The organism is Pseudooctadecabacter sp., from assembly GCF_965657175.1.
Lineage (GTDB): Bacteria > Pseudomonadota > Alphaproteobacteria > Rhodobacterales > Rhodobacteraceae > Octadecabacter.
Map to the genome: position 1 here is coordinate 1 of NZ_CBFHNH010000004.1, position 113272 is coordinate 113272.

General features: G+C 59.3%; 106 protein-coding genes, 1 tRNA gene and 2 pseudogenes (1 of these 109 cut by a window edge). 51 read left to right on the forward strand and 58 right to left on the reverse strand.

What is annotated here, in order from left to right; translation table 11 throughout:
- Positions 1-464, reverse strand: a 464-nt coding sequence (locus ACTG36_RS05045) for an AAA family ATPase (RefSeq protein ID WP_439141612.1), incomplete at its 3' end; no start/stop codon positions are given.
- Positions 465-530: 66 nt separating this feature from the next.
- Here ACTG36_RS05045 and ACTG36_RS05050 point away from each other — a divergent pair.
- The 4 genes from ACTG36_RS05050 to ACTG36_RS05065 all read left to right on the forward strand — a co-directional run bounded on the left by ACTG36_RS05050 (position 531) and on the right by ACTG36_RS05065 (position 3032).
- Positions 531-1112 carry a DUF1285 domain-containing protein gene (locus ACTG36_RS05050; RefSeq protein ID WP_375279694.1) on the forward strand — a complete coding sequence of 194 codons (582 nt, stop codon included), beginning with the start codon at positions 531-533 and terminating at the stop codon, positions 1110-1112.
- Complete coding sequence (locus ACTG36_RS05055) at positions 1113-1871, forward strand: hydroxypyruvate isomerase family protein (protein WP_375279695.1); 759 nt, start codon at positions 1113-1115, stop codon at positions 1869-1871.
- Between the two features lie 86 nt (positions 1872-1957).
- A complete protein-coding gene (locus tag ACTG36_RS05060; RefSeq protein ID WP_375279696.1) occupies positions 1958-2332 on the forward strand; it encodes a VOC family protein in 375 nt (124 codons plus the stop codon).
- Positions 2333-2345: 13 nt separating this feature from the next.
- A complete protein-coding gene (locus ACTG36_RS05065; RefSeq protein WP_375279697.1) occupies positions 2346-3032 on the forward strand; it encodes a helix-turn-helix transcriptional regulator in 687 nt (228 codons plus the stop codon).
- 142 nt (positions 3033-3174) lie between these two features.
- Here the strand turns inward: ACTG36_RS05065 and ACTG36_RS05070 are convergent, their stop codons facing one another.
- From ACTG36_RS05070 to ACTG36_RS05080, 3 genes are all read right to left on the reverse strand, one after another.
- Positions 3175-5058: a vWA domain-containing protein gene (locus tag ACTG36_RS05070; RefSeq protein ID WP_375279698.1), complete on the reverse strand. Its 1884-nt coding sequence runs from the start codon at positions 5056-5058 to the stop codon at positions 3175-3177.
- The gene (locus ACTG36_RS05075) at positions 5055-5591 is read right to left on the reverse strand and encodes an RNA polymerase sigma factor (protein ID WP_375279699.1); all 537 of its coding nucleotides are present in this window, start codon (positions 5589-5591) and stop codon (positions 5055-5057) included. Before ACTG36_RS05075 ends, ACTG36_RS05070 begins: the two co-directional genes overlap by 4 nt.
- Before the next feature lie 87 nt (positions 5592-5678).
- Positions 5679-6089 carry a CopD family protein gene (locus ACTG36_RS05080; protein WP_375279700.1) on the reverse strand — a complete coding sequence of 137 codons (411 nt, stop codon included), beginning with the start codon at positions 6087-6089 and terminating at the stop codon, positions 5679-5681.
- 162 nt (positions 6090-6251) lie between these two features.
- On the opposite strand from ACTG36_RS05080, the gene ACTG36_RS05085 reads away from it, so the two are divergent.
- A complete protein-coding gene (locus tag ACTG36_RS05085) occupies positions 6252-7028 on the forward strand; it encodes an alpha/beta hydrolase (protein ID WP_375279701.1) in 777 nt (258 codons plus the stop codon).
- Here ACTG36_RS05085 and ACTG36_RS05090 read toward each other — a convergent pair.
- Both ACTG36_RS05090 and ACTG36_RS05095 read right to left on the reverse strand, forming a co-directional pair.
- Positions 7021-7413, reverse strand: coding sequence for a hypothetical protein (locus tag ACTG36_RS05090; RefSeq protein ID WP_375279702.1), 393 nt, complete (start codon positions 7411-7413; stop codon positions 7021-7023). The genes ACTG36_RS05085 and ACTG36_RS05090 overlap by 8 nt on opposite strands.
- Positions 7410-8138: an SDR family oxidoreductase gene (locus ACTG36_RS05095; RefSeq protein ID WP_375279703.1), complete on the reverse strand. Its 729-nt coding sequence runs from the start codon at positions 8136-8138 to the stop codon at positions 7410-7412. The genes ACTG36_RS05090 and ACTG36_RS05095 overlap by 4 nt, the downstream gene beginning before the upstream one ends.
- Positions 8139-8272: 134 nt before the next feature.
- On the opposite strand from ACTG36_RS05095, the gene ACTG36_RS05100 reads away from it, so the two are divergent.
- The 10 genes from ACTG36_RS05100 (at position 8273) to ACTG36_RS05145 (ending at position 16971) form a co-directional block, all read left to right on the forward strand.
- Positions 8273-9055 carry a L,D-transpeptidase gene (locus ACTG36_RS05100; protein ID WP_375279704.1) on the forward strand — a complete coding sequence of 261 codons (783 nt, stop codon included), beginning with the start codon at positions 8273-8275 and terminating at the stop codon, positions 9053-9055.
- A 120-nt stretch (positions 9056-9175) separates the two neighbouring features.
- On the forward strand, positions 9176-10252 hold the full coding sequence (locus ACTG36_RS05105) for a hypothetical protein (protein ID WP_439141617.1): 1077 nt from the start codon (positions 9176-9178) through the stop codon (positions 10250-10252).
- Positions 10253-10288: 36 nt separating this feature from the next.
- Positions 10289-11407, forward strand: a complete 1119-nt coding sequence (locus ACTG36_RS05110) for a hypothetical protein (protein ID WP_375279706.1) — start codon at positions 10289-10291, stop codon at positions 11405-11407.
- Positions 11408-11450: 43 nt separating this feature from the next.
- Positions 11451-13385, forward strand: coding sequence for an AAA family ATPase (locus ACTG36_RS05115; RefSeq protein WP_375279707.1), 1935 nt, complete (start codon positions 11451-11453; stop codon positions 13383-13385).
- Between the two features lie 41 nt (positions 13386-13426).
- Positions 13427-13990: a hypothetical protein gene (locus ACTG36_RS05120; protein ID WP_375279708.1), complete on the forward strand. Its 564-nt coding sequence runs from the start codon at positions 13427-13429 to the stop codon at positions 13988-13990.
- Entirely contained in the window at positions 13983-14339 is a 357-nt protein-coding gene (locus ACTG36_RS05125) for a hypothetical protein (protein ID WP_375279709.1), read from the forward strand. Before ACTG36_RS05120 ends, ACTG36_RS05125 begins: the two co-directional genes overlap by 8 nt.
- 3 nt (positions 14340-14342) lie before the next feature.
- The gene (locus ACTG36_RS05130; protein ID WP_375279710.1) at positions 14343-14660 is read left to right on the forward strand and encodes a hypothetical protein; all 318 of its coding nucleotides are present in this window, start codon (positions 14343-14345) and stop codon (positions 14658-14660) included.
- Entirely contained in the window at positions 14657-16003 is a 1347-nt protein-coding gene (locus tag ACTG36_RS05135; protein ID WP_375279711.1) for a DUF6638 family protein, read from the forward strand. Before ACTG36_RS05130 ends, ACTG36_RS05135 begins: the two co-directional genes overlap by 4 nt.
- Positions 16004-16264, forward strand: a complete 261-nt coding sequence (locus ACTG36_RS05140; protein ID WP_375279712.1) for a hypothetical protein — start codon at positions 16004-16006, stop codon at positions 16262-16264. It abuts the gene before it with no gap.
- 11 nt (positions 16265-16275) lie between these two features.
- Positions 16276-16971 carry a DUF1523 family protein gene (locus ACTG36_RS05145; RefSeq protein WP_375279713.1) on the forward strand — a complete coding sequence of 232 codons (696 nt, stop codon included), beginning with the start codon at positions 16276-16278 and terminating at the stop codon, positions 16969-16971.
- Positions 16972-17146: 175 nt separating this feature from the next.
- On the opposite strand, the gene ACTG36_RS05150 is transcribed toward ACTG36_RS05145, so the two are convergent.
- From ACTG36_RS05150 to ACTG36_RS05160, 3 genes are all read right to left on the reverse strand, one after another.
- Complete coding sequence (locus ACTG36_RS05150) at positions 17147-19465, reverse strand: aldehyde dehydrogenase family protein (RefSeq protein WP_439141701.1); 2319 nt, start codon at positions 19463-19465, stop codon at positions 17147-17149.
- A 45-nt stretch (positions 19466-19510) separates the two neighbouring features.
- Entirely contained in the window at positions 19511-20497 is a 987-nt protein-coding gene (deoC, locus tag ACTG36_RS05155; RefSeq protein WP_439141621.1) for a deoxyribose-phosphate aldolase, read from the reverse strand.
- A gap of 69 nt (positions 20498-20566) precedes the next feature.
- Complete coding sequence (locus ACTG36_RS05160) at positions 20567-21415, reverse strand: AraC family transcriptional regulator (protein WP_375279715.1); 849 nt, start codon at positions 21413-21415, stop codon at positions 20567-20569.
- A gap of 126 nt (positions 21416-21541) precedes the next feature.
- Between ACTG36_RS05160 and rpe the strand changes: the two genes are divergently transcribed.
- The 3 genes from rpe to ACTG36_RS05175 all read left to right on the forward strand — a co-directional run bounded on the left by rpe (position 21542) and on the right by ACTG36_RS05175 (position 24096).
- The gene (gene rpe / locus ACTG36_RS05165; RefSeq protein ID WP_439141624.1) at positions 21542-22231 is read left to right on the forward strand and encodes a ribulose-phosphate 3-epimerase; all 690 of its coding nucleotides are present in this window, start codon (positions 21542-21544) and stop codon (positions 22229-22231) included.
- A 246-nt stretch (positions 22232-22477) separates the two neighbouring features.
- Complete coding sequence (locus ACTG36_RS05170) at positions 22478-23170, forward strand: response regulator transcription factor (protein WP_375279717.1); 693 nt, start codon at positions 22478-22480, stop codon at positions 23168-23170.
- Positions 23167-24096 carry a sensor histidine kinase gene (locus tag ACTG36_RS05175; RefSeq protein WP_375279718.1) on the forward strand — a complete coding sequence of 310 codons (930 nt, stop codon included), beginning with the start codon at positions 23167-23169 and terminating at the stop codon, positions 24094-24096. The genes ACTG36_RS05170 and ACTG36_RS05175 overlap by 4 nt, the downstream gene beginning before the upstream one ends.
- 3 nt (positions 24097-24099) lie before the next feature.
- Here ACTG36_RS05175 and ACTG36_RS05180 read toward each other — a convergent pair whose 3' ends face one another.
- Together ACTG36_RS05180 and ACTG36_RS05185 are read right to left on the reverse strand one after the other, a co-directional pair.
- Positions 24100-25023: an NAD-dependent epimerase/dehydratase family protein gene (locus tag ACTG36_RS05180; protein ID WP_375279719.1), complete on the reverse strand. Its 924-nt coding sequence runs from the start codon at positions 25021-25023 to the stop codon at positions 24100-24102.
- A gap of 54 nt (positions 25024-25077) precedes the next feature.
- Entirely contained in the window at positions 25078-26592 is a 1515-nt protein-coding gene (locus ACTG36_RS05185; protein ID WP_375279720.1) for a trimethylamine methyltransferase family protein, read from the reverse strand.
- 79 nt (positions 26593-26671) lie between these two features.
- Between ACTG36_RS05185 and ACTG36_RS05190 the strand changes: the two genes are divergently transcribed.
- On the forward strand, positions 26672-27622 hold the full coding sequence (locus ACTG36_RS05190) for a LysR family transcriptional regulator (protein ID WP_375279721.1): 951 nt from the start codon (positions 26672-26674) through the stop codon (positions 27620-27622).
- Between the two features lie 92 nt (positions 27623-27714).
- Positions 27715-30147: a GcvT family protein gene (locus tag ACTG36_RS05195; RefSeq protein WP_375279722.1), complete on the forward strand. Its 2433-nt coding sequence runs from the start codon at positions 27715-27717 to the stop codon at positions 30145-30147.
- Between the two features lie 93 nt (positions 30148-30240).
- Here the strand turns inward: ACTG36_RS05195 and iolG are convergent, their stop codons facing one another.
- The 15 genes from iolG to ACTG36_RS05270 form a co-directional block, all read right to left on the reverse strand.
- Positions 30241-31227 (reverse strand): inositol 2-dehydrogenase, encoded by a 987-nt coding sequence (gene iolG / locus ACTG36_RS05200; RefSeq protein WP_375279723.1) that lies wholly within the window; start codon positions 31225-31227, stop codon positions 30241-30243.
- Positions 31224-32060, reverse strand: a complete 837-nt coding sequence (locus ACTG36_RS05205; RefSeq protein WP_375279724.1) for a class II fructose-bisphosphate aldolase — start codon at positions 32058-32060, stop codon at positions 31224-31226. Before ACTG36_RS05205 ends, iolG begins: the two co-directional genes overlap by 4 nt.
- Before the next feature lie 111 nt (positions 32061-32171).
- On the reverse strand, positions 32172-33020 hold the full coding sequence (locus ACTG36_RS05210) for a 5-deoxy-glucuronate isomerase (protein WP_375279725.1): 849 nt from the start codon (positions 33018-33020) through the stop codon (positions 32172-32174).
- Between the two features lie 9 nt (positions 33021-33029).
- The gene (gene iolC / locus ACTG36_RS05215) at positions 33030-34016 is read right to left on the reverse strand and encodes a 5-dehydro-2-deoxygluconokinase (protein WP_375279726.1); all 987 of its coding nucleotides are present in this window, start codon (positions 34014-34016) and stop codon (positions 33030-33032) included.
- Positions 34013-34852, reverse strand: a complete 840-nt coding sequence (locus ACTG36_RS05220; RefSeq protein WP_375279727.1) for a phytanoyl-CoA dioxygenase family protein — start codon at positions 34850-34852, stop codon at positions 34013-34015. The genes iolC and ACTG36_RS05220 overlap by 4 nt, the downstream gene beginning before the upstream one ends.
- Complete coding sequence (iolD, locus tag ACTG36_RS05225) at positions 34852-36708, reverse strand: 3D-(3,5/4)-trihydroxycyclohexane-1,2-dione acylhydrolase (decyclizing) (RefSeq protein ID WP_439141629.1); 1857 nt, start codon at positions 36706-36708, stop codon at positions 34852-34854. Before iolD ends, ACTG36_RS05220 begins: the two co-directional genes overlap by 1 nt.
- A gap of 154 nt (positions 36709-36862) precedes the next feature.
- On the reverse strand, positions 36863-37843 hold the full coding sequence (locus tag ACTG36_RS05230) for a type II secretion system F family protein (RefSeq protein WP_439141631.1): 981 nt from the start codon (positions 37841-37843) through the stop codon (positions 36863-36865).
- 8 nt (positions 37844-37851) lie between these two features.
- Positions 37852-38805 (reverse strand): type II secretion system F family protein, encoded by a 954-nt coding sequence (locus ACTG36_RS05235; RefSeq protein ID WP_375279730.1) that lies wholly within the window; start codon positions 38803-38805, stop codon positions 37852-37854.
- Positions 38805-40049 carry a CpaF family protein gene (locus ACTG36_RS05240; protein ID WP_375279731.1) on the reverse strand — a complete coding sequence of 415 codons (1245 nt, stop codon included), beginning with the start codon at positions 40047-40049 and terminating at the stop codon, positions 38805-38807. The genes ACTG36_RS05235 and ACTG36_RS05240 overlap by 1 nt, the downstream gene beginning before the upstream one ends.
- A 215-nt stretch (positions 40050-40264) precedes the next feature.
- Entirely contained in the window at positions 40265-41515 is a 1251-nt protein-coding gene (locus ACTG36_RS05245) for an AAA family ATPase (protein WP_375279732.1), read from the reverse strand.
- Entirely contained in the window at positions 41512-42153 is a 642-nt protein-coding gene (locus ACTG36_RS05250) for a TadE/TadG family type IV pilus assembly protein (protein WP_375279733.1), read from the reverse strand. Before ACTG36_RS05250 ends, ACTG36_RS05245 begins: the two co-directional genes overlap by 4 nt.
- Complete coding sequence (locus tag ACTG36_RS05255) at positions 42150-42641, reverse strand: TadE/TadG family type IV pilus assembly protein (protein WP_375279734.1); 492 nt, start codon at positions 42639-42641, stop codon at positions 42150-42152. Before ACTG36_RS05255 ends, ACTG36_RS05250 begins: the two co-directional genes overlap by 4 nt.
- Positions 42641-44110: a TadE/TadG family type IV pilus assembly protein gene (locus tag ACTG36_RS05260; protein ID WP_375279735.1), complete on the reverse strand. Its 1470-nt coding sequence runs from the start codon at positions 44108-44110 to the stop codon at positions 42641-42643. Before ACTG36_RS05260 ends, ACTG36_RS05255 begins: the two co-directional genes overlap by 1 nt.
- Before the next feature lie 2 nt (positions 44111-44112).
- Entirely contained in the window at positions 44113-44940 is an 828-nt protein-coding gene (cpaB, locus tag ACTG36_RS05265) for a Flp pilus assembly protein CpaB (protein WP_439141634.1), read from the reverse strand.
- Between the two features lie 103 nt (positions 44941-45043).
- Positions 45044-45223, reverse strand: coding sequence for a Flp family type IVb pilin (locus ACTG36_RS05270; protein ID WP_375279737.1), 180 nt, complete (start codon positions 45221-45223; stop codon positions 45044-45046).
- Between the two features lie 399 nt (positions 45224-45622).
- Between ACTG36_RS05270 and ACTG36_RS05275 the strand changes: the two genes are divergently transcribed.
- Together ACTG36_RS05275 and ACTG36_RS05280 are read left to right on the forward strand one after the other, a co-directional pair.
- Entirely contained in the window at positions 45623-46288 is a 666-nt protein-coding gene (locus ACTG36_RS05275; protein WP_439141636.1) for a response regulator transcription factor, read from the forward strand.
- Positions 46289-46354: 66 nt separating this feature from the next.
- Positions 46355-47665, forward strand: coding sequence for a cytochrome-c peroxidase (locus ACTG36_RS05280; protein ID WP_375279739.1), 1311 nt, complete (start codon positions 46355-46357; stop codon positions 47663-47665).
- Here ACTG36_RS05280 and ACTG36_RS05285 read toward each other — a convergent pair.
- Together ACTG36_RS05285 and ACTG36_RS05290 are read right to left on the reverse strand one after the other, a co-directional pair.
- Positions 47662-49125, reverse strand: coding sequence for a CRTAC1 family protein (locus ACTG36_RS05285; protein WP_375279740.1), 1464 nt, complete (start codon positions 49123-49125; stop codon positions 47662-47664). The two genes, ACTG36_RS05280 and ACTG36_RS05285, sit on opposite strands and share 4 nt — an antisense overlap.
- Positions 49122-50390, reverse strand: a complete 1269-nt coding sequence (locus tag ACTG36_RS05290) for an ROK family protein (RefSeq protein ID WP_375279741.1) — start codon at positions 50388-50390, stop codon at positions 49122-49124. The genes ACTG36_RS05285 and ACTG36_RS05290 overlap by 4 nt, the downstream gene beginning before the upstream one ends.
- Positions 50391-50602: 212 nt before the next feature.
- On the opposite strand from ACTG36_RS05290, the gene xylF reads away from it, so the two are divergent.
- The 10 genes from xylF to ACTG36_RS05340 all read left to right on the forward strand — a co-directional run bounded on the left by xylF (position 50603) and on the right by ACTG36_RS05340 (position 62708).
- Entirely contained in the window at positions 50603-51637 is a 1035-nt protein-coding gene (gene xylF / locus ACTG36_RS05295) for a D-xylose ABC transporter substrate-binding protein (RefSeq protein ID WP_375279742.1), read from the forward strand.
- Between the two features lie 118 nt (positions 51638-51755).
- Complete coding sequence (locus tag ACTG36_RS05300; RefSeq protein ID WP_375279743.1) at positions 51756-53048, forward strand: sugar ABC transporter permease; 1293 nt, start codon at positions 51756-51758, stop codon at positions 53046-53048.
- A 79-nt stretch (positions 53049-53127) separates the two neighbouring features.
- A complete protein-coding gene (locus ACTG36_RS05305) occupies positions 53128-53874 on the forward strand; it encodes an ATP-binding cassette domain-containing protein (protein ID WP_375279744.1) in 747 nt (248 codons plus the stop codon).
- Positions 53874-55304: a xylulokinase gene (gene xylB, locus ACTG36_RS05310; RefSeq protein ID WP_375279745.1), complete on the forward strand. Its 1431-nt coding sequence runs from the start codon at positions 53874-53876 to the stop codon at positions 55302-55304. The genes ACTG36_RS05305 and xylB overlap by 1 nt, the downstream gene beginning before the upstream one ends.
- 2 nt (positions 55305-55306) lie before the next feature.
- Positions 55307-56608, forward strand: a complete 1302-nt coding sequence (gene xylA / locus ACTG36_RS05315) for a xylose isomerase (protein ID WP_375279746.1) — start codon at positions 55307-55309, stop codon at positions 56606-56608.
- Between the two features lie 133 nt (positions 56609-56741).
- Positions 56742-57446 carry a GntR family transcriptional regulator gene (locus ACTG36_RS05320; RefSeq protein WP_375279747.1) on the forward strand — a complete coding sequence of 235 codons (705 nt, stop codon included), beginning with the start codon at positions 56742-56744 and terminating at the stop codon, positions 57444-57446.
- Positions 57436-58344, forward strand: coding sequence for a dihydrodipicolinate synthase family protein (locus tag ACTG36_RS05325; RefSeq protein ID WP_375279748.1), 909 nt, complete (start codon positions 57436-57438; stop codon positions 58342-58344). The genes ACTG36_RS05320 and ACTG36_RS05325 overlap by 11 nt, the downstream gene beginning before the upstream one ends.
- Positions 58341-59819 carry an aldehyde dehydrogenase gene (locus tag ACTG36_RS05330; RefSeq protein ID WP_375279749.1) on the forward strand — a complete coding sequence of 493 codons (1479 nt, stop codon included), beginning with the start codon at positions 58341-58343 and terminating at the stop codon, positions 59817-59819. The genes ACTG36_RS05325 and ACTG36_RS05330 overlap by 4 nt, the downstream gene beginning before the upstream one ends.
- Positions 59816-61366 carry a trimethylamine methyltransferase family protein gene (locus ACTG36_RS05335; RefSeq protein ID WP_375279750.1) on the forward strand — a complete coding sequence of 517 codons (1551 nt, stop codon included), beginning with the start codon at positions 59816-59818 and terminating at the stop codon, positions 61364-61366. Before ACTG36_RS05330 ends, ACTG36_RS05335 begins: the two co-directional genes overlap by 4 nt.
- A 1-nt stretch (position 61367) precedes the next feature.
- Positions 61368-62708, forward strand: a complete 1341-nt coding sequence (locus ACTG36_RS05340) for an NAD(P)/FAD-dependent oxidoreductase (protein ID WP_375279751.1) — start codon at positions 61368-61370, stop codon at positions 62706-62708.
- A 36-nt stretch (positions 62709-62744) separates the two neighbouring features.
- Here ACTG36_RS05340 and ACTG36_RS05345 read toward each other — a convergent pair whose 3' ends face one another.
- The 4 genes from ACTG36_RS05345 to ACTG36_RS05360 are packed head-to-tail and all read right to left on the reverse strand — an operon-like array spanning position 62745 to position 66751.
- The gene (locus ACTG36_RS05345) at positions 62745-63866 is read right to left on the reverse strand and encodes a Gfo/Idh/MocA family protein (RefSeq protein ID WP_375279752.1); all 1122 of its coding nucleotides are present in this window, start codon (positions 63864-63866) and stop codon (positions 62745-62747) included.
- Complete coding sequence (locus ACTG36_RS05350; protein WP_375279753.1) at positions 63859-64623, reverse strand: sugar phosphate isomerase/epimerase family protein; 765 nt, start codon at positions 64621-64623, stop codon at positions 63859-63861. The genes ACTG36_RS05345 and ACTG36_RS05350 overlap by 8 nt, the downstream gene beginning before the upstream one ends.
- 47 nt (positions 64624-64670) lie before the next feature.
- A complete protein-coding gene (locus ACTG36_RS05355; RefSeq protein WP_375279754.1) occupies positions 64671-66086 on the reverse strand; it encodes a sensor histidine kinase in 1416 nt (471 codons plus the stop codon).
- Positions 66083-66751: a response regulator transcription factor gene (locus ACTG36_RS05360; protein ID WP_439141643.1), complete on the reverse strand. Its 669-nt coding sequence runs from the start codon at positions 66749-66751 to the stop codon at positions 66083-66085. The genes ACTG36_RS05355 and ACTG36_RS05360 overlap by 4 nt, the downstream gene beginning before the upstream one ends.
- A gap of 133 nt (positions 66752-66884) precedes the next feature.
- Here ACTG36_RS05360 and ACTG36_RS05365 point away from each other — a divergent pair, with 133 nt between their 5' ends.
- The 4 genes from ACTG36_RS05365 to ACTG36_RS05380 all read left to right on the forward strand — a co-directional run bounded on the left by ACTG36_RS05365 (position 66885) and on the right by ACTG36_RS05380 (position 72145).
- Positions 66885-67976: a tricarboxylate transporter gene (locus ACTG36_RS05365; RefSeq protein WP_439141645.1), complete on the forward strand. Its 1092-nt coding sequence runs from the start codon at positions 66885-66887 to the stop codon at positions 67974-67976.
- A gap of 77 nt (positions 67977-68053) precedes the next feature.
- Positions 68054-70081: a tripartite tricarboxylate transporter permease gene (locus tag ACTG36_RS05370; RefSeq protein WP_375279757.1), complete on the forward strand. Its 2028-nt coding sequence runs from the start codon at positions 68054-68056 to the stop codon at positions 70079-70081.
- Positions 70082-70091: 10 nt separating this feature from the next.
- Positions 70092-71180 (forward strand): 4-oxalomesaconate tautomerase, encoded by a 1089-nt coding sequence (locus ACTG36_RS05375; RefSeq protein ID WP_375279758.1) that lies wholly within the window; start codon positions 70092-70094, stop codon positions 71178-71180.
- Positions 71177-72145, forward strand: coding sequence for a D-2-hydroxyacid dehydrogenase family protein (locus ACTG36_RS05380; RefSeq protein ID WP_375279759.1), 969 nt, complete (start codon positions 71177-71179; stop codon positions 72143-72145). The genes ACTG36_RS05375 and ACTG36_RS05380 overlap by 4 nt, the downstream gene beginning before the upstream one ends.
- Here the strand turns inward: ACTG36_RS05380 and ACTG36_RS05385 are convergent.
- Together ACTG36_RS05385 and ACTG36_RS05390 are read right to left on the reverse strand one after the other, a co-directional pair.
- Complete coding sequence (locus ACTG36_RS05385; protein WP_375279760.1) at positions 72135-73151, reverse strand: AbrB family transcriptional regulator; 1017 nt, start codon at positions 73149-73151, stop codon at positions 72135-72137. The genes ACTG36_RS05380 and ACTG36_RS05385 overlap by 11 nt on opposite strands.
- On the reverse strand, positions 73148-73795 hold the full coding sequence (locus ACTG36_RS05390) for a GntR family transcriptional regulator (protein WP_375279761.1): 648 nt from the start codon (positions 73793-73795) through the stop codon (positions 73148-73150). The genes ACTG36_RS05385 and ACTG36_RS05390 overlap by 4 nt, the downstream gene beginning before the upstream one ends.
- 66 nt (positions 73796-73861) lie before the next feature.
- On the opposite strand from ACTG36_RS05390, the gene tcuA reads away from it, so the two are divergent.
- Entirely contained in the window at positions 73862-75331 is a 1470-nt protein-coding gene (tcuA, locus tag ACTG36_RS05395; protein ID WP_375279762.1) for an FAD-dependent tricarballylate dehydrogenase TcuA, read from the forward strand.
- 119 nt (positions 75332-75450) lie between these two features.
- On the opposite strand, the gene leuD is transcribed toward tcuA, so the two are convergent.
- From leuD to ACTG36_RS05430, 7 genes and pseudogenes are all read right to left on the reverse strand, one after another.
- On the reverse strand, positions 75451-76098 hold the full coding sequence (gene leuD / locus ACTG36_RS05400) for a 3-isopropylmalate dehydratase small subunit (protein WP_375279763.1): 648 nt from the start codon (positions 76096-76098) through the stop codon (positions 75451-75453).
- Positions 76095-77083 (reverse strand): annotated as a pseudogene (locus ACTG36_RS05405) (aconitase family protein). The gene leuD and the pseudogene ACTG36_RS05405 overlap by 4 nt, the downstream one beginning before the upstream one ends.
- Positions 77080-77985, reverse strand: a complete 906-nt coding sequence (locus tag ACTG36_RS05410) for an alpha/beta fold hydrolase (protein WP_375279764.1) — start codon at positions 77983-77985, stop codon at positions 77080-77082. The pseudogene ACTG36_RS05405 and the gene ACTG36_RS05410 overlap by 4 nt, the downstream one beginning before the upstream one ends.
- Before the next feature lie 352 nt (positions 77986-78337).
- Positions 78338-78412 (reverse strand) — tRNA-Gln (locus ACTG36_RS05415).
- 62 nt (positions 78413-78474) lie between these two features.
- Positions 78475-79797 (reverse strand): mechanosensitive ion channel domain-containing protein, encoded by a 1323-nt coding sequence (locus ACTG36_RS05420; RefSeq protein WP_375279765.1) that lies wholly within the window; start codon positions 79795-79797, stop codon positions 78475-78477.
- A gap of 127 nt (positions 79798-79924) precedes the next feature.
- Complete coding sequence (locus ACTG36_RS05425; RefSeq protein ID WP_375279766.1) at positions 79925-81550, reverse strand: capsule biosynthesis protein; 1626 nt, start codon at positions 81548-81550, stop codon at positions 79925-79927.
- Positions 81492-82187, reverse strand: a complete 696-nt coding sequence (locus ACTG36_RS05430; protein ID WP_375279767.1) for an ABC transporter ATP-binding protein — start codon at positions 82185-82187, stop codon at positions 81492-81494. The genes ACTG36_RS05425 and ACTG36_RS05430 overlap by 59 nt, the downstream gene beginning before the upstream one ends.
- Before the next feature lie 202 nt (positions 82188-82389).
- Between ACTG36_RS05430 and ACTG36_RS05435 the strand changes: the two genes are divergently transcribed.
- The gene (locus tag ACTG36_RS05435) at positions 82390-82974 is read left to right on the forward strand and encodes a uracil-DNA glycosylase family protein (RefSeq protein ID WP_375279768.1); all 585 of its coding nucleotides are present in this window, start codon (positions 82390-82392) and stop codon (positions 82972-82974) included.
- Positions 82967-83755 carry an SseB family protein gene (locus ACTG36_RS05440; protein WP_375279769.1) on the forward strand — a complete coding sequence of 263 codons (789 nt, stop codon included), beginning with the start codon at positions 82967-82969 and terminating at the stop codon, positions 83753-83755. The genes ACTG36_RS05435 and ACTG36_RS05440 overlap by 8 nt, the downstream gene beginning before the upstream one ends.
- Before the next feature lie 82 nt (positions 83756-83837).
- Here the strand turns inward: ACTG36_RS05440 and ACTG36_RS05445 are convergent, their stop codons facing one another.
- From ACTG36_RS05445 to ACTG36_RS05480, 8 genes are all read right to left on the reverse strand, one after another.
- A complete protein-coding gene (locus ACTG36_RS05445; RefSeq protein ID WP_375279770.1) occupies positions 83838-84767 on the reverse strand; it encodes a 2-hydroxyacid dehydrogenase in 930 nt (309 codons plus the stop codon).
- Positions 84768-84770: 3 nt separating this feature from the next.
- Entirely contained in the window at positions 84771-85910 is a 1140-nt protein-coding gene (rodA, locus tag ACTG36_RS05450) for a rod shape-determining protein RodA (RefSeq protein ID WP_375279771.1), read from the reverse strand.
- A 4-nt stretch (positions 85911-85914) separates the two neighbouring features.
- Complete coding sequence (gene mrdA / locus ACTG36_RS05455; RefSeq protein WP_375279772.1) at positions 85915-87879, reverse strand: penicillin-binding protein 2; 1965 nt, start codon at positions 87877-87879, stop codon at positions 85915-85917.
- Complete coding sequence (locus tag ACTG36_RS05460) at positions 87876-88511, reverse strand: hypothetical protein (protein WP_375279773.1); 636 nt, start codon at positions 88509-88511, stop codon at positions 87876-87878. The genes mrdA and ACTG36_RS05460 overlap by 4 nt, the downstream gene beginning before the upstream one ends.
- A complete protein-coding gene (mreC, locus tag ACTG36_RS05465; RefSeq protein WP_375279774.1) occupies positions 88504-89421 on the reverse strand; it encodes a rod shape-determining protein MreC in 918 nt (305 codons plus the stop codon). Before mreC ends, ACTG36_RS05460 begins: the two co-directional genes overlap by 8 nt.
- Positions 89422-89441: 20 nt before the next feature.
- Entirely contained in the window at positions 89442-90479 is a 1038-nt protein-coding gene (locus tag ACTG36_RS05470) for a rod shape-determining protein (RefSeq protein WP_375279775.1), read from the reverse strand.
- A 119-nt stretch (positions 90480-90598) separates the two neighbouring features.
- Positions 90599-91213 carry a hypothetical protein gene (locus ACTG36_RS05475; RefSeq protein WP_375279776.1) on the reverse strand — a complete coding sequence of 205 codons (615 nt, stop codon included), beginning with the start codon at positions 91211-91213 and terminating at the stop codon, positions 90599-90601.
- Positions 91214-91394: 181 nt separating this feature from the next.
- Entirely contained in the window at positions 91395-92954 is a 1560-nt protein-coding gene (locus ACTG36_RS05480; protein WP_375279777.1) for a 2-isopropylmalate synthase, read from the reverse strand.
- Between the two features lie 314 nt (positions 92955-93268).
- On the opposite strand from ACTG36_RS05480, the gene ACTG36_RS05485 reads away from it, so the two are divergent.
- The 3 genes from ACTG36_RS05485 to ACTG36_RS05495 are packed head-to-tail and all read left to right on the forward strand — an operon-like array spanning position 93269 to position 95963.
- Positions 93269-93928, forward strand: coding sequence for an SDR family NAD(P)-dependent oxidoreductase (locus ACTG36_RS05485; protein ID WP_375279778.1), 660 nt, complete (start codon positions 93269-93271; stop codon positions 93926-93928).
- A complete protein-coding gene (locus ACTG36_RS05490; protein ID WP_375279779.1) occupies positions 93922-95448 on the forward strand; it encodes a cryptochrome/photolyase family protein in 1527 nt (508 codons plus the stop codon). The genes ACTG36_RS05485 and ACTG36_RS05490 overlap by 7 nt, the downstream gene beginning before the upstream one ends.
- 56 nt (positions 95449-95504) lie before the next feature.
- On the forward strand, positions 95505-95963 hold the full coding sequence (locus ACTG36_RS05495; RefSeq protein WP_375279780.1) for a CreA family protein: 459 nt from the start codon (positions 95505-95507) through the stop codon (positions 95961-95963).
- A 2-nt stretch (positions 95964-95965) separates the two neighbouring features.
- Here the strand turns inward: ACTG36_RS05495 and ACTG36_RS05500 are convergent, their stop codons facing one another.
- Positions 95966-97405 carry an MORN repeat-containing protein gene (locus ACTG36_RS05500; RefSeq protein ID WP_375279781.1) on the reverse strand — a complete coding sequence of 480 codons (1440 nt, stop codon included), beginning with the start codon at positions 97403-97405 and terminating at the stop codon, positions 95966-95968.
- A 138-nt stretch (positions 97406-97543) separates the two neighbouring features.
- Here ACTG36_RS05500 and ACTG36_RS05505 point away from each other — a divergent pair, with 138 nt between their 5' ends.
- Both ACTG36_RS05505 and ACTG36_RS05510 read left to right on the forward strand, forming a co-directional pair.
- On the forward strand, positions 97544-99211 hold the full coding sequence (locus tag ACTG36_RS05505) for an NAD+ synthase (RefSeq protein ID WP_375279782.1): 1668 nt from the start codon (positions 97544-97546) through the stop codon (positions 99209-99211).
- Between the two features lie 30 nt (positions 99212-99241).
- On the forward strand, positions 99242-99670 hold the full coding sequence (locus tag ACTG36_RS05510) for a DUF1801 domain-containing protein (RefSeq protein ID WP_375279783.1): 429 nt from the start codon (positions 99242-99244) through the stop codon (positions 99668-99670).
- Positions 99671-99675: 5 nt separating this feature from the next.
- Here ACTG36_RS05510 and ACTG36_RS05515 read toward each other — a convergent pair whose 3' ends face one another.
- Positions 99676-100062: a metallopeptidase family protein gene (locus ACTG36_RS05515; protein ID WP_375279784.1), complete on the reverse strand. Its 387-nt coding sequence runs from the start codon at positions 100060-100062 to the stop codon at positions 99676-99678.
- A 61-nt stretch (positions 100063-100123) separates the two neighbouring features.
- Here ACTG36_RS05515 and gltX point away from each other — a divergent pair, with 61 nt between their 5' ends.
- Positions 100124-101446 (forward strand): glutamate--tRNA ligase, encoded by a 1323-nt coding sequence (gltX, locus tag ACTG36_RS05520; protein WP_375279785.1) that lies wholly within the window; start codon positions 100124-100126, stop codon positions 101444-101446.
- 59 nt (positions 101447-101505) lie between these two features.
- Positions 101506-102900, forward strand: coding sequence for an MATE family efflux transporter (locus tag ACTG36_RS05525; RefSeq protein WP_375279786.1), 1395 nt, complete (start codon positions 101506-101508; stop codon positions 102898-102900).
- Positions 102901-103137: 237 nt separating this feature from the next.
- On the opposite strand, the pseudogene ACTG36_RS05530 reads toward ACTG36_RS05525, so the two are convergent.
- From ACTG36_RS05530 to ACTG36_RS05540, 3 genes and pseudogenes are all read right to left on the reverse strand, one after another.
- Positions 103138-103413 (reverse strand): annotated as a pseudogene (locus ACTG36_RS05530) (gamma-glutamylcyclotransferase family protein); the annotation flags it as partial.
- A gap of 16 nt (positions 103414-103429) precedes the next feature.
- On the reverse strand, positions 103430-105952 hold the full coding sequence (locus tag ACTG36_RS05535; RefSeq protein WP_375279787.1) for an ABC transporter permease: 2523 nt from the start codon (positions 105950-105952) through the stop codon (positions 103430-103432).
- A complete protein-coding gene (locus ACTG36_RS05540; protein WP_375279788.1) occupies positions 105949-106635 on the reverse strand; it encodes an ABC transporter ATP-binding protein in 687 nt (228 codons plus the stop codon). The genes ACTG36_RS05535 and ACTG36_RS05540 overlap by 4 nt, the downstream gene beginning before the upstream one ends.
- Positions 106636-106675: 40 nt before the next feature.
- Here ACTG36_RS05540 and ACTG36_RS05545 point away from each other — a divergent pair, with 40 nt between their 5' ends.
- Genes ACTG36_RS05545 through ACTG36_RS05555 form a run of 3 tightly spaced genes read left to right on the forward strand, consistent with a single transcriptional unit; the run spans position 106676 to position 108157 of the window.
- Positions 106676-107308 (forward strand): arylesterase, encoded by a 633-nt coding sequence (locus tag ACTG36_RS05545; protein WP_439141656.1) that lies wholly within the window; start codon positions 106676-106678, stop codon positions 107306-107308.
- Positions 107309-107320: 12 nt separating this feature from the next.
- Positions 107321-107923 (forward strand): SOS response-associated peptidase, encoded by a 603-nt coding sequence (locus ACTG36_RS05550; RefSeq protein WP_375279790.1) that lies wholly within the window; start codon positions 107321-107323, stop codon positions 107921-107923.
- Between the two features lie 30 nt (positions 107924-107953).
- Positions 107954-108157 (forward strand): dodecin family protein, encoded by a 204-nt coding sequence (locus tag ACTG36_RS05555; RefSeq protein ID WP_375279791.1) that lies wholly within the window; start codon positions 107954-107956, stop codon positions 108155-108157.
- Positions 108158-108220: 63 nt separating this feature from the next.
- Here the strand turns inward: ACTG36_RS05555 and ACTG36_RS05560 are convergent, their stop codons facing one another.
- Positions 108221-108430 carry a cold-shock protein gene (locus ACTG36_RS05560; RefSeq protein WP_296419422.1) on the reverse strand — a complete coding sequence of 70 codons (210 nt, stop codon included), beginning with the start codon at positions 108428-108430 and terminating at the stop codon, positions 108221-108223.
- Positions 108431-108720: 290 nt separating this feature from the next.
- On the opposite strand from ACTG36_RS05560, the gene ACTG36_RS05565 reads away from it, so the two are divergent.
- Positions 108721-108972 carry a hypothetical protein gene (locus ACTG36_RS05565; protein WP_375279792.1) on the forward strand — a complete coding sequence of 84 codons (252 nt, stop codon included), beginning with the start codon at positions 108721-108723 and terminating at the stop codon, positions 108970-108972.
- Positions 108973-109047: 75 nt separating this feature from the next.
- Here the strand turns inward: ACTG36_RS05565 and ACTG36_RS05570 are convergent, their stop codons facing one another.
- Positions 109048-109254: a cold-shock protein gene (locus ACTG36_RS05570; protein WP_015496137.1), complete on the reverse strand. Its 207-nt coding sequence runs from the start codon at positions 109252-109254 to the stop codon at positions 109048-109050.
- 266 nt (positions 109255-109520) lie between these two features.
- Between ACTG36_RS05570 and ACTG36_RS05575 the strand changes: the two genes are divergently transcribed.
- Complete coding sequence (locus tag ACTG36_RS05575) at positions 109521-110042, forward strand: alkylphosphonate utilization protein (protein WP_375279793.1); 522 nt, start codon at positions 109521-109523, stop codon at positions 110040-110042.
- A 29-nt stretch (positions 110043-110071) separates the two neighbouring features.
- Here ACTG36_RS05575 and ettA read toward each other — a convergent pair whose 3' ends face one another.
- Positions 110072-111727, reverse strand: coding sequence for an energy-dependent translational throttle protein EttA (gene ettA, locus ACTG36_RS05580; protein ID WP_439141661.1), 1656 nt, complete (start codon positions 111725-111727; stop codon positions 110072-110074).
- A gap of 94 nt (positions 111728-111821) precedes the next feature.
- On the reverse strand, positions 111822-113272 hold the 3' portion of the coding sequence (locus tag ACTG36_RS05585; RefSeq protein WP_439141663.1) for a putative bifunctional diguanylate cyclase/phosphodiesterase. The gene runs 322 nt beyond the window's last position; 1451 of the gene's 1773 nt are visible here — the last part of the coding sequence; its start codon lies beyond the right edge, outside the window; the stop codon is at positions 111822-111824.

Here is a 113272-nt window from a genome sequence, read left to right on the forward strand (position 1 = left end):
TGGAACGGCACACCAAGGGGGCGGTGTTCACCGGCGATCGTGACTTCCTTTTCCTGCATGGCCTGCAACAGGGCCGACTGGGTGCGGGGCGAGGCGCGGTTGATCTCGTCCGCCATCAGAAGCTGGCAGAATACCGGCCCTTCGATGAAGCGAAAGTCGCGGGTGCCGTCGGCAGCCGTTTCCAACACTTCGGAGCCCAGAATGTCAGCAGGCATCAAGTCCGGCGTGAACTGGATACGATTGCCGTGCAGACCCATAACGGTTGACAGCGTGTCCACCAGCCGCGTTTTGCCCAGCCCCGGCAGGCCGATCAGCAGCGCGTGACCGCCACACAGCAGGGACGCCAGTGTCAGGTCAACAACCGTGTCCTGCCCGATGAAGCGTTTCGCGATGGACGCACGGGCCTCAGCCAGTTTGCCGCCCATGGCTTCGATCTGCGTGACAAGCTCTGCATCTGTGGCCATGGTCAACTGCTCCTTCAGGGTCATATAGTGATGCCAAGACTTGAACAGATATCGCGATGGACCCCAATGGCAAAAACAAACCAAAGTGATGGACCCGTCACCGTATCGGCGGAAAGCCTCGCATCCTCAGTGCGGGCAGCCAAAGTGGCGCGGGGATTGCCGCCGGTTGAGGCATGGAACCCGCCGTTTTGTGGGGATCTGGATATGCGGATCGCGCGGGACGGGACGTGGTTTTATCTGGGCACGCCCATAGGCCGGCCAGAGCTGGTGAAGCTGTTTTCGACCATCATCCGCCGCGATGGGGACGACTATTTCCTTGTGACCCCGGTTGAAAAGGTCGGGATCACTGTGGATGACGCACCGTTTGTGGCCGTGGATTTTGAGGTGGAGGGCGATGCCTTGCGGTTTGTCACAAACGTGGGGGATGAGGCCGTGGCAGGCCCCGATCATCCAATCCGCGTGGAGCGCGACCCCCAGACAGGCGAGCCGTCGCCTTATGTGTTGATCCGCCGCAACCTTGAGGCTTTGATAGACCGCAAGTCGTTCTACAGGCTCGTCGATAGGGGGGAGGTCGCGGGCGATATGTTTGGTCTGCGGTCGCAAGGTGCGTTCTTTCCGATTTGCCCGGCGGCCGAATTGGAGGTCTAGGTGCCAAAATTCTGCGCAAATCTGTCCATGTTGTTCACCGAGTATCCGGTGTTGGAACGCCCTTTGGCCGCCGCGATGGCCGGATTTGATGCCGTTGAAATCTTGTTTCCCTACGATGAAAACGCCGCTGAATTGGGCACGGCCCTTGCACGGGCAAAGATGCCGCTGGCCCTGATAAACTGTCCGCCGCCCAATTATGCAAACCCTGACGGCCCACGCGGGTTTGCCGCCGTTCCAGGTGAGGAGGCACGCTTTCAACAAGCGTTCCGGCGCACCGCGCGCTATGCCGGTGCTTTGGGTGCGGAGCATATTCACATCATGGCTGGTGTCGCTAAGGGGGATGTGGCGAAGGCGGTTTTCATCGATAACCTGAAATGGGCGGCGGGTTTTGCGCCCAAGCAAAGTCTGACGATTGAACCGATCAACAGCCACGACATGCCGGGCTATTTTCTGAACGATTTTGATTTGGCGGTTGAGGTTCTTGATACCGTAGGGGCCTCGAATTTGGGCCTGCAATTCGACGCCTATCATGCCGCCCGAATGGGGCTGGATGTTATGGCGACGTGGGAGGCTGTGAAACCCCATGTCATTCACGTGCAGGTGGGCGGGGTGCCGGACCGCCATGAACCGGTGGGCGGTGATTTCGATTATCCTGCCTTTTTTGCAGCCATTGATCGCGCCAAATACACAGGCTGGGTGAGTGGTGAATACCGCCCCAAAGGCAGCACCGAAGATGGGCTGTCGTGGATTAAATCGTAGCTGCTGAAATGATGCTGACACAATGCTGTCAGCAGGGGTGTGTCAGAGAGGGTGCAGAGAAGATTGCACATCAAAGGAGACACATCATGCAAGCTTACGTCGTGTGGACCGAAATCCCAGTGACCAACCTGCGCGCCGCCGCTGACTTTTATGCAGAGGTGTTCGGCTGGACCATGGATATCGTTCAAATGGGGCCGAATGAGGTCGCGATGTTCAATGCGCTGACCGATGATGATGACAACGCGGTCGCGGGCCATTTGTACCAAGGGACACCTGCTGCAGGCAGTGGCCCGACCATCCACATCGCGTTGCCGGGTACCGTTGAAGACGGGGCCAAGCGCTGTGTCGCGGCGGGCGGGCAGGTTATGGGGCCGGTCATTGATATTCCGCAGGGGCGGTTCCAGTATGCCACAGACCCCGATGGCAATTCGATCGCCCTGTTTGAGACGAAGGATCACTGATGCGAGGTAAAGCATGAGGCGGGCCGATCGTCTGTTTCAGATCGTTCAATATCTGCGCGGCGGTCGACTGATGACCGCCGCCCAGTTGGCCGAACGGTTGGAGGTCACAAAGCGGACGGTGTATCGCGATGTGGCGGATTTGATCGGCTCAGGCGTTCCCATCGAAGGGGAAGCCGGGGTCGGCTATGTGATGAGGGCTGGCTATGACCTGCCGCCGCTGATGTTCAATTCAGATGAGATTGTGGCCCTTGTGGCCGGCGCGCGGATGATCCGTGCGTGGGGCGGCGCGCAAATGGCGCTGGCCGCCGAAGAAGCCTTGGCCAAGATCGAGGCGGTCTTGCCCGATGACGCCCGTGCCCGCGCCGGTGAGGTGCCGATCCACGCCTTCCAATCCGACGGCATGACAGAGGATGTCCGTCACATGATCGACCAGATCGAAGACGCCGTGGACCGGTCGGTGCGGCTGGATCTGGAGTATGCCGACAAGGACGGGAAGCCGTCATCGCGGGTGATCCGGCCTTTGGGTTTATGGTTTTGGGGGCAGACGTGGACGGTCGTGGGGTGGTGCGAGTTGCGCAATGATTTTCGCATGTTCCGGCTGGACCGGATTGGCGAGATAGTGGAGATCGGGCCGTTCACGCACCAGAAGGGTCAAACGTTGCGCGATTTTTATGCGCTGGGATTTCCCAAGGCAGATTGACCCAAATGTGCGCTTCCGCGCGTTTTTGTTGATTGAAGGTGGAGAGGTGCTGCGTGCCATTTGCGGGTGCGCCGGAGGCCCGTGTCGGAGCCTCCGGCGGGAGTATTTTTGGCAAAACGAAACCAATGGCAATCAGCGTGGCCTAGTTCGACAGCGATCCGGCGAGGCGCATCAGTTGTACTGCCCCACTGCGGTATCCGAAGGGATCATCGCCGCGATTGGCGTTGGCCAGTGCGATGGCGTCGTCGAAATCCCAGCCGTTCAGATATGTTGGATCGCGCAAAAGTTGGCCAAAACCCGCGATGGCGGCGCTGAAGGCGGCCTCTGTCCTCGGCGTGCCTGCGGTCTGGAACGGGGTTTCGATAAGCGTGCTGGTCGCCTGCCCCGGCGCTTTGTAGCGCAGTCGCAGAAAGCCCAATTCGTCGCTGGTGGCGCTGGGCGTTTCGGTTTGATAGCGCAGCGGGTCGCTGAGTTGCGCGGGGGAGCCTGTTGGGGTGATCTCATAGATGGCCGTCACGGTATGGCCCGCGCCCAGTTCACCGGCGTCAACCGCATCGTTATTGAAGTCTTCGCGGTTCAGGGCACGCGTTTCATAGCCGATCAGACGGTATTCTGCGACCGTGGCCGGATTAAATTCGACCTGTATTTTGACGTCATCGGCGATGGGAAAGAGAGCACCGGTGAGTTGGTCTACGAGGGCTTTTTGGGCCTCGGCCAGCGTGTCGATATAGGCTGCGGTGCCGTTGCCGTTTTGGGCCAGCGATTGCATCGTTGTATCTTGCAGGTTGCCGCGCCCGAAGCCCAGAACGCTCAGATAGGTGCCCGATTGCCGTTTGTCTGCGATATAGCGTTCCAATCCGCGCGGATCGCTGAGGCCCACATTGAAATCGCCGTCGGTGGCCAGCATCACGCGTGAAAGCTCCCCGTCCTGCGTCATCTCATCGGCCAGTGCGTAGGCCTGTTCCAGCCCGCCTTGTCCGTTGGTGGACCCACCTGCGGTGAGGGCGTTCAATGCGGCTTCGATCGTTGCGCGATCATTTGCAGGGGTGGCCGGCAGGGCGATGGTGGAGGAGCCAGCATAGGTGACGATTGCGACTTCGTCTTGCGGGCGCAATTCGGACAGCATCAGGCGGAAGGATTGGCGCAGCAGCGGCAGTTTATTGGCGTCCTCCATTGAGCCCGAGGTGTCGATCAGGAAGACGAGGTTCAAGGGCGGGCGATCGTCCGTGAGGGGAAGCGCGCCTTGGATTCCGATGTGGACCAGTTGCGTATCTGCGTTCCAAGGGGTTTCGAACACGCTGACCGTGGGTTCAAACGGATGCGGGCCTTCCGGGGCGGGGTAGTCATAGGGGAAATAGTTGATCAGTTCCTCGACCCGGACGGCATCTGGCGGGGGCAGTTGGCCCGCGCGCAAGGATTGGCGCACCCCCCCGTAAGAAGCGGTGTCGACGTCGATTGAGAAAGTCGACACGGGCGCGTCAGCTGTGATGCGCAGCGGGTTTGGGGCGGCGTTGGCGAAGGATTCTGTTGTGGGGGCGGGTGCCAAGACCGCGCCGTCAAAGCCCTGAAGGGCGACGCTGTCGTCTTGCAGGGTCTGCGCCCGTTGAAGCGGCGGCGTGAACCGCGTGGTGTTGGATGCGGGTGCCAGTGTTTGGATGTCGGCGCTTTCGGTCAGGACATCGGTCAGTTCCGGCATGCTGGCTTCTGCAATGTCTGGGCTGGGGGCTGTCCTTGGATACAGGTTGGCGTTCATCAGGTCTTGGCCGAAGGGTGTCGCGATGAAGACGCCGCACGCCACGAGGGCGGTGGTCACTGAAAGGCCTGTACGTGTGGTGAGGGTATCAAACATGGTTTTCGTCCTTGTCCAGAGGGTGGGTCTGGATGTGGGACGGCTGGCCGTGGCTGTTCCTTGGAGGGCCGCGAAGTTTTTTTGCGCCAGCGCGAGGTTTTCTGCGCGGCGCTTTGCGTCGGGCGCGGGGGTCGCCTCGGTCAGTGCGGATTTGAGGTCGTCGAGTGGATCGGTCATGTCGCGTCCTCCTGTTCCTTGAGGGTTTTGAGGTGTTTGCGGGCCTCAGACAGGCGCCAACTGACCGTGCCTTCGGAGATGCCGAGGATGTCGCCGGCCTGAGCATGCGTCATGTCATCGAGCACAAGCGCGAGCGTGTCTCGCAAGTCGTCGGGCAGACGTGTCATGGCGGTGGTGAGCCAGTCTGTGCGCGTCTTGTCTTCGGCAATGGTGGCTTGGCGGTTGACCTCCCATGTGCCCCAGCCGTCGGCAGCGCGCCCGTGGGTGGCTTGTTTGCGGCGGCGGTCGTGGGCGGCGTTGACGGCGACACGGTAGAGCCACGTAGTAAATTTTGCGCGGGCGTCAAAGTGATGGAGTTTGGCGGGAAGGGCTGCGCAGATGTCTTGGGTGAGGTCTTCGGCTTCATGGTGTGATCCGGTCAGGCGAAAACACAAGCGGAACAGACGGTCGTACTGGCGGGCCAGCAGGCTGGCAAAGGCCTGTGCGTCACCGTTTTGGGCCGCTTGGGCCAAGTCTTCGTCTGTCACGTTCATGCGCATCACTAGGATAGGACGGATGGGTGGCGTCAATCCTTGGGGAAAATTTCAAAAAATTTTTGGGGCGACTAAAATTCCGGAATTTTAGAAGGGTTTGACCACGACAACCCACAAGATGGCGATGACGCCCACAACGCTGATTTCATTGAACACACGTAGGTAAAAGTCGCTTTCGCGGAATTCGCCGCGTTTGGCTCGGATGACCATGCCGCCGGTCATCATGTAGTGCACGACCAGCAGGCTGACCAAACCCAGCTTGACCCAGACCCATGTGTCGAAGGACCACGATGCGCCCAGCCAGATGCCAGTGATCAGCGCAATGACCATTAAGCCTGCCGAAAACCGGTAGAGCCTGCGGGTCAGATCGCCCAGCGGTCCGAATTCGCCGGTTTTGGCAAAATCCCGTTTCCAATAGATCAGCGCGCGCGGCACAGCGAAGATGGAGGTCATCCAACCCATGACGCACAAGATATGTATGATTTTGACCCAAGCCATGGGAGCCTTGTGACCTACCCTGTGCTGCTGCGCAAGATGGCTGATCGGCCCTCCGGGGGGAGTTTTTTTGGGCCAGATGAAGCGGGGGGCGGCGGCTGTAGCCCCAAGGGCTTTCTTAATCGGGGCCGCCCGCTAGGATTAGGACCATGACAGGAGAGATATATGCGGCTTGATGATGCTTATACCAATTCGGCACATATTCCGGGTGGTGATCGGTACTATGGTCAGTGGGAGGATGCAGCCGCTGCGTTTCGCGCGGCACAGGCTTTGTCTGACTGTGGTGTGCCCTACGGTCCGTTGCCCCGTCAGACGATTGATTTTTTCCACCCCGATCGGTTGTCGTTAGGGACGGTGATTTTCTTTCATGGTGGCTATTGGATGGCTGGATCGCCTGCGATGTTTTCACATTTGGCGGCGGGTGCTGTGGATGCGGGATATGCCTGCGCTTTGCCGGGATATACTTTGGCGCCAGACGCGCGGATTTCACAGATTGTCGAGGAGGCGGTCGTGGCGGTCGATGCCATTGCTGCGCGGACCACGGGGCCGATGTATCTGGTGGGCCATTCGGCGGGCGGGCATTTGGCGGCGCGTCTGGGATGTGCGGATTTGGCGCGGGACTGGACGGGGCGTGTGGCGCGGATCATGCCGATTTCGCCTGTTGGGAACCTTGCGCCTTTGATGGAAACCTCGATGAATGACATCTTGCGCCTCGACCCGGTGGAGGCAGAGGCGCAAAGCCCAGTGTCGCATGCGGCACCTTCCGTTCCGGTCCATATATGGGTGGGCGCCGATGAAAGGCCCGCGTTTCTTGAACAGGCGCGACAGTTGCAAAAGGCGTGGGGGTGCGAAGTCACGATTGAACCGGGACGACACCATTTTGACGTGATTGAAGGGTTGGAAGACCCTAAATCCGCGATGCTACGGGCCCTTTTTAGCTGACGTCGCACAGCCCGAGGTAGGCGACGCGCCCGCCTGTCAGGTGGCCTGCATCATAGCCGCGATCAGACAGCATGAAATACGTGTTGGCTTTCGTTGCCGGCACAGGCCCCGCAAAATGGAACATGGGCCGCGCGGCGGCGATCCGTTCCGCGCCGAAGATGATTTCGATGTCATCGGGGCCGATGGCCACATTGCCCAGATCAGCCGCCAGCGTGTCGCCTGACAGACCCAAGGCGTAGTCCGTTGCCGCAACCTCGGTCGTGAATGTGCCTGCAAACAGATGGACCCGCGCCGATTTAAGAGGCGGCAGCGCGCGCTGTTTCGGTTTGGATTTGATCCGACCGAACAGGGGGAAGAACGTGACTTTGATCAGATTGCGGATCATATGCAGCGGCCTCCGTCGACTTCCATGGCCACACCTGTGATCATGCTAGCCTCATCAGAGCACAAAAACGCGGCGGCGGCGCCCATGTCCTCAGGTGTCGAAAACCGGCCCAAGGGGATCGTCGACAGGAATTTCGCACGTATTTCAGGGGTGTCTTCGCCCATGAACGACTTAAGAAGCGGGGTTTCGCCCGCCACCGGGTTCAAGGCATTCACGCGAATGCCGTGGGGTGCCAATTCCACCGCCATCGCTTTGGTCGCAGTGATCATCCAACCCTTGGAGGCATTGTACCAGTTCAGGTTTGGCCGCGGGCTGACCCCTGCGGTAGACGCGATGTTGAGGATCGCCCCGCTGCGACGGTCTTTCATTTTGGGCACGAAATGGCGCGCCATCAGATATACGGACTTTGCGTTGACGTTCAGGACGCGGTCAAAATCCTCGTCCGACACGTCCTCCATTGGCTGCGGCATGTGGGTGATGCCGGCGTTGTTCACAATAATATCGGGATCGGGCAGTTTGCCCGCCATTCGCCGCACGGAGGTGTTGTCGGACACATCCACCACCCATGGATTGGCGCCAATCGTGCGCGCTACAGCATTGGCGGCATCCCCGTTAATGTCAGCCACGAGGACTTTCGCCCCCTCGGCCACGAATTTCGCTGCGATGCCAGCCCCAAACCCGGATCCAGCCCCTGTGACGATTGCGGTCTTACCTTGCAGTCTCATCCCTCCAACATGGGCGGCTGGGGCACAAATTTCTAGAAATTTTTGACAGGGTCGGTTTTGGAACTGGTTTTGACGGACAAGCGCCTGTTATGGTTGGTCAAAGACCAGAATTGAGGGACATTATGTAGCAGTTTTTGAGCCGTTTTCGGGGGCCTTTGGCGGGCCTAAGCCTCGCCCTGCTTGCCGCCTGCGCCCAGCAGGAAGAATTGATCGGCGGGGTGCCTGCTTCGGAAATTGTCGACGGATATGGCGTGCTGGACGATGGCGATTATGTTTTGCCGCCCATCCCGGCCCAATTTTTGAGCGATATCAATCAACGCGCTGTGGTGGATTACAACGGGCCCGAAGCCGCAGGCACAATCGTCGTCGATCCCCACACCAAGCTTTTGTATTTTGTCGAAGAGGACGGCATGGCGCGGCGCTATGCCATCGCGGTGGGCGCGCAAGGTCTGCGGATGCGTCGCCCGTCCACCGTTCAGATGAAACGCGAATGGCCCAGCTGGACACCGACGGCCAATATGCTGCGCCGAGAACCTGAGGTGTACGGACCCTTTGCGGCTGGCATTGAAGGCGGGCTTGCAAACCCGCTTGGCTCGCGCGCGCTGAATTTGTTCCAAAACGGGCGCGACACCCATTTCCGCATTCATGGCACGAACGACCTTGCGTCGATTGGCAACTCTGGCTCTGCAGGCTGTATTCGGATGTTCAACCACGACATTATTGACCTGTACGAACGTGTGCCCAACGGCACCCGCGTGGTCGTGCGCACCAAAGAGGCGTCGGTGGAATTGGAGGGCGAGGATCTCGCCAATCGCGGGGTCTTCCTTGATCCGAATATCATTGATCCGGACGTGGTTTACGGATCAGACGACGACGAAGATGACGCTGTTGAGGAGGGCGACGCCGAGGAGGCGTAACTCTCTTTCAATTTCGCCCTATTCGGGTCAGAATTAGCAAATAAATCTACCTGACGTGGTGTAAATCACGTTCGGAATACATATGTATACAATTGACATACAGACAGAGGGGACATCGCCATGGCAGATTTCGACGCGCAAATTCGGGAATCGCAAACGCAGGTTCAGGAGGCGCAATCCAAGATATCCGAGCTGACGAGCCGCATTGAAACAGCACGCCAGAAAATGGCGGAAGGTACGGATATTGCTGTCGATATCGAAAACGCCTCTCTTGAGGATGTTCATGCCCATACGGAGTTGATGAACGCCAATATCGCGGAACTGATCATGGGGCTGGACGATGTCACCGCCGGTTTCCAGCAGGACTTTGATGAAATGCGGTCCAAGACGGGCTGGGAAAGTTTTGTCGGCTTCTTTTCCAAAGGCAAATCTGAAAGCATGCGTGAGGAACGGATGCGGTCGGCTTCGGTCGATGACAAGTTGCAGGACCTGATTTCAAAATCCGATGTGATCACCAAGCTGTTGGAAAACCAGCTGGCAACGTTGGAGGAGCAAAAGGTCAAGGTTGAGGGCAACCTGAGCGGTACGTTGGAAGAACGTGAAACCGTTGTGGGGGAGTTGGAGGCCGTGCGTGCCGAAATCCTCGCCATGGATCCCAAGATCATCGAACTCGAAAACAAGATCAGCGTCGAACAGGACGCCGCCGCGCGCACCAAGCTGGAAACAGAACTGGCCGCAATGAACACCGCCTATAACGAGGCCGTGCAGCAGGAACAGGTCAAGCTGGCGAAGTCCCAGACGCTGGAACGCTACATCGAAAAGGGCAAGACCTGGATCGACAGTTTGCAGAACCAGGCGGCGACGCAGATGGTGCTGATCAACAAGCTGCAGACAGACACCAAGCAGCGTGTTGTGCTCGATGATGCGCTGACGAAATCCTTGAAGACCGCGCAGCAGCAGGACGTGGCACACCGCATCAACGAGATCGGCGTGAAAACGGACCAAGAGGCGCAGACGGCCATGGCGGCCATCGGCTCTGCCACCAATGCGCGGATGGCCGAGATGATGGAAGCCCACGAGGATCACATGGTCTTCGCCCGTGAGGTGTTGCAACAGAAGGCCAAGGCCGACGAACGTTTCGCCCGGCGCTTCCAGCAGATCGTGGAGAAGCACGACAGCAATCAGTATGGGGCTTGAGCGACGGTGGGTTTCACCCATCCAACGGAGCCTTAAATGACCGACACCGCCTACGATCATTTCCAGCTTGAAGACACCCGCGTCACGCGGCGCTATTTTGGCAAGTTCGAAGCCATCATCGGCCATTTGGCCCGTGTGGCGGGCGTGTTGGAGGCGGAAAATCGGCTGTCCAAGCGCGATGTTGAGGTCATGACGCGCTACATCGTGGGGCTGAATTATACCTTTCGCGCGCTGGCCCATAAATACCATTTCTCAGGCCGGTTTCCCCATGCGGGCAAGCTGACCTTTGACCGCGTTGATAGCGGCTTTCCGGTGTTCTCTGAACTGCTGACCATGGCCAATGATGCCGCCCAAGCAGATCGTCATTTGCGCGGGATGCGTTCGGTTCAGGACCTTAAACAGGACATGGTGCGGGTCATTCTAGGCGAACAGCAGGTGCCGACGAAGCTGCAATATGCGCTGTCGCAAAGGCTTTATTATGAGGAGTTGTCCAAGGGGGAGCTCTTTTGGGCGCGCAACGATCCGGAGGCGATTTGGCTGGGCAATGAGGCGCGGATGCAGCGTCGGTTCCTGATCCACTGGGCGGTCTATGACAGCCAGATCAACCTGCCGACGATCTACCTGATGGAGCTTGAAGACACAGGCCGCGTGGGCCTGCCCAAGGACGACCGTCGCTGGCCGGAAGTGCAGGCGCATCTGATGGCGCAATCGGTGGCGGGGCTGAAACTGCTGACCATCGCGCGTGGCTTTGATGAGGATTTCGCGGACCTGCACCCCAAACGTCTGCGCCGTTTTCATGTGGGGCCGATGTACAGCCACGCCTTCACCCGCCAAACAGGCCCCCTGCGGGAGGTGTTGGAACTGGCGCGGTCGCCTGTGGGTGAAGACTGGGCGCTGGTCTGGACCGAAGAGGAATTGGTGTCCGAGGACACGCGACAGGAAAAATCTGGCTGGTTCGGGTCCGTTCAACGTGAGGTGTTCGCGCTTGATCCTTTTGAGGGGCGCGGTGCGGAGACCGGTGCGTCAAAGGTGGAACGGTCGATCATCTTGCCCCAGCGTCCCTATCAGGCGCTGGAAGAACGCAGGCCGCCGGGGTTTACGGACGTGCGGAAATTTGTGGTGTCCCCCAAGGGGCGCGTGCTGAGTTATCGTTAGGTCGGAATTTGAGTATTTTTAGCAAAACGAAACAGGGGGCGGGATGAGCCAGACAAGCGACACGATGGAGCTGCGCGAGGATGACATCGTCAAACACTACGCCACGGCCACGGCGATGGTGCAGGGCTTCGATCATACGCCTCGGATCGCGGAGGCGAAGGACGCGCCCACGGCGGAGAAATCCAGCGGCATCGGCACGCGGCGGCGGTTTCGCAGTACCACGCCCGGTCTGGTGACGCGGCGGACCGCGCGCAGCGAAGGCGTTCAGCTTTTGGCACGAATTGAAGGCGCGGATGCGGGGGACGATCTGGTCTCACCCGCGCAGGCCACTGTGCTGCACGGTTTGCGCCGCGCCATCGCCATCGCCCTGACGGTGGCAGAGCAATATGCAGACCGGACGGGACTGGCCGATCTGAAACGATCCAACCTCGAAGGCACTTTGCCCGCTGGCAAGAAGGCCGAATTCAGCGAATTCCTGACGGCTGAGGCATTGGTGACGCTCTTTGTTTTCGCCAACGCTACGGCGTTTCTCTTAGCGCCCCATGCGGGTGAGGAAACGGTTGAGATTGGCGAGGTCGAGGAGGTTTTGACCGACAACGGCACCCTCGCCCTACATGGCGCGCTGTGGGAGTTGGATCAGGACATCGGCCTCTTTGCTGACACAGAACCCAAGCTGGTTGCCACTGTGCTTGCCTTTGCCGAGGCGCTGATGGGCAAGGTTGAGGCGCGGGCATCCACTGCGGGGCGGTTGGATCCTTTCACCTCCGCCTCATGGACGGTTGAGGAAGACGGGCTGACGATCAGTGGTTTCAGCCCCGCGCGCAAAGGCAAATCCAGCACGCTGACCATGACCTTCAAGAAACCCAATGAGGTCGTGGGCAACCACATCGCCAAGTATCAGTCGATGAAGCTGGCCAAGATGCTGATGGCCTATGATTTTGACCGTAAGCTGAACCCTTTTGCGGAACTGGGTGGCTTTATCTTTACCTTTATGGGCGACGGCGCGCCGGGCACCGGTAAGACGACGTTGATCCAGATGATGGCGGGGTTGATCAACGACTACTGTCAGGTCGCGGGCTATGCGTTTCGTTATCAAAACCTGAGCACTGACAATATCGACAGCTATCAGGGCAAATCCGGCCAGAACGCCAAGGCGTTTATCAACAATGTGATTGATCCCGGCGTAATCGGCTTTGGCACGATTGATGATATCGACCAGCTGGCGGGCAAGCGGGGGGATCGGCAGTCCAGCGCGGGGCAGTTAGAGATTACGGCTGTCCTGATGGAGAGTTTTGCGGGGGCCAACACCGTTGTGCGCGGCAATTGCACCTTCGGGATGTTTTCGAACTACCCCGAGAATGTGGATGACGCGCTGCGCCAACGGGCTGGTGCGCGGTTCTTGGTGGACGGGCCGCAGACCCGCGAAGACTACGTCGATATCCTGTATCTGCTGATGGGCAAGAACCACGACATCCCAGTGGGCGACCATGAAGTGTTCAGCGCGCAAGAGATCAAGAAGGCCGTCTCTGCATCGTTCGAAAGCCACTCAAAACCCCATGAACCGGGGTTGATGAACGTCTTTGATCGGGTGTCCTCCCAGATCGGGGAACTTGATACGATCAACAAGTTGGGCACCTACCTGAAAGGTATTCAAGAGGCCGACAGCCGTTTCACGGGCCGCGCGATCAAGAACATCACCGATGCGGTCAAAGTCCGCGCGATGGATTTCGAACTGCCCGATGAGTGGATGGAAAACCCTGAGCTGTTTTTGCAAAAGGATTACGACACCAAAAAAGCGATGATCGAAGAAATGCGACAGCCGATCACGGTTGAAATGGTGATCCAGGAAATCAACCGCTACGCGGACAGTGAATTCCGCTATGCCGATAAATCTGATGAGGTCGCCATTGAAAACATGGTCCGCGATTTTGGCCGTCAGGAAGAGGCGAAGAAACGGTACCTGGAGGGCAAATCCTGATACGTCCGTTTCCCATAGCCTTTTTGCTGCTGGCGGGCCTGATGGTCGCGGCGTTTGCAGCGGCGTCCATGACGCAGGACATGGGGCTTTTGTCGCTGATCCCGCCCGCGAGTGATGCTGTGCCAAATCCCGTGGCAGACACGGATGATCCGCTGGCCTTAGGGCAGGCGGCCTACACGGCTTGGGCGGTTCTTGGTCTGTTGATCCCGGCCTATGCCGCTTTGATCCTACAGGGCGCGGGGCCGGTTTGGCTTGCGTTCTGGTCTGCGGCTTGGGTGGGATATGCTGTCCACCTTTATGTGTCGGCCTTCTGGTTCTTCGGCGGCGATTTTGACTGGATGCAAAACACGTCGCGGGTGTCGGCGTTCTGGCCGGGCATGGCGTTGCTGATCTGGTGGCCTGTCGACATTGCCTTGGGTTTGGCGGGGCAGCGTGCCGCTTGGGTGACGATGCAACGGGTCGCCTTGCACATCGGTGCCTTTGTGCTGTTTTTCGGTGGGTCCGCCGTCATGGGGGAACTTACCATAGTCAAAGCGCTGGGGGCCGCCTTGGCCGCAACCGTGCTGATCTGCGCTGCGACATGGTGGAGGGGCCGTCATGGGTGATTTTGCCAGTGCGGCCTTTTCAACGGGCCTGATCCTGCCCGCGTTGGTCTTGGCCGCGCTGGGTTGGTTTGTGCCGCGTCTTTTGGCGCTGTTCTGGCCTGAGGGCGTCAAGTGGCTGATGCTTCTCGCGCTGGCCTCGACGTTTGTGATGGCCGCCGTGGGGGCTGCGTTTTTTGCGCTGCTGTATACGTCGCAGGGGATCGGGGTCGATGATCTGTGGGAGACCGGCGGGCTGGCCCTAGCGGCCCATTTCCTGCGGCTCAGTTTGATATCCGCGCTGATGTGGGGGCCGCTGATGGTGCTGTCCATCGCCTATATCCCGCGCAACTGGGTGAAGGAGGTCTGGTGAGCCATGCTTGAGATCCTTCTTTTCGGCGGCATAGGTTACGCGATTACGTGGTACAAAGGGGCCAAAGTCGCCGTTTGGTCAGGCGTGGGTTTTGTGGTCTTGACCGTTGTCGTTCTGGTTGCCGTCTTGAGCGTTTGGGCAGAACCCATTGGCGATGCGAACGATCTCATCAACCTGATCGGGGCCTTTTTGACCTTTGGCATGGCCGGATTGTTGACAGGCTGGGTCGTTGCCCTGTTGGTTGGATTTGTGGTGCTTTGTTACGCGCTTGGCATTATCTTTGCCCAATACCGAAAACGCCGGAAGGACAATCGCCCATGAAGCGCTTGATCGAAAAAGGTCTCATGTTCGGCAATCTGATCCCCGTGGTCAGCCCTGTTCTGGTCGACCGCTATAACCGCGCGTTGGAAAGGCTGACGGGACAGCGCACGGCGCTGGTGGACTTTCACGTCGATATTTCGGGCTACAGCCCCGAGATCGGCGCTGAATTGGGGGATGATCTGTACCTCAACCATCAAGGGGTGAACCGGCAGTTCATTCTGCTCACAACCGAGCAAAAGACAGCGCCCTTGCTGAACGCGAAGTTTTCCACCTCACGCGGGATATTACGGCAATTCATTGAGGCCAATGAAGCCCAGCTTTTTGCGCTGACGGCGCGCGATGCGGTCGCGGGGGAGTTGGTGAATTCCGTCTATGCCATGACCACGCCTGCACGGCTGTTGGACGTGGGCACTGTCACGGTTGAGGCTGATACCACGGATGGCGCTGTGGCGGCAGCGGACCGGTTGGGCGGCATGATTGACCGCTTCATGTCCGAGGACGACGCATGGCACGATGATGTGCTGATCGCTGACATGATTGGTCTGGCCAAAGACACGGGCGACATCACCCGCAATCCAGTGGGCTTGACGGCGCAGACCTACGACCAACGCAATTTCTGGACGGCGCATTTTGGCGGGGTCTATCTGTTCCGCGATGTGGACGCGCCTGCAGCGATTGCCATGGGCGATGCGGATGCCCTGCAAGGGATCGCAAAGACCGTGATCGGGGGGGCAGAACGTTCGGCCATTGCGCAGTTTTTGAAGGCCAACGATCTGGTTGAACCCATCGTTGAGGCCCGCGGCATCGACAGTGCCGCGATCCTGCGCCAGAAAATGGACTTTATCGTGGCCGACGTGGCCGCCGGTCTGGGCGAGGATTTGACCCGCGCCACCCGCCGCGATTTGCGCAGGTTGGGGCAGCGGTATTTCGACAAATTGCCTGCTGCGTGGCAAGGGCTGGCCGATCTGGCGCGCTGGGCGGAGGACGGCGGCCCGTGGCCGCGCATCGACAGTGAACATCCCGCGTATTTCTACACCTTGCGTGCCCGCGCCCATCCGGATGCGGATCTGGTCAATATGTTGCTGGCGGAATTGTCCCCCATGGATGTGCGGCAGCTGTTCATTTGCCACAAGGACGCGTTTTATGCGGCCTATATGGGCTGGCCCGAGGCCAAGAAGGCCTATGTGGCTGAATTTTTGTCGGCAGAATATCAGGTGGACAAGGCCGGCACGCGGGATGCTTTGTTTGGCCATGAAGCCCCGATGGAAGAACCCGCAGGTGTCGGCCCGCAGCCAGATATCATCGAACGGGTCGGTCCTTGGGGTGCGGTAAGGAGACGTTAAATGGGTTTTGTCAGATTGGTGTTGGGCGGTTTTGTCATCCTTGGGGTGATCTATATCTGTGTGTCCCTCTATTCGCGCAGTGTGCGGCGCGAAAAGCTTGAAGGCTGGTGGGAGGATGCGCCGGTGGACGGGATGACCCGTGAGGCGTATATCGCAGACGGTATGGCAAAATATGAGGCCGGATTGCGCAAAAAGCTGATCTGGCTGATCTTCGTCATTCCCCCGATCGTCGTTGGCACGATCATCTATTTCATCAACTGAAGGTTGGTCCCATGCGAAATCTGCGTCGCTTTATTCGAATTGTCCTGATCCTGATCACGGGTCTGTTTTTGCACTACGTCATGCCGCAGCAAGACGTGGCGCGGGTGACCTCAACCGAGATTATTCGCACCGATTTCGGAGGGTTGCAGCGGCTGTTCTACGCCCAAGCCGACAGCGGACAAGTGGAGGGCATCACACGCGATTTACGGCTGATCAACACCGAACGCCTGCCGACCTATCTGTTTGGTCTGATCCGTGGCGGGTCGCCGGAAACAATGGTCTACCGCAATGAGGACACGGGCTGGATCTACCCGCCCTATTTCAAATTCGACAGTTCGGATTTGCAGGCCGAAGCGGCCGCCGCGATTTCCATTGCAGAGCCCCGTGAATGGGTGGTGGTGACGCATTACGGCTGGCGCATCCGGTGGGCGTCGATCTATCCCAATGCCGTGTCGATCCGGCCCATTCTAGTGGCCGAAGGGGAGAACCCGATGGATTACCGGCCGTTTCCTTGGGTGAACCTGGTCATCTTTGTGGTCTTGATTATCGGCCTGCTGTTTGCCCGTGCCATGTGGATGCAGTTCCGCGAACGGACGCTGGATCCTTTGGCCGACAGCGCAGGTGACCGTCTGGATCACGTGAATGCAGATTTGGCTGAACGCCGTGGCCGCATCCGGCGTTGGCTGGACACGTGGACGTCGAAGTAACACTCCGACGGCCAGCGCCTGCAGCGATCCCGTTTGCGCCTGCGGCGGCCCAGTTTGCGCCTGCGGCGGGCGGGGGCGCCCCTTCGGGGCGCGGAAGGGGCGCTGCCCCTCGGCCTGCGGCCTCACCCCGAGGTATTTTTGGAACCAGAGAAAACAGGGTATGGGCCCCCGACGGTTATTCGCCGTAGGGAATCCAGATTGTTTTGACTTCGGTCGATTGCGCGCGCCATGTGGAGGACGGCCACTCCCGCGATGTGCCGTTATTGACCCATGTACGTTTGAGGTTGGAGATCGATTTCGCCTCAATCACGCCGCTGACGTCCGCTGAGGAGAACGACCAGACCGCGTCGATGTTGCCGTGGGCCGCCATATGCGGCGCGAGGTCTGCGTGAGGGCCAGTCAGGATGTTGACGACGCCAGCAGGCACATCTGAGGTGTCGAGGATCTGGTAGAAATCGGTCGCGGCCAGCGGGAAGGCCTCAGACGCGACAGCTGTGATGCGATTGCCCATGGCGATGGCGGGGCCCATAGGATCGATCAAACCCATGAGGGGGCGGGTATCGTCCGTCAGGATGCCGATGTTGCCGACCGGCTCATTCATGGCCAAAGCGACGCCGCGGATCGGCACGCCTTTGGCGGCACCGTCGTGTTTGTCAGCCCAGGCTGCCCAAGTGAACAGCGTGTCAATTGCCGCCTCAACCTCTGCCGTGCCTTGTTTTGTGCCGGTTAGCGCATTGATGCGGGCTGCGAATTCGGCCGCACGTGCGGAGAGGTTTTCCCCGATATAGTACAGGATTTGTGCCCGCAGGTGGCCGGTGGATTTGGACCAGCCTTTGGCGGCTGACATGGCCTCAACAGCGTTGCGCAGGTCTTTGCGGTTGGCGATGCTGGCGTGGCCTAGAAGTTTGCCGGATTTGTTGAACACAGGTTGGCTGTAGCCGCCATCAGGCCGGGTCTGTTTGCCGCCGATGTAGAGTTTCGCAGTGCGGTCCAGCGGATCGGCGGGGGTGCCATCGTCGCTGGTGAACGCCGCCGGAGGGGTGAGTTTGGCAGCCTTGCCTTTGGGGCGCGTATATCCCTGCAGACCTTCCCACCCCCCTTCGCGGCCAAAGCCGGATTCCCGCACACCGCCAAATCCAGCTGCGGCGTCCATGAGGTTTGTGGCATTGATCCAGACAATGCCGCTGACCAGTTTGGGCGCCAGATCGAGGGCAAGGTTTACGTTCTCTGTCCAGACCGATGCGGCGAGGCCGTAGCGGGTATTGTTGGCGATCCCGACCGCCTCCGCCGGGGTGCGGAACGTGGTCGCCGCAAGGACGGGGCCGAAAATTTCTTCCTGCATCAAGGTGTCAGATGGCGCGAGGCCGGTGATCAACGTGGGCGGATAAAAACAGCCCTCGGGTGCGCCGCTTTGGTAGGTTTCGCCTGCGGTGTTGGCGGCCACCATATCGGTGATCTGCTGCAGCTGCACGGGGTCCACAATGGCGCCGATGTCGATGCATTTGTCCAACGGGTCGCCCATGCGCAGGGCGTCCATGCGGGCCTTGAGTTTGGCGTAGAACCGATCTGCGATGCCCTCTTGCACCAGCAGGCGCGATCCAGCGCAGCAGACTTGGCCGCCATTGAACCAGATCGCATCCACGAGGCCTTCGACGGCGGAATCCATGTCGGCGTCGTCAAAGACGATGTAGGGAGATTTGCCGCCAAGCTCCAACGACAGCGCTTTGCCGGACCCTGCCGTTTCTTCGCGGATCAGGCGGCCCACAGCGGTGGACCCAGTGAAGGCGATTTTGTCGACATCAGCCTGCACCAAGGCGGCGCCGGTTTCACCGTCGCCGGTGACAATGTTGACGACACCGGGGGGCACGCCTGCGTTTGTGCAAATCTCGGCGAAGATCATGGCGGTCATGGGCGTGTATTCGGCGGGTTTCAGAACAACCGTGTTGCCCATCGCCAAGGCGGGCGCGATTTTCCAAGCGAGCATCAATAGCGGGAAATTCCACGGGATGATCTGGCCGCAGACCCCCAAGGCTTCTGCATCAGGCAATGCGCTGTCCATCAGTTGGGCAAAACCCGCGTGGTGGTAAAAGTGACGGATCGTCAGCGGCACATCGATGTCACGCGCCTCGCGGATGGGTTTGCCGGTGTCGAGCGTTTCCATCACCGCCAAAAGCCGTGCGTTCTTTTGCATCAGGCGGGCGATGGCATACATGATTTTCGCCCGCGCTTTGGCGTCTTTTGCCCACTTGGGCTGGGCTTTGCGGGCGGCTGCGACGGCTTTGGCGACCTCAGCATCGGTGCCTTTCGTGACGCCGGCCAGAACTTCCCCCGTGGCGGGGTTCTTGGTGTCAAAGTCGTGGCGCAGGTCGGACCATGTGCCGTTGATGAAATGGCCCGCGATGCCGCCGCGGTCTTCGATCCACGCGCGCGCGTCTTTGGCGTCTTCCGGGGCCGGGCCGTAGTCCATGGTCTCAAAGATGTCGCGCACGTTCATTTGGGGCATCCTTGTTTCGTTTTGCCAAAAATACTCATATCCGACCTATCCAATCGCGTGACGCCAGCCTGCGGAATAGCCGCCGGTGACGTGATGTTCGAGTTGCCGTTCAATGTCGCCCAGAAGGGAGGACGCGCCAAACCTGAACAGGTCCGGTTGCAGCCAGCGGTCACCCAACTCATCCTTGATCATGCTCAGGTAGACCAGCGCGTCTTTGGCTTTACTGATGCCACCTGCGGGTTTGTATCCCACGCGTAGGCCGGTGCGGGTGTGGTAGTCGCGGATGGCGCGGATCATGGTCAGGGTCACGGGCAGGGTCGCGTTGACGCCTTCTTTTCCGGTTGAGGTTTTGATGAAATCGGCGCCTGCCATCATGCACACAAGGCTGGCACGCGCCACGTTGCGCAGGCTGCCCAATTCGCCTGTCGCAAGGATCGCCTTGACGTGGGCCGACCCGCAGGCCGCGCGCATTTGCGCCATTTCGTCATAAAGCGCCTGCCAATTGCCTTGCAGGACGTGACGGCGGGTGATGACGATGTCGATTTCTTCCGCACCCGCGGCCACACTTTCCCCGATCTCGGCGAGGCGCAGATGGAACGGCGACAGGCCCGCCGGAAATCCGGTTGAGACAGCGGCCACAGGAATTTGTGTGCCCCTCAATGCGTCCACGGCTGTGGGAACCATGTCGTGATAGACACAGATCGCGCCTGTGGTCAGGCCCTGCATGCCCAATGCGTCCAGAAGATCGGCGCGCACGGGCTGGCGTGCTTTGGCGCACAACCGGCGCACGCGGCCTTCGGTGTCGTCGCCCGACAGTGTCGTGAGGTCCATCAGGCTGATGGCCTTGCACAGCCACGCCGCCTGATAGTCTTTCTTGACGCTGCGCCGCCCCGGCAATGTCGCCGCACGCCGTTCAATGGCAGAGGTGTTCGCCTGCACCGATCGCACCCAGCTGAGGTCCAGCGGAATGCCGTCGTTGCGGGGTTCCTGCACTTGCGGCAGGTGCGTCTGGGTTGGGGTGGTCGTTTGCATGGGGCAGGTCCGAATTGTGAGGGACCAAGGTGTCACGGGGGTGCTGACTTGGCAAGATACGACGCGCCGTCAGGGGCGGGGTTGTATCAGGTCCCGCTGACGTGCCTTGCGATACCGTTGCGGTGTTTCGCCAAAAGCCGCCTGAAATGTTTTGTGGAAATGCGATAGGTTGGGCAGCCCGCAATCGACTGCAATTTCTGCCAGACTGTCCGCCGTGCCCGTCAAGCGGCGGGCGGCATAGGCCATGCGCAGCCCGTTGATGTAATCCACCGGAGTCTGGTCCATGAACTTGCGCATGGTGCGCGACACATGGGGGTGGGCACGCCCGCACAGCGCCACAAAGCCTGCGGCACCTTCGCGAAAGACCGCCGGATCGCGGGCCGCCGAACAGGCCGCGATCAGCCATCCCGGCGCGCCCTGCGCCATGCCGTCGGGTGCGCGGTCAAGGGCCGTCAGCAGCGGCAGCAAAAACGCCTCAAGATACAGTTTATCGCGGGGGCTGCGTTCCAGTTTCAGGGCCGCCGCGTTCAGGTCCGCCAATTGCCGTATGTCCCGGTGGGTGACCATGGGCTGCGCCCCACCAGACCAAAACGCGACGCCTTGCAGGTCTTCGTGGCGATTGCCCAAGGCGCGGATGACGCCGGGGCGGATGGCCAGTGACACGACGATCGCGGCCTCTCCGCGGCCCTGAACGGCGTGGGATTGATCGGGCGCTATAAAGACCAGATCGCCCTCGGTCAGGTCGCGTTTGCCTGCGGCTGTGTGCAAGCGCACGGTGCCGTTTTGGATCCACATCATCTCATGAAAATCCTGAGTGTGCAGATCGACGGGGCGGCGTGTGTCCAGCTCCGCCCTACTCAGCACGAAAGCCTCTGTCGGGGCGAAAAGATCAGCGGCGGAGAGTGTCGGTGTGGCCATGCCCCGCAATAGCATGGAAATTTGATCTTTGGCAGGGCGAACCGCAAATCTAGCCACAGAAACCTGTGTGACAGAATCGCGAAGGCGCGCTACGAGGGGCGCATCTGACATAAGCGAGTTCTGACCATGACCTTCGACCGTTCCATCAAAATTGCCCCGTCCATTCTGTCGGCTGATTTCGCCAATCTGGGTGCTGAAATCCGCGCGGTTGAGGCCGAGGGCGCGGATTGGATTCATGTCGATCCCATGGACGGACATTTCGTGCCGAACCTGACGATCGGGCCCAATGTCGTCGCGGCGATCCGCCCCCACGTGAAGACGTTTATGGATGTCCATCTTATGATTTCACCGGCTGACCCCTACATTGGCGATTTCGCGAAGGCGGGCAGCGATATGATTACCGTCCATGCAGAGGCTGGACCGCACTTGCATCGGTCCCTGCAATCGGTGCGCGCCGAAGGGTGCAAGGCAGGTGTGGCGCTGAACATGACGACACCGTTGGACCATGTGGCGGACATTCTGGATGACATCGATATGATTTTAATCATGACGATCAATCCCGGCTTTGGCGGACAGAAATTCACCCATGCCATGGTCGATAAAGTGGCCCGGTGTCGTGCGATGATCGGGGACCGGCCCATTCATATTCAGGTCGATGGCGGCATTGATCCCAATACCGCCCCCCTTGTGGCCAAGGCCGGTGCGGATGTGCTGGTCGCGGGGTCTGCCGTCTTCCGAGGCGGATCCGTCGAAACACCGAGTGTTTATCGCGACAACATCCGCGCGATCCGTGCGGCGGCTGAAGGCGCGCTTTAACGCCTGCACATAAACTGCACATCTGTGCAGGGCGGCCTGCAAAGAGGGGCGGCATACCTCGGGGTAATCCTGCATCCCGCAGGTCATAGCACCCCACCGGAGGCCGCCCTTGAAACCGCACAAACACCGAACTCACCGCCCCCTGCCGTCCCGACTTGTGTTGGACGCATGGTGGCTGGATCATGATGTCCGCCCGTTTCCCAATGCATCTCGGTTTGATAAGCTGACCACAGGGGAGGCACGCCGATGACCAGCACAGTTTTGATTGTCGATGACGATGCAGACATCCGCGATGTGGTGCGCATTGCCTTGGCGCAGGCTGGGTTTCAAACGCAAGAGGCCGCGGACGGTGCCGCCGCACTTGAGGCCGTGTCGCGGCTTAAACCCGATTTGGTGGTTCTTGATATCGGCCTGCCTGAGATGGACGGGCTTGAGGTGTGCCGCACTGTGCGCGTGTCCAGCGATGTGCCGATCCTGTTCTTGACCGCCCAAGGGGATGAAATTGACCGGATCGTCGGGCTTGAAATGGGGGCGGATGATTACCTGCCCAAACCGTTTTCGCCCCGTGAACTTGTGGCGCGGGTTAAGGCGATCTTGCGGCGGGGCGGGACGATACCGCCCGACCAGCCTTTGCGTCATGGCATGCTTGAGGTTGATCCGGATCGTCACCTGTGCCGCGTGAACGGGGCCAAGGTGGACCTGACTGCGCGTGAGATGGACCTGCTTGTCAAATTGATGACACGGCCCGATCAGGTGCATGCGCGCCCTGCCTTGGTCGATGCCATCTATGGGGTCAATGTCCATGTCAGCGACCGCACCATGGACAGCCATTTGCGCAACCTGCGCGCCAAACTGGCGTCCGCAGGATGCGATGATGCGGTTGAAACGATGCACGGCATCGGCATCCGCATGGGCCCGTGTCGCGGGGCCGCCGCTTGACCCGGATTGCCGTCAAATGGCGTCCGCCCCTGTGGATGGTGGTGGCGGGCACTTTGGCCGTGGTGTTGTCGCTGCCGATCATCGGGATTTTCTTTGTGCGTTACATGTGGCCGGTGATTGGCTACCGCGAGGCCGTCTGGGTCGCGGGGTTCGGTGTTTTGGCAGCCACGTTTGTTCTGGGTTGGATGTTATGGCGCATCCTGTTGCGCCCGATGACCGCCCTACGGAACCGTGCATCGGGAATGCGGGCGGGGCGTGCGGATGCCCTCGATCCGTTGGATCACTATGGTACGTCGGACATGCAGGCGTTGGGGCAATCGGTGCTTGAAATGGGCCGTGCCCTGCGTGGGCGTGAGGCTGTTCTGCGTGGCTATGCGGATCACGTGACCCATGAACTGAAATCACCCCTGACGGTGGTGCGCGGGGCGGCGGAATTGCTGGCCTCCCCCGCTTTGCCAGAGGCGGAACGCGAAAAGCTGTTGGGCAAGATCGAAGGTGCGGCGGACCGTATGACCACACTTCTGGACGCGCAGCGGACCCTTGCGCAGGCGCAAGAACCCGCCGCGGCTGGGACCGCGCGATTGTCCGATGTGGCCCACGACATCACCGTTGTTCGTGACGGATTGGTACCGCTGCCTGTGCCTGCCCTGCGGCTGGTGCTGGATCATCTGGTGGGCAACGCGAAAGCCCACGGCGCAAACCATGTAGAGGTCGGATATGATGGGGTTTTGTGGGTTCAAGACAACGGGCCGGGCGTGTCACCCGGCAATCGCGACCGAATATTCGAGCCGTTTTTTACAACCCGCAGGCAGGATGGTGGCACCGGCATGGGGTTGGCCATTGTGTCACGTGTTCTCGAAGCCCACGGGGCGGAGATTGCCCTGACACCGTCGGACGCGGGGGCACGATTTGAGGTCCGGTTTTAGACCCTAGTCGTTCATGCCTTTTTTGGTCAGGAAAGACGGCAGCTTGTTTGGATCGGCTGCGGGGGGTGTTTCGTCGCTAGCGGCGGCTGGGGCCGACATCGCCTTGATCCCGGCCACGCCACTTTCGCCCAAGGGAACGGTGGCAAAGGGCCCGCCAAGGCACATCTGCGCGGCATCCGTCGGATCAGTTGGTGGGGCCGACGCAAGCAGCGCTTCTGCCCAGTCTTCTGCGTTGTCCTTGGGTTTGTAGCCCAGATAGGCCGCCTTATCGTTGTTCACCGGCGCGCGGTCGTTGTTCGAAATCCCGTAAACCACGGAAAAACCGGTGGTCGTGGCGGTCACAGACCGTTCCACAAGGTGACGCAGGTCATCAAAGCTGAGCCATGTGCGCAGCGCGCGGGCATTCTGAGGCTCTTTCGTACAAGAGAAAATCCGCAAATGGACGGATTCCACGCCGCGTTTCGCCCAATACAGCTTCCCCAAATCTTCGGTGAAACATTTGGCCAGCCCGTAGAACGTGTCGGGCGCATGGTCCACATCCAACCCAGCACCTGCCGCGTTTTCAACCATTCCGACGGCATGAACCGAGGACGCGTAGATGATGCGTTTGACGCCGTGGCGGTAGCCCGCTTCCCACACGTTGTAGGACCCAAGGTAGTTGGGTCCCAACAGTTCCTCAAACGGGCGTTCATCCGCGATCGAGGCGAAATGAACCGCCATATCGGCCCCCTTCATCAGGGGCAAAACCTCGTCAAGGTTGGCACAATTGGCCTGCACGTAGGTTTCGTTGTCCAGCAGCGTGTCGGGCGCGTCTTTGACGTCAACCGACACCAGCGTATCCGCCAAGCCCGCCAGTGTTTCGCGCAATTCCATACCGAGGTTGCCACATGCGCCAGTCAGCACAATTTTGGAGTGGAGTTTTGACATGGGTCCGGGCCTTTCGATTGGTTCGGGGCACGTTGGGCATAAGCCCGCGTGCCGTCAAGGGCGCGGGGGATGGCGGATGTCGAAGGCTGCGCGAATTTTCGCGTCCTGTTGGGCGGAAAGATACTGGGGCCGGTGGTTGGCAAGAATGTCGTCCACGCGCTGCTTGGCGCGGTCATAGGCCGTCAGCGCGCCGTTTTCGGTCCAAGTGCGGGGTTGGTCGCGGTCGGCCAAGGTGGGGTAGTGATAGTCGCGGGTCATGGCCTGATAGGTGTGATCGGATCCCAAGAAATGCCCGTCGCCAAGGATAGCCTGGGTAATGGCGTCGTAGCCCAAGGTGTCCTCGCTGACCTCAATCCCGCGCAAGGTCCGGTAGGTTTGGGCGTGCATTTCATCATCGAGCACAAAGGCCTCAAACGAAGCGCCCAGTAATGAGGCCGTCATACCGGAGCTTTCGTAAATCAGGTTGCCGCCAGCCAATGCTGCCGCCAGCGATGTCATCGCTTTTTCCGCGCCATATTGCGCGTCGATGGCTTTGGCGTCGGTCATTGAAGCAGCGACACCAGACGGCAGGCCCAGCCAGTTGATGATCTGCGCTGAGGCGGCGTTCAGCACCGTCGTCTCCCCCCCGCCGCCTGCGAAGGCACCTGTGCGCAGATCAATGACCAGCGGCCAGTTGGAAAAGATCATTGGGTGGCCCGGCTTGATCACATTCACCATAACCAGTGAGGCAAACGTTTCGGCCAGCGACATGGCCAGAAATCCCGCCAGTGTGGCAGGCGCCGTGGCCCCGGCCTGTGCTGCCGTGATGCACGAAACCGGGATGTTGTGGGCAAGGCATTCGTAGGTGACATCCACCGCATCCGCCCCGAACCGCATGGGGCTGATGACTGGTGAAATATGTGCCTTCACGAAAGGTGTTTTCGCAAATTGCCCGTCTGAGGCCATGTTAAACAGATCAACCAAGGGGGCCACGTGTTCGGCCAATGTGAACGCCGTGGCCACGTGTTTGGTGGTGTTGGCCATCAAGGCATAAGCCGTGTTCACATCCAGCGCCCATTCGCTGTCCATGTCGCCCGCGATGCAACAGCGGGTGAACCAAGCGACGTTATCGAGAGCGTCTTGCAAGCGCGTGAAATCATGCAAATCGGCAAGGGTTGAGGGGCGGTAAAGACCGGTGTCGCGGTCCAACGTATTCACCGCCGCCCCGCCGGTGCCGAAATAGACCTTGGCACCGCCCACTTCGATGGTGCGGTTGGGATCGCGGGCATGAAGGGGGAAGGTCTTGGGTGCGCGATCGATCACATCCTCGATCAGGGCCCGCGGGATCGAAAGGCGGCCATCGCCGATGGGTGTGCAGCCTGCTCGGGTCAGGTCCTCCATCAAGCGCGGAGGGATTTCACCCATGCCAAGCTCAGACAAAAGCCGCAGGGCCGTGTCGTAGATTTGGCTGCACTCTGCTTCGGTGAGCGGGCGGTACTGTCCCCCCAATTGCCCCGGTGCGGCTGGGTTGACCGCAGGTGGTGCGGCGGCGGTGGCATGGCGGGCTTTGCGGCCAGAACGTTTGGTCATGGCACAAGCGTCTGCTGTGCGCGCCTTTCGCGCAAGAGGGCTGGACAGGCTGCGGTAAAACCGAAATCATGATTTTGATATGGAGAACGCAGACCCACCGTTTACCTTTCGCGCTGCACAGATTTTTGTGGCCGCGGTTGAGGCGCAGTCCGTCACACGGGCGGCGCACAGGATGGGTATGGCACCCAGTTCAGTGTCCCAGCAGTTGTCGACCCTCGAAGCCGCACTTGGGGCGAAACTGATCGAACGATCAGCGCGTCAGTTTCGCCTGACCCGCGCGGGTGATGTGTTTTTGCCCGCCGCCAAGGCCCTTCTTGACGATGTGTCAGCTGCCAAAGCCCAGTTGGTGATGGCCGATCAGGCCCCGCCCATGGCGGTCCGTGTGGCGTCCATCGAAGAACTGGATGCGACGGTTTCGGCACCGTGGCTTTTGCGGCTAAAGGTACGGTTTCCGAATATCTCGGTCACGTTGTCCAGCGGGGCCAGTCATGAAAACCACGATGCCTTGTCCAGCCGGGCCGTGGATTTGATGATGGCCGTTGATACGGTCGCGCAGGTGGATTGGGTCGAACAACACCCGATTTTACGCGATCCTTTTGTCTTGGTCACAGCGCCTAATCTGGCCGCCGATGCGATCCTGTCGCGTCCTTTCGTGCGCTATGCGGCGGACCTTCAAATTGGTCGCCAGATTGAGGCCCAGCTGCGCCGGTCTGGTGTGATGCCTCCACGGGGATTCGAATTTTCGACCAATCAGGCGCTGTTTGCCATGACCGCCGAACTTGGCGGTTGGGCGATCACCACCGCGCTGGCGTTCTTTGGCACGCCCTTGGCGGGTGATCTGGTGCGCGCCCATGCACTGCCGGTGCCATCGTTCTCACGCGTCTTGGCGCTGCATGCACGGGCGGGCGCATTGGGCCAACTTCCGGCCCAGATGGCTGAAGACATTCGCGGCTGCCTGCGGGACAGGATCGTAAAGGACGCGCCTTCGCGATTGCCATTTTTGGGCGAGGGTCTGAAAATTCTTCGCTAATTCCGAATGATAGATTTCCTATCGGCTTGCGGGATTGATCGGTGACCTGAAATTTGATCCGATTGCGCGTCTTGTTGTCGAAAGGATGCGCCATGAAAACCCAGACCAGAGCCGTCGTCATCGGAGGTGGTATCGCCGGTTGTTCCACCCTCTATCACCTGACCCAAGAGGGGTGGACAGATGTTGTGCTGGTCGAACGGGACGAATTGACGAGCGGCACCACATGGCATTCGGCCGCGCAGGTCACGAACTTCGGCATGAACCAGACGATGGTCGGGCTAAAGACCCATTCGATCAACCTTTATCAAGAATTGCGCGATGACCCCGATTACCCGGTGCAATACAACCACGGCGACGGCGGTATCCGGCTGGCCAACACCGAGGCGCAGATGGAAGGCTATCGGCATTTTGCCTCCATGGCGCGGGGGATGGATGTCGAGTTTGAGGTGATTGATGCCGAAGAATGCGCGCGGCGGCATCCGCTGATTTCGACCGAAAACCTGTTGGGCGGTCTGTGGGACGGCAACGACGGCGACATTGATCCCGCGTCCCTGTGTCAGGCGCTGGCCCGCCGCGCACGCAAGGCGGGCGCAGAAGTGTATCGCCAGACGGAGGTCACGGGCCTGACGCAGCTGAAGGACGACAGCTGGATTGTTCATACGTCCAAGGGCGATATCGCCTGTGAAGTTGTCGTGAATGCCTGTGGATACCGCGTGAACGAAGTGGGCGCGATGATGGGCGTCCATCACCCCGTGATGTCCATGGAACACCAGTATTTTGTGACCGAAGACATCCCCGGCATCGTCGAGGCCGACCACCGGATGCCGCTGCTGCGCTGCCCGATTTCGGACTATTATTGCCGTCAGGAAAAGCAGGGTCTGCTGTTGGGATTCTATGAACAGGACTGCCGGACGTGGGGCATGGACGGGATTGATCCGAAGTTTACCAACGATTTGTGCCCTGACGATCTGGACCGGATCACCGATGTCCTTGAAGGCGCGTTTGAACGGATGCCCGCCCTGATGGACGTCGGCATCAAGAACGTGGTAAACGGCCCGATCACCTACACCATCGACGGTGCGCCATTGGTCGGGCCGATCCCCGGCAAGCGCAACGCATTCTGCATCATCGGCCTGCGCGCGGGTCTGGGCGAAGGCGGCGGGCATGGCTGGCTTTTGGCGCAACAGATTGTCCATGGCGAGGCGTGTTATGACACCTGGGTCATCGACCCACGCCGGTTCACAGGCCACACCAATGTAGAACTGACGGCACTGAAGGCGATTGAGGATTACCAAAACGAATTTCGCTTTCACTTCCCCAACGAACATCGCCCCGCCGGACGGGACGCCAAGACCACGCCTTTGACCCCAGTTTTGGCTGCTGAGGGCGCAGAATTCACAGTCGTCAACGGCTGGGAAAGGGTCGAGTTCATGAAGCCATCCCCCGATTTTCACGTGACACCGTCGTTCAAATTCGACGAGGTGTTTGATGTGGTGGGGGAGGAGGTTGCCGCCGTGCAAAATGCCGTTGGCATCGCGGAAGTCAACGGGTTCAATCGGTTTGAGATCACGGGCGCAGACCGTCACCAATTCCTTGACCGCATGTTCTGCGGACGCGTCACGCAAAAGGACGGGCGCGTGGGCTTGGGCTATCTTTTGAACGATCATGGGTGCATCAAGGGGGAGGCGACTGTCGCCAACATTCCTGCGTCAGATCGCGGCCCTGCACGGACGTGGTACGGGTCTGCGGCGGCGGCGGAATTTCATGATATGGACTGGCTGCAGGCGCATCTGCGCGCGGATGAGGACGTGCAGATCCGGTCGCTGACCAATGACCAGACCATCTTGGTGGTTGCGGGTCCCAAGGCGCGCGATGTCATGCGGGCGGTTAGCCGTGCCGATTGGTCGCGTGAGGCTTTCCCGTGGCTCAGCGTGCGGGAATGTTTCGTGGGCTTTGCCCCCGCGACAGTTCTGGGGGTCAGTTTTTCTGGTGAACTTGCCTATGAAATCCACGTACCCAACGCCAATTTATACAGCGCCTATAAAGCCTTGCGCGCGGCGGGGGAGGCCCATGGCATGCGGATGTTCGGGGCCAAGGCAGTTGATTCCATGCGGATGGAAAAGGGTTTCCTGCATTGGAAGGCGGACCTGATCACCGAATTTGATCCGTTTGAAACCGGTTTGGATCGGTTCGTAAGGATGGCCAAAGACTTCGTCGGAAAGCCTGCGCTCGAGGCCCGCGTGGCGGCTGGCAAGACAGCGCAGCTTGTGTGTCTTGATCTGGACAGCACCGATGCGGCGGCCCATGGCGGTGCGTCGGTGATGGACGGGGACCGCGTTGTGGGGACGGTCACGTCGGGCGACTGGGGGTACCGCTTGGGCAAAAACCTCGCCTATGGGTTTGTGAAGCCGGATTTTGCCAGCCTCGGCACCACGTTTGAGGTCGATGTGCTGGGTCACCGAGTCCCTGCGACGGTTGTCCCGATGGGCCTTTATGATCCCGATTATGAACGGATGCGCAGCTAGGCTTTGCCGTCGCCACCTTTGCTGGCCGCGACGCAATCTGTGATCTGGCTCGGTCGACCATGCGCAACCGGTTTGTCGCGCAGGCCACGTCACCTAAACGGCGACGGGCTGACCTGTCTCAAGAGATTTAGCGGCCGCATCTGCGAGGATTTGTGCGCGCAGGCCGTCTTCGATGGTTGGGATTTTGACGTTCGGATCGGCCAGATGGGCGATGAAGGTCTGCATCTCAATCGCGTAGGCGGCTTCATACCGTTCAAGGAAAAAGTTCAACGTTGGCGCGGCACGGAAGCCGTCGGCAGTGGCCACATCGACGGTGTTTTCCAAGACATTGGCCGCACGCAGCATGCCGTCCGATCCATGGACTTCGATCCGCTGGTCGTAGCCGTATGTCGCACGGCGCGAGTTGCTGATCTGACAGATTTTGCCGGAGGCGGCCGTCAGGGTGACGGCGGCGGTGTCCACATCACCGGCCTTGCCGATTTCAGGGTCCACAAGGGCCGCACCCACGGCGAAAACCTGCACCGGTTCTTCGCCCAACAGGAACCGGGCCATGTCCAGATCATGGATCATCATGTCGCGAAAGATGCCGCCTGAGGACGTGATGTAGCTGATGGGCGGCGGGGACGGGTCGCGGGACAGGATCGTCACGATTTCCACGCTGCCGATTTCACCAGCCACAATGCGGTTGCGGACATTGGCAAAATTCGGATCAAAGCGGCGGTTGAACGCGGTAAAAAACGCGACGCCTGCTTCGTCGACAATCTGCATCAACGTCCGGATGTTGTCGGCAGACATATCAACCGGCTTTTCGCAAAAGATGGCTTTACCGGCTTCGGCTGCGGCTTTGATGATGTCAAAGTGCGTATCGGTTGGCGTGCCGACGACGACGGCGTCGATGTCATCACTGGCGATGATCTCATCCGTGGTACGCACGTCTGCATTGCAGGATTTGGCCAGCTTTTCAGCGGCCTCGGGGAAAAAATCCGATACGGCTATGACATCCACGTCGTCCATACCGCGCAAGGTGCGTGCGTGAACGATACCGATGCGGCCACAGCCCAAGATGCCAATGCGTGTCATGTGTCGTCTCCCTTAAAGGCGCGCAGCACAGTGCGCGTGGCCGCGACCAGTGGGTCGTGGGTGTCTTTGAGAATCTGGTTCCGGTCAAAACGGCTGTCGTCGCTGTTCACAGCGTCCCGCAGGGCCGCGCCAAAGGCCATGCGCAATTCGGTGCCGATGTTGAATTTGCAGATGTTGGACGTCCGAGCCAGTGAGGTGCGTTGCGCCATGGGCACGCCGGATCCGCCATGAATGACCAGCGGCGTGTCGGTCAGGGCCTGAATTGCGCGGATGCGTGGTTCATCCAGACCGCCGTCTTTGTCCTGTTGCAGATGCACGTTGCCCACGGAAATTGCCATGGCGTCGACGCCCGTTTCACGGGCGAATTGCGCGGCTTCCTGCGGGTCGGTTCCGGCGGAGGCTTCGCCGTCGGCGTAGCCCACAAAGCCGATTTCACCTTCGCAGGAGATGCCCGCGGCATGGGCCATTTCGGCAATCGCGGCGGTTTCATCAATGTTTTGCTGGAGAGGCTTGCGGGAGCCGTCGAACATCAGGGATGTGAAACCACTGTCCAAGGCCTCTTTGCAGTCGTCGAATGTGTACCCGTGATCAAGGTGGGCCACGACTGGCACGGATGCGCCCTCGGCCAGGTGGCGGAACATTTTGCCAAGGATCGGCAGCGGCGTGTGTTCGCGGCAACCGGGGCCTGCTTGCAGAATGACGGGGCAGTTTTCGGCCTCTGCTGCGGCAACATAGGCGCGCATGTCTTCCCAGCCCAAAGTGACCAGACCGGCGACGGCGTGGCCTTGGGTGAGGGCGGGTTGAAGGACGTCGCGCAGGGTGACGAGGGGCATGTATGATCTCCGAGCGGCCCGCTTGATTAGAACGTGGGGGTGAGTTTTTGGGGCCAGATGAAGCAGGGGGTGCGTGCCTCTGAGAGGGCGCGGGTTAACCTTAATCGGGCGTTACTTGAACTTGGCGACCATGTCCTTAATGCCAGGAATGGTTTCGACCTGATAGGCGTGGGTCGGCTGGAAATATTGCACCAATGAGCGCTGGCTGAAGCCGCCGAGGATGGTGAAATAATACATCTCATACCCCGGCATGACGACGCAGGGATGATAGCCCGACCCCAGCAGGATCGTGGAGCGATCCATGAGTTGGTAGGCATCACCGGGTTCACCTTCTTTGTGCTGGATGATTTGAACCGCAGACCCGTGGTTGGGCCGGAACCGGAAATTATAGGTCTCATCGTGGCGGGTTTCGATGATGGTGCCGTTGTCATCAGTGCGGTCGGTGTCGTGTTTGTGCGGCGGAAATCCGGACCAGCCGCCCGCGCCCACGGTAAAGAGTTCGGACACCAGTAAGCGGCCGACCTTGCCCGCTTCCCGCTGGCCGAGGATGTGTTTGATGGACCGGTGCGTCTTCGTGTCGTCGGACCCGTATTGGACATAATCATGTTCGCGCACATCGAACGGATCGAGGACCTTGTCGTACTTCGCACCGGCGATGAACGTTTCAGTGTCGGTCTTGGCGACGATGGTCGCAGTTGCGCCGACGGGGACATAAACGCCCTGTGGCTGGCCATCCCAAACATCCATGCCGCGCCCGCCAAGTGCGTCAAAGGCCACGCCTTCGACATCCACATCAACGGTGCCGGTGGCCGGAACAATGCAAGTTTCATAGCCCGGAACCTGATAGGTGAACGCCTCACCAGCTTTGAGTTTGACGATGTTGAAATAGTTCAGCGGGACCGTCGGGTCATCGGCGTCAACAATGGGTTTGTTCTGGTTGTCATGGGGCGCGATGTGCATGGGGTGGTCCTATTGCGTGGGGCCGGCGGTGGGGCCGGGGTGATCTGTGAGAAATGCGTCAAGCTGGGCGGTGTCGGGCATGGCCGGAGCGCAGCCGGGTTTGGCCACGACAATCGAGGCACAGGCCGACCCGCGCAGAATGGCGGTTTTGAGGTCGCGGTTTTCGGCGAGGGCGGCCATGAAACCGGCCATGAAACTGTCGCCTGCCCCGGTGGGTTTGACGGCCTCGGCGGGGTAGATGCCGGTGGGGATTTCATCGGTTGCAGTATAGGTGACCGCGCCATGTTGGCCCATTTTGTAGACGACAATCGCGGCGCTGGTCTGGGACAATTCGCGTGCTTTCGCGCGGCCCTTGTCCATGCCGCCCGCCATGAAGCCGAATTCTTCGTCGTTGCCCACGATGACATCCGACAGTGCGCCCGCGCGGGACAGAACGTCTGCTGCGACCTCAGCGCTGGGCCACGAATAGGGGCGGTAATCCACGTCAAAGATGATCGGAAGACCGGCCTTCTTCGCCAAATCAAACGCCCGAAAGGCCGCCGTGCGGCTGGGGTCGGAGGCAAAGACAGTGCCGGCGGTGATGAGGGCGGTGAATTGGGTGTAATCCACGGCCTCAACGTCCTCGACCGACATCTGGAAATCGGCGGCATTATTGCGGTAGATGACCGACTGATGATCCTCGACCCGCGTTTCGTAGACGGCCAAGGACGTACGTTCTTCGCCTTGGATGGTGCGCACATGGGCGCGGCCCACGCCGTAGGCATCCAACTGGTTGAGGCAGTAGCGCCCGACAGCATCATCGCTGACACAGGTCACAAGGTCCGCGTTCAGCCCAAGTTTCACCAGTCCTGCCGCGATATTGGCGGACGACCCGCCCATGGCCACAAACATATCCGTGGCATGTTCCGTCTGGGCGCGGTCTGTGGGGCTCAGGTCCATGCCGACGCGGCCTACCACGATAAATTTACCACCTTTGATCCCGTCTAATGCCGTCATGTCCGCCCCTCGGCGTTCATCGCATCGGCTTTGTCCAGAACCTCAGGATATGGGTGGTTGAGGCCGATGATTTGGCGAAGCTCCGCACTGGCGGAGTCTTTGAAATCTTGGCTGAGGCCTGCGGGCAAATCTTCGAGGGGTTTGACCCATTTCGGCACGTAGTTCGACAAAACCGCATTGCGGTCATGGTCTGCGGTGTTGGGCATCGCACAGTGCCACGCGGCGCCAAAGAACAACACTGTGTCACCGGGATTGCCCAGCATCCGGTCGCAGGTGTCAAAGAAGTTGTCCGCTTCGGTCGGATAGCGCAGGTCCTTTTGGGTGCCGGGCATAAATGCGGTCGCGCCGCTTTGTTCGGTGAAAGGATCGAGCATGATCGTCACTTGGGCGTTCACGGGGTAGGACGCATTGAGGCGCGCGGGGTGGGACGGCAGGTCATGCATGTCCCAATAGGGGTAGTCCACATGGGGTTCTTGGCCCGGTCCACCGGGCAGGATGCGATTGGCCGCGATGGATCCCATGACCATATCGGTGCCCAGAAACGCCCTGAGACAGTCCAGCAAAACCGGATGTGTAGCCATGTCGGCAAAAACATCGCCCTTGGCCAGCAAGTTCCAGACACGGCGCTGCAGGTTGATCTTACCATCCTGCGCGGCGGCGCCTTGAAAGTGCGTGACCTTCTCTGCCTCAGCGTTGGAATGATCCATGATGATCGCCCGCGCCTGCGCGATCTGATCGTCGGAAAACAGGCCCGTGAAGCGTACAGCGCCCGCCCCATCAAGGAGTTCTTCAACGATTTCAACGGGATCATACGTGTCTGCGGTAAAGGTTTTCATCAGACGCCATGCCTTTGTTTGCTGCGGGTGGCTTCCTGATCTGCGTGGGCGTCGCGAATGCGGGCGCTGTCTGACACTTCGGGGGTTCCGACCTCCCACCATGTGTGGCCCTGTGCGGTCCATCCCTCATAGGCGTCGACGTTCATCACAATGACGGATGTTTTGTCGGCGGCTTTGGCGCGTTTGAACGCCTCAGCCAGTTCGGCTGGGTTCGACACGGTTTCGGCATTGGCGCCCATGGCGGCGGTGTGGGCCTCAAAATCAAAGCCGATCTGACGGGTCGCCGTGGGCGTGTCCGCGATCAGGTTGTTGAAGCTTTCGTTGCCGGTGTTGTTTTGCAGCTTGTTGATGACGGCAAAGCCGCCGTTGTCCAGCACGAGGATGATCAGCTTTTTGTCGGTCAAAACAGAAGAATAGATGTCTGAATTCATCAGCAGGTAGGACCCGTCGCCCGTGAAGACGATGGTGTCCTGATCCGGTTCCCGTTCGGCCTGCGCGATCCGCGCCCCCCAACCACCAGCGATTTCATAGCCCATGCAGGAAAAGCCGAATTCCACATCCACAGTGCCGATGTCCAGCGTCCGCCAGTTTGCAGTGACTTCGGCAGGAAGACCACCGGCAGCAGCCACGATCCGGTCGCGCGGGTCGCACAGATTGTTCACGACACCGATGGCTTGGGCATAGCTGTTGGGGCGGTTGCCGGGTTTGACGTTCTCGGCCACGTAAGCGTCCCATTTTGTGCGTTCGTTCTGGGCAAACGCTGTCCAGCCGGCGGGGGCTTTGTATTCGCCAGCCAGTGAGGCCAAGCAAATCGCGGCGTCACCTATGACGGGCAGGGACATGTGTTTCATGGCATCGTGACGGCCCACGTTGATGCCGATGATCTTGGCGTCCTTGGCAAAAGCTGTCCAGCTGCCGGTTGTGAAATCCTGCAACCGAGTGCCCACAGCCAAGATCACATCGGCCTGTTCCGCGATGGCATTGGCGCTGTCTGATCCGGTGACGCCCAAGGGGCCGCAGTTTAACGGATGGTCTGATTTCATATTCGCGCGGCCTGCGATGGTTTCGACCACGGGAATGCCGCTGTCTTCGGCAAAGGCCGTCAGTTCAGCCACGGCACCAGAATACTGCACGCCGCCGCCAGCGATGATCATCGGGCGTTTTGCTGTTTGCAGCAGCGCGAAGGCATCAACGACCTCTTCCATATCGGGGGCTTGTTTGCGGATGCGATGGACGCGTTTTTCGAAGAACGTTTCGGGATAGTCATGGGCCCAGCCCTGCACATCCTGTGGCAAGCCGATGAAGGCAGGGCCACAATCGGCAGGGTCCAGCATCGTGGCAAGCGCGGCTGGCAAAGATTGGATGATCTGCGCGGGGTGCGTGATCCGATCCCAATAGCGCGACACCGCCTTGAAAGCATCGTTCACACCCAAGGTCGGATTGCCGAAATGTTCCAGCTGTTGCAGCACCGGATCGGGCAGGCGGGTCAGAAACGCATCCCCGCAGAGCATCAACAGGGGCAAGCGGTTCGCATGCGCCAATGCAGCCGATGTCAGCAGGTTCGCCGTGCCCGGCCCGGCGGAAGCCGTGCAAAACATAAACCGCTGCCGCAACCATTGTTTGGCATAGGCCGCAGCGGCAAAGCCCATGCCTTGCTCGTTTTGACCACGATACAACGGCAGCGTATCTTGGACACCGTAAAGCGCCTCCCCCAGACAGGTGACATTGCCGTGCCCGAAAATGCCGAAGCCGCCGCCGCAAACCCGATATTCTGCGCCATCAATTTCGATGAACTGGTTGTTCAAATAGCGAATGATCGCCTGCGCTGTGGTCAGCCGCACGGTTGCGTCCGTCATGGGCGCGTCTCCTCCCTGGGTGTGGGCGGTCAAGCGCCGCCCACATGTTTCAACCACCGACGATAACGATTTTGCAACCGGTTGCAATCGCGTTTTCCAAATTCTGTTTTCGGTTTCGGAAAAACCTGCTGTCATAGTCGAAGGTCAGTGCGCTTCAATCACCGAAAACTTGCATATACCGCAAGATTGTGGGGCCCAAGGTGATCAGAAATAAGGCTGGCAACATCATGCTGGCCATGACGCCTGACATTTTGACCGGCAACTTATTGGCCTGTTCCACGGCTTTCATTTCCCGTGTTTCCCGCATTTCTTTGGCGTAGGCATTCAACGCCGATGAGATTGAGGTCCCAAAATCCATCGATTGGCTGATGAGTTGGGCGAAAGACATGGCTTCTTCCACGCCGGTGCGTTCGGCCATGTCATACAAGGCATCCTTTCGGTCGCGCCCAGCAAGAATTTCTGCCTGACACATCAAAAATTCTTCTGAAATCGGTGGGCACACCTCGGACAAGACTTGGCCGACGCGGGTCATAGATGTGTCAAATCCCATTCCCGCCTCGGTCGAGATTTGCAGCAGATCCAACGCGTTGGGAAAGCCTTGCTCGATCTGGGTTTTGCGTGCCTTTACCCGACGGTTGAGCCAGATTGTCGGGGTGTAGAAACAAACGGCAACTGTGATCGCCGCCAGTTGCGCAGCCCCAAGCGGGGACATCCCCTGAAAGTATGACGCAAACGGTTCCGGCAGCGCCGCCGCTTGGTGCAATCCGTACATGGACATGACAATCAGGGGCCCCGCCACCGCTGCCAAAAAGCGGATCAGGAAGAAATTGCGCATGGCGTTGGGGCTATCAAACCCCGCCCGTCGCAGTTGCAGTTGAACCTGCGTTCTTTCGGTTTTCGTATCGGGCAACAATGCTTTGAACAGCCCTTCGGGCGTGTGATCGCGCGCCGTGCGTAGATCAATCCGGCGTCCAGGATCGCCGTACGTCTTAGTTAATTTGGCCAGTCGTTCAGCAGCTACACCCGGGCCGGAAAAGGTAAAATGCGCCGCAGCCCCGATGAATACCCCAGCCACTGCCAACAACAGCAACGTGAAGGGGGACAGGTCAGGCAAAAGGTTGAAAAGCGTATCCATTGCCATCCTCAATATTTAAAATTGACGAGGCGGCGCAGGATCAACCCGTTGCCGATCACGAAGAAAAGGATGGCGGCACACATCGGGTAGAACAACGGATCGTCCTGCACTGACGTATAGTAATCGGGGGCCGTCAGCAGCGTGCCGACATACATCACAAACGGCAGCGCTGATAGCAGGATGGCGGAAATACGACCTTCGGAACTGACAGCTTTGATCCGGCGGCGCATGGCAAACCGGTTGCGGATCACGGTCGACAATGTGGCCAACATGGCCGCCAAATTGCCCCCTGTCCCGTGCTGAATACGGATGGATGCAGCCAGATAGTAGGTGTCCTCAATATCCATCCGGCGGGCCATATCTTCGATCGCGTCCGGCAGACTGTCGCCATATACCACTTGATCAGCCATGCGCTGAAATTCGGTTGCAACCGGATCGGGCATGTTGGACGCCACGGCGCGGATTGTGGTGTTGACTGGATGGCCCACGGACAGGCCGCGTTTCATCTGATCAAGGGCATCCGGCAATTGCCGAGAAAACGCATCGACGCGGCGATTGCGCACGATATTGATATAGCCCACAGGCGCCACGAACCCCACGAAGACCGCAGCGAGGGCGGCAACCGGAATTCCGACAAAAGGACTGCCCAAAAATAAAGTTACACCCATCGCAAGACCGGACATAACAAAGACCCGTTTGGGGCTGATGGTCAGGCCCGCTTGCGCCATGCGACCTGGCAATTGTCCCAAGATCGGGATGCGGGTCCAGGCTGGCCGATCCACTTTGCGACGCAATTGCGCCATGGCCGTTTCAACCTGATCTCCGCCAGAAAGTGCCCGCAAGCGTTGCGTTTTGGGATCGTTGGCGTTTTCGTCAAAAAACATCTGACGGATGCCTTCAAAAAACAGCACGACACTAACGAGAATTGCAAAGTAGAGGATGTAGCGCGGTTCCATGGTCATCAGGTTGCAGCCTCCGGATCGCGAAAGACTTCGGCTGGCAATGCGTACCCTGCTGCGGCCAAAACATCGCCCGTTTGCGGGCGCACGCCCGTGGGCCCAAAATGGCCGAGGACCTTGCCGTCTTCTCCGATGCCGATGCGTTTGAAGGTGAAAATATCCTGCATCAGAACCGCCTCGCCTTCCAAACCGGTGACTTCGGAGATCGAGGTGATTTTTCGGCTGCCGTCGGCCAATCGGTTGAGTTGTATGACAAGATGAATGCCCGCGCCAATCTGGCTGCGCACGGCTGACATTGGCAGTTCAGACCCCATCATGATGACCATCTGTTCAAGGCGGCTCAGCGCGTCGCGCGCCGTATTGGCGTGGATGGTGGTCATCGATCCGTCATGGCCGGTGTTCATGGCCTGAAGCATATCAAAGGCCTCCGATCCGCGACATTCGCCGATCACAATGCGATCGGGGCGCATGCGAAGGGCGTTTCGGACCAGCAGTCTTTGGCTGATTTCTCCTCTGCCTTCGGCATTTGCGGGACGTGTTTCGAGACGCACAACGTGGTCTTGCTGCAATTGCAACTCGGCGGCGTCTTCAATGGTGACAATGCGTTGATTGCGATCAATGTGGCTGGAGAGCGCATTGAGCATCGTGGTCTTGCCCGACCCTGTCCCGCCTGAGATTAAGATATTGAGACGTGCCTTAACCGCCGCCGCAAGAAAAATTGCGGCTTCTTCCGACAGCGCGCCGAAGGTCACCAGTTTGTCCATCGTCAGCTTGTCGGCCGAAAATTTCCGGATCGAGAGGGAGGGGCCGTCAATGGCGCAGGGCCGGACAATCGCATTGACGCGACTGCCGTCGGGCATGCGCGCGTCGACCCAAGGCTGGCTTTCGTCGATACGCCGACCGACGCGGCTGACGATCTTGTCGATGATCCGCAACAGGTGCTTTTCGTCGTGAAAGCCGCTCGCGATGCGTTCCAGCAGACCTTTGCGTTCGACGAAGACATGATCGGCACCGTTAACCAAGATGTCGGAAATGGAGGGATCTGCCAGGAGCGGTTCAAGAGGGCCAAGGCCCAAGACCTCATCCATAAGCTCGTTGATCAGCTTGTTGAATGTCTCAGAACCGAGGGAGATGTCGTCATCTTCAAGGTTTTGAAGGACGATCGCGTTCACCTCACGGCGCAACTCGGACGTGTCGACCTGATCGATGATGGACAGGTTCATCTGCTCCAGAAGGTTTTCGTGCATCTTCTGTTTGAGTTGAAACCAAGAGGTTGTCGTCGCCGAAGGGGCAATCCGATCTGCTGTGGGGGGGGCCGTCCGTGCGGACCCGCGTTGGGGCAATATCGATTTGATCTGCGACTGACGTCGCTGGGTTGTGGGGCTCGCGGATGGAGCTGTGGTGACAGGCGCATCCGTTGTCTGTGCACGCGTCGACGAAAAATTCTTAAACACGGCCATGGTTATGCCCTCCGCCGTGTGCTCGAAGACTGTGCCTCCGTCAGTGTGGTGACGATAGGGGTCAATGCCCTGGCGATTGGTGATCTTGGTCTGTGGACCAGAATGGGCACACCTGCATCCGCCGCCCGTCTGGCGGATTTGTCATCGCGCGGAATCCAATGGAAAATTTTCCGATCCAGAAAGGTTTCGGCTTCTTTCAGGGCAGCCGCCGTGTTGTTGGTTTTTGCATCCTTGGACACCGCGACCTCAATGGGAAGGCTGGGGTGTTCGTCGGAAAACGTTTCAATCAGACGGCGTGTTTGACGCAAAGTGTGAACGGAATGATCGGTCAGAATAATGAAGCGGTCAGCGCGGATGAGGACCGCGTCGATCCATTCACAAACGGCGCGGGGCAAATCCAGAATCACATAGTCATAAGCGAGCCGCAGGTCATCAAGCAGTGCGGCAAGCATATCGGAATGCAAGATGTCCAAGGGCGCAAACGCCAGCGGCGCGGGCATGACATCAAAGCCCCCTGCGTCAAAGGTTTTCATCGTCCTGGGAATAAAATCCTCTCTCGGTGCCACCTCTGACTGAAGCCAATCCATGACGTCGCCCTCGTCGTGCAGATCAAGCGAAGCGCCCAGTACACCGTTCTGGATATCAAGATCGATCACTGCGACGCGCGGCGCTTTCCCATGTGCGTCGTTTTTCTGAGGGTGGGCCAATTGCGTCGCAAGATTGAGGACCGTCGTGGTTGCCCCAACACCCCCGCGCGCAGAACACATCGCGATGATCAGACCATTGTGCAGATCACCACCATGTCGCTGGGCAGAGTGCTCTTGGGGCTGCTCGACGTCTTCTGACTGGGCAGGTACCGGTGCAATCGACGTCATGGGTATGACCTCGTCCACGCCCGCGTCCATCAAAGCACGTGCTGTGGCAAGGGTCACTGTCTGCGCCGTAACGCCCAGAAATTTGAGCCCGCTATGACCCATGTCTCGAAGGGTTTGCAGTGCCTCCAGATCGTCATTTGCCCCAACACGGATATCAAAAATGATCAGATCGGTTGCTGCGATGTCCACCGATGGCACACGCGCCAAGTCCGCCAACGAGGTTTCACGATGGCCAACGGTCAAAGACGCATCTTGCGCCAAAGCCTTGGCCACCTGTTCTGCCGTACCCGGCACATCGGACACGACAAGCGTTCGTGTTTGCTGCGGTTCCGCAGCCTGTCGTGGGGGGGCACTGGGTGCTGGATGCGGAAGGGTCATGAGGATTCTCCATCAAAAAGGGCCTCAGCAGGGAGGGAATTGCTCATGCTGGGGAAAGCGAATTCTTCGCCAATGGTGGTGCTGGAATTTGCGCCGATCACTGTCGCTAAGGCGCCGATCGGGGTTACGAATTCGAAATTCAACTCTTCAAGTTCGGCGGTGACGACGGGCGTGTAGGGTCCGCCCAAAAACCCTAGATCAGGGTCGAAGGCGTAGCTGAACCGCAGATTGGCTGCGGTGGCGTTTGTGGGCAGCAAGGTGCGGATCTGGTTGTATATTTCAAGGCCGGTCTGGGTGTGGTCAGCACTGCACGAAACGGTCGTTTCGGTTTGGCAAAGTGTTGGATCAGCCGAACAAGACATGCCAACCGTCAGGGCGGTGTTGGCACTCGACAGAGGGTTACGTTGATTGATCACTGGAACGCCCAGACAAATCGGAGCCTGCACAACGGCCAGCCTGACCGCACGTTCGGTCGCCTTTTGCGCCATGACGTAGGAGAACCCAAGCCGGCCGAAATCAATCAGCCCGAACGCAAGAAACAGGAAAAACGCTGCGACAAGGCCGAATTCAACCAGCGTCGCGCCGTCTTCATCGCGCCGGAACCGCCGAAACCGCGAGGTGAGGGGCCTAAGGGTCATGTTCCGAAAATCCGCCCAGTGTCGCTGATGACCGTCGTGACTTTGGGCAAAGACAGGTCGAAAAAGCTAAACACGCCCGCGAAGGGGTAATCGATTTCAAGCTGCGCGGTGACGGTCGCGACGGGGACTGTGCCCATGGCGTAGTTTCCGCTGATACACGCCAACGTCGGAATGACGGACGTGACTGAAATTGTGCTGGGAAAGAGGTCGGTTCCCGATTGCGATTGGCGTACGATCGACCCTGCGCGCGCTGTCCATTGGGTCAGGCCGCCGCCGGTTTCGCAGATATCAGACGCCTCAGCGCGGGCGATGAACCGCGTGGCATCGCGCACACCGGCAATCGTCGTCTGATAGGCCCAAAAGGTTCGGCTGCCTTCAATGATCACCGCAAAAATCAGCAGCATCAGAGGCAAAACAAAGGCAAATTCGACCAGTGCTGCGCCATCATCTGCGCGGCGGAAGCGCGATATTCGGGATATGAAAGACATCAGTCGTAAAGCCGGACAAGGGATCGGACTCTGGCGTTTGTGACGTTGTCCTGCGGGTCGGACGACAAGCCACCGAGGATTTCCACTTGTAGGGTTCCCGCAGGGTCCAGCCCGGCAGGCGACAGCAAGAAGACTTCAGCATAGTCGATGATTGGCAACGTTTCGACGCTGGCATTGATCCCTCCGCCCGAACAATCCACGAAAGCAGTTACAACGACGCGGCGTGCAGGATCAGCGCTGATCTGGCTGGAACAAGACGGCAGGATGCTGTCGGTAATGTCGGTCACAAGACCGCCCAGTCCTCCGCCGCCAAGCCCCGCGAGAAGTCCACTTGATGACCCGCCGCCACTGGCTGATGCTTCGATTTCGGCCAGATAGAAATCATATCGTGTGGTTGCGTCGGGATGGGGATCTGTCCCGCCATAGTTGGCGTCGATATAGGCTTGCCGTCCGTCGGACCAATCGCCGTTGCCCAGTAAGGGACATCCTCCGGTTGACTGGCAATCGTCGCCCGGAAGGCCCATCACACTTGTCGAGACTTGCGGGTCATTTGCGATGCACTGACCGCTGCTGGGTTGAAAGCTGCTCAGTACGTTGGGGGCGGCCGGATAAAGGGGATTGTTGACCAACCCTGTAGCTGCCCCGCCGAAGATGTCGAAACGCGTGTTCAAGGCAGAGTCGATTTCAAGATCGAGAAGATTGGTCGGCGCCGCAGCCTCCGTATCGGGGAAGCAACTGGCGCGGGGTCCTTCGGCGGCAATCTGGCACAGATCAAGTCCGAGGCCGCTCAACCCGTCACACAAGGCGTCCACTGCGGGGACAACTTCATTGACGGGCTGCAACATGGCTACGACCCCTGGAACAAGGGTTCCGGTCGATACGCTGACGTCCAGCGTCATTGAGGTGCCGATGCTGGCGTCGACATTGATGCCGGCGGCCGGCGCGCAGATCATCAATGGGGTGATATCGCACGCCTGTCTTTCAAATCCTGCAGTGGCGCGGGCCGCCACAGTGGCCGCGCCGTCTGTGTCCGTTCCGCTAAGTGCCGCAAAGGCTGCTCCGAAGATGGGGGAGACATCACGCGGCGTCACGTCGATGGTGACAAATCGTGCTTCGGTCGGATCGTTTGTGGGTGGTGTCGTGGCATCGGGGCGCGTGCTGTAAAACGTCAGCGTAAAGTCACCTCCATTTAGTGTGGACGCGCCATCGCCAAAGGACTGGCTGTCGGTGATCAGAAATTGGGCGGCCTCGGTTGCGCGCGCGATGGCGGTGGGCGACCTGTCCAGTTCTCCGGCGGCGGCGAGGGCCACATTATCTGCGAATGATTGCATTTCCGATTGGGTGGATGCAGCGCGCCCAAAATCAAAACTCAATGCGAGGACGCCAAAGAAGATGGCCATCATGACCGCGAAAAGCGCGAGGATTGATCCGTCTTCGTTGCCACGGAAATCAGAGAGTTTCTTCTGCATTTTCATTGGTCGTGTACCACGTCTTGTGACTGTGTGCCGCGACGCACGCGCACGGTTGTGAGGGCAGGTGCTGGGACCGCCACCGGCGCAGGTGCCGCTATGATTTCTTCTGTTTCACCCCAAATATCGTCGAGAGTGATTTCGGACAGGTCTTCGTCGGACAGTTGAATGTCATCATTGCGCAACGTCAGGCTCAACATGCCGACTTGCTGGGCCAGCACCAGCTTCTGGCTGTCCCTTTGGCCGACTTCAACAGTGACGGTTCGGGTGGCACGGGCGCGGCTGTCGTCGGCAGAAGTGTCAGCGGCCAGAACACGGATGTCTTGTAAAATTGTGCCCGTACGCAGGGTGCTGCCGCTCCCTTGGGTGAGGACAATATCGATGCGGTCGCCGGGGGTGACGAAGCCACCAACGGCAGTGGTTTCATCAACACGGATGGCCACCGCCCGTGTTCCGGGATTTAGCGACCGTCCGATGCTGACCGTTGCGCCGAAATCGGACACGGTGCTGGCGAGGATTAGATCGCCTGCCATGATTGTTTGCGTGGCCCTGCGCGGTGGGGTGCCATCTGCGCCCAGAAGCGCTGTTGTGCCGTCAAACGCCCCTTCTGGGGCGAGGTCTTTGGGCCAGGTTTGTGGCACCAATTGATCGCGGCTGATGGGGTCGCCAAAGGGTATATCCGTCGCCGCTGCGAGCAACGTGATGCTGTTTGATGCCTCCGCATCGGAGGCCGTCGCCGGTTGCGCATTCAACAGACCTTCGGCCACGTAAATCGACCCGATCGCAAAGATCAGTCCGGTCAACGAGAAAAGGATGGGTTTGAGGCGCATTGCTGGCTTTCCGGTTGGGTATTTTCGGGGAAGTTGGGGCCGCCCCCGCAGGTTTGAGGTCTACGGGAGCGTCAATTTGTTTGGGGGCGAGACTGCCGAAACCTTAGGATGGCAGGGCAGATCCAGCAGCGGTCATGGACCCGCCAACGTCGCCGGCCAATGTCACAAGCGCGCCGGCGCCCAGAGTGATTGCAAGGCCCAGCGCGATCCCGTACTCGACCAGAGTTGCGCCATCTTCGTCTGCGCGAAATGTCATCCATTTTGCCATGAGGTAGTGTGTCATTGTCGTTCTCCGTAGTTGTTTAAGTCGTGCTTCAAAGTTCGGTGTGAACCTTGCTGTGTGTCCTAAGGGTGCGGAATGCCCCGACGCGACGCATCATCCATTTGGATGAGGCTTGTCGCCGGAAAGCCGTCAAAAGTCGTGCTGCCCCAAAGTTGCCATTAAACGGTGATTTTCTTGGCGTAATCCCGTCAGGCCGCCGCCTTTTTCGAGGATTTTCGGCAACGGGACGTCGCGGCGCCAAAAAAGTTTCACCGTCACAAAAAATTAATTCTCGGGTGAAATTTCTCAAAAATACCTCCATTCCGGTGCGCGTATCAGGGTAAACACAAAGAAATCGTCCGCGCCGAGGGTCGAAATATGACGCGTGTCTTAAGAATTTCGGAATCGTGAGAAGGGAAAATGGAGACATTTGAACAGACATCCCCGGGCGCGGAGCATTTGATTCGGTTTATCAGTTCTCTCATTTGGGCATTGTCTGCACGCGGGGATATGGACCGCGCTGTGGCTGAGGTTGCCCTTCTGTGTTCCGCGCGCGAGGCCAGTTTCCTGCGCCTTGATCATCGGGTGTCTGCGGTTCGTGTTATTGCGGCACTTGATGAGGCCGCTGTTGATGAAGACGCCGCACGTGCGATCGGCCATCATCCGGCAGGCAAATTGACTGAGGTCACGTCAAGCCGTGGCACGCAATGGGGCATCGTGCTTGAGGAGGGCTACGCCCACACCGATTTATTGATGCTGACCTGCGGCACCTCTGGTTGGCTTCCTGCCTTGGCGGCGGAGCTGCCGCAGATCTGGAACGCGCGGCGAAAGGGGCTTGTGAGTGAAATCGTGGGCGAAGAGGGAACCCACGTTGCCATCCTAAGCCCCCGAAATCCTTATGCGTTGACCCCGTCCGAAAAGCAGATTTGCCACCTTCTGAGAGATGGTTTGTCCGCAAAAGACATGGCTGCGCGGTTGGATGTGTCGATGCCAACGGTCCGAACGCACCTGCGCAACATCTATGCTAAGACAGAACTGGACGGAATGGTGGCGGTTATGCATCGCCTGCATGCGGACGGCCTATAAACCTGCCTGTTTCATTGCAATAAGCCCTTGGCCGTTTCATCTTTTGGGCAGCCTTGGGAGGATGACATGAAGACCATTTTGGGTATTTTGCTGTGCGGGATCGCCGGTGGGGGCGTGGCGCAAAATCTCCCCGCGCCCGTAACCGATGACATCTATGCGCCTGTCGATCTGGCCGAGGCGGAGCTGGGGCAACTGCTGTTCTATGATGCGATCCTGTCGGGCAATCGCACCGTGTCTTGCGCCACGTGTCATCACCCTGATTTTGCCACCGCCGATGGCGTGTCGCTGTCCATCGGGGATGGCGGGATTGGCCTTGGGCCAGACCGGCGTGTTGATCCGGACAATCCGCCCGAAGAACGTATCCCGCGCAACGCACCAGCCTTGTTCAACCTTGGCGCAAAGGAATTTACGGTGATGTTTCACGATGGCCGCTTGGAGGCTGATGCGACCCATCCCAGCGGGCTGCGGACGCCAATGGACGCAGATATGGCCAATGGCTTTGCCTCGGTTTTGTCCGCGCAAACGATGTTTCCCGTTCTTAGTCGTGATGAGATGGCCGGGTCGTTTCGAGAAAACGACATCGCGCTGGCCGTGCGTCAGGGGCGGATCGGCGGGGCGGGTGGCGCGTGGGATTTGTTGTCGCGCCGCGTGGCAGCTGTGCCGGACTATGCCGCGCGGTTTGAAGCTGTCTATCCGCATATCAACGAACCGGATGATATCGCGTTTACCGATATCTCGAACGCGCTGGCAGTCTTTATGGCATGGGAGTGGCGGTCTGATACCTCCCCCTTTGATGGGCACCTAAGGGGCGATCTTTTGACGGGTGATGCGCTGGCAGGGCTTGATCTATTTTATGGCGACGCGGGCTGTTCGTCCTGTCACTCGGGGCCGTTCCAGACGGATTATCAGTTTTACGCCATGGGTGCGCCGCAGATCGGTCCGGGTAAATCCGCGACCTTTGAAAACCATTACCGTGATGAAGGCCGGTTTCGGGTGACCGGCGATCCCGCTGATCTTTATGCCTTTCGCACGCCATCTTTGCGCAATGTCGCGAAGACCGGGCCATGGGGGCATGCCGGCGCGCATGGCAATTTGACCGATTTCGTGCGCGATCACCTTGATCCGGTTGCGAGCCTTGCGCGGTATGATCGTGATCAGGTGGTGTGGCCTGATTTTGACGCGGTGGATTTTGCTGTGATGGATGATCCGGACCAAGTGGCGGCCATCGCGCAGGCAGTCACGGTGCCGCCCGTGTCCCTTTCTGACGTCGAAATTGCGCAGATCGTCGCGTTCCTCGACAGCTTGACGGACCCTGCCGCAATCAACGGACGATTGGGCATTCCACAGGCCGTGCCCAGCGGGCTGCCGTTGCCTTAGGGTTTCTCGATGGTGACAGTCTGATTGGCTGCGACGTCATGTGACGTTTCCGTCCCGTCGGGCCAGATCACCGAAATCGTGACATCTGTCTGCGCGCCCAATCCGAAATGGCGGGGCAATAGCTGTCCGCCCGCGTGGCCACCGCCGATGGTGTTTTGCTGGCTTTGCGCCCCGATGCGGATCACGGCACCGATGGCGTTAACATTCCCGCCCGTTTGGCGCAGCCTGATACCCAGCCAGTTGCCCGTGTCCGCTGTGACATTGCGATAGATCTCAAGCGGAGCGCGGCGGTTCGCGACGATCAGGTCAAGCCGCCCGTCGCCGTCAAAATCCGCCAAAGCCGCCCCGCGCGATCGATCGGTTGAGGCGACGCCGGCGCTTGCGGCATGTTCAACAAACCGACCATCTGGGCCTTGCATCAACAGGTTGTTGGGATCACGGGTCGCCATGCCGGGCATCTGGTCAACGTTGCCTTTGGCAATGAACAGATCGGCCCGCCCGTCATTGTCCACATCGGCAAATTCGGCGTGCCACCCTGTCGATGGGCGACCTTCGTCGCCGATGTGGGGGCGCTGGGCGTAGGACCCGATCTCATAGGGGGCGGCCTGATAGGTGCCGTCCGGTTGGGCCAGTTGCAGCAACTGATCCCCCATTGAGGTCAGCATGACCTCATCCCGCCCATCGCCGTTCAGATCACGGGATGCGATGCCCATCCCCCAGAGGGAGACATTTTGCCAACCATCGTCCGGCCCAAGAAAGCGCCGTTCGGTGATGTCCCACATCTGTTCGTATCCACCGCTGACATAGTAGTGCCGGTCGTTAGATAGCCGCAGGGTCGGGCGGCCACGGGCATCAAGGGCAGCAAGGATCGACAGAGGGCAAAAGCCGGGGGTCAGGTCGGTGCCGGTATATCCATCCGCAGTTGGCGTGAGCAGTTCGTTGTCATCGCACGCCTCGAACGGGCCCATTGGGTCGTCACGGTCGACGTAGTTGCCTATGGCCAAGGTCGGGCGGTTGCCCTCCCACCATGCGGTGAAGGCAGTCGACCAACGGTCATTTTGCGGCAGGCCCCACTGGGCGGTCGCATCGGTAAAGGTGCAATCAGGTCCGCCCTTCAGCGCAATATTTGCACCGGCCCGCAGCACGTAAAGGTCTGTATAGGCGTCGCCGTCCATGTTGATCGGGTAGGCCCCTGTGACGGCTGTGAGTGCGGGCAGACCTGCGTCTTCAAACGTGAAACCACCACGATTGAGGATTAGCTTTGCGGGTGTGCTGCCGCCCGCCGCAAAAATGTCGGGCAAGCTGTCGTTGTTGCAGTCAAAGACCGCGATGCCGCCGCCCACAAAATGTGTCCAGTCTCCGTCATAGACGTGATGGGGCAGGGCGGCGGAATGATCCTCAAACAGGGGATCGGCGGCCAAGGGTGCCGCCAACAGACAAAGGCAGGCCGCGCGGATCATGTGCTGCGTGCCTCTCCCCCGATAAGGGTGTCGGTCACATGGGACAAAGCAAGCGCACCTGCACCACGGGCCCAGACCAGATCCCCCCATGCATGGATCGCCACTTTGCAGGGTTTGCGACCTTCGTTGAGAGTGAGTTTTTGCATCTCATCCATCACCGTTTCCGCATAAAGGTAGTCGTACTGCATCCGCTCGCCCGACAGAATGATCAGCGCCGGATCGAAAAGCTGCACGACATTAGACAGGCCCAAGGACAGGTAGCGCCCCGCACGGCGGAAAATCGTCTCTGCGGCGGTGTGGCCGGATTTGGCTTGCTGAAACAGCATCTCAAGCATGTCTGCGGGGCGATTTGTGACCGCCATGTCCGGATCAAGCGCCGTGGCAGCTTCGCGGCTGAGGGCGTAATCCGCAAGATAGGCCTCAAGGCAACCGCGCTGGCCGCACCGACACAAAGCACCGTCCAGTTGCACTTTGGTATGGCCCAGTTCCAGACCCATCCCGTGGGCGCCGCGGTACAGGGTGTTGTTGAACACCAACCCCATGCCCACTCCGCTTTCGATCGTTACCACGGCGAAGTTCGACATGGTGCGCCCTTGGCCGAACCACAGCTCCGCCAAGGTCAGCATATTGGCATCGTTGTCCAAAACCATCGGTATGTTGAACCGTTCCGTAAAGGCTTGCGACAGGTTTTCATCGCTGGTGGACAGCAAGGACGACCAGACCACGCTGCCTGATCCGTGATCGACGATGCCGGGCAATCCGATGCCCACCGCAAGAATATCGTCTTCCGATTTGCCGCTGATGGCCAGGAGCTTGCGGATCAACGCCTCTGTCTCGTTCATCAACTGGTCCACGGGGCGGCGGGTTTCGTGGGACGTCAGGTCCGCATCCGCAATCAGGTTACCCGCAAAGTCGATCATCACAGCGGTGTGGCGTTTGAAGGCCAGTTTGATGCCAATCACAAACCCCGCATCCGGCACGACCTTAAGCGCCACGCGGGGCCGACCGCGCCCAGATTCGCGCGGGGTGCTTTCGACCTCTTCCAGCAGGCCCGAGGCAATCAGATCGGCGGTCAGTGTGGTGGCCGACCCCGGACTGATGTTGAGGGCTTTGGTGATGTCCGTTCGGGCCGCCTGACCGCGACCACGCACATATTCAAAGGCGTCCTGACGCAGTGACGTTCCCCCATCGCGACCACCGGCCAACAGTGGGCCGCAGCCCTCGGCGGGATCATGGGATGGGATTTGGGTCAGCACACCAGACATTTTTCAACCGCTGAATTAAAAATGCCGCACGTGCAGCATAATTGGACGAATTAGCCTCACGTTAGGGCTATTTTTCGGACTTGGCGACAAAAATTTGCAACTTTTGTAATTTTTATTTTGACAGCTAAAATAAATTGGAGGAGTTTAAGCGACATCGGGTCAAACGACTCGCTGCCGCTCGACTTTGGGCGGGGATAACTGGGAGGTTACCAATGAAAAAAATCTTTATGGCCGCCGCTTTGGCGGCGACTTCTTTGGGCACGACTGTGTATGCAGACGGTCACGGCGTAACGGTTGGCGTAAGCTGGTCGAATTTCCAAGAGGAACGCTGGAAAACTGACGAAGCAGCGATTGTTGCAGCCCTCGAAGCGGCTGGTGCGACCTATGTGTCTGCCGATGCGCAGTCGTCTTCGTCCAAGCAGCTGTCTGACGTCGAAAGCCTGATCGCACAGGGTGTGGATGCCCTGATCATTCTGGCACAAGACAGCGCCGCGATTGGCCCCGCTGTTGACGCCGCCGCCGCCGAAGGCATTCCGGTTGTGGGCTATGACCGTCTGATCGAAGACAGCCGTGCGTTCTACCTCACATTCGACAACGTCGAAGTGGGCCGCATGCAGGCGCGTGCCGTTCTGGCAGCACAGCCATCCGGCAACTACGTCATGATCAAGGGCTCCCCCACCGATCCAAACGCAGACTTCCTGCGTGGTGGTCAGCAGGAAATCCTGCAGGCAGCAATCGATGCCGGTGACATCACGATCGTTGACGAAGCCTATACCGATGGTTGGTTGCCTGCGAACGCACAGCGCAACATGGAACAGATCCTGACAGCCAACGACAACAATGTTGACGCTGTTGTGGCCTCCAACGACGGCACCGCCGGCGGTGTTGTGGCCGCTCTGACAGCGCAGGGCATGGAAGGCATTCCAGTGTCCGGTCAGGATGGCGATCACGCTGCACTGAACCGCGTTGCACTTGGCACACAGACCGTGTCCGTCTGGAAAGACGCACGTGAGCTGGGCGCAGCCGCTGGGTCCATCGCGGTTCAGCTTGCTGAAGCCGACGGTGACTTCTCTGCGGTTGAAGGTGTTATGGAATGGACGTCCCCTGCGGGCACCGACATGGCGGCCATCTTCTTGGCGCCTGTGCCTGTGACGGCTGACAACCTTAGCGTTGTGACAGATGCCGGTTGGATCGAAGTCGATGCACTGTGCCAGGGCGTGACCGACGGTCCCGCACCTTGTAACTAAGACGATCCCGTGGCCCGCCGCCCTAGCATGCGGGCCACGGATTTCTCGATTCCCTGAAAATTCGCTATTGTCACCGCAGGCCGTATCAATGCGCGCCTGAGCGGAGGAGCCATACCCCATGTCCGATCAAACGGCACATGCCCCAAAGACCCAGACCAAACGCAGCTTTTTCCAGGAGCTTGAGCTTGATACGCGCCTTCTGGGCATGATCGGCGCATTCATTCTGGTCGCTTTGGTATTCAACATCCTGACCGAGGGGCGCTTTTTGACGCCGCGCAATATTTTCAACCTTACGATCCAGACCGTGAGCGTCGCCATCATGGCGACTGGCATGGTGTTCGTGATTGTCACCCGCCATATCGACCTGAGCGTCGGCGCAGTGCTGGCGACCAGTTCGGCCTTTATGGCCATGTTGCAAGTCCGCTGGCTGCCCGAGATGCTGGAGCTTGGCCATTGGGCGATCCCGTGGATCACCATCGCGGGTGGTTTGATCATCGGCGCGCTGATCGGGGCTTTCAACGGCTGGATGATCGGGTATCTGAGCATCCCCGCCTTCATCGTCACCTTGGGCGGGTTTCTCGTCTGGCGCAACGTGGGCTGGTACATGACCGAAGGTCAAACCATCGGGCCGCTGAATGAAACGTTCAAGACCTTCGGAGGGATCAGTGGCACCTTGGGTGGGCCCGTCAGCTGGATGGTCGGCATCATCGCCATGATCGCAACGGCAGTTCTGATCTTCAACAGCCGCCGTGTGAAGACCAAGCATGGCTTCAACGTAAAACCAATGTGGGCAGAAGTGTCCTTGGTTGCGATCTGCGTGGCGGCGATCGCGGGGTTCATCGGTATCCTCACCAGCTACACCGTGCCGGAGCGCGTGGTTGCCCGTGATCCAAGCCGTTTTGGATGTGAAGTCGCAGAAGGCTGCACGCCGGTCTACGGCCTGCCGATTTCGGTCTTGTTGTTGATTGCCGTGGCCGCTGCCATGACAATCATCGCGCAGAAAACACGGCTGGGTCGCTACATCTTTGCCACCGGCGGTAACCCGGATGCGGCGGAATTGTCGGGCATCAACACGCGGATGTTGACTGTTAAAATCTTCACCCTGATGGGCATTCTGTGTGGTCTTGCTGCCTTGGTCGCTTCGGCCCGTTTGGCCAACCACACCAATGACATCGGCACCTTGGACGAACTGCGCGTCATCGCGGCAGCGGTTATCGGAGGCACAGCATTGTCGGGTGGTCTGGGCACGATCTATGGCGCGATTTTGGGCGCGCTGATCATGCAGTCGCTGCAATCGGGCATGGCCATGGTGGGTGTGGATGCGCCGCTCCAAAACCTTGTGGTGGGTGCCGTTCTGGTCCTCGCCGTCTTTATCGACATTCAGTACCGCAAACGTGTGGGGGCGAAATGATGCAGGTATCCCCGAAGCGATACTTTACCTTTGAAACCGCGCCTTTGGCGCGACACCGCAAACGTGTGGGGGCAAAATAATGGCACCTTTGGTTGAAATGAAAAACGTCTCTATCGCGTTTGGTGGGGTGCAGGCGGTCGACAACGTGTCGATCAGTTTGGACGCCGGTGAGGTTGTGGGCCTGTTGGGCCACAACGGGGCGGGCAAGTCGACACTGATCAAGATGCTGTCTGGGGCCTACAAGATGGACAGTGGTGAAATCTTTATCAACGGCGAAAAGGCGGTGATTTCATCGCCCCGTGACGCCCGCGACCACAACATCGAAACGATCTACCAGACGCTGGCTTTGGCCGACAATCTGGATGCTGCGTCGAACCTCTTTTTGGGGCGTGAGATCACAAATGCCTTCGGCTTTGTGGATGACGACCGGATGGAGGCCGAAACCCGCAAGATCATGGCGCGGCTGAACCCGAATTTCAAAAAGCTCAAAGAACCGGTGTCCGCGCTGTCTGGTGGGCAACGGCAGTCCGTGGCGATTGCCCGCGCAGTCTATTTCAACGCCAAAATCCTGATCATGGATGAACCGACAGCGGCGTTGGGGGTGCATGAAACCGCCATGGTGGCCGAACTTATTCAGGAGTTGAAAAAGCAAGGTCTGGGGATTTTCCTGATTTCCCACGACACGCGTGAGATGATGGAATTGTGCGACCGTGTGGCAGTGATGAAAAATGGCCAGATGGTCGGCGCCGAACGTGTTGAAGACGTGACCGAGGATGACATCCTGTCGATGATCATTCTGGGCAAAAACCCCAAGGCCGCCGCCTGATGTATATCGGTCTTGATCTTGGGACGTCGTCCCTCAAGGCGATTGCGGTCGATGAGGCGCAGAGGCTGGTGGCGGAATATTCCGTTCCGCTGACGGTGCAGCGTCCTCATGATGGCTGGTCCGAACAGGACCCCCAATCGTGGTGTGACGCCACGATTGAGGCTTTGCGCGCCTTGGCGGGGAAGGTCGATTTGTCAGGCCTGCGCGGGATCGGGCTGGGCGGTCACATGCATGGCGCCACATTGGTGGGTGCCGATGACGCGCCGCTGCGGCCCTGTATGCTTTGGAACGACACGCGGTCGGCCAAACAGGCGGCGGCCATGGACGCCGATGCGCGGTTTCGCAATCTGACCGGCAACATCGTCTTTCCGGGCTTTACCGCGCCCAAGGTCGACTGGGTGCGCGAAAACGAACCCGACGTGTTCGAAAAGATCGCCAAGGTTTTGTTGCCCAAGGATTACCTGCGCCTGTTCCTGACCGGCGAACATGTGTCCGAGATGTCGGATGCCGCTGGTACGTCGTGGCTTGATACCGGTGCGCGGGACTGGTCGGATGACCTGCTCGCGGCCTGTCATTTGTCTCGCGATCAGATGCCTGCCTTGGTCGAAGGGTCCGCCGTGTCCGGTCAGCTGCGCGCTGATTTGGCGGCGGCTTTGGGTCTGCCGCGCTGCGTGATCGCGGGCGGTGCGGGCGACAATGCGGCTGCGGCCATCGGTGCAGGCGTGGTGCGGGACGGGACGGGGTTCGTGTCGCTGGGCACCTCTGGCGTTTTGTTTGCCGCCAACGCGGGCTACCGGCCCGATCCCGCGACCGCCGTTCATACGTTTTGCCACGCCGTGCCAGATACGTGGCACCAGATGGGCGTCATTCTGGCAGCCACCGACGCGCTGAACTGGTTGGCGCAGTTGACCGGCCAATCGGCGGTGGCCCTGACGCAGGACTTGGGCGATGTGACGGCCCCGTCGCGCACCTTGTTTCTGCCTTATCTGGGTGGCGAACGTACACCCCACAACAATGCGGCCATCCGCGGGCAATTCTTGCATCTGGATCACGCAACCGACGCGAAAGAGGCCGCCCGCGCAGTTCTTCAGGGCGTGTGCTACGCTTTTGCCGATTGCCGCGATGCGCTGGCCGCGACCGGCACGACATTGCCACGCGCTTTGGCGATGGGGGGCGGTGCGAAATCCGATCACTGGCTTGAAATGATGGCAACGACATTGGGCTTTCCCCTGGACGTGCCTGAGGCGGGTGATTTTGGCGCGGCCTTGGGGGCTGCGCGCTTGGGCATGATGGCTGCCGGTGCCAGTACAGACATCGCGACACAACCGCCTTTGGCAAAAACGATCGCCCCGAACACAGACCTGAGTGCAGCCATGGCCGACGGTCATGGCCGTTACACACAGGCATATTCAATATTGAAGGATCTTTGATCATGACTGACTTTTTCAACGGCATTCCGAAGATCGCCTATGAAGGGCCTGACAGCACCAATGAATTTGCGTTCCGGCACTACAATCCGGACGAAATGGTCATGGGCAAAACCCTCAAGGATCATCTGCGCTTTGCGGCGGCCTATTGGCATTCCTTCGCGTGGCCCGGTGGTGATCCGTTCGGCGGCCAGACCTTTGATCGGCCATGGTTTGGCGACACGATGGATTTGGCCCGCCTGAAAGCAGATGTGGCGTTTGAGATGTTCGATATCTTGGATGTGCCGTATTTCTGTTTCCACGATGCCGATGTCCGCCCAGAGGGTGCGGATTTCGCGGAAAATACCGCCCGTCTGGAAGAGATCGTCGATTACTTCGGTGAAAAGATGGACGCCAGCGGCATGAAGCTGTTGTGGGGGACTGCGAACCTGTTTTCGCACCGTCGTTTCATGGGCGGTGCGGCCACGAACCCCGACCCTGAGGTTTTCGCCTTTTCTGCCGCGACCATCAAAACCTGCATGGATGCCACCATGAAGCTGGGTGGCGAAAACTACGTGTTGTGGGGGGGGCGCGAAGGTTATGAAACCCTGCTGAACACAGACATGGGCCGCGAACGTGCGCAGGCGGGGGCCATGTTGCAGATGGTGGTCGACTACAAACACAAGATTGGTTTCAAGGGGGCGATATTGATCGAACCCAAACCGCAGGAGCCCACGAAGCACCAGTACGACTACGATGTCGCCACGGTCTATGGCTTCCTGAAGGACTTCGGCCTTGAAGGCGAAGTGCAGATGAACATCGAACAGGGCCACGCCATTTTGGCCGGTCACACCTTTGAACATGAATTGGCCATGGCGCGGGAATTGGGGATCTTCGGGTCCATCGACATGAACCGCAACGATTACCAATCCGGTTGGGACACGGACCAGTTCCCCAACAACGTCCCCGAAATGGCGCTGGCCTATCTTGAGGTCCTCAAGGCGGGCGGCTTTACCACCGGTGGCACCAACTTTGACGCCAAACTGCGGCGTCAGTCGCTGGACCCAGAAGATTTGATCCTTGCCCATGTGGGCGGCATGGATGCCTGTGCGGCTGGTTTGAAAGCGGCGGCTGCGATCCTTGAAGACGGTGGCCTCGAAGGGGCGCGTCAGGATCGCTACGCGGGCTGGGACAGCGCGTTTGGCAAGGGGCTGATGTCGTCTGACCTTGAAACGATCGAAGCGCAGGTGCGCAAGGATGGCATTAATCCTGAACCACGGTCGGGCCGTCAGGAACGGTTGGAAAATCTGGTGAATCGGTTCGTCTGATCAGTCAATCCAGACGTTTATTTCAAACGGTTGCAGCTTTCGCTGCGGCCGTTTTTCGTTGCGGGTGTCTAGGCAATTTGCTGATTGACGGATTTCGTATTCAATTTGTATACATTGAGTATAAGGAATCGTCATGGCCAAACAAAACAAAAGCCGCTGCGCATCCGATCTGCGCGCGCGCATCCTCACCTTGGACATCGCACCGGGGGCCGATCTTGATGAAGTGACCTTGGCCGAAGAATACGGCATGTCCCGCACGCCACTGCGCGAAGTGTTGCACCGGCTGGCGGGGGGCGGGTTTGTCAGGCTCGAAGAAAATCGCGGCGCAAAAGTCACGTCGATGGATTTTGCCACCATGCGCGTTTTCTTTCAGACGGCTCCGCTGATCTATTGTTCCATCGTGCGGCAGGCCGCTGAAAACCGGACGTCCGAACAATTGGGTGACCTGAGGGACATTCAAGCCCGATTTGCCGCCGCCGCCCGCGCGGGCGACGCCCGCAAGGCGGGTTTGTTGAACCACGATTTTCACGAAAAGATCGGTGACATGGCGCAAAACCCCTATCTGTTTGCCGGTCTCAAACGGATGCTGGTCGACCACACGCGCTTGGGTCAGACGTTTTTTGCGCCCCAATCCCAAGCCGATAAAACCCGCGTCGAAAAGGCGATTGAACAGCATGATGCGATGATTTCGGCCCTAGATGCGCGTGAGGCGGGTTTGGCCACTGACCTGACCTTGCAGCATTGGGATTTGTCCCGTGACCAGTTTGAAAAATACGTCCGGCCCGATCCGCTGCCGCTGGATGTTTTGTCCATGAAAGACCACCGCAATGCAGTTTGAAGGTATCTATACGCCCCTCGTGACGCCCTATCACGACGACTTTTCTGTCAATGAAACCGCCCTCGCGCAGACCGTTGATCATCTGGTCGCAGCCGGTGTGCACGGGATTATCGTCGCCGGATCGACGGGCGAATATTACGCCCAGACCGAAGACGAACGGGTCTGGATGATGAACCACTGTGCCGAATTGATCGCGGGCCGTGTGCCCATGATTGTCGGCACGGGGGCCATCCGCACCGAAGACAGCGTGCGCTTTGCACAAGCGGCAAAGGCCGCCGGTGCGGATGCCTTGTTGGTGGCCACGCCGCCCTATGCCTACCCCACAGGGCGCGAAATTGCGCTGCATGCTTTGGCGGTGGACCGTGCGGCGAACCTGCCGGTGATGCTGTACAATTACCCCGGTCGCATGTCTGTCAATATGGACGAAGACACGTTGGACCGGCTGGGACGGTCGCCCAATTTCTGCGCCATCAAGGAAAGCAGCGGCGACATCAACCGCCTGCACATGTTGGCGCGTGACTACCCCCATATCGCGTTGTCCTGCGGCATGGACGACCAAGCGCTTGAGTTCTTTGCATGGGGCGCGCGGTCTTGGGTCTGTGCGGGGTCCAACTTTGCCCCCGAAGCGCATATCGCGCTCTATCAGGCCTGCGCGGTCGAGGGCGATTTCACCAAAGGCCGCGCGATCATGTCCGCCATGCTGCCATTGATGAGCGTGCTGGAACAGGGCGGCAAGTTCGTCCAATGCATCAAATACGGGCTGACGTTGCGCGGGATTGATGCGGGGCCGCCGCGCAAGCCGCTGCAACCTCTCAATAAAGACGACAAGCGCCAGTTGGCCGAAGTCATCCGCACCATGAACACCACAATTTCCAGCATCACCGGAGACGCACCATGAGCGATCTTTTGACCAAAGCCGAATATCAGGCCATCGCCCGTGACCTTGATCTGCCGCGCACCGCGTACATAGACGGCAAGTATCGCGCAGGCAGTGGCAAGGTGTTCGCGACCGTGAACCCCGCAACGGGCGAAGAACTGACCCAGATTTCAGGCTGCAACGCCGAGGATGTTGATTTCGCTGTCAGCAAAGCGCGTGAAGCCTTTGATCAGGGTCAGTGGTCGAAGCTCCATCCGTCTGACCGTAAAGATGTGCTGATCCGGCTGTGCAAACTAATAACCCGCAACCGTCGCGAACTGGCGGTGATGGAAAGCATCGACAGCGGCAAACCGATCCTTGATTGCGAGACGATTGACGTGCCCGAGACGATCCATTGCATCAAATGGCACGCCGAGGCGGTCGACAAGATTTACGACCAGACCGCCCCCACAGGGGATGACGCGATGTCGATGATTGTGCGCGAACCGATCGGCGTCGTGGGCGCTGTGCTGCCGTGGAATTTCCCGCTGATGATGCTTGCGTGGAAAATCGGGCCTGCCCTTGCGGCGGGCTGTTCGGTCATTGTGAAACCGGCCGAGCAGACGTCGCTGACGGCGTTGCGCGTGGCTGAACTTGCCCATGAAGCGGGCGTGCCGCGCGGTGTGTTGCAGGTGCTTCCCGGTGACGGTCCGGACGTGGGCGAACCTTTGGGTCTGCACATGGATGTCGACATGATCAGCTTCACCGGATCGACCGAGACGGGCAAACGGTTCTTGCGCTATGCGGCTGACAGCAACCTCAAAAAGGTCGTGCTGGAATGTGGGGGCAAGAACCCTGCTGTCGTGTTTGAGGACGCTGAGAACCTCGATAATGTGGCAGAACACGTGGTCAATGCCGCGTTTTGGAACGCTGGGCAAAACTGTTCGGCCACGTCGCGTTTGATCGTGCACTCTTCTGTGAAGTCCGACCTGATGGAGAAGATCGAGGCGCGGTTGCGCGATTGGAAAACGGGTGATCCGCTCGACCCGGGCACCCATATTGGGGCGCTGATTGATGGTGAACACTGCGCCAAAGTGCGCAGCTATTTGGACAAGGGCGATGGCGGTGAAGGGCCGTTTGTCAGCCCGGTGATTTATCACGTCTCCACGGACGACCCCAAAGCCGCAGATGAAATCTTCGGCCCCGTCTTGTGTGTGATTGAGGTCGCGAGCAACGACGAAGCCATCCAAATCGCCAACCAGACCCAATACGGTCTGGCCGCCAGCGTGTTCACCGCCAACACCCGCAGCGCCATTCGTGCCGCGCGCGATATCAAGGCGGGGACCGTGACGGTGAACTGTTATGGCGAAGGCGATATTTCGACCCCCTTTGGGGGCTATAAACAATCCGGCTTTGGGGGGCGCGACAATGGGGTGCATGCCCATGACCAGTTCACGGAACTCAAGACAATTTGGATTGATCTGACCGATCCATCCGAAGGGGACAACGTCGGATGAGTGTGGACGCCGTTGGCACCACCCGTCGGGGGCGCGGCGCACGCAAGGCACTGCGCCAGACGCGTGATGTGACAATGCTGCCCGCGCTGAAACGCGGCATTCCTTTGATGGAACCGATGAGCGCGGAACAGGTCGAGAAGATCGATGCGGCCTCAATGGCCATTCTTGAAGACGTGGGCGTTGTGTTTCGTGATCCGATCGCTTTGGAGGATTGGCGGCGTGCTGGCGCGGATGTGCGCGGCGAAACCGTGCATCTGGATCGCGGGCTGGTGCGCGAATTGATCGCCTCAATCCCCGCGACCTTCACCTATCACGCGCGCAATCCGGCCCATAATCTGCCCTTTGGCAAGGACCACGCGATCTTTGTGCCGATGACCGGCGCGCCCTATTTGCGCGACATGAACGACGAACGCCGCAATCCCACGCTTGAGGATTTGGCGAATTTTCACAAGCTAAGCCAAATGCTCCCCGCGATGCATTCCAGCGCTCATCATATCGTGGAACCCTATGATCACCCGATCAGCCAGCGGCATCTGCGTATCACCTATTCGTCGATGAAACATTCGGACAAGACGTTCATGGGGATGACGACCAGCCCCCGCAATGCCGAAGACGTGCTTGAGATGTGCGCGATCCTGTTCGGGCGTGAATTTATGATGACGCACCCTGTGGTGACGGGGAACTGCAACGGAAACTCGCCGCTTGTCTGGGATGAAACCATGCTGGGCGCGATGCGGGCCTTTGCGCGATATAACCAGCCTGTGCTGTGTTCCCCGTTCGTGTTGGGCGGGGCGAATACGCCTGCGGGCGTGGCACCAACAGTGGCGCAGTTGAACGCCGAAGCGCTGAGCGCGCTGGCCTATACGCAGGTCGTCCAAAAGGGCACGCCCGCGATCTATGGGCACTACTTGTCCACCGTGTCGATGAAGTCCGGCGCGCCGATGGCGGGCACGCCTGAAATCAGTTTGATGAACATGATGATCGGGCAAATGGCGCGGTTTTACGACGTGCCTTGGCGGACATCGAACACCCTTGGCGGGGCCAAGACGTTTGACGCACAGGCGGGATATGAAAGCGCCAGTACGATGATGGCTGCCTTGGTGTCCGGGGCCAATTACATATGGCATTCTGCCGGTTGGAACGAGGCGGGGATGCATTGTTCCATGGCCAAGTTTGTTGTCGACGCCGAACAATGCGCCATGGGGCACCGCATGGCGTCCGGTATCAATTGGGACGATTTTGATGAGGCGTTGCAGGCCGTCCGCGATGTCGGGCCGGGCGGCCACTACCTTGGCCATCCGCATACGTTGGAGAACTTCCAAAAGGCGTTTTTCATGCCTGAGATGTTTGACAATAACTCGATCGAACAATGGCAGGCGGAAGGTGCGGTTGAGATCAATGAACGCGCGCTGACCCGTGTCCGCACGCTGCTGGATGAATATGTTGAACCCACGTTGGATGCCGGTGTGAACGAGGCGCTGCTGGATTACATAGCACGGCGGGAACGTGAGATTCCGGCGGCGGATGCCCTCAACCAGGATCAGTGATGTGACGCGGATTGCAGTCACCAAAAAGCCTGTCGATCCGGGGCCTGCGGCGTGGAATGATCTGTTGCCCGCGCGCGACCCCGTGCGGGTGGTTGATGAGGACACCACCGCCGATTGGGTGGTGATCGGCGCAGGCTTCGCTGGGTTGGCCGCAGCGCGGCGGCTGTCGCAACAGTGTGGATCGGATAAGATTGTGGTGCTGGATGCTTGCCGCGTGGCCGAAGGACCGGCAGGCCGCAATTCGGGGTTTATGATCGATCTGCCCCATGATCTGTCGTCCTCGGACTACGGCGGCGCGTTGGACAAAGACGTGACGCTGACAGCCGACAACCGCCATGCCATCGATTTCGCAGCGACGATGGCGCAGGATTTCGGCATGGGGCCAGACGTCTTTGCGCGTACTGGCAAAATCAATGCGGCAGCCACCGCAAGGGGCGATGCCCATAACCGCGAATACGCAGCCCATCTGATGGCCATGGGGGAGCCGTTTGAGGTGCTGGACAGCGCCCAGATGAAAGAGCGTACGGGGATATCATACTACCGCAGCGGTTTGTTCACCGCAGGCACCGCGATCATCCAGCCAGCGGCTTTTGTGCGGGGTGCTGCGGCGGGGCTGTCATCCAACCGCGTGCAGATTTTTGAAAACAGCCCTGTCACCGGATTGACCCACGACGGGGATTGGGTCGTGCATACCGCAGGTGGGAATGTCCGCGCGCCCAAGGTGATTTTGGCCGTGAACGGGCACCTGAACAGTTTCGGATTTCTCAAGAACCGGTTGATGCATGTGTTCACCTATGCGTCGATGACGCAGCCCCTGACGCCGCAGCAAAGCGCGCGTCTTGGCGGGGCTGCGACATGGGGCGTGACACCGGCCGATCCGATGGGGACGACCGTGCGGCGGATCACCAGCCCGCAGGGGGACCGCATTTTGATCCGCAACCGATTCACCTTTGATCCCAGCATGGAGGTCAGTGACCAACGCATTCGCAGCGTGGCCCAAGATCACGACCGCGCCTTCAAGGCGCGCTTTCCCATGTTGGGCGGTGTTGGGATGCAATACCGTTGGGGTGGACGGCTTTGTCTGAGCCGCAACAACGTCAGCGTCGTGACCGAACTTGAAGACGGGCTTTATGCGGCGTGCTGCCAAAACGGGCTGGGAACGACGCGTGGGACTTTGTCGGGCATCTTGGCGGCTGAGCTTGCGACAGGCACAGGGTCCGACCGTTTGGACCGCGCCCTTGCCGCCCCTGCGCCTGTGCTGTTGCCCCCCCGTTTTATTGCAAAACCAGCGGCCAATGCGGTGTTGAAATGGCAAGAACGCAAGGCCGGGGCGGACCTTTAGGACGGTCGCCATCCGGCCCCTGCCCAAGACGTTCCATCAAGCCAGCAAAGACCGCGCGGCATCAGGCCCCAAAACCTCCGGCCGGTCACAGCGGGTGGAAAGAGTGATGACGCGGCCTGTTTCACCGGCCTCAAGAATGGCGGTCAAAACGTCGATCACATGGGTGGCGAAGGCATCGTTGCACCGGTGGGGCCGGTCTTGGGCAATGGCCAAGGCCATGTCTGCCAATCCCGCGCCGCGATAGTTCGCTTTGCCCGCGTCAACGTTGGGCACGCCAAGGGGATGATCCCATGTCCTGGCCTGCGACGCCTCACCGCGCGGTGTGAGTGTGATGTCTCCACCAAAGAAATTCGGGTCCGGCAGGTCCATGGTGCCGGTGGCCCCGTAAAGTTCCATCATCGGATGGTTGCTGGATTGCACGTCCCAGCTGGACAGCAAGGTAATGATCGCGCCGCTTTCGAACTTCATCACCGCGTGGACTGTTGTCGGGGTTTCGACGGGGACGGCCTCACCATTGCGGGGGCCATTGCCGATGGTGCGTGTGGTCTGGGCCATGCCGGTCATGCTGGTGACTTGGGCGACGGGACCCAATAGTTGAACCAGATTGCACAGGTAATAGGGGCCCATATCCAGAACGGGACCGCCGCCTTTTTGAAAGAAAAAGTCGGGGTGGGGGTGCCAGCTTTCCATGCCTGCCGACATGATGACAGCCGCGCCTGAGGTTACGTCGCCAATGGCGCCATCATCGATCAAGGTGCGGGCCAATTGGTGGCTGCCCCCCATGAAGGTATCCGGCGCGGACCCGATGCGCAGGCCCTTGGCTTGGGCAAGGTCGCCCAGCTCCTGCGCTTCGCCCAAGGTGAGGACGAACGGCTTTTCCGAGTAGACGTGTTTGCCCGCCTCAAGGATCGCGCGGGACACGGACACATGGGCGGCAGGGATCGTCAGGTTGATGACAAGGTCGATGTCGTTTGCGGCCAGCAGATCATCCACGGTCTGCGCCCGTACGTCGAATTTGGCCGCCTGCGCATGGGCCATATCCATGTTGATGTCCGCAACCGCCACAATTTCGTAGCTACGAAATAAGGGGGCGAGGGTCAGATACGCGGTTGAGATATTGCCGCATCCGATGATGCCAACGCGCAAATGGTCAGTCATGTGTGGCCCCCCAAAGCGTGTCAAACGCCGCAGCGGATGCTGCAGCAAAAGCCAAGGGGTCTGCGGGTTTGTCGTGTTCCAACGCATAGATCAGGTCGGGTGAGGCGTCTTTGCAGGCTTGCAATAAGGCGGCCCAGTTCACGGTGCCTGCCCCCAAATCGGCCCAGCCATCCTGATCCAGATTGGTCCCTTGGGCGGCGATGTCTTTGACGTGGACCGCAGACAGCCGGTCACCGTATTTCTTCACATAGGCCAAAGGGTCACGGCCCGCGCGTACGATCCACGCCAGATCAGCCTCCCACACGATGTCGGGCGCTGAGGTCAGCAGGATATCCATGGGCACGCGGCCATCGTCGAGGGGCGCAAATTCGAAGTCGTGATTGTGCCAGCCAAAGGTGATGCCACGGTCTGCAAACCTGCGCGCCGCCGTGTTCAAACGGTCCGCCAAAGCAGTCCAGCCGGCGGCGGTGTCGGGGCGGTGTTCTGGCGCAAGGAAGGGCGCAAAGACCCGGCGGATGCCAAGGGTGGTCACCCGTTTCATGGTGGCGTCGAAATCAGCCTCAATATCGTCCAGCGCCACGTGGCCCGATGGCATGGACACGCCGTGCCGATCCATGGCGATGCGGTAGTCATCAGGGTTTTGATATACTCCGCCGTAGCCTTCGACGGTCGTGATCCCAAGCGTTGGAAGTTCGGCCAAAAGGACAATCTGATCGTGAAAATCGCGCATGGAATAAAGTTGCAGGGCGGGGGTCATCGGCTGTGCTCCAATCTCAGGCGGTGTGGTCAAGGGGCTTACAAAAGTCAGTGGTTGGTGTCTTCCATCGCGGCGGCCGTGCCTTGCGATGGCGGATGCGTGGCAGGGCTCGGAAAGCTCAAAATCACCTCAAAGATTTCGGCATGCCGCGCCAGTTTGATGCCGCCACCGAAGGCATCTGCAACTGCGGCGGCGATGGGCAGACCCAGCCCTGATCCCGCGCTGGGCCCGACCTGACTGAACCGCCCGAGAGCGGTTTCGAAATCTTGCGGGTTGATGCCTTTGCCATCGTCGCGAACGGTGATGTTCAACCCTTCTGGGGTGGCCATGGTGGACAATTCAACGCGGCTGAGGTCCGGACCGCCATGCAAAAATGCGTTGTTGATGAGGTTGAGGACCGCCTGTTCGAACATCACAGGATCACCGGTCAGCCTGTGGGATGTAGGTGTGCCTTGGTAGATGAATTCAGCAGCCTCGCGCCGCGATTGGGTCGAAATCTTGGCTGCGACCTCGTCCAGAATGTCATGCGGGCTAAAGGTGACGCGGTTTTCCAGCGCCGCGTGCGCCTGCGCCCGTTCCAACGTCAGAAGATTGTTGGCAAGCTGTCCTGCGTCCCGCGCTGCCTCAATCAGATCGGCTGAGCGAGCGTTCGCGGTCTCAATCGTTTTGGCGCTGGATACGGATTCCGCAAGGCTGAGGACACCCGCAATCGGGTTTCGAAGCTGGTGTGCAGCGTCCGAGATAAAGGCGTTCTTGGCCTCAAGCGTGTGGGACAATTCCCCGACCAGATTGTTGAACCGCCCCACGATGCCGGTGACCTCCTGCGGGATGCGACGTTTGATGGGTGACAAATCCGACGAGGACCGACTGGCGATTGCATCCTCGAGGTCAACCAAAGGTGCCAGCCCCCGTTCAACACCGAACCACACGATCACGGCCAATGCGCCGATCATGGACGCGATGATCAAGAACACCGGTCCAGTCCGTGTGCGCACAAAACCGTCCCGTACAGAGGTGTTTTGCCAGACGGTGAAGGTGAACAACCCCGTCAGCCCGTCCATCGTTGTGCTTTGTGAGAACCGCAAGGCCCGCACGGGCGCGCCTTGATAGTTGGCATCATAGTAGGTTTGGGTGGCGTCCAATGGCACCTGTTCTGGCGGGACGGGCGGTGTCGCGTAGCCGGTCACAAAGACGCCATCGGGGGCATAGACGTGATAAAACACGGCCCCGCCCGATGTGTCGCGCAAAAGATCGCGGGTTTCCTCGCTCAACGCATCGCCACCTGACACGGCTGTGTCGCGTGAAATCGCGAGGGCTGTCGACAAGAGGGACCGGTCAAACCGTTCGGCGGCGGTGGCCTGCGCATCGAAATAGGCCCACGCCCCGATGATGGCCGCGATCAGGATCAGCGGCAGCAAGATCACAAGGGTCAGACGCCCCCGCAGGGACAGGCTTTGGTTCATGGGGCCGCCTGCATCAGATAGCCAAGCCCGCGTTTTACGACGATCTGCACTCCGTAGGGTTGGATGCGTTTGCGCAAACGTGAGACATAGACCTCAACCACGGGTTCATCGACGTCGGCACCGGTGCCATACAGACTGTCCAGCAAAAGCTGTTTGGACACGATCCGCCCTTCTGCAAGAAACAGCCGTTCGAACAGCGCGACCTCACGACGTGGGATTTCTAGCGGGCCATCTGGCCCCTCGACCATCCGGGCCGTCTGATCAAAGCGCAGCGCGCCAAGGTCGCTACTTTTGGGTGTCCGTTCCGTCACACGTCGGGACAGCGCACGGATCCGGGCACCAAATTCGGCCATTTCGAAGGGTTTGCTTAGGTAGTCATCAGCACCAGCATCAAGGCCTGTGATCTTGTCTTCGGTTTCTGCCCGCGCGGTCAGCAACAAAACAGGCCGGTTGTCGTTACGCGCACGCATCTGGCGCAGCACATAAAGCCCATCGCGTTCGGGCAGGTTGATGTCCAGCACCACCAGATCGGCGGTGTCGGTTCGCAAAAAGGCATCGGCCTCCGCCCCGTTGTGCAGAACGTCCACCGCATGACCCATGTCTTGCAAGTAAGAGCGAATGCCCTTGGCGACAGAGATATTGTCCTCAACGACAACGATATGCACGACGTCCCCCGAAATTTGCCCGATGCAAGGTTCATGCAAGGATGGCACTGCAACGTCACTTCATCAAGGAGCCTTAGAGAGGCTTTTCGATTCTAAATTCAGGGCCGTGCAGGTCCTTCTGGGAGGAAAACATATGCTTAAGAAAACACTTGGCGCCTTGGCGCTGACGTCTGCTTTGGTGGCCACGCAAAGTGCCGCTGACGGACACCAGATCGATCTGTCCGGCAAGACCGTCGAATGGATCATCCCGTTCTCCGAGACAGGCGGTTCCGCCAAATGGGCGAATTTCTACGCGCCATTGTTGTCCGAGGCACTGCCCGGCAACCCTACTGTGGTCGTCACCTTTAACCCGGGGGCTGGGTCCACCAAAGGCGCGAACGCGTTTCAGGAAATGGAATACGAAGACGGCACCACGATCTTCGGATCGTCCGGGTCTACTCAGTTCCCCTACCTTCTGAGCGATCCGCGCGTGCGCTATGAATACAGCGACTGGAACGTGGTTCTGGCGTCCGGCACCGGCGGCGTGGCGTATCTGCCATCCGATCTGGCCGGTCAACTGGGCGACGGCGGCGACGCGGCCCCACTGGCGGGCGAAGATTTCATCTATGGCTCGCAGGGTGCGACACGTCTTGACCTCGTGCCGCTGTTGGCATGGGAAATGCTGGGTCTTCAGGTTGAACCTGTTTTCGGCATCGAAGGCCGTGGTGATGGCCGTCTGATGTTTGAACGTGGCGAAGCCAACATCGACTATCAGACGTCCTCGTCCTACCTGTCCGGCGTGACGCCTCTGGTTGAAGCTGGCACCGCTGTGCCGTGCTTCTCCTTTGGTGCGCTGGATGCGGACGGCAACATCGTGCGTGACCCCACGTTCCCCGACATGCCGACCTTTAAGGAAGTCTGCGAAGCCACCGACGGTTGTGAAACCGAAGGCGAGCAGTGGGACGCATGGAAGGCCTTCTTCGTGGCGGGCTTCCCCGCGCAAAAGATGGTGTTCCTGCCCGCAGGCGCGCCTGACAATGCCATCGCGACCTTCACTGAGGCTTTCGCAGCCATTCAGGAACGCGATGATTTCGCTGAGATCAGCCAAGCCCGCCTTGGTGTCTATCCTCAGCTGACAGGTGCTGCGGCGCAGACAGCCATGGCCAGCGCCACCGATGTGCCACAAGAGGCCAAAGACTTCGTCATCAACTGGCTGAGCGAGCGCTACGGCGTCGTCCTCCAGTAACGACTGCTTTAACCCCACCCATGCAGGTCATGGGTGGGGTTTTCTAATTTCACACCTACAAAACAAAGGGGCCCGCCATGGAGGTCTTTGCGACGGCTTTGCCTGCGTTGAATGACGCTTTTGCAATGATCCTGCAGCCGCACGTACTTGGATTTCTGGTGTTGGGGGTCGTTATGGGCCTGTGCATCGGCGTTTTCCCGGGTTTGGGCGGAATTGCTGGCCTGTCCCTTTTGTTGCCGTTCATGTTCGGGATGGAACCGGTTACGGGCCTTGCCCTGATGATCGGGATGGTCGCGGTGGTTCCCACGTCCGACACCTTTGCGTCCGTGCTGATGGGGATACCCGGATCGTCGGCGTCGCAGGCGACGGTTCTGGACGGGTTCCCGATGGCCAAGAAAGGGCAGGCCGCGCGCGCGCTGTCGGCGGCCTTTGCATCCTCGCTTTTTGGCGGGCTGGTGGGGGCTGCGTTCCTGACGGTCTTTATTCTTGCAGCGCGGCCCATCGTATTGCTGTTCCAAACGCCTGAACTGTTGATGATCACCATTTTCGGTTTGTCGATGGTCGGCATTCTTGCAGGGCGCGTGGCCCTCAAAGGGCTGGTTGCAGCCTGTCTGGGCATCCTTGTGGGCACCATCGGCGAGGGCGCCAGTTCAGGCGCATTGCGCATGTCGACCTATGATATGCCCTATCTGGTGGACGGGCTGAAGCTGGTCATCGTGGGTCTGGGTATCTTCGCCATTCCCGAAATCATTGCCCTGCTGCGGCGCGATAAGGCAATTTCGGATCGGGCGCCGTTGGGCGGTGGCTGGGCTGCGGGCGTCAAGGATTGGTGGGCCAACAAATGGCTGTCCATGCGCTGTTCGCTGATTGGCGTCGTCGTGGGCGTGATCCCCGGCCTTGGCGGGTCCGTGGTCGATTGGATCGCCTACGGCCACACCGTGCAGACGGCTAAGGACAAATCCCAGTTCGGGTCGGGCGACGTACGCGGCGTGATCGGGCCAGAAAGTTCGAACAACGCCAAAGAGGGCGGCGGGCTGGTGCCCACACTGCTCTTTGGTATTCCCGGTTCGGGGTCGATGGCGATCTTCATCTCAGCGGTGGCTTTGCTGGGCACCGGATCGATTGAGGTCGGGCCATCGATGCTGAAAAACAACCTCGATTTCACCTATGCGATTGTTTGGTTGTTGGCGCTGGCCAACGTGGTCGGCACCTTGATCTGCATCGCGGCCTCGGGCGGGATTGCAAAGCTGACCGAAATCCGGTTCGCCCTGCTGGCGCCGTTCCTGTTTATGATCATCGCCTTTGCGGCGTTCCAGTCGCGCCAAGAAATCTGGGACCTTGTGGCGCTGTTTGGCATCGGGTTGCTGGGCATTTTAATGCGGCGCTTTGACTGGTCGCGGCCTGCCTTCCTGATCGGTTTCGTGCTGTCCGCGCCTGCCGAACGCTACACCAATCAGGCCTATCAGATCGCGGCATCGCGGTTTCGTCGCGGGTTTGAAGAGGGCATTGATTATGTTTTCAGCCCCATCGTGATCGTGTTGATCGTCATCACGTTGCTGTCCGTTGTCATCGGCCTGCGTCAAGCGAAAAACATTCAGGCGGAAGGGTCTGTCGCGGCGGGCACAAAGCGCGCACCGCTGGTATTTTTGCTGGCCGTGACGGGCTATATCGCTCTGGCCTACTGGAATTCTGCCATCATCCCCGATTTCGCCCGAATGGACCGCGTGTTTCCTGTCTTTGTAGCAACTGTGGCCCTGATCGGATGCGCGCTGCTGATCGTACAGATGATGCGATCCGATGAAACCGCCCCGATTTTTGCCGACCGCGAAGCGGAAGAGGCCGAGGACAATGTTCACGGGCTATGGGGGACGCTTGCGTGGTTCGCGAGCCTCCTTCTGGCCTCCGCTGTGGTCGGATTCATCCTCGCGCTGGCAGGGTTCCTTTTGCTGTTCATCCGCATCCGCGCGGGCAAAAGCTGGGGCTATGCAGCGGTCTATACCGCGCTTGGCATCGCCTTCATCTGCGCCATGGCATGGACGTTGAACCGTGATTTCCCACCGGGCCTTTTGCAATCCTATTTTGATCTTCCTTGGCCCCTGACGTGAGACGCGTGTCATGACCCAGACTGCGATCCCCTTTTTGTTCATGCGGGGCGGCACGTCGCGTGGCCCCTACCTCAACCGCGCGGATTTGCCCGAGGATTTGGAGACGTTGGCGCAGGTGTTGATTGCGATGGTCGGGTCCGGCCATCCGTTGAATATCGACGGGATCGGCGGGGGCAATGCGGTGACCACCAAGGTGGCCATGTTGTCAAAGTCGCAAGATGACTGGGCCGACATCGACTATTTCTTTGCGCAAGTCAGCGTCGAGGATCAAAGCGTCGATTTCAAACCGACCTGCGGGAATATCCTGTCCGGGGTGGGGCCCGCTGCGATTGATATGGGCCTGGTCCCCGCCACAGGGGCAGAGACAACGGTGAATATCCGCGCAGTCAACACCGGCGCACGCGTCGTGGCCAAGGTGCAGACATCGCCGGATGGCGTGGTCTACGACGGGGCGGCGGCCATCGACGGCGTGCCGGGCACCGCAGCCCCCGTGGGCTTGCAGTTCATGGACACCATTGGCGGTGCCACGGGCGCATTTTTGCCCACCGGCAACTTGATCGACACGTTTGACGGTGTGGATGTCACATGCATGGACGTCGCCATGCCCATGGTCATCGCCCGCGCCGAGGCTTTTGGCCTTACGGGCTATGAAAGCGCCGAAGACCTGAACGACAACACAGACTTTTTCGCCACAATGGAGGCGGTGCGCATTCAAGCGGGTGAGGCGATGGGCATTCAAAACGTCGCCAAATCGGTGACGCCCAAGTTCGGTCTTCTGGCACCTGCGCGGGATGGCGGCACCATCGCCACGCGCTATTTCATGCCATGGAAGGCCCACCCGACGATGGCTGTCACCGGTGCGCAATGTCTGGCGTCCTGCGTGCTGACACCGGGCACTGTGGCCGATGGCATGGCCGCACGGTCGAATGACCGGCCCGCCACGATCACTTTGGAACATGCCAGTGGTCAGATCGACGTCATCGTGGATTACGACCTGACGGGGGACGGGATCGACCTGCGCTCTGCCGGATTGGTCCGTACGGCGCGTCTGTTGGCCAAGGGGGAGGTGATGATCCCCACTGCGGTCTGGCGGCGATGAAGGTTCACATTCTGGACGATTGGTTCAACACGCTGCGCGGCTTGCCGTGCTTTGCAAAACTGGATGGCCACGATGTGACCGTATGGACGGATCACGAACCCGATCCTGTAAAACTTGCCGCGCGGATTCATGATGCGGAGGCTTTGGTGCTGTTTCGCGAACGCACATCAGTGGGGGCCGATCTGTTGACGCGGACCCCGAACCTGCGGCTGATCAGTCAGCGCAGTGTCTATCCCCATGTGGACGTGCAGGCCTGCACGGACAACGGTGTTATGCTGTGTTCCAACATGGCTGGGGGCGGACCCAATTACGCAGCGGCTGAAATGACCTTAGCCCTGATTTTGGCGAGCTTTCGGCAAATCCCGCAACAGGTGGCTTCCGTTCGGGCAGGGTCGTGGCAAATGGGGGTCGGGCGCACATTGCGAGGGCGCACGCTGGGGCTTTATGGCTACGGTCGGATCGCGCAGGCGGTGGCAAGCTACGCTGAGGCGATCGGGATGCGCGTTCAGTGGTGGGCATCAGAGGAAGGACGCGCACGGGCGCTGGCTGATGGCCGCCACGTCGCCGCAAGCCGTGAGGCATTCTTTGCCACATCCGACGTTGTCAGCTTGCACGTGCGGTTAAAGCCTAGCACGCGTGGTCTGATTTCCGCTGCCGATTTGGCAGCTATGGCCCCACGTAGCCTGTTGGTGAACACATCGCGCAGCGGGCTTATTGCGCCCGGCGCGCTTGAGGGTGAGATCGCCAAGGGCCGCATTCACGCAGCCGTCGACGTTTTCGACGATGAGCCGTTGCGCGACACCGAACACATCCTGCTGACCCATCCCAACGTCCTGCCCACGCCACACATCGGTTTTGTGACAGAGGATGAATTCGATCATCAGTTCAGCGATATCTTTGATCAGATCAACGCCTTCGACGCAGGCCAGCCGATCCACGTGATTAACCCCAACGTCACCGATTGAACAGCCGCGCGGCAATCGGCGCGCCGATGATCACCGTGACGATGCGCAAAACATGATGGGCAATGACAAACGCCATGTCCGCCCCTGCAATCAACGCCAACACCGTCATTTCCGCCTGACCACCGGGCGCGAAGGCCAGCAATGTCTCCATCGGGGGGGCCAGTTCAAAGACATTGATGATTTTGACAAAGACAGCCGACAACAGCAGCAAAATCACGCAAAATCCGAGGGCCGCAGCCACATCGCGGCGGACTTCATACCCTGTGACGCCCGCGTATTTCGTGCCCACGGTCATGCCGATGAAGAACTGGGCCGCCCATATGGCCTCCGCTGGGGGGCGGTGGTACAGGACGCCGGTCAGGGCCAGAAGCCCTGCCAAAATCATGGGGCCAAGGATGGATGCGCCGAACAGCCCGACGGCTTTGGCGATCTGCCAGCCCGCCAACCCTGCCACGACCATCAAGACCAATTGAGACGGCGGCAAAGTCGCGGCAGGCACGCCGGGTGGGTTGCTGAGGTCCACATTCCAATATCCGCTGAGGATAAACGGAAGCGCCACCACAATGACCATCACCCGTGTGGCATGGATCAAGGATAGAGCGCGCACATCGCCGCCGGCCTCTTCACCAAACAGCAGCATGTCCTGCAATCCACCGGGCATCGCGGAATAGTAACTTGTCGCAAAATCAAAGCCCCACAGACGTTGGAAATAGGGCACGCCGATCAGGCCGATGAAAAAGATCATGACCGGCACCAACAGCAACGTTGTCCAGTAGCCCGCCATGCTGATCACGAGGGCGGTGGTAAAGGTCGCACCGACAGCCACGCCCAAAATCGACCGCATTGCGTTGTTGAGGATCGGGATGCTGCGCATCGGCGCGCCCCAAAGGGCTGCAATCAGACACGCGGTGATCGGCCCCAAAAGCCAAGGCAAGGGCAGGGACAACAGATGAAAGACTAAGACCCCAACGGCTGCAATCGCGTGGGTGATCGCGATCCGGATCATCCCCGCATGACCTTAAGGCGGTAGCGCAGGGAGGTTTGTAAATGGGCCTCCGCAGCAGCACCTGCTGCGTCGATATCGCCCGCGCGGATGGCTGCGATGATCTGGGCGTGCTGGTCGGTGACAGTGGCAATCCGTTCGGCATCGGCAAGGGTTGTTGGCCCCAGCAGCAACAGTGCATTGTTCATCGCCCGCGCGGCATCCAGCAAGAACCGGTTGCGCCCTGCCAGATAGATCGCGCGGTGGAATTTTTGATTGATCGCCGCCGCCAGAGCCGCATCGTCGCCGTTTTGGGTGATGTCGGCGTTCAGGGCGGCAAGGGCATCGACTTCGGCCTCAACACTGTGTTTGGCGGCCATTTCGGCGGCGGTGCGTTCCAGCACCAAACGCATTTCATAAAGCTCAACAACCTCGGCCTGACCAAGGCGGCGGATGACGGCGCCGACGCGGGGGCGGTGTTCGATGATGTTTTCCGCCTCAAGCTTGCGCAATGCTTCGCGGATCGGGGTACGCGACAGGGACAGACGTTCGGCGATCTCAACCTCACGCAGGCGGTCGCCGGGCTGATACAGGCCGGTTTCGATTGCCTGCATCAGTTTGGCGAAGGCCACGCCGCCTTGGGAAAGATCGCTATGGTCCGCCGTCATTCGGCATCGCCTCTTTTCAAATTGTATCCACTTGGATACATGGTTGTCTAAAGAGGAGAATCGAACATGTCAAAGCAGATCATCATCGTCGGGTCCGGCAACGCCGCAATGTGTGCAGGCATAGCAGCCCTTGAGGCAGGTGCCCGCGTTTTGATGTTGGAAAAGGCCGATCAGGAACTGGCGGGGGGCAACACGAAATACACCGCCGGGGCGATGCGCTTTGCCTATGACAACGCAGATGACTTGATGCCTTTGCTCAAAGACCCTGATGATCCGCGTCTGGCTGTGACCGACTTTGGGGGCTACACAAAGGCCAAGTTCGCCGAAGACCTGTTGGGTTTTAACGGTGGACGGCCTTTGTCGGCTGAACAGGAACGGCTGATTGGTGACTCCCTCCCTGCGATGCAATGGCTCGGCGGGCATGGCGTTAAATTCGAACCGATCTATTCGCGCCAAAGCTTTGAAAAAGACGGACGGCACGTGTTTTGGGGCGGGCTCACGCTGGCGGCTGAAAATGAAGGTGTTGGGTTGTTTGATATGGAACTTGCGGCCTTCGAACGCATGGGCGGTGTTATCCGCTATGACAGTGCCGTCACGGGGCTGGTGATGGACGGCGGCCGCGTTACGGGCGTCAAAGTGGGGGATGAAACGGTTGAGGCTGATGCGGTGATCCTCGCCTGTGGTGGGTTTGAGGCCAGCTCCGAGAGACGGCATGATTGGATGGGTGGCCATTGGGACAAGGCCAAGGTGCGCGGCACACCGATGAACACGGGCGACGGGATGGCCATGGCACTGGCCAATGGCGCGCAGCAAAACGGGTTGATGGACGGCTGCCATGCCACGCCGATGGATTTGCACATGCCGGATTATGCCAACCTTGATCTGCCCGCGTCGGAGCGCAAAAATTATCGCAAAATCTGCTATTTCCTTGGCGTGATGTTGAACGCAAACGGGGACCGTTTTGTGGATGAGGGCGAGAACTTCCGCAACTACACCTATGCGCAGTTCGGCAAGGCGGTGTTGGAGCAACCGGGCCATTTCGCGTGGCAAATCTTCGACGCCAAGGTCGATGACCTATTGTACGCTGAATACAGCTTCCATGACGCCCATTTCGTTGAGGCCGAAACGCTCGATGCATTGTGCGAAAAGCTTGAAGGGGTAGATAAAGCCGCAGCCGGTGCAACGCTGGCGGCCTACAATGCGGCCGTGAATGATGATGTGGCCTTTGATCCCACCTCTCTTGATGGCAAAAACACGCCGGGACTGGACCTGCCCAAATCAAATTGGGCCCAACGGCTGGATACGCCCCCGTTCAAAGCCTACCCCGTGACAGGCGGTATCACCTTTACCTATGGCGGTCTGAAGGTGTCGGATACGGGTGCCGTTTTGGCGCAAGACGACACCCCGATTGCGGGTCTCTATGCGGCGGGTGAAATGGTGGGCGGAGTCTTTTTCGAAGGATACCCGGGCGGGTCCGGCCTGACATCGGGCGCGGTGTTTGGGCGGCTTGCAGGGCAGGGTGCCGCGCTGGCCTGACGCCCCTCGGTGTATTTTGCCTTGACCGTGTCGACGGTCTTGTGCCTGTGCATTGCTGCCGGACATCGGGCGGCGGCTGTGTTTGATCCACCCCATTCACACGGGGTTGTGCGTTAGGCTTACGTGTCTGATGGTTTCAAAAAACAGCCGCGCCGCTGCCTGTTTGATGACGTTAACGCGCATTTTGGCGGATAGACCTGCCTCAAACCGGCGGATCGCCGTGCGTGGTCTAGGGTGTCCAACGTGTCATCGCGCCCACGGAACAGGGCCGTTTGTCTGGCGTCGTCCGTATCAAAGGGGGCAGTTATTTCGCCGGCGGTAATTCCGCGCTGGCCAAGGTCGATGACGACCTCAACGTCTTTGGGATCTCCGGCAAACACCAACAGCGCATCCCGCACCGCAGGGGACACAATGGGCAGGGCAAAACCGTTTTTGCGGACGTTGTCGTAGAAGATGCCGGCAAACCCCGTGCCGATGCAGGCGTCGATCCCCAGTTGGCGCAGACCCCAGACCGCATGTTCTCGGCTGGACCCGCAGCCGAAATTGTCACCGACAATTAGAATGCTGGTGGTCGTCCATGGCGGCTGGTTCAAGGCAAAGTTCGCGCGTTTGCCCCCTGTCGCATCAAAGCGCAGATCGGCAAATGTTCCATCCGCCAGTCCCTCGCGGGTGATTGTGATCAAGAACCGTTTGGGCATGATCACATCGGTGTCGACATTGGCCAGCGGAAGCGGTGCGGCGATGCCTTTGATCCGCTTGTCCATCATGTGAAATCCCGCACATCGGCCAAATGACCGGCGATTGCGGCCGCGGCGACCATGGCCGGTGACACCAGATGGGTGCGTGCGCCGCGCCCCTGTCGCCCTTCGAAGTTTCGGTTGGTGGATGAGGCGACCCGTTCGCCGTCCATGGCGATATCGTCGTTCATGGCCAAACACATGGAACAGCCTGCCTGTGGCCGCCATTCAAAGCCCGCCGCCTCAAAGATCTCGCTTAGGCCTTCGGCTTCGGCCATCATGCGTGTCATCGCAGACCCCGGCACGACGATCGCCTCAACCCCTTTGGCGACTTTGCGCCTATTTAGTTATTTGGCCGCTTCCCGCAGGTCTTCGATGCGTGAATTGGTGCAGGACCCGATAAAGGCCGTGTCGATGGTGATGGACTTGGCCGCTTGCCCTTCAGACAGACCCATGCACTGCAACGCGCGGTCCAAAGCGGCCTGTGCCTTGGGGGAGGCATAGTCCGCAACCCTTGGCACATGCGAGGTGATCGGCACGGATTGATCAGGGCTGGTGCCCCATGTCACCAGCGGTTCAATATCACCGCCCGAAATGGCGATGCCTGTGTCGAAAACTGCGCCGTCGTCGCTGACCCAGCTTTCATTCGTGAATTCAAACAGTCCGCTGTGGGGGTGCCCGTGGACCGCCGTTTGCGTGACGTCATCTGCCGCGCATCGCCAATGCCGTAATATGCGATGCCGTGTTTGGCGCAATTGGCCTCCAGATTGTCGATCAGCAGTTTTGAGGCGGCGTCGTGGTGGGCGCTGCTTCGGTTGGCGTTCACATGATCCACGACGGCCAGATGCGCCTCGGGCAGCCAAACATGCAGTCCTTTGGCGTCCAGCCCCGAAAACGCCTGCGGGCTGGTGTATTCATTCATGATGTGGCAATCGACTTAGATTAGTATGTCTCCGTCGGGCAAATCGCAGACTTTATGTGCGTCGACCAATTTGTCGTAGAGCGTCCGGTTCATTTCTGGGCGTCCGCAAGAAGAGGCGTGCGTGCGAAGAAATCGGACATACGTGACGCGATCTCACTCGGGATTTCTTCGGCCATGTAGTGGGTCGTATCGAGGGCTTCGCCCTCGACGTGGGCCGCCCGCTGCCGCCAAAGGTCAAGCGCATCAAAGCAGGTCTCAATGACACCGCGTTTTGCCCACAGGGTCAGAAGGGGCATATCAAGTTTGCGGCCCCCGTCTGCATCGTCGTGGTCGATGTCGATGCTGGCCGCCGCGCGGTAATCCTCGCAGCAGGCATGGATCGCATCGGGGGCAGAAAACGCGTTCAGATATTCGGCCAAAGCCTCGTCTGAAAACGGGTTTTCACCGCGTGTCTGATTGAAACATTTCATCTTCCAGAACCCGACTGGATCCGCACCGATCAACGTCTCTGGCAACGGATGTTTTTGGATCAGGAAAAACCAGTGCCAATAAAGGTCGGCAAAGGTCGCAGAAGTGCCTGCGTACATCTCACGCGTGGGGGCAATGTCCAGCAGCGTCATCGCGGCGACGCAATCAGGGTGATCCAGCCCCATCCTGTGCGCCACGCGGGCGCCACGATCATGAGCCCCGACATAAAAGCGGTCATGCCCCAAATGCTGCATGACGGCGACAATGTCATTTGCCATGGCGCGCTTTGAATAGGGGGCATGCTCGGCGTCTGAGGCGGGCTTGTCCGACTGGCCGTATCCACGCAAATCCGGACAGATCACTTGGTAGGTCTGTGCCAGAATGGGTGCCACGCCGTGCCACATGGCTGAGGTTTGTGGATAGCCGTGCAGCAAAACCAAGGGCGGCGCGCCCTGCGGTCCGGCGCGGCGGACGAACAACGTGGCACCATCGCCTTCGATACGGTCTTCGACGAAGTTCTCAAACATGCGGTGTCCCATTTTTTGAAGTGTCGCTTTGGCCAGTATTGCAGAATTATCTGATATGACTAATCGGCAATTATTATGCGCGTAGCTGGCGAATGTCGCAGCTGCGGGGGCCTGTCTTTGAAACTTCAACATCAGGCGGCGACCGGACTGGCCAGCGTTCTTGCGACGCAGGGGCGCTGCGTCAGCAGGCTTTGGGAGCCGGATGCATTCGTCGCACCACATCAGCCTGAACGCGACAGGTGATCCTGCTAGATGCACGATCCGTGGGGAGGCGTGGCTGAATAGTCGGCGCAATGGCAAAGGACATTGGGCCACAGTGTGGCGTCTGTCGTTCAACGCGTTCGAGGAAAGCTGGCTGGGATGGTAGGATTCGAACCTACGGTACACTGTACCAAAAACAGTTGCCTTACCACTTGGCTACATCCCATCAGCGAGGGATGAGATACGAAAAAGACTTGCGGGGTTCAAGCCCTGAATCTGCGTTATTTTCTATTCGTGTGCAGCATCGTCACGCAGCAGATCTTCGGCCTCTTCGGATTGGCGTTCCGCGTCAATCAACTTGTCCAAGGCTTCGTCGGATGCGGGCCGGACTTCGGCGACCTGTGTGCTTTCGGAAGGGGCATCCGGCACGGCGGCAGCGGTGTCCTGTGATGCATTCGACGTCGGCCCGCCGGTCATTTTGATCGTATACGTCGTGTTGGGTAGGGCCACGCCGGAGGCTTCGATGGCGTGTTTGACAAGGCGCAGTGCCTCACCGCGTGCACGGACGGTTGATGTTTCTGTCTGATCAATCCAGCCCACGACGACGATTTCAATGCCCGCATCGGTGATGTCCCCGATCCAGGCATCGGCTGCGGGTTCCGGCAACACGAAGGGCAAGGCGCGCACGGTTTCGATCGCCAATTCGCGCGTGCCACCCAAATCGGCGCTGCTTTCTATGCCGATGGTAAAGGTGAACCGGCGTTCGCGGTTCTGGCTGAAATTGATGATCCGGCTTTTGAACACAGTCGCGTTCGGGATACGAATATGGTTGCCATCAAAGCTGAGGAGGATGGTGGCACGGGATGTCAGGCGGATCACCTTACCCTGATCGCCGTTGATTTCGACGACATCATTAGGCCTGAAAGGCTGCCGAATGGACAGCATAACCGAGGCGATGAAGTTTTCGACCGTATCCCTTACGGCAAAGCCGATGGCCAAACCGATCAAACCTGCCGCGCCCAGAATCGTCGACAGCAATGCCGTCGCGTTCATAATATCAAGGGAGATAACGATTGCGGCGATCAGAAACGCAATCCGCGCGAGGGTTCGGAACAGGTCGGCAATAAAGGCATTTGGCGCAAGCCTGTCCCACGGTTGCCGCCAACGCCCGACCCATGATCCGACCCAGTTGATCAGCAAAAAGACCGCCAGAGAAATCAGCGCCAAGGGCAGTTGGACGAGCAATTGTTCGACCCGGCCCATGAACCTGTCAACAGCTGGGTCAAGCCTGCGGGCGATATCTGTTGTTTCCGTCACTTCGTTTTTGAGGGCCACAACGCCTTCGACCCGATTGACCAAAGCGTCGAGGTCTTGACGTTCCACAAGCGAATTTGTCGTCCCGCGCAGGGTCACAACGCCGTCGGATACGGTGACGGTGATGTCGCCATAATTGCCCAACTCGCCCAGAATATCGCGAATGCGGACGGCGATTTCAGCGTCCTGTTGGCCGCTTTGTTCCGTCGCGATGGGGCCGGATGCGGTGTCTTGTGCGAAACTGGCCGTTGCCGGCGTCAGGAAAATCAGGACCGTCAGAAGGCGGATCAAGTACATGTCAGGTGCGTCCCGTAAGGTTCACCCGATGTTAGGGGGGCTGCGACGGGCCGACAAGTGTCACGATCACGTCGTTTGGGTGCAGCAGGCCCCGACAAAGTTGTCGGAGCCCGCAAGAGGGTCACAATTAGGAACTGACCTGCTCGCGCAGGATCGATGCTGTGAGGGAGATCATCAGATAGATGCCCGACAGGATCAAAAACGCCAGCAGGGTATTTTCGAACGCGCGTGGATACGTGGCCTCATCCGGTGCGATGGGGGACACGGAAATCGACAGATACCGGACCTGACGGTTGGCTTCGATGCGGGCGCTGTCCATGGAGGCGAGGGCGGCCTGCACATTTGCCAGTTCAAACGCGTAGTTTTCCTCAGCCAGCCGCAACCGGGCGTCGTTCGAGACAATCGTGCCATCGCTGGACAGCTGGTTGCGCAGGACATCGATCTGGTTTTCCAAAATGGTGATCTGGCTTTCGACCTGACGCACCTGCGCTTCGTTTGGACGACGGTTGTTGTTAAGCGCCGCGAGGTTCAGGCGTTCATCATCCAACTGGACCTGCAAATTAACGATCCGCTGTTGTAGGGCGGCACTTTCGGCGCCGACGGGGCCTTGCTCCGTCTCTTGCTGGATGCGGACAAGTTCGGCCAAAGCCTCATTCCGGCGTTCGGCGGCTTCTTCAAAGGTGTCGCGCGCGCCCGCCATCTGGTCTTCGCGGATGCGCTGGGTCAGCTGGTCGACCTGTTCTTCGGCAAAGCCGATCAGCGCCTCCGAGAATTCCTGGCTTTTGTCAGGGTCGGCGGCGATGACTTCCATTTTCAGGATGCCTTCGGTCGTGTCGTAGCCAATTTTCACGTGATCCTGAAAAACGGCATAGGCCGCTTCAACCGTGGCGTCTTCATCCAGTCGCTGGATCGGGTCGATCGACGGGTCCGAGAAATGGGCCGTAAAGTCATGATCCGCATCAAGGCGCAAGAACGCCTCACGTGATGTCATGTAGGACTGGACCGTGGTGCTGTCCGTTTGCGTCGCAAGGCCGGTGCCTGAGAACAGGCTGCCCAATCCGCCACCGCCTTGGTTTTCGGCCTGCTGGATAACGAATTCGGACTTGGTGCCATACATCGGGGTCGCGATAGCGTAGAAATAATATCCGGCAGCAATGGTCGGCAGCAGGATAAACAGCGCCAGCCGGACCATAAGCAGCCCAAGATTGCGGCGTCTGCGGCGGGCGATGTCTTTCTGGATGCTGCGAATTTCGTTGGCCCGTACCTCAGCCGGATTATGGCCTGCGCCGATCTGGGCCGAGGGCAGGCTTTGTTGGCGCTGTACCGTCTGGGGCAGTTGCACTTTGGCCTGATCTGCGGGGACCTTGGCGGTGGCCGCTTGCATCTGATCGCCGGGCGCACCATTGGCCTGATCTGTGGGCGCCACGAGTTCTAGGACATTGGCGCGCTGGAATGGATCAATGCCAAGTTGCCGTAGCTGGCGGACGGCATCAAAGTCGGACGTAACGGCCAGCCCGTTTTTCTGCGCCACGCGGCGCGCCATGCGCAGCTGACGGCCTGTCAGACCCTCTTGCCGAATGGCATCGATATTGGTTTCGACCGCGACGGACTGGGCGCTGTCCACAACGCCAGAGGCCGCAGGCGCGGGTGCGGCTGGCGGCTGGGCGGGATCCGAGGGCGTCGCTGCGGGCTGATCAGCCGCTGTTGACGAACGTCGTATCCGGAATTTCTGTGCCTTGGGTTTCGTAGTCATAGAGCTGTTTCGCTTCTTCCAAGGTGTCAAACATGGTCAATTGGCCGTTATTTAAGACAGCCGCCGACCGGGCGAATTTTTCAAGCGTCGCGGGTTGGTGCGACACGATAATAACGGTTGTCCTGGCCAGACGCTCACGCAGGATTTCACCGGCTTTGCGGTTGAATTCCGCATCGGTGGTCTGGGGCATGCCTTCGTCGATCAGATACATATCGAATTCAAGTGCCAACATCAGGCTAAAGGTGAAACGCGCCCGCATGCCGGAACTGTAGGTGCCGATGGGCATATCAAAATATTCTTCGATGCCGGTCATCCACCGGCAGAATGCTTCAACATAATCGGGGTCAAGCGAGTAGAGACGCGCAATATAGCGACAGTTTTCGCGGGCTGTGTGTTTTCCAACAACGCCGCCCATAAAACCCAGCGGAAATGAGATGCGGCACATGCGGTGAATTTCACCCTCATCAGGTTTTTCAAGACCCGCCATCATGTTGATGATCGTCGTTTTACCGGTGCCGTTCGGGGCGAGAATACCAAGAGAATTGCCCAGTTCCACGCGAAATGACGCGCGATCAAGGATCACCTTGCGCTGGGTGCCTGTCCAAAAGGACTTACTGACATTTACAAACTCAAGCATTCGGCTGTGTGCGACCTCTGTTCGGGCTATCCTATCGTTTACACGTTTGCCCGCAATTGTCTTCGATAAGTGAACAATGCGTCCATAATATGTCGGCGATAAGGGTTAGTTTACAGTGAATGTGACGAGAATTTGAGGGGGAGCTTACATGGATTGTCCCCCTCTGGCTGGTCTTTGCCGATCCATTGGGTAAGTCAGGAACATGGGACTGACGTCAGACATTGAAAACTGCCGACTGTGTGCTGCGCGCTTTGCGACGACGCAAACCGCGCACGCCCCCCGACCTGTTGTGTGGTTCAGACCCTCGGCGCGGCTGCTGATCGCGGGGCAGGCACCGGGGATGCGCGTCCACAAAAGCGGACAGCCCTTTACGGATCCGTCCGGGGACCGTCTGCGTGACTGGTTGGGCGTGGATAAGGCCGCTTTTTATGATCGCAACAAGGTCGCCATCGTGCCCATGGCATTTTGTTTTCCGGGCTACGACGCCAAGGGGTCGGACCTGCCGCCGCCCGAAATATGCGGCCAAACGTGGCATGACCGTGTGATGTCTGATCTGCCGGACGTCCGGTTGCGGGTGTTGGTCGGGGCTGCGGCGCATCGGTATCATTTGGGCGTCAAGACGGGTGTGACAGACACCGTGGCTGACTGGCGCGACCATGCACCTCACACCTTTGTCTTGCCTCATCCGTCGTGGCGCAATACCGGATGGCTCAAGAAACATCCGTGGTTTGCGGAGGATGTTTTGCCTGCGCTTCGGGCGCGCGTGAGAGAGGTTTTGGATGACTGATGTGACGGAACTGGACACCGCCCACGGGGCGATGATGGCCAATGAAGAAGACGATCTGGCGCGGTTGCGGTTTTACGAACGGCTAGCCGACAGTGAATTGTTCATGCTGCTGGAGGGCGAGGCCGAGGGAGACCAGATCACGCCCGCCCTGTTTGAGGTCGAAGACCAGCAGTTTGTCCTGATCTTTGATCGTGAAGCCCGGATGGTTGAATTCTACGGCAAAATCGCCCCCTACGCGGCGCTGTCGGGCCGTGGGATGGCGCAGATGTTGGAAAACCAACGGATCGGGATGGCGCTGAATATGGGCGTGGCCCCGTCGGCCATGTTGATCCCCGCAGAGGCTGTGGATTGGTTGGCGCAGACCTTGGGGTCTGATCCCGAAGAGGTCGAAGGCCAGATCACCGAATTGACCCCGCCCCAAGGTCTGCCCGAAAGCCTGCTGGAGGCATTGGACCGCAAGCTGGCCACGGCGGCGGGGTTGGCGGTTGAGGCTTATCTGTGCGGTGTCACCTATGAAGGTGGAGGACGCGGACATATGCTGGCGTTTGTGGGCACCGTTGAGGGCGCAGAGGGCGCGCTGACGGCGGCGGTGAATGAGGCCTTGGTGTTTTCGGGCATTGATGCGGGGATGCTGGACGTGGCCCACCTTGAAGGTGGGGACGGTGTTGCGGAACGTGTGGCCAAAGTTGGATTGCGGTTCGATTTACCCACCCTGCAGATGCCGCAACAGCCGGGGGCTAACCCAGGTATGGACCCCAGCAAGCCGCCAAAGTTGCACTGATCCCTGCGGGGCGGGCGCACAAAATTCGACGAATTTTGTGGCCTCCGGCGGAGGTATTTTTGAACCAGAGAAACGGGGTGCGTCAGTAGCCTGCGGTACGGTCCACTGTGTGCACGAAAGGCAGGCCCGCTTCACCCCGTTGGATGTTGTCCGCGATCACGCGGGCTGCGGGTTTGGGGCGGGTGGCTGAGGCGATATGCGGTGTCACCGTCACGTGGGGATGTGCCCAGAAGGGGTCGCTTTCTGGCAGGGGTTCTTTGCGGAACGTATCTAAGGTCGCATGGGCGATCTGTCCGCTGTCCAAGGCCGCCAAGAGGGCGGTGTCATCAATCAGAGGCCCACGACCAGGATTTAAGAGATATGCACCCTTGGCCGTTTTCGCCAGTGTTTCGGCGTTCAGGATATTTTCGGTGTCTGGCGTTTTGGGCAGCAAGGCCACGACCATTTGCGCGTTTTGGAGCGCGTCTGCGACATCATTGGACAGACAGCGGATGCCGTCTATGGATTTGGGAGACCGGCTCCACCCTGTGACGGGGAACCCCAAGCTGGTCAGTGCCTGCGCGCAGGCCGTGCCCAAGGCACCGAGGCCGAGGATTGTGACAGGGCGATCGCCCGCCAGAGGCGGCACGAAACCATTGCGCCAGACGCCGTCCTGGCCGTGGATATGTGTGTCCATCCCGACATGGTATCGCATCACGTGGGCCACGACCCATTCGACCATACCTTGGTCCAGACCCCCACCAACCATACGGCAGATGGGGAAGGTGATCGTGTCATTGTGAACGATGTCTTCGACTCCGGCCCACAGCCGCAACAGGGCTTTGCACTTGGTGAAGGGCGAGAAATCATCGATGATCTGGGACCCGGCCATGACGATGTAGTCGACTGTTTCTGGCGCGTGATCCGCGGTCAGGGTCACCGACAGGGGCAGGTCTTTGAACGCCTCAATCAAGGCAGGCGCGTAGGTGTCCCAGTCCTGATCGGACCCGACAAACAGGGCAGTGACGGTCATGAATTACCTCGGCTTATGGACGTGGGCGGATTGGACCAATCCGAAGGCCACCATGAGAACCAACATCGCGGACCCGCCATAGCTGACCAGCGGGAGCGGCACACCTACGACTGGGGCGAGCCCCATCACCATCGCCATGTTCACGGCGAAGAACAAAAAGAACGTCACGGCCACGCCCATTGTGACCAGCGACGCAAAGCGGTCCTTGTTGGTGATGGCGGACATAACGCAGAAAATGATGATCAGGGCATAAAGGATCAGTAGGCCAAAGGCCCCAACAAACCCGAATTCTTCGGCCAATGTGGTGAAGATGAAGTCGGTGTGTTTTTCGGGCAGAAAGTTCAGTCGGCTTTGCGTGCCCTGCATGAACCCCCGTCCGGTCCAGCCCCCGGAGCCGAGGGCGATTTTGGCTTGTGTGATGTGATAGCCCGCGCCGAGCGGGTCTTGGGTGGGGTCAATGAAGGTATCGATGCGGCGATATTGGTAGTCCTGCAGGATTTGCCATGTGGTGCCGCGCGATTGAAACACGGCTGTGACCAACCCAACAGCGGCCCCGATGACCGTCGCAAAATAGGCCCAGTGGACGCCTGCCAAAAACATGATCGCGCCGCCGCCAGAGACCAGCAAGATCGTGGTGCCAAGGTCCGGCTGGCTCAGGACCAGATACGCAGGGGCAGCGATGAAGATTAGCGGCACGATAATCCAGAGCGGTTTGCTCACCTTATTCAGCGGCAGCCAGTCGTAATAGGCAGCCAACAACATGATAAGCGAGATTTTCATCAATTCAGACGGTTGCAAATCCATCGGCCCAAGGTCGATCCAACGTTGGGACCCGTTCCGTTCAACGCCGACAAATTCCACGGCGACCAACAACAGCAGCGCCACCACATAGGCGACGACGGCCATGTTGCGCCAAAACCAGATCGGGATCAGCGCCATAATCATCATAACGGCCAGTCCAAGCCCAAATCGTTGGGATTGTGCGGTGACCCAAGGGTCCATCGACCCGCCCGCCACCGAATAGAGCATCAAGAAGCCAAAGCCCGACACGGCGGTGATTAAAAACACCACCGGCCAGTTGAGGTACATCAACTTGCGAAAGCCGCTTGGGACGTATTTGACCTGATATTCTAAATAGGACATGCCGCTACGCCTGATCCGTGTCGCGGCCGGGCTGGATGTCGCGCAACATGGCTTCCATCCGACGTTGTTGGTTGGCGATGCTGCCACGGACAGCCGCTGGGTAGGCGTCAAGCGGGGGGGTGCCTTCGTAGAGCGCCTGAAGCAGCACATCGCGGGCAATCGGGGCCGCAGCCACGGACCCGCCGCCGCCATGTTCCACCACGACCGCCACCGCATACTTCGGGTTGTCGGCGGGCGCATAGGCCACATACAGCGCATGGTCACGGGCGTTCCACGGCAGGTCTTCGTTGCGGGTGATCACGCGGCCATTTTCATCGCGGACAATGGCGCGGACCTGGGATGTGCCGGTTTTGCCGGCCATCTTGAATCGCTCTTCCGCGATGCGGGACCGGTAGGCCGTGCCGCGTGAATTGTTGGATACGTCAAACATCGCCCGCCGGATGCGGCGCAGGTTGTTTTCATTCAGGCCGAGGCTTTCCCCCGCACCGGAGGGTTGTTCCACCCCGCCGATGGATTTCACCAGCCGTGGTTTCACGGCATTGCCGGTTGCGATCCGTGCGGTCATCACAGCCAGTTGCAACGGTGAGGTCGCCACATAGCCCTGACCGATGGACGCGTTGACCGTATCACCCACACGCCAGTCCTCTCCGCGGGCCTCACGTTTCCACGCTTTGTCGGGCATCAGGCCGGGTCGAACGGCAGACATGGGCAGATCGTGGCGTTCTCCCAGACCCAGCTTGCGCCCCATTGCGGCGATCTTGTCGATGCCGACCCGCTGGGAGATGTCGTAGTAATAGACGTCGCAGGACTGCTTGAGGCCTTCGTTGAGGTTCATGTTCCCGTGGCCGGACCGTTTCCAGCAGTGGAAGCGCACGTCAAAGACGTCCAAATGGCCCACGCAGCGCACGGTTTCATCGGCATTCACGACGCCATCTTCCAGCGCCGCGAGGGCCGTCACCATCTTGAATGTTGATCCGGGGGGATAGGTGCCTTGCACGGTTTTTGCAGCAAGGGGGCGACGGTGAAGTTTGGGGTCGACTTCCCGTTCATTCAGATCATCCCACAGGGCGACGGAAATGCCTTGCACAAAGAGGTTCGGATCGTAGCTGGGGGCGGAGCCGATGCCTTTGACATCCCCGTTGGTCACGTCCAGCACAATGGCGGCGGCACTTTCACCGTTCAGCCGCGCCTGAATGTAATTTTGCAAACGGGCATCCACAGTCAACTGCACGTCGGATCCCGCGATCCCTTCGACACGGTCCAGTTCGCGCATGACACGGCCAGCGGCGTTGACCTCAACCCGTTTGGTGCCCGCCGATCCGCGCAGGTCCTGCTCAAGATTGTTTTCAACCATCGTCTTGCCGATCTGAAACCGCGGGATTTGCAAAAGCGGGTCCTGATCTTCGATCCGGCTCAGGTCATAGTCAGACACGGGGCCAACATAGCCCACCACGTGGGCCATATCTGGGCCTTGCGGATAGTAGCGGCTGCGGCCCAGTTCCGCGACCACACCGGGCAGGGCGGGGGCGTTGACGGTCACGCGGCTGATGTCTTCCCAGCTGACCCGTTCGGCGACGGTCACGGGGACGAAAGCGCTACGGACTTTCAGTTCTTCGCGCGCCTTTTCCAGCTGTTCGGGATCAATCGCGATCAGGCGGCTGAGACGGGCGAGGACTTCGTCCACGTCGCCCGCGCCCTCTCGGGTCATGGTGATGGTGTAGTGCTGTTCATTGTCGGCCAGAACTACGCCATTAATGTCGTAGATCAGGCCACGGGCCGGAGGGATCAGGCCCAGATTGATGCGGTTTTCTTCGGCCAGCATGCGGAACTGATCGGCCTGTTCAACCTGCATAGTCGCCATCCGGCCGCCCAAGACAGCGACAAGACCCATCTGTGCTGTGCCCAGCAGAATGGCACGTCTGGACAGACGGCGCGCGCCTTCGGCGGTTTCCTTAGGTCCACGTTTCATAACCTGTGCCCCAATGCATCCACTTCCCCCGGTGCAGGGCGGCTGACGCCAAACACCGCATAGGAGACAAAAACAACAATCGGATAGGCCGCAATAGTAAGGATCATCTGGATCATTGTCAGCCCAAAGGTCGCCTGTGGCACCAGCAGCATCGACAATGTGAAGTGGTAGATGCCTGAAATAAGCGCGATCCCCGACCCCACGGTGATCCATTCCAACATAAATGGCAGCGTCCGCATGGACCGTGCCCGCGCCCGCAGAACCTCTGACAAGATCAGCACAAGCGCCGTCCACAGCCCTGGCGGCCGCTGGAACAACATATCCGACAAAAAAAAGACCACCGCGATTACCATGATCGGTGCAAAGGACGGCCTGCGGGCGACCCAGGCCAAGGTGATCAGCAACAGCAGATCGGGGGCAATCCACCGCACCGGTGTGTTCACCGGGTCAGGGGCGAGGGCGCTTGTCTGGTCATTGATCGTCACGACCTCATCAATGGGCAAAAGCCATTGGCCCCCGAAACTTGGGGGGACGGTCTCAAGCGGGATGAGGTGGGAAAAGACCACGCCCAGCCCTAACAACAAGAAGGTGATGCGCCCGATCCAGCGGCGGCGCAGAACGGTGTCATCCATCGCTGGCCTCCTCCGCTTCGGCGGTGACGTCGGGGGCCTCAGGCGTGGGGAAGGTCATGGGGGCCAGCAAGGCTCCTGCCTCTTCGATGCGGGCTGTGGGCTGGCTGCGCAGGACGCGCAGAAATTCGAGGCGTTCAAGATCCGCCGACAGGCGCGCCCGCAGACGGCCATCGGTACCGCGCGCCAGTTGCCCCACGAGAAGATCAGCGGGAAACACGCCGCCATCGCCCGAGGTCACGATGCGGTCGCCGGGTTTCACCTGATCGGGGTCTTCGATGAAGCTGAGAAGGGGGTTGATCGTATTGTCGCCGGACAAAATGGCCCGCTGGCCGGACGGGCGGATCGTCACGGGGATTTTGCTTGAAGTGTCGGTGACCAGGATCACGCGCGACGTGACTTCACCCACGCCGGAAATGCGGCCCACAAGGCCGATGCCATCCATGGCGGGCCAGCCATCAAGGATGCCGTCCCGCGCGCCCACGTTAAGCAGGACAGATTGGCGGAAAGGTGACCCGCTGTCGGCCATAACCACACCCGTGATGCGGGTCAGCTGCGGGTCCAGCTGAACATTGATCAGGTCGCGCAGACGGGCGTTTTCCTGATCAAGCTGGATCGCGGCCTCACGCCAGCTTTTCATGTCCTGCAATTCACGACGCAGATCGGAATTTTGCTGGGCAAGTCGTTGGTAGGATTGAAAATCGGACAGCAGATTTACCATGCCCGTGACAGGCGCCATGGCCCAGTCAAAGCTGGGCACGACCGTGTCGATCACCATCATGCGGAACCGTTCCACACGCGGGTTGTCGATGCGCCAGATCAGGAAGGTCGCCAGCATAAACAGCACAAGGATACCGACCAGCAGCCGCCGGACGGGGTTTACATAATCCTCTGTCTGATCCTTACGTGCCAAAGGGGTTCCCCCCGCGAATGTTAGCTGTCGTAATCAATAACGTGGCGCAACTGGGTTTCATATTCCAGTGCTTTGCCGGTGCCCAAGGCCACGCAGTTAAGGCTTTCGTCGGCGACGGAAATCGCAAGCCCCGTTTGTTCGCGCAGGGCAAGGTCCAACTGACCCAAGAGAGCGCCGCCCCCTGTCAGCATTACGCCACGGTCGACAATGTCTGCCGCCAGATCGGGTGGGGTTGCTTCAAGCGCGGTCATCACGGCTTCGCAGATTTGTTGCACGGGTTCGGCCAAAGCCTCGGCCACTTGGGCCTGACTGATGTCGGTTTCCTTTGGCACGCCGTTCAACAGGTCGCGGCCGCGGATTTGCATGGACTGGCCTCGGCCGTCGTCGGGCATGCGGGCGGTCCCGATCGAGGTTTTGATGCGTTCCGCGGTGCTTTCCCCGATCAGCAGGTTATGCTGGCGGCGCAGGTAGCTGATGATCGCTTCGTCCATACGGTCACCACCGACGCGGACAGACCGCGCATAAACGATGTCACCCAGCGACAGGACCGCGACCTCGGTCGTACCACCGCCGATGTCGACGACCATATTGCCGGTGGGATCGGTGATCGGCATGCCTGCGCCAATGGCGGCGGCGATGGGTTCAGCAATTAGACCAGCGCGGCGGGCACCGGCGGACAGCACGGACTGACGGATGGCACGTTTTTCAACAGGGGTCGCGCCGTGGGGCACGCAGACGATGATCTTGGGCTTAGAGAACGTAGACCGGCGGTGCACCTTGCGGATGAAGTGTTTAATCATCTCTTCGGCGGTGTCAAAATCCGCGATCACGCCTTCGCGCATGGGGCGGATCGCCTCAATGCTGCCCGGCGTGCGGCCCAGCATCAGCTTGGCGTCTTCGCCCACGGCCAGCACTTTTTTCTGGCCGTCCTTCATGTGGTAGGCCACGACCGATGGTTCGGACAGGACAACGCCTTTGCCCTTCACATACACCAGCGTGTTCGCGGTTCCGAGGTCGATCGCCATATCAGACGAAAAGATGCTGCCTAAGCCAAACATATTGTGCCGTTCCCATGTGTCTTATGTCCGCGACTCCCCACGGGCGCAGACTGAAAGGTGTATAGGCGCAGTGCCGTGTGGGGGAAAGGGGGGTGAGGCCCGCTTTGGGCGGTTATCCGCTATTGTTGGGACTTGGCGAAATCCTGTGCCACGACCGACGCCAGTGTCTTGGGCGACAGGTCAAGCAAGGCGCAGATATCATCGGTGAAGTCATGGGGGCGTGACGCATCGGGGATGAGGATGTTTGACATCCACCCCAGTGATGAAAATGACAATTCTACCGCGCTGTTTTCGTTTACAAACAACGCGCCTCGGTCCGGCCAGATGAGGGCCGTTTCAAAGTGTTTTGAAAGGTCCGAAAAGGCATTCGGCCGCAGGTTCGGGCTATCGCCAAAGACGCTGGGGGTTGTGGCTGTGACACGGGCAAACCAGCGCCACAAAAAGAGGGTTAGGTTTGGCGGGACCATGGCACCGTCAAAAGACAGTTCTGTGCGGCCTTTTCGCACCGTGCGGCTGAACGACCATGGGCGTGGGGCGTCTGTCGCGATGTCGTCACGGCGGAATCCGAACCAAGGGTTGCCTTTTTTGAACCGAAAGACCGACACCGCATCGCAAAACGGATCATAGGTTTTGAGGTCCTCTATCACGACGGAATAGGGCTGGGTTTTGCCCGAAATCGTCCCGCCGCTGTGCAAAAGGGTGTCAAACAGGCCATCTGCCTGAAGGTCGCCCATAAAGTTGAGGGTTTGGCCAATCTGTGCCGAAGCGTCGGGCGCAAAGGCAAGCAGTTGGGCGCGTCATCGAGGGGCAGGGTTGAGCCCGCCGCCGTCGGGCGCTGGATTGTGCAGATCAATAAACCGTCGCAGACCGTCCAGAAAGGCTGGAAAGTCTGCGACATCGTTTGTTTGAAAGGGGCTATTCACCTGCGTCGGTGTAGCGGATTTCCTTTTTGTCCGACCCAGCGCCGATTTTCTCACGCCGCACGATCAGACGGTTCAGCGCGTTGATATAGGCTTTGGCGGAGGCCACGACGGTGTCGGTGTCCGCAGATTGGCCCGTGGCGATGCGGCCCTCTTCCTCCATGCGCACAGACACGGTCGCTTGTGCATCGGTGCCTTCTGTGACGGCGTGCACCTGATACAGTTGCAGGCGCGCGTTGTGGGGGAAAAGCTGTTTGACCGCATTGAACGTTGCATCAACGGGGCCGTCGCCGGTGGCCTGCACCGTGTGATCGGTGCCTTCGACCTCCAGTACCATGGTCGCTTTTTGCGGGCCGTTCATGCCGCAGATCACGGTCAGATCTTTGAGTTTCAGGTGGTCTTCGGCGCTATCGCTGAGTTCAATCAGGGCGATCAGGTCTTCGTCGAAGACCTCCTTTTTGCGATCGGCGAGGTCTTTGAACCGCACAAAGATGTCTTTGAGTTCATTGTCGCCCATCGTGTAGCCCAGCTTATCGAGCTTATCGCGCAGCGCCGCCCGGCCAGAGTGTTTGCCCAGTGGCAGGGACGTGCCGCTGAGGCCCACATCCTCGGGCTTCATGACCTCAAACGTTTCGCGGTTTTTCAGCATGCCGTCCTGGTGGATGCCACTTTCGTGGGCGAAGGCGTTTTTGCCGACGATGGCTTTGTTGAACTGCACCGGAAAGCCGCTGACCGTGGCCACACGGCGGGAGATGTTCATGATCTTCGTGGTGTCGATCCGCGTGTCATAAGGCATGATGTCGTGGCGCACGCGCAGGGCCATCACGACCTCTTCGAGGGCTGTGTTACCAGCGCGTTCGCCCAGACCATTGATCGTGCATTCGATTTGGCGCGCGCCACCGTTTACGGCGGCCAGTGAATTGGCCGTCGCCATGCCAAGGTCATTGTGACAATGGGTAGAGAAAATCACGCTGTCTGCATTGTCCACTTCGGCGATGAGACGTGTGATGAGGGCCGCGGATTCCCCCGGTTCGGTGTAGCCCACCGTGTCGGGGATGTTGATGGTTGTCGCACCCGCTTTGATGGCGATATCCACAGTGCGTTTGAGGAAATCCCATTCGGTCCGGGTGGCATCCATGCTGGACCATTGGACGTTGTCACAAAGATTGCGCGCGTGGGTGACGCAGTCGTGGATACGGTCGGCCATTTGATCCATGTCGAGGTTCGGGATCGCGCGGTGCAGGGGAGACGTGCCGATAAAGGTGTGGATGCGCGGGCGTTCTGAATGCTTCACGGCCTCCCAGCAGCGGTCGATGTCTTTGAAATTGGCGCGGCTCAGCCCGCAGATTTGCGCGGTCTTTGAACGTTTGGCGATTTCGGACACCGCATTGAAATCACCTTCGGAGGCGATGGGAAACCCTGCCTCGATGATGTCCACACCCATATCGTCGAGCATTTCAGCGATCTCGAGCTTTTCAGCGTGGGTCATGGTGGCGCCGGGGGATTGTTCGCCGTCGCGCAGGGTTGTGTCAAAGATCAGAACATGATCGGTCATTTGGTAATTCCTTGTTTTTCCTTAGATTTTCTTGGCGCGTCGTCCCCTCTGAGCGGTCGCGCCAAAAGGCACGCTCAGAGGCGGCTAAGGAGTAGGCCCAAGGTGGCCTGCGTATGTGCGGACGTGCTCATACGGCGGACTATACGTATGGGGACGCGTTTGAAAAGGGAAATGTTGTTAAAATGTGCCCTGCGGGCGCGTGATGATTGGATGGCCTCCCGTCGGCGGACGGTGTGGCGGAGGTGCGGGTTGAGCTTAGGTATTTTTGAACCAGAGAAGCTGGAAGGGCGGCGCAACAAAGCTACCTGACGCGCATGAAACAGGCATTGGTTATCGGGGCACGGGGTGGCATTGGGTCCGCCATGGTGCAGGAGTTGGGCGCGCGCGGCTATAATGTGACGCCTGTGTCGCGGTCGGTGGACGGGTTGGATGTGACCGATCCGGGTTCAGTGGACCGGGTGTTGGGGGCGGTCGAAGGACCGTTTGATCTGATTTGCGTGGCCATAGGCACCTTGGCCGTGGGCGGCGCGCCCGAAAAGACGTTGGAGGCTGTTGAGGCGCAGCAGATGCTGGACGTCTATGCCGTCAATGCAGTGGGGCCTACGTTGATCTTGCGTCACGTCGAGCGGCTTTTGCCAAGGGACGGACCGTCGGTGGTGGGGGTTTTGTCGGCGCGGGTCGGATCCATCGGGGATAACAAGATCGGGGGGTGGTATTCCTACCGCGCCTCGAAGGCAGCGCTGAACCAGATCGTGCATGGCGCCGCCATTGAGATCGGGCGCAAGCGCAAGCAGGCTGCGATTGTCGCCCTGCACCCCGGTACGGTCGAGACGCCGTTTACCGAAGGCTACCCCGGCCACAAAAAGGTGGCAGCGTCGCAGGCGGCTTCGAACTTGTGTGATGTGATGGAGGGGTTTGGGCCGGAGCAGACCGGCCAGTTTTTCGATTATGCGGGCGAGGGCGTGCCATGGTGAAGCTGGTTTTGGTGTTGGGCGATCAGCTTTCCGAGGGTCTGTCGTCGCTACAGGCCGCCGACGCGTCCACGGACATTGTGGTGATGGCTGAAGTCATGGGGGAGGCCGACTATGTCAAACACCACCCTAAAAAAATCGCGTTCCTTTTTGCCGCGATGCGCAAGTTTGCGGCACGGCTGGAAAAGGCTGGATGGGATGTGCGCTATGCGCGTTTGGATGACCCCGATACGCCTGCGTCATTGGGAGAGGTTTTGTTGCAGCGCGCCGAAGAGGCCGGGACATCACAGATCGTGGTGACAGAACCGGGCGAGTGGCGGCTGATTGAAGCGCTGCAATCGGTGCCGCTGGACGTTGAAATTCTGCAGGACGACCGGTTCATCGCATCGCATAAGATGTTTGAAGACTGGGCCGAGGGACGCAAGGCGCTGCGGATGGAATATTTCTATCGTGAGATGCGGCGCAAGACCGGTCTGATGATGGAGGGCGACAAGCCTGCCGGTGAGAAATGGAATTTCGACCACGATAACCGCAAGCCTGCGCCTGGATCGGTCGATTATTCGGGGCCGATGCGGTTCCAGACTGATGAGGTCACGCGCGAGGTTCTTGATTTGGTGCGCGACCGGTTCGCGGATAATTTCGGGACCGTGGATGATTTCTGGTTTGCCACCGATCAGGGGCAGGCGCGCCAGCATCTTGCCCATTGGGTCAAGGGCGGTTTGCCGAAATTCGGAGATTTTCAAGATGCGATGATGGGGGATGAACGGTTCCTCTACCATGCGATTGTGGGCCTTTATATCAACGCAGGTTTGCTGGACCCGTTGGAAGTTTGCGAAGCTGTCGAGGCGGCGTGGAAAGCAGGCGATGCGCCGATCAACGCCGCCGAAGGATTTATCCGGCAAATCATCGGTTGGCGCGAATACATCCGCGGCATCTATTTTCTGGAGGGCCCAGACTACACCAGCCGCAACTTCCTGAAACATGACCGCGATTTGCCAGCGTTTTTCTGGGGCGAGACGACATGGATGGCTTGCGTGTCCAAGGCCGTGGAGCAGACCCATGATGAGGCCTACGCCCACCATATCCAACGTCTTATGGTCACCGGCAATTTCGCGCTGTTGGCGGGGATTGATCCCCATCAGGTCCATGAATGGTATCTTGCCGTCTATGCGGATGCCTACGAATGGGTGGAGGCGCCAAATGTCATTGGCATGAGCCAGTTTGCCGACGGGGGTATTATTGCGTCAAAACCCTATATCTCCAGCGGGAATTACATCGATAAGATGTCGGATTACTGCAAGGGATGCAGCTACAAGGTAAAGGATAAAACGGGCCCAGATGCGTGTCCGTTCAACCTTTTGTATTGGCATTTTCTGGATCGCCACCGTGAGACGTTCAAGAACAATCACCGCATGGGCAACATGTACCGCGTTTGGGACCGGATGGATGAGGATCGTCGCGCCACCGTCCTACGAGAGGCGGAAGGATTTCTGGCCAAACTGGACGCAGGCGACGTGGTCTAGGGAACAAGATCGCTCCGTCGGGGGTTAGGGGGTGAACCCGTTTGAAAGGCCCCTTCATGAAATTCCTCATCGCCGTGATTGCCGCGACATTTGCAACCTTTATGGCCACGGTTGTGGCCGCAGAAGAGGTGGGGCGCGTGGGTGTTGATTGGGTCGGTAATGACATTATCATTGAGGCCATTCCTGACCCTGACGTCGAAGGCGTGACCTGTCACATCAGCTATTTCGAACGCAGCCTGATTGACCGGATTTCCAATGGCAATTGGTTTGAAGACCCGTCCAATGCCTCCGTCGATTGCCGTCAGACTGGCCCTATCGTGATTGGCGATATCGACCGGTCGCGCGATGGTGAAACGGTGTTTCGCGAAGGACGGTCGATTGTGTTCAAATCCCTGCGTTTGACCCGCATTCTGGACGCGGAAAATCAGGTTTTGATCTACCTTAGTCATGCAAATGAACTCAGCCAAGGGTCGGCCAAGATGTCGATTTCGACGATACCGCTGTTCGACGGCTAAGATTATTCGGAGGCAGGGGCCTCGTCTACGACAACGCTGTCGGTGGCCGGGTTTGTGGCGCTTTGCGTGACAAGCGCGCCGTCTTGCCATTCGCCGCCCGCAACCTGACCGGACGCATATGTCATCGTGCCTTCGCCCTGACGGCGGCCTGACCGGAATTGTCCTGAATAGACGTCGCCATTGGTGTAGGTCGCGACCCCAAGGCCCGAGATTTCGCCCATGTCCCACGCGCCTTCATAGGTGAAGCCGTCCGGCATGGTGATTTTACCCGATCCATTGCGCTGGCCGTTCAGGAATTCGCCTTCATAGATGGTGCCGTCCGCGTAAGTGGCCGTGCCGAACCCTTCGCGTTGGCCATTGGCCCACGTGCCGACATAGGTGTAGCCGTCGGCGTAGGTCATGGTGCCCGTACCGTGGTTTTTGGCGTTCAGAAACTCGCCCTCATATACAAGACCATTGGCATAGGTGGCGACGCCGCGCCCTTGGATGACGCCTGCCTCCCATTCGCCTTCGTAGGTGGACCCGTCCGGATAGGTGATTTTGCCGGTGCCGTCCGCCAGATCATCGGCAAAGGTGCCCGCATAGGTGGACCCGTCGGGGTAGGTGACTTCGCCGGTGCCTTCGATCTGGCCTTCGGACCATTCGCCCGCATAGCGGTAGCCGTCGGTGCCCACGAAAGTGCCTGTGCCATGGCGCAAATCATTGACGAAGCCGCCTTGATAGACGTCGCCGTTGGCGTAGGTCACGGTGCCTGTGCCGTCCCGTTTGCCTGCCACCAGATCGCCTTCGTAAATGTCGCCGTTGGGCTGGATCAGGCGGCCCGACCCTTCGATCTGGCCCGCAGACCAGGTGCCTTCGTAGATCAACCCGTCTGGCATGGTCAGTTTGCCGATGCCCTCGCGTTCCCCGTCGGCCAGCGTGCCTTCGTAAATGGCACCGTCCGGATAGGTGATCTGGCCTTCGCCTTCTTTGACACCGTTGACCCATGGGCCGTCGTAGATATAGCCACCCGGAGACGTCATTTTGCCGCGTCCGTGGTGCATGGCGTTGCGGAAATCGCCTTCGTAAACGACGCCGTTGGCGTAGCGCGCAATGCCGCGTCCGGTGATCTTGCCGTCGGTCCAGTCGCCTTCATAGGTGCCGCCATCGGCAAAGTTGATCAGACCAAAACCTTCGGGTTTGCCGGCTGCAAACTGGCCCTCGTAGACCGATCCGTTGGGGAAGTTGGCAACGCCTTGGCCGCGAATTTCGCCTTCGAACCATTCACCTTCGTAGCGGTAGCCGTTGGGCAGGGTGTAGGCGCCTTGCCCGTGTTGCAACCCGTTGAGGAACTGGCCTTCGTAGATGCCGCCGTCGTCGTATTGCTTGGTCTGGACCGATTGGGCCAACGCAGGCGTGGCCAGTATCGTCAAGGCGATCAGGTGCGGTGTAAAACGCTTCATGGTCGGGCTGCTCCCCCTAGAGACTTTTGTGCACGATAGGGCCAAGGGCGGGGTGGCGCAACGGGGCGTTTACACCTTCGGCTTCCCCTTGCCTGCTTTGCGGACTAGATGAAGGACAAAGCGATGAAAGGCCCCGCTATGACCGACCGTTTCCGCGTGACGATAGCACAGATGAACCCCACCGTGGGCGATATTGACGGCAACGCCGCCAAGGCGCGGGCCGCGTGGGACCAAGGCCGCGCGGCGGGGGCCGATCTGGTCATGCTGCCTGAGATGTTTATCGCGGGCTATCAGACGCAGGATTTGGTGCAAAAGCCTGCTTTTGTGGCCGCCTGTCAGGCCGCGATTGAGGCGCTGGCGCGCGACTGCGCGGATGGGCCGATGCTGGGCATCGGTGGACCATTGGCAGAGCTGTCAAAGCTGCACAACGCCTATTTCATCCTCAAAGACGGTGCGATTCACAACATTACGCGCAAGTATTTCCTACCCAATTTCAACGTCTTCGACGAAGTGCGCCTGTTCTCGCGCGCTGATATGCAAGGCCCGTGGGACGCGGGCCCTTTGCGGGTTGGCACGCCCATTTGTGAGGACGCGTGGTACGAGGACGTCTGTGAAGCCATGGTCGAAAGTGGGGCGGAGCTGTTGCTGGTGCCCAACGGAAGCCCCTATTTTCGCGAAAAGTTCGATGTGCGGCTGAACAACATGGTTGCCCGTGTGGTCGAAAACGATGTGCCGCTGGCATATCTGAACATGGTGGGCGGTCAGGACGACCAGATATTCGACGGTGGTTCATTTGTGCTGAACCGGGGCGGCAAGCTGGCGTTGCAGTTGCCGTGGTTTGCCGAAAGCGTCACAACCGTGGATTTTGTCAAAACCGATAACGGCTGGGCGGCGGAGGATGGCGACAAAGCGATCCTGCCCGCGCCATTGGAAACAGATTATGCCGCGATGGTCGTGGGTTTGCGCGACTACATGGCCAAGACTGGTTTCAAAAAGGTGCTGTTGGGTCTGTCTGGCGGGGTCGATTCGGCGATTGTTGCCGCGATTGCCGTTGATGCATTGGGGCCGGACAACGTGCGCTGCGTGATGATGCCGTCTGAATATACGTCCGAGGCGTCCTTGACCGACGCCAAAGCCGCTGCTGCGGCCTTGGGCGTGCGCTATGACATTGTGCCGATTGGCCAAACGCGGGCAGCGGTGACTGACACTTTGGCGCCATTGTTCGAAGGCTATGATGAAGGCCTGACCGAGGAGAATATCCAATCGCGCATTCGTGGTCTGTTGCTGATGGCGCAGTCCAACAAGTTCGGGGAAATGTTGCTGACGACAGGCAACAAATCCGAGGTCGCGGTGGGCTATGCCACGATCTATGGCGATATGGCAGGGGGCTACAACCCCATCAAAGACATGTACAAAACCCGCGTCTTCGACGCCTGCCGTTGGCGCAACGCCAACCACCGCGATTGGATGATGGGCCCGGAGGCGGAGGTGATTCCCGTGGCGATCATCGACAAGCCCCCGTCAGCTGAGCTGCGCGAGGACCAGAAGGACAGCGACAGCCTGCCAGACTATCCCGTACTGGACGGTATTTTGGAAATGCTGGTCGATGGGGAGGCATCGGTGGCGGACTGTGTGGCCGCTGGATATGACCGTGACACGGTCAAACGGGTCGAACATCTGGTCTACATTTCAGAATACAAACGCTTCCAATCGGCACCCGGCCCGCGTTTGTCGATGAAGGCGTTCTGGCTCGACCGGCGCTATCCCATTGTGAACCGTTGGCGAGACAAGAGCGGACAGGCGTGATTTTGATCATCGGCCGTGGTATGTTGCGCGATGGCCGAGAATAAAACCAAGGCGACAGATCAAGACGTAACCGCCTTTCTTGAGGCGGTGGACCACCCCGTGCGCCGTGCCGATGGGCTGGTTCTGGACGCGATGTTCCGGCGGATCACCGGGTGGACCCCGCGCCTGTGGGGGCCAACGATTGTGGGCTATGGATCCTATGATTACGTCTACGACAGCGGGCGGTCTGGCACGTCATTGGCCACCGGGTTCAGCCCGCGCAAAACGGCCCTTAGCCTTTATATCATGCCAGGGTATCAGGATTATTCAGCCATCCGCGACCGGTTGGGCAAACACAAGATCGGCAAAGCCTGCCTCCACATCAACAAACTGGCGGATGTGGATTTATCCGTGGTTGAGGAATTGGTACGCCGCGGTGTCGATGATCTGGGCAGACGTTATCCCGTGACAGGCAGCTAAAGCGGCTATTCCCACCAACGATCGATTGCGGCGATGTCATCGTCCAACCATCCGAAATGATGGGCGAATTCGTGGATCGTCACGTGGGCGACCAGTTCGGTCAGGGTCACGTCACGCTCTGCCAATTCCATCAAGATGGGTTGGCGAAACAGCCAGACAACGTCGGGGCCGTAAGGCGCATCGAAGGTGGATTTTTCAGTGAGCGGGATGCCGTCGTACATCCCCGTGATCTCATCCCGTTGGGCATGCGGGTCATCATCAGGGTCCAGCAGATGATCGGGCAATACGTCTTCGACTTGCACCACCACGTCGCTGGCAAGCGCAGCGAATGGGGCGGGCAAGTTCCGCACGGTTTCAAGCGCGATGCGTTCAATTTCAGCAAGCGTCGTCATGGGGCGGATATGGACATTTTGCGCGCGCTATGACAAGCGCGGGACCAATAGGAGAATTCCCATGACAACCACCCGTTTCGCCCCCTCGCCCACCGGTTATCTGCACATCGGCAACCTGCGCGCCGCCTTGTTCAACTATGCGATTGCCCGTCAGGCGGGCGGCGAATTCATCCTGCGGATTGATGACACGGATCCGGAGCGGTCCAAACAGGAATACGTGGATGCCATTCAGGAAGATCTGACATGGTTGGGGATTTCGTGGGACCGGATTGAATATCAATCCAAACGGTTGGCGCAGTACGATGCGGCCCGTGACAAGCTGATCGCGATGGGACGGTTGTATGAATGTTTTGAGACGCCAGTTGAACTGGACCTCAAGCGCAAAAAGCAACTGAACATGGGCAAACCACCTGTCTACGACCGCGCAGCGCTGGACCTGACAGAGGACCAGAAGGCCGCCTACCGCGCCGAGGGGCGTCAGGGGCATTGGCGGTTCAAACTGGATCAGGAACGGATCGAGTGGACGGATGCGATTCTGGGTGATCTGTCAATTGACGCAGCCTCCGTATCCGATCCGGTGCTGATCCGAGGTGACGGCCAGTATTTGTATACGTTGGCGTCAGTCGTCGATGACACGGAATTTGGCGTGACCCATGTGGTGCGTGGGTCTGATCACGTGACCAACACGGCGACACAAATCCAGATGATTGTGGCCTTGGGCGGCACGGTGCCGACCTTTGCGCACCATTCTTTGCTCACCGGTCCTCAGGGGGAGGCTTTGTCGAAACGTTTGGGGACCTTGGCCCTGCGTGATCTGCGAAAAAATGGTGTGGCCCCGATGGCAATTTTGTCGCTGATGGCGCGGTTGGGGTCCTCTGATCCAGTGGAATTGCGCGAAACAGTGGATGAGGTTGTTGCGGGCTTTGATCTGTCGAAGTTCGGCTCAGCCCCCACAAAATTCGATGCGGATGATTTGCAACCGCTGACGGCCCGCTGGCTGGCCGCGCGCCCCTTTGCCGAGGTGGCAGACGGCGTGCGCGCGCTGGGCGTGCCCGATGCGCTGGGGGAGCGGTTCTGGAATGTGGTGCGCGAAAACATTTCCTCACTGGAGGAAATGGGGGACTGGTGGGCCGTGTTCCGCGATGGCGCCACCCCGCAGATTGCTGAAGAGGACGCGGAGTTCGTGGCGCAAGCCTTCGGCCTGCTGGGTGAGCCGCCCTATGCCGACGATACATGGTCCACATGGACAGCTGCCGTAAAGGACGCGACCGGCCGCAAGGGTAAGGGGCTGTTTATGCCATTGCGCCACGCGATCACTGGCCGGACCCGTGGGCCAGAAATGGCGGACGTCATGCCCCTGTTGCAGGGGAAGCCCCACGTTTAGGGGTGGCGCAAACTCTTTGAAAAGAGTTTGGTTACAGAAAATCAGAGGATTTTCTGCCCGTGGCTGATACCCAAGCGAAGTTTCTGACCGGATCGTTGATGCGGCACATCACCGTTATGGCGTTGACGTCGTCCGTTGGATTGATGGCGGTGTTTTTGGTCGATTTTATCGACATGATCTTCATCTCCATGTTGGGCAAGGCCGAACTGGCGGCCGCAATCGGGTATGCGGGGGCGATTTTGTTTTTCACCTCCAGCTTCGGGATCGGCATGGCGATTGCGGCGGGGGCATTGGTCGCACGCGATCTGGGCGAGGGGGACCGCGACAAGGCCCAGCGACAGGCCACCAATGTTTTGATCTACGGGGTCGTCTTTGGGGCCGTCTTTGCGGCCCTTGTCTGGTTCAATCTCGCGTTGATCGTGGGCTTGGTCGGGGCCACGGGGGAAACAGCTGAGCTGGCGGTGTCCTATCTGCGTATCATCATACCCTCCCTGCCTTTGTTGCTGGCGGGTATGGTTGGTGGGGCGATCCTGCGCGCCCATGGGGACGCGCGCCGGTCGATGATGGCCACAATTTATGGCGCGATCGTGAATGGAGTTCTGGACCCGATCCTGATCTTCGGCGCGGGGTTGGAGCTTGAAGGGGCGGCATGGGCGTCGGTTGCGGCACGTTTGGCCATTGGGGCCACGGCCTTGATCCCGATTGTGCGGTTTTATGGTGGTTTTGGCCGTCCGACCTTCGCATCTGTGCTACCTGATCTGCGGCCCGTCGTTGTCATCGCATTTCCGGCCATCCTCACCCAGCTAGCCACGCCCATCGGGCAGGCCTACGTCACCCGCGCCATGTCGACCTTTGGCGAGGATGCGGTGGCAGGGATGGCCATCGTAGGTCGGCTGACGCCGGTGGCCTTTGCGGTGATCTTTGCACTATCCGGGGCCATCGGGCCAGTGATTGGCCAGAACTTCGGTGCGGGCAATCGCGCGCGGGTGAAGGGCGCGTTCCGGGATGGGGTGATCTTTACGGCCGTGGTGGTGGTCGGCATGTCTTTGCTGCTGTTCCTCCTTAGACCGGCCTTGCGGATGTTGTTTGATCTGGACGGGGAAGCCCTGACGCTGGTGTTCCTGTTTGCCGGACCGCTGAGCCTACTGTGGTTCTTTAACGGGTTGATCTTTGTCAGCAACGCCGCGTGCAACAATATGGGGCGTCCTTTCTTCAGCACATTGGTCAACTGGGGGCGGCATACTTTGGGCACGATCCCCTTTGTGATGGCCTTCTCAGCGTGGTTCGGGGCCGCGGGCGTGTTGATCGGGCAGGCGGTGGGTGGCGTTTTATTTGCCGCCGTTGCTGTCTGGGTTGCCCTGCGCATCATGAACGACGGAGGCGGGGACGTGGGCCGTCTTGATGGCCTCGACAAGCAGGCGCGCGTCTTCGGCTGGCTGCACCGAAACCGCTAGGGCCGCGAGGGCGGCATCGACCACTTGGCGGGTTTTGTCGGTCAGCGGTTGCGCGCGGGGGTACAAAGGATCCGCGCGATCATCCAACACCGGCCCCCATGCGGTCGTGGTGTCAAAGAAATGATCCGGCCCGTCCGGCGTTAGGGCCGAAAAGCCCGCGACGACAACATCCAGATAGCTGAGTAAAATGGGATGACCGGTTGAGGCCGGGGCCGTGTGGTCCGGGTTTGCCTGATAGACAGCTGTCGGGCCATCAAACTGCGCCGTCACGTCTCGGCGCAGATAGGCATGTTCGCGCAGGTCCAAGGCCGCCCAATCATTGTCCGGCACCTGCGCTGTGATCCCGTGCAACGTCGTGTCATGCGGTTCGACAGACAGAAACGCCACGGGGCGCGCTTTGGCCTGACACCAGACGCGCCGCCACCCGGTGAGGGTTGCGGGGCGTGGATCGGGGTAGTGGTGCGTCGCCAGATTGACGAGCGAGCCGTAGCCAAAGAAGCGCGGGTGGGTCATGCCGTGTTCTGCGTGATCATTCGCGGGCGCGCAAGACGCGAGCGGGTTTCGCAGCTAAAGGCCCCCACGCAAAGGCGAGGCCTGCGATCATCGTGGCGGCCATGCCGCCTAGGATGATGACACTGGCGGAAGACCAGATGGGGGTAAACTCCGTCTCCATGATATAGGTGCTGACCGCCCAGCCACCGGCGATCCCGGCGGTCAGGGCCACCAGACCGGCGGCAAGCCCCAGCAGGGCTGCGCGCAAGGCGAAGCTGCGCAATATAGACGCGCGGCTGGCCCCAAGGGTTTTGAGCACCGCAGATTCGAAGGTTCGCGCACGTGTCCCTGCCGCCGCCGCCCCGATGAGGACCAGAAATCCTGTCACCAAAGTCGCCAAAGCGCCGTAGCGGGTGGCGGCAGCGATGCCACCCAGCAGGTCGACCACCTGGTCGATCGCATCGCGGACGCGGATCGCGGTGATGTTTGGGTAGGCCGTGGCAAGGTCGCGCAGGATCGCGGCCTCGGCCTGCGGTTCGGAATAGACGGTGCTGATCCAGCTGTGGGGCGCGCCTTGCAGGGCTGTGGGGTTCATCGACATGATGAAACCTATCCCTGCGTCTTCAAACGACACTTCGCGGAAGGATGCGATGGTCGCGGTGATGTCGCGGCCAAGGATGTTGGTGGTGATTGTGTCCCCGATTTGCAGACCCATTTCCATGGCTTCTTCCGCTGCGAAGCTGACAAGCGGCGGGCCTGCGTAATCTTCGGGCCACCATTCGCCTTCGGTGATCACGGTGCCTTCGGCAGGCTGCGCAGAGTAGGTCACGCCGCGGTCGCCTTGCAGGACCCAATGATCCGCGACCTCACGTGCAGGGGTGCCGTTGATTTGGGTGATGATGCCCCGCAGCATGGGGGCGGCCTCATACCCGGACACTTGGCTGTCGCTGTCGAGCCGGTCGCGGAAGCCGTCGATCTGGTCGGGCTGGATGTCGACGAAGAAATAGCTGGGCGCGACCTCGGGCAGGTCATTGGCGATGGCGTTGCGCAAGTTGCCGTCGATCTGGCCGACGGCGGCCAGCACCGCAAGGCCAAGACCAAGGGACAGTACGACCGAGGTTGTTTCCCCGCCGCGCGCGCCGATGGCGCCCAAGGCGAACCGCAGGGTAGGACGGCCACGGGACAGGCGCCTGAACTTGCGTGCGGTGAAACGGGCGAACGCAGCGGCGAGCAGCAAAAGCGCCAGTGCAAAGAGGATGCCACCGGCGGTCCACAGCGTCAGAAATGCCGTGCCAGAAAAAGCAATCGCCGTGCCAATCAGAACCGCAAACAAGAGGATCGTCGCAAAGATGTAGCGGTTCGCGGGCAAGGCTTTCCCAGCACCGAAAGCGTCGCGAAAGAGGGTCGCGGCCTTGATATCCTCGGTACGGGCCAAGGGCCAAAGGGTGAAAATCAAAGCTGCGAGGAGGCCGTAGATCGCGGCCTCCATCAAGGGGGCGGGATGCAGGGTGAATTCTGTCGGGATCGGCAGGCGGGCCTCGATGATGGGTGCGAAGGCCAGTGGGATGGCAGACCCAAGGACGATGCCGATCGCGATCCCAGCGAGGGTCAACACGCCAATTTGCAGAAAATACGTCAAAAAGATCGTGCGGCGGGTGGCGCCTAGGGTCTTGAGGGTCGCGATGACGGCGGTTTTGCCCTGCAGGTAGGACCGCACAGCGGCGGAGACACCCACGCCGCCCACCGCAAGGCCGGACAGCCCCACAAGGATCAGGAACGCGCCAATGCGGTCGACGAACCTCGACACGCCGGGCGCGCCCGCGCGGGCATCCTGCCAACGCAGGCCACTGTCTCGGAACTTCGCTTCGGCTTCGGCTTCCAAAGTGGCAAGGTCGGTGTTTTCGGGCAAATCAAGGCGGTAGGCGCTGTCCATCAGCGTGCCTTCGGCCAGCAAACCCGCATTGGCCAGATCGTCCAACAGGACCAGTGATCGTGGGCCAAGGCCGAACCCGCCGCCGGAGTTGTCAGGGTAGCTGACGAGGATCGCGGAGAGGACGAATGTTTGATCCCCCAGCTTGAACTTGTCGCCGGGGGAGAGCGCCAACCGGTCGGCCAAGACCCGTTCCATGACCCCGCCCGGAAACGTCCCGTCGCCGGCAAAGGCCTGCGCCAAAGGCATCGGCGGTTCGAGGTTCACCGCACCGATCAGGGGGTAGAGGTCGTCAACGGCCTGCACTTGGGTCAGGCCGCGTTCGACTGTGTCGCGGTCTACCACGACCATGGACCGGAAGTCCGTCGTCTCAGACACGCGAGTGGCGATGCTGTTCATCCAGTGGCGTTCGACGTCGTTTGCAAACCGGTAGGTGAAGCGCACGACCGCATCCCCGCCAAGGAGCGATGCGCCTTCAGCCTCTAATCCGGCCTGAATGGAGGCGCGCACGGTGCCGACAGCGGCGATGGCCGCCACGCCCAAGGCAAGGCAGGCCAGAAAGATACGAAACCCGTGCAGGCCGCCGCGCAATTCGCGTTTGGCAAAAGTCCAAGCCAGCGACAGGGTCATTCGGCGGCCTTTAATGTGGTGTCGATACGCCCGTCGCGCAAACGCAGGACGTGATCACAGCGCGCCGCCAGTTCGTTGGAGTGGGTGACCATGATCAAGGTCGCCCCGTGCCGGTCGCGCAGACCAAAGAGCATGTCGATAATCGCGGCACCGTTTGTTTCATCCAGATTGCCCGTGGGTTCATCGGCCAGCAGCAGCTTCGGGCGGGTGACGGAAGCGCGGGCCAGCGCCACGCGCTGTTGTTCGCCCCCCGACATTTGGGCCGGATAATGATCGGTCCGGTGGGCAAGGCCCACGGCCTCAAGCTCGGCCTCGGCACGGGCGAAGGCATCACGCACACCGGCCAGTTCCAACGGGGTTGCTACGTTTTCCAGCGCGGTCATTGTGGGAATAAGGTGGAAGGATTGAAACACCACACCCATATTATCCCTACGAAAGCGCGCCAGATCGTCCTCACCCATGGCGGTGATGTCTGTTCCAAGTGCCAGAATTTGCCCCGACGTGGCGGTTTCCAACCCGCCCATCAACATCAGGAGAGACGATTTGCCCGACCCGCTTGGCCCGACCAGCCCCAAGGTATCCCCCTGTTTCACCGTCAACGATATGTCATGGAGGATATCCACCTGTCCCGCATTGCCCGAAAGCGATAGCGAAACATCGGTAAGGGTAAGGGCGTCTGTCATATCGCGGGCCTTTGAACGGGTCGGTTCAGTTTCATGTAAGATGATACGCGCCTGTCGCAACCTCGGATTTGCGATCATGTTGGGCGCAGGGGCAGTACAGGCGGAAACGGTGACCATTGCGGCCTTGGGCGACAGCCTGACGCAGGGCTATGGCTTGGCCCAAGAGGACGGGTTTGTGCCGCAGCTTGAGGCATGGTTGCGGGCGCAAGGGGCCGACGTTGAGGTCATCAATGCAGGCGTGTCGGGGGACACGACCGCAGGCGGTCTGAGCCGCGTGGCTTGGACGCTGACGCCAGACGTGGACGCGATGATCGTGGCGCTGGGCGGCAACGACCTGTTGCGCGGGATCGATCCGGCCAACAGCCGCGCCAATCTGGATGGCATTCTGGCGGCAGGCGAAGACGCAGGCGTTGAAATGCTTTTGGTCGGCATGGAAGCACCGCTGAACTACGGGGCGACCTTTAAGGCGCAGTTTGACGGGATGTATTCTGACCTGGCTGAGGCCTGTGACGTGACCCTGTATCGGACGTTCTTTGACGGTTTGCTTGAGGATGGGGATATGGGGGCCGCGCGGGCGCGCTATATGCAGCCCGATGGCATCCACCCGAACCCTGAAGGTGTTGCGCGAATTGTCGAAGCTATGGGCCCCTCTGTACTGGCGTTGGTTGAATAAATGCCTGGCCGGATGTTTCTGACGTCCACACCGGATGAGGTGTCTGCCTATGCAGGGGGCATGATCCCCGATGTGCCGTCACGGCAGAACATCGCGCCGGGTGAAGAGGTTTTGACGCTCACCGCGGAGGGACCGCGCATGATGCGGTGGGGGATGATCCCCGTGGGGCGCAAAAATGCCCGTGGCCGACCGGTGATGGAGACGATCATCAACGCACGCGGCGAAACGGTATTCGACAAATCCGCGTTTGAGGGCGTGGAACGTGCGATTGTTCCGATCAATGGCTGGTATGAATGGACGGGGGAGCGGCGCAAAAAGACCGCTTGGCGGCTGACCCCCGCCGGTGGGGGTGTCGTGGGCGTTGCCGCGATTTTTGATGTTTGGGCAGGGCCGGGCGGTGTTCAGGTGCCGCAGGTGGCAACGATCACCTGTGAGCCCAACGCAGAGGTTCGCAAAATTCACCACAGGATGGGTGTCATTTTGACGGCAGATCAGGTGTCGACGTGGCTCACGGGGGATGAGGGGGACGCGTCTTCCCTTGTGCAACCTTTGGCGGATGGCGGTGTTCAGATCGTGAAGGTGACGGATATCGACTTAACCAAACCGGACCGTTAATCTTTCGAACACACAAAAAGGGAGCGTCAAATGTCTGTCGCAAAAGTCACTGAAATCATCTCATCCTCAAACAAATCCTTCGACGATGCCGTCGAAAACGGGATTGAACGGGCCTCCAAGACCCTCAAGGGCATCACCAGCGCTTGGGTTGCGGACCAGAAGGTCACCGTCAAGGATGGCAAGGTGGATGAGTACCGTGTGGTCATGAAAGTGACCTTCGTTCTCAACGACTAAATCCAAACAAAACGGGCGCGCAGATTGCACTGCGCGCCCGTCTGAAAGTTCGGGGTGCGTGACTTAGTCCGCCAAAGCCAGATTGATGGCGCTTTCGCGGCCATCGCGGCCTGCCTCAATGTCAAAAGTCACCTTTTGATTGTCCGCAAGACCCGTCAGACCTGACCGTTCGACCGCAGAGATATGGACGAAAACGTCCTTTGATCCGCCCTCAGGCGCGATGAAGCCGTAGCCTTTTGTGGTGTTGAACCATTTCACGGTGCCGTTAGCCATACCGTTGTTCTCCTTGTCTTTTTCCCGCTCGCAGCATGCAGCGGCGTGGCGCGTCAGTGCAAGATCGAGAGACTGGGCCGTAAGAGGAGCAGTATGGATCGTGTATAACGTTGCCCCACAAACATGGAACTGGACCCCTTTCAAATCAAGAAAAAACAGGCTGCTGCTGTTTTGGGCAGGCTGCAGCTTATGGGTGCAAATGGTCATTTGGAGGGAAGGTTGGCGCGGGTTTCCCCTGCAGTGAGACCCCAGTCATCCCTATATTAGAATCAATGGAAAAGGGGATATTGATGTTTAAATTCATGTTTGGTCGGGGCGCGGGGAAGTCTGCCGCTGAAACGCAGCGACAAACTGTTGAACGCGCCGTGGAAGAATTGAACAGCGTTCTGGCCGGGATGGCGGACAAGGCGGTGGTTGGGGTTGACCTCAACTCTGGCTTGTTGACCGTTACGCTGCCGGAACAGATGCCGGATGAGGCCCTCGCGCTGCCAGCGCCTGAGGCCGACGAAGATACACAGGTTGAGGAAAAGGCGGCGGCCTGATCCACAATCGTGTTTGCATGAAAAAGGGGCGGCTCCGATAGGAACCGCCCCTTTTTTGTCTGTCAGGCAGATGCCTTATGCGAGAGCGAGGTTCACTGCGCTTTCGCGGCCGTCGCGCCCAGCTTCGACGTCGAACGTCACTTTCTGGTCGTCTGCGAGGCCTGTGAGGCCGGAACGCTCAACTGCGGAGATGTGGACGAAAACGTCCTTGCCACCAGTTTCAGGAGCGATAAAGCCGAAGCCTTTTGTGGTGTTGAACCATTTGACGGTGCCGTTGGCCATGTCATGTTTTCCTTTTCAAGGGGCTGCCCGCGGAGTGCGACAGCTGTGGCTTGGTCAGTGCTAGGTCGAAGAACTGTAAGCCGATAAAGGAAGACAGGGGTCGATATAGGGTAACGTCTGCAAGACGGCATATGGGGCAGGCGGGGGTGTTTGGCAAGGGTCAACGGTGCCGTTCACGTAAATGAGCGCATTCGCGCCGGGGTTGTGCCGGCTTGCGCCTGCGCGCGCTTGGGTGTCAAAGGGACGCGAAATCAAAGTGGTATGCGATGCGTTGGGATGAATTGATGGATCGCGCAGGCGGTGTGGGCGAATTTTGCGGGGGTACGGCGGAATTGGCCAGCGTCGATGTTCCGCACGAAGATCAGGTTTTACTGTGTTCGGTTTGTCGCAGCGATGCCCCTCCTGCGGCCCATTGGCGGTGTCTGGAAGGGGCGGCTTGGTCACAGGAACCATCCGTCCAGATCGCCGTTTGGCGCAAGCTGGGTGACATCGACGAGATGTGGGCGCGGGATACCCGCGAGGCCATGATGATGGAGCCCGATGTCATGGCGCGCGCGAAGGCAGACGCTTTGGTCGTGGAACATTTCGACAGCTATGGGATGCGGTTGGACCATGGGGACACGGTTGTCTTGGTCAAAGACCTGCCCGTGAAGGGTGCGGGTTTCACGGCCAAGCGGGGCACGGCGGTGCGGAACATATCGCTCGACCCAGACAATGCAGCGCATATCGAGGGCAAGGTCGAAGGCCAGCGGATCGTGATTTTGACGGAGTTTGTGAAGCGGAAGTAAAAAGGGCGGCCCGAAGACCGCCCCCTAAATTAACGCGCGAATTTCTTGTGTTTCATGCGCTTGGGCTCCATCGCGTCGGCCCCCAGACGGCGTTTCTTGTCTTCTTCATAGTCCTCGAAGTTGCCTTGGAACCATTCGACGTGGGCTTCGCCTTCGAATGCCAAGATATGCGTGCAAATCCGGTCGAGGAAGAAACGGTCGTGGGAAATGACGACGGCGCAGCCTGCGAAATCCACGAGAGCGTCTTCGAGGGCGCGCAGTGTTTCGACATCAAGATCGTTGGTTGGTTCATCAAGCAACAGGACGTTTCCGCCTGATTTCAAAAGCTTCGCCATGTGAACACGGTTGCGTTCACCGCCCGAAAGGATGCCGACTTTCTTTTGCTGATCGCCGCCTTTGAAGTTGAAAGCGGAGCAATAGGCACGGGAATTCATCTGCGCGTCCCCCAGCTGGATAACCTCCCCGCCGGAGGAAATTTCCTCCCACACGGTGGCGTTCGCGTCCAGCGCGTCGCGCGATTGGTCCACATAGCTGAGTTCGACCGTATCGCCGTAGCTGACCGACCCGCTGTCTGGTTCGATCTGGCCCGTCAGCATGCCAAAAAGCGTGGATTTACCCGCGCCGTTGGGGCCAATCACGCCGACAATGCCGCCCGGCGGCAGATCAAAGCTGAGGTTTTCAACCAAAAGTTTGTCGCCCATCGCCTTCGAAAGGTTTTCAACCTCGATCACCTTGTCACCAAGACGTGGCCCATTGGGGATAATGATCTGGGCGCGGCCCATTTTTTCGCGTTCGGATTGATTGGCGAGTTCGTTGTAGGCACTGATACGGGCCTTGGATTTGGCTTGGCGGGCTTTGGCGCCTTGGCGCATCCATTCCAGTTCGCGTTCCAGCGTGCGCTGCTTGGACTTGTCTTCCTTGGCTTCACGTTCGAGACGTTTTGCTTTGGCTTCTAGCCAGCTGGAATAATTGCCTTCGTGTGGAATGCCCGACCCGCGATCCAGCTCCAATATCCAGCCTGTGATCGCATCAAGGAAATAGCGATCGTGGGTCACGATCAAAATTGTGCCTTTATAATCAATAAGGTGCTGTTGCAGCCACGCAATAGTTTCTGCGTCAAGGTGGTTGGTCGGTTCGTCGAGGAGCAGCATGTCAGGCGCGTCCAGAAGCAGCTGACACAAGGCCACGCGGCGCTTTTCACCACCTGACAGCGTGGTCACATCGGCATCATCGGGCGGGCAGCGCAAGGCCTCCATCGAGACATCGATCTGTGCATCCAGATCCCACAGGTTTTGACTGTCGATTTCATCCTGCAATTTCGCCATTTCGTCGGCGGTTTCGTCAGAATAATTCATGGCAAGTTCGTTGTAGCGATCAAGGATCGCCTTTTTATCTGCCACACCCAACATGACGTTTTCGCGGACCGTCAGGTTCGGGTCGAGTTCGGGTTCCTGCGGCAGGTAACCGACCCGCGCACCTTCTGCGGCCCAAGCGTCCCCCTGAAAGTCTTTGTCCTGACCGGCCATGATGCGCATCAAGGTCGATTTACCGGTGCCGTTGACGCCGACAACACCGATTTTCACGCCGGGAAGGAAATTGAGGCGGATGTTTTCGAATACTTTTTTACCGCCGGGGTAGGTCTTGGACACTCCGTCCATGAAGTAGACATATTGATAGGCTGCCATGGGTCAAATCCTGCATGTAAAACGGGTTTTGTCCGTGCATACGCAAGGGCGGGTAGGGGTGCAAGGATGTGCGGACACCGGTGCCACCGAAGGTTCAGGAAATTGCGGCGTGAGGAACCTGTTCATGGGTCAACCATGTGACGATATCGCCGCTGGGGATAGGGCGGGAAATCCAGTAGCCTTGGATCAGGCTGCAGCCCATGTCTTGAAGGGTCCTCGCCGTGGTTTCGTCTTCGACACCTTCTGCAATGACTGCGATGGACAGATCATTGCACAACTCGATCGCCTTTCGGACAATTTTGAAACTGACATCATCGGTCAAAATGCAGCTGACAAGGCTGCGGTCGATTTTGACACCGGACAGATCGAGGGTCGCAAGGTGGGAAAGGCCCGCATATCCCACCCCGAAATCGTCGAGGAAGACCTGAAATCCGGCTTGTTTCAGATCCCGGATGATCGCGCCTTGGGACGAGGTTTCGGCGGTATCGCCAAAGTTGTTGGTTTCCAAGACTTCGATTGTGATGTGGTTTCGATCCAGATTGCTGGCTTCGACAGCCCAGATCAGCCGGTTGATGAAGTCCGGGTGGGCCAGCAGCTCCGGCGAGGCATTAAACGAAATGCGCAGGTCACCAAAACCGGATCGGGCGAGGGATGCTTTCTTTTCCAACGCGGTCATCATCGAAATCATGTCAAGTTCGCCCAGCAATCCAATGTCTTCGATAATCGGCAGGAACTCTGCCGGTGAATACACGCGGCCGGTGTCTGGATGGATCCAGCGGGCGAGGGTTTCAAACCCGATCACTTTGTCATTCCAAAGGTTCTTGACCGGCTGAAATGAGAAGTCGAAGGTCCCAGTATCAATGGCCTCTGCCAGTTCTGAGGCGAGGCGGGTCTCATGGGCGTGACGGTCGTGTAAAGAGGCGTCGTAGAGTTCAATACATCCACGGCCCGATCTTTTGGCTTCATACAAAGCGAAGTCAGCCTTAATCAAAAGATCTTCCGCGTCGGTATTGCCAGCCTCACATTGTGCGGCGCCGATACTTGCCTCTGCGATCAGGCTTCGGTCGGACCACGTGAATGGATTGGCCAATGCGCCTAACAAGCGTTGGCCGACCGCCCCGAGGTATTCAAGGTCCGCGCTGTCGCAGCATACGACCACGAATTCGTCACCGCCGATACGGGCCACCATATCGCTTTTGCGCAACCTAGATTTGATCGTCTGTGCGGTGTGCCGCAAGACCGCATCGCCGGCTGAATGCCCGTGCGTGTCGTTGATCATTTTGAAATTATCAAGATCAACATGGAGGAGGCCCACTGTGCCGTCAGGATTGTTTCGAAGGGCTGCCTTGATAAAGTTGAGGAAGGCACCGCGATTGGGGACGCCAGTCAGATTGCCGTGGGTTGCTTCATGTTCCAAGCGCGCGGTCAGGTCTTCGAGGTATATTTCTCTTTCAACTTGTTGAGTGACATCGCGGCATACGAGGACCGCATAGTCCTCCCCACCGGCGCCGGTGCGAAAAGCAACGCTCAACTGGCTCCAGAACA

Excerpts from the sequence above, each read along its gene's own strand:
- ACTG36_RS05535 (WP_375279787.1), bottom strand. The coding sequence starts at position 105,952 with ATGACCCTGTCGCTGGCTTGGACTTTTGCCAAACGCGAATTGCGCGGC.
- tcuA (WP_375279762.1), top strand. The coding sequence starts at position 73,862 with ATGTCAAAGCAGATCATCATCGTCGGGTCCGGCAACGCCGCAATGTGT.
- xylF (WP_375279742.1), top strand. The coding sequence starts at position 50,603 with ATGAAAAAAATCTTTATGGCCGCCGCTTTGGCGGCGACTTCTTTGGGC.
- mrdA (WP_375279772.1), bottom strand. The coding sequence starts at position 87,879 with ATGAAACGTGGACCTAAGGAAACCGCCGAAGGCGCGCGCCGTCTGTCC.
- iolG (WP_375279723.1), bottom strand. The coding sequence starts at position 31,227 with ATGACACGCATTGGCATCTTGGGCTGTGGCCGCATCGGTATCGTTCAC.
- ACTG36_RS05270 (WP_375279737.1), bottom strand. The coding sequence starts at position 45,223 with ATGACACACTACCTCATGGCAAAATGGATGACATTTCGCGCAGACGAA.
- ACTG36_RS05290 (WP_375279741.1), bottom strand. The coding sequence starts at position 50,390 with ATGTCTGGTGTGCTGACCCAAATCCCATCCCATGATCCCGCCGAGGGC.
- ACTG36_RS05565 (WP_375279792.1), top strand. The coding sequence starts at position 108,721 with ATGTTTAAATTCATGTTTGGTCGGGGCGCGGGGAAGTCTGCCGCTGAA.
- ACTG36_RS05205 (WP_375279724.1), bottom strand. The coding sequence starts at position 32,060 with ATGCCCCTCGTCACCCTGCGCGACGTCCTTCAACCCGCCCTCACCCAA.
- ACTG36_RS05240 (WP_375279731.1), bottom strand. The coding sequence starts at position 40,049 with ATGCACGAAAACCTTCTGGAGCAGATGAACCTGTCCATCATCGATCAG.
- ACTG36_RS05335 (WP_375279750.1), top strand. The coding sequence starts at position 59,816 with ATGAGTGTGGACGCCGTTGGCACCACCCGTCGGGGGCGCGGCGCACGC.
- ACTG36_RS05555 (WP_375279791.1), top strand. The coding sequence starts at position 107,954 with ATGTCTGTCGCAAAAGTCACTGAAATCATCTCATCCTCAAACAAATCC.
- ACTG36_RS05385 (WP_375279760.1), bottom strand. The coding sequence starts at position 73,151 with ATGATCCGGATCGCGATCACCCACGCGATTGCAGCCGTTGGGGTCTTA.
- ACTG36_RS05460 (WP_375279773.1), bottom strand. The coding sequence starts at position 88,511 with ATGGATGACACCGTTCTGCGCCGCCGCTGGATCGGGCGCATCACCTTC.
- ACTG36_RS05475 (WP_375279776.1), bottom strand. The coding sequence starts at position 91,213 with ATGGGCGACCTTCAGGCAGATGGCCTGTTTGACACCCTTTTGCACAGC.
- ACTG36_RS05545 (WP_439141656.1), top strand. The coding sequence starts at position 106,676 with ATGATACGCGCCTGTCGCAACCTCGGATTTGCGATCATGTTGGGCGCA.
- ACTG36_RS05320 (WP_375279747.1), top strand. The coding sequence starts at position 56,742 with ATGGCCAAACAAAACAAAAGCCGCTGCGCATCCGATCTGCGCGCGCGC.
- ACTG36_RS05120 (WP_375279708.1), top strand. The coding sequence starts at position 13,427 with ATGGTCGCGGCGTTTGCAGCGGCGTCCATGACGCAGGACATGGGGCTT.
- ACTG36_RS05430 (WP_375279767.1), bottom strand. The coding sequence starts at position 82,187 with ATGCTTGAGTTTGTAAATGTCAGTAAGTCCTTTTGGACAGGCACCCAG.
- ACTG36_RS05540 (WP_375279788.1), bottom strand. The coding sequence starts at position 106,635 with ATGACAGACGCCCTTACCCTTACCGATGTTTCGCTATCGCTTTCGGGC.
- ACTG36_RS05575 (WP_375279793.1), top strand. The coding sequence starts at position 109,521 with ATGCGTTGGGATGAATTGATGGATCGCGCAGGCGGTGTGGGCGAATTT.
- gltX (WP_375279785.1), top strand. The coding sequence starts at position 100,124 with ATGACAACCACCCGTTTCGCCCCCTCGCCCACCGGTTATCTGCACATC.
- ACTG36_RS05180 (WP_375279719.1), bottom strand. The coding sequence starts at position 25,023 with ATGTCAAAACTCCACTCCAAAATTGTGCTGACTGGCGCATGTGGCAAC.
- ACTG36_RS05245 (WP_375279732.1), bottom strand. The coding sequence starts at position 41,515 with ATGACCCTTCCGCATCCAGCACCCAGTGCCCCCCCACGACAGGCTGCG.
- ACTG36_RS05440 (WP_375279769.1), top strand. The coding sequence starts at position 82,967 with ATGACTGATGTGACGGAACTGGACACCGCCCACGGGGCGATGATGGCC.
- ACTG36_RS05275 (WP_439141636.1), top strand. The coding sequence starts at position 45,623 with ATGGAGACATTTGAACAGACATCCCCGGGCGCGGAGCATTTGATTCGG.
- ACTG36_RS05090 (WP_375279702.1), bottom strand. The coding sequence starts at position 7,413 with ATGATCCGCAATCTGATCAAAGTCACGTTCTTCCCCCTGTTCGGTCGG.
- ACTG36_RS05085 (WP_375279701.1), top strand. The coding sequence starts at position 6,252 with ATGCGGCTTGATGATGCTTATACCAATTCGGCACATATTCCGGGTGGT.
- ACTG36_RS05325 (WP_375279748.1), top strand. The coding sequence starts at position 57,436 with ATGCAGTTTGAAGGTATCTATACGCCCCTCGTGACGCCCTATCACGAC.
- ACTG36_RS05230 (WP_439141631.1), bottom strand. The coding sequence starts at position 37,843 with ATGGATACGCTTTTCAACCTTTTGCCTGACCTGTCCCCCTTCACGTTG.
- ACTG36_RS05350 (WP_375279753.1), bottom strand. The coding sequence starts at position 64,623 with ATGACCCCCGCCCTGCAACTTTATTCCATGCGCGATTTTCACGATCAG.
- ACTG36_RS05560 (WP_296419422.1), bottom strand. The coding sequence starts at position 108,430 with ATGGCTAACGGCACCGTGAAATGGTTCAACACCACAAAAGGCTACGGC.
- ACTG36_RS05515 (WP_375279784.1), bottom strand. The coding sequence starts at position 100,062 with ATGACGACGCTTGCTGAAATTGAACGCATCGCGCTTGAAACCGTGCGG.
- ACTG36_RS05470 (WP_375279775.1), bottom strand. The coding sequence starts at position 90,479 with ATGTTTGGCTTAGGCAGCATCTTTTCGTCTGATATGGCGATCGACCTC.
- ACTG36_RS05095 (WP_375279703.1), bottom strand. The coding sequence starts at position 8,138 with ATGAGACTGCAAGGTAAGACCGCAATCGTCACAGGGGCTGGATCCGGG.
- deoC (WP_439141621.1), bottom strand. The coding sequence starts at position 20,497 with ATGCAAACGACCACCCCAACCCAGACGCACCTGCCGCAAGTGCAGGAA.
- ACTG36_RS05420 (WP_375279765.1), bottom strand. The coding sequence starts at position 79,797 with ATGTACTTGATCCGCCTTCTGACGGTCCTGATTTTCCTGACGCCGGCA.
- ACTG36_RS05080 (WP_375279700.1), bottom strand. The coding sequence starts at position 6,089 with ATGGCTTGGGTCAAAATCATACATATCTTGTGCGTCATGGGTTGGATG.
- ACTG36_RS05185 (WP_375279720.1), bottom strand. The coding sequence starts at position 26,592 with ATGACCAAACGTTCTGGCCGCAAAGCCCGCCATGCCACCGCCGCCGCA.
- ACTG36_RS05145 (WP_375279713.1), top strand. The coding sequence starts at position 16,276 with ATGCGAAATCTGCGTCGCTTTATTCGAATTGTCCTGATCCTGATCACG.
- rodA (WP_375279771.1), bottom strand. The coding sequence starts at position 85,910 with ATGTCCTATTTAGAATATCAGGTCAAATACGTCCCAAGCGGCTTTCGC.
- xylB (WP_375279745.1), top strand. The coding sequence starts at position 53,874 with ATGTATATCGGTCTTGATCTTGGGACGTCGTCCCTCAAGGCGATTGCG.
- ACTG36_RS05235 (WP_375279730.1), bottom strand. The coding sequence starts at position 38,805 with ATGACCATGGAACCGCGCTACATCCTCTACTTTGCAATTCTCGTTAGT.
- ACTG36_RS05505 (WP_375279782.1), top strand. The coding sequence starts at position 97,544 with ATGACCGACCGTTTCCGCGTGACGATAGCACAGATGAACCCCACCGTG.
- ACTG36_RS05195 (WP_375279722.1), top strand. The coding sequence starts at position 27,715 with ATGAAAACCCAGACCAGAGCCGTCGTCATCGGAGGTGGTATCGCCGGT.
- ACTG36_RS05150 (WP_439141701.1), bottom strand. The coding sequence starts at position 19,465 with ATGAACGTGCGCGACATCTTTGAGACCATGGACTACGGCCCGGCCCCG.
- ACTG36_RS05375 (WP_375279758.1), top strand. The coding sequence starts at position 70,092 with ATGACCCAGACTGCGATCCCCTTTTTGTTCATGCGGGGCGGCACGTCG.
- ACTG36_RS05105 (WP_439141617.1), top strand. The coding sequence starts at position 9,176 with ATGGCAGATTTCGACGCGCAAATTCGGGAATCGCAAACGCAGGTTCAG.
- ACTG36_RS05345 (WP_375279752.1), bottom strand. The coding sequence starts at position 63,866 with ATGACTGACCATTTGCGCGTTGGCATCATCGGATGCGGCAATATCTCA.
- ACTG36_RS05170 (WP_375279717.1), top strand. The coding sequence starts at position 22,478 with ATGACCAGCACAGTTTTGATTGTCGATGACGATGCAGACATCCGCGAT.
- ACTG36_RS05570 (WP_015496137.1), bottom strand. The coding sequence starts at position 109,254 with ATGGCCAACGGCACCGTCAAATGGTTCAACACCACAAAAGGCTTCGGC.
- ACTG36_RS05220 (WP_375279727.1), bottom strand. The coding sequence starts at position 34,852 with ATGAAAACCTTTACCGCAGACACGTATGATCCCGTTGAAATCGTTGAA.
- ACTG36_RS05330 (WP_375279749.1), top strand. The coding sequence starts at position 58,341 with ATGAGCGATCTTTTGACCAAAGCCGAATATCAGGCCATCGCCCGTGAC.
- ACTG36_RS05510 (WP_375279783.1), top strand. The coding sequence starts at position 99,242 with ATGGCCGAGAATAAAACCAAGGCGACAGATCAAGACGTAACCGCCTTT.
- ACTG36_RS05070 (WP_375279698.1), bottom strand. The coding sequence starts at position 5,058 with ATGACCGATCCACTCGACGACCTCAAATCCGCACTGACCGAGGCGACC.
- ACTG36_RS05130 (WP_375279710.1), top strand. The coding sequence starts at position 14,343 with ATGCTTGAGATCCTTCTTTTCGGCGGCATAGGTTACGCGATTACGTGG.
- rpe (WP_439141624.1), top strand. The coding sequence starts at position 21,542 with ATGACCTTCGACCGTTCCATCAAAATTGCCCCGTCCATTCTGTCGGCT.
- ACTG36_RS05210 (WP_375279725.1), bottom strand. The coding sequence starts at position 33,020 with ATGCACATCGCGCCCCATGACAACCAGAACAAACCCATTGTTGACGCC.
- ACTG36_RS05065 (WP_375279697.1), top strand. The coding sequence starts at position 2,346 with ATGAGGCGGGCCGATCGTCTGTTTCAGATCGTTCAATATCTGCGCGGC.
- ACTG36_RS05485 (WP_375279778.1), top strand. The coding sequence starts at position 93,269 with ATGAAACAGGCATTGGTTATCGGGGCACGGGGTGGCATTGGGTCCGCC.
- ACTG36_RS05390 (WP_375279761.1), bottom strand. The coding sequence starts at position 73,795 with ATGACGGCGGACCATAGCGATCTTTCCCAAGGCGGCGTGGCCTTCGCC.
- ACTG36_RS05250 (WP_375279733.1), bottom strand. The coding sequence starts at position 42,153 with ATGACCCTTAGGCCCCTCACCTCGCGGTTTCGGCGGTTCCGGCGCGAT.
- iolD (WP_439141629.1), bottom strand. The coding sequence starts at position 36,708 with ATGACGGACGCAACCGTGCGGCTGACCACAGCGCAGGCGATCATTCGC.
- ettA (WP_439141661.1), bottom strand. The coding sequence starts at position 111,727 with ATGGCAGCCTATCAATATGTCTACTTCATGGACGGAGTGTCCAAGACC.
- ACTG36_RS05285 (WP_375279740.1), bottom strand. The coding sequence starts at position 49,125 with ATGATCCGCGCGGCCTGCCTTTGTCTGTTGGCGGCACCCTTGGCCGCC.
- ACTG36_RS05550 (WP_375279790.1), top strand. The coding sequence starts at position 107,321 with ATGTTTCTGACGTCCACACCGGATGAGGTGTCTGCCTATGCAGGGGGC.
- ACTG36_RS05380 (WP_375279759.1), top strand. The coding sequence starts at position 71,177 with ATGAAGGTTCACATTCTGGACGATTGGTTCAACACGCTGCGCGGCTTG.
- ACTG36_RS05370 (WP_375279757.1), top strand. The coding sequence starts at position 68,054 with ATGGAGGTCTTTGCGACGGCTTTGCCTGCGTTGAATGACGCTTTTGCA.
- ACTG36_RS05305 (WP_375279744.1), top strand. The coding sequence starts at position 53,128 with ATGGCACCTTTGGTTGAAATGAAAAACGTCTCTATCGCGTTTGGTGGG.
- ACTG36_RS05425 (WP_375279766.1), bottom strand. The coding sequence starts at position 81,550 with ATGACTACGAAACCCAAGGCACAGAAATTCCGGATACGACGTTCGTCA.
- xylA (WP_375279746.1), top strand. The coding sequence starts at position 55,307 with ATGACTGACTTTTTCAACGGCATTCCGAAGATCGCCTATGAAGGGCCT.
- ACTG36_RS05125 (WP_375279709.1), top strand. The coding sequence starts at position 13,983 with ATGGGTGATTTTGCCAGTGCGGCCTTTTCAACGGGCCTGATCCTGCCC.
- ACTG36_RS05110 (WP_375279706.1), top strand. The coding sequence starts at position 10,289 with ATGACCGACACCGCCTACGATCATTTCCAGCTTGAAGACACCCGCGTC.
- ACTG36_RS05500 (WP_375279781.1), bottom strand. The coding sequence starts at position 97,405 with ATGAAGCGTTTTACACCGCACCTGATCGCCTTGACGATACTGGCCACG.
- iolC (WP_375279726.1), bottom strand. The coding sequence starts at position 34,016 with ATGACGGCATTAGACGGGATCAAAGGTGGTAAATTTATCGTGGTAGGC.
- ACTG36_RS05190 (WP_375279721.1), top strand. The coding sequence starts at position 26,672 with ATGGAGAACGCAGACCCACCGTTTACCTTTCGCGCTGCACAGATTTTT.
- ACTG36_RS05255 (WP_375279734.1), bottom strand. The coding sequence starts at position 42,641 with ATGTCTTTCATATCCCGAATATCGCGCTTCCGCCGCGCAGATGATGGC.
- cpaB (WP_439141634.1), bottom strand. The coding sequence starts at position 44,940 with ATGCGCCTCAAACCCATCCTTTTCTCGTTGACCGGACTGATCTTTGCG.
- ACTG36_RS05135 (WP_375279711.1), top strand. The coding sequence starts at position 14,657 with ATGAAGCGCTTGATCGAAAAAGGTCTCATGTTCGGCAATCTGATCCCC.
- ACTG36_RS05480 (WP_375279777.1), bottom strand. The coding sequence starts at position 92,954 with ATGACCGATCATGTTCTGATCTTTGACACAACCCTGCGCGACGGCGAA.
- ACTG36_RS05140 (WP_375279712.1), top strand. The coding sequence starts at position 16,004 with ATGGGTTTTGTCAGATTGGTGTTGGGCGGTTTTGTCATCCTTGGGGTG.
- ACTG36_RS05300 (WP_375279743.1), top strand. The coding sequence starts at position 51,756 with ATGTCCGATCAAACGGCACATGCCCCAAAGACCCAGACCAAACGCAGC.
- ACTG36_RS05060 (WP_375279696.1), top strand. The coding sequence starts at position 1,958 with ATGCAAGCTTACGTCGTGTGGACCGAAATCCCAGTGACCAACCTGCGC.
- ACTG36_RS05050 (WP_375279694.1), top strand. The coding sequence starts at position 531 with ATGGCAAAAACAAACCAAAGTGATGGACCCGTCACCGTATCGGCGGAA.
- leuD (WP_375279763.1), bottom strand. The coding sequence starts at position 76,098 with ATGATGGACAAGCGGATCAAAGGCATCGCCGCACCGCTTCCGCTGGCC.
- ACTG36_RS05280 (WP_375279739.1), top strand. The coding sequence starts at position 46,355 with ATGAAGACCATTTTGGGTATTTTGCTGTGCGGGATCGCCGGTGGGGGC.
- ACTG36_RS05160 (WP_375279715.1), bottom strand. The coding sequence starts at position 21,415 with ATGGCCACACCGACACTCTCCGCCGCTGATCTTTTCGCCCCGACAGAG.
- ACTG36_RS05075 (WP_375279699.1), bottom strand. The coding sequence starts at position 5,591 with ATGAACGTGACAGACGAAGACTTGGCCCAAGCGGCCCAAAACGGTGAC.
- ACTG36_RS05495 (WP_375279780.1), top strand. The coding sequence starts at position 95,505 with ATGAAATTCCTCATCGCCGTGATTGCCGCGACATTTGCAACCTTTATG.
- ACTG36_RS05365 (WP_439141645.1), top strand. The coding sequence starts at position 66,885 with ATGCTTAAGAAAACACTTGGCGCCTTGGCGCTGACGTCTGCTTTGGTG.
- ACTG36_RS05260 (WP_375279735.1), bottom strand. The coding sequence starts at position 44,110 with ATGCAGAAGAAACTCTCTGATTTCCGTGGCAACGAAGACGGATCAATC.
- ACTG36_RS05490 (WP_375279779.1), top strand. The coding sequence starts at position 93,922 with ATGGTGAAGCTGGTTTTGGTGTTGGGCGATCAGCTTTCCGAGGGTCTG.
- ACTG36_RS05435 (WP_375279768.1), top strand. The coding sequence starts at position 82,390 with ATGGGACTGACGTCAGACATTGAAAACTGCCGACTGTGTGCTGCGCGC.
- ACTG36_RS05410 (WP_375279764.1), bottom strand. The coding sequence starts at position 77,985 with ATGTTTGAGAACTTCGTCGAAGACCGTATCGAAGGCGATGGTGCCACG.
- ACTG36_RS05115 (WP_375279707.1), top strand. The coding sequence starts at position 11,451 with ATGAGCCAGACAAGCGACACGATGGAGCTGCGCGAGGATGACATCGTC.
- ACTG36_RS05445 (WP_375279770.1), bottom strand. The coding sequence starts at position 84,767 with ATGACCGTCACTGCCCTGTTTGTCGGGTCCGATCAGGACTGGGACACC.
- ACTG36_RS05355 (WP_375279754.1), bottom strand. The coding sequence starts at position 66,086 with ATGAACCAAAGCCTGTCCCTGCGGGGGCGTCTGACCCTTGTGATCTTG.